Source organism: Streptomyces sp. GMY02 (genome assembly GCF_019056675.1).
GTDB classification, from domain to species: Bacteria; Actinomycetota; Actinomycetes; order Streptomycetales; family Streptomycetaceae; genus Streptomyces; species Streptomyces odonnellii.
Window position 1 is genome coordinate 6729723 of sequence record NZ_CP077658.1, and the last position, 115343, is coordinate 6845065.

Sequence of the window (115343 nt, forward strand, 5' to 3'; positions counted from 1 at the left end):
AAGCGGGGTCGGAAAGCGCTGCGGGCGTTGACCGCCGCCGGGCGGGCTCGGGTAGGGTGGCCGTCGCCAGCAGTGAGCTGTGCACGGACCCATCGAAGGAGGCGAGACCCATCACCGCTGTATCAGGTCGGGCGCTCCCCCTTCTCGGCCGTGCGGTCCATCAGGCATAGGTGACCGCCGGGAGTGCCCATCGGCATTCCGAAAGGCTCCCCATGTCAGCTTCCGCGTCGACTCCTTCGTCTCCCTCGACTCCCTCGTCTGGGTCGTGCCTCTCGTCTCCCTCGTCGCCCCTCTCGGCTCCCGTTCCGTCCGCCGTGGTCGCCAGGCTCCGCGCCGCCGGCTGTGTCTTCGCCGAGGACGAGGCGTGTCTGCTCGTCTCCACCGCCCGTTCCGCGGCCGAACTGACCGCGATGGTGGACCGGCGGGTGGCTGGTCTGCCCCTTGAACACGTCCTCGGCTGGGCGGAGTTCAGCGGTCTGCGGATCGCCGTGGACGCCGGGGTCTTCGTGCCCCGCCGCCGTACCGAGTTCCTGGTCCGCCGGGCCGCCGCGCTCGCCCGGCCGGGCGCCGTCGTGCTCGATCTGTGCTGTGGCTCCGGCGCGCTGGGCGCGGCGCTGGCCGCGACCCTGGGCCGGGCCGAGCTGTACGCCGCCGACATTGACCCGGCTGCGGTGCGCTGCGCCCGGCGCAATGTCGCCGCCGCCGGAGGCCGGGTGTACGAGGGCGATCTGTACGAGCCGCTGCCCGCCGCGCTGCGGGGCCGGGTGGACGTCCTGCTCGCCAACGTCCCGTACGTACCGACCGAGGAGGTCGGACTGCTGCCCCCGGAGGCCCGCATACACGAGGCGCGAGTGGCGCTCGACGGGGGCGCGGACGGGCTCGACGTCCTGCGCCGGGTGGCGGCGGAGGCGCCCGGCTGGCTGGCGCCGGGGGGCTCGCTGCTGGTCGAGACGAGCGAGCGGCAGGCGGCCCTGGCGGTGGAGACGCTCGCGGCCGCCGGCCTCACCCCGGACGTGTCCCGCTCCGAGGAGCTGTACGCCACGGTGATCACTGGCACGAGACCGCCCGGTCGTACGGCCTGATCGGGGAGGGCCTGACCCGGCTGCCGGTTTGTCCTCAAGCGCCGGACGGGCTGGCTGTGCTGTGTCCTCAAGCGCCGGACGGGCTGGCTGTGCTGTGTCCTCAAGCGCCGGACGGGCTGATCAAGCCCGGCCGCAGGCCGGAAACAAGCCCGTCCGGCGATTGAGGACGGGGCGCTCAGCCCGTCCAGCGGTAGCGGCGTTCCGGGCGGCCCGTGCCGCCGTAACGGAGGGAGATCTCCGCCCGGCCCGTTTCCGCGAAGTACTCCAGATAGCGCCGGGCGCTCACCCGGGACAGCGCCCCCGCGTCCGCGCACTCCGTCGCCGACAGTCCGTCCTTGTGCTCGCGCAGAATGCCCTCCACCAGATCGGCGGTGTGCGCGGCCAGCCCCTTGGGCAGACCACGGCTGCCCGGCGGGCGCGTACCGAAGATACGGTCGACGTCCTCCTGGCGCGCCTCGCCCAGCCCGGCGAGGCGCGTCCGCAGGGACGCGATGTGCCGCAACTGCTCCTGGAGCGCCGTCTGGCTGAAGGGCTTGATCAGATAGTGCAGCGCGCCCGCGCGCAGCGCCGCCCGGATCACCCCCGCGTCCCGCGCCGCCGTGATGAACAGCGCGTCGACGGCGGTACGGCCCCGGTCCCGCCCCTCCGCCGCCCGCAGCTCGCGCAGCACCGCGATCCCGTCCATATCGGGCAGATAGATGTCGAGCAGCACCAGATCGGGCGCCAGCCGCTCGGCAGCGCGCAGCGCCTCGGCGCCGCTGTGCGCCACCCCGACGACCGTAAACCCGTCCATCGCGGACACATAGCGGCTGTGCAGCTTGGCGACCATGAAGTCGTCGTCCACCACCAGCACTTTCGTCACGGCGACACGCTAAGCCGCGACCGCAATGACCACAACGTCCGTTGATTCCGGAAGCGAGACAGCTTGTTAACGCACAGGCAACATGTGGCCCACTTCACAAGCTTTCCGAAAGGCGGCAGACGTGCGATTGCGCACCCCTCTGGCCCTGCTCGGGTCGGCGCTGCTGGTGCTGGTGGGGCCGCCGTTGCTCACCTCGGGCAGTGGCGCCGACACCGGTACGCAGATCCCCGGCCTGCGCTTCATGGTCCCCAACACCCCCGGCGGCGGGTACGACATCACGGCCCGCACCCTGGCCAAGAACGCCGAGGACGCGGAACTCACCCACAACATCGAGGTGTTCAACCTGCCCGGCGCGGGCGGCACCGTCGGTCTCGCCCGGCTCGTCGGTGAGCACGGCAACGGCAAGCTCGCCATGTCGATGGGCCTCGGTGTGGTCGGTGCCGTCCACACCAACAAGGCACCCAAGACCCTCGCCGACGCCACCCCGATCGCCCGGATCACGGAGGAGTCCGACATCGTCGTCGTCGGCAAGAACTCCCCGTACAAGACCATCGGCGATCTGATCGAGGCCTGGCGGGCCGATCCCGCCAAGGTGCCGGTCGGCGGCGGCTCCTCGCCCGGCGGGCCCGACCATCTCGCCCCCATGCTGATGGCGGAGGCCGCCGGGATCGCGCCGAAGACCGTCAACTACGTCCCGTTCGACGGCGGCGGCGAACTCCTCGCCTCCATCCTCGGCGAGAAGGTCGCCTTCGGGGTCTCCGGCCTCGGCGAGTACCGCGACCAGATCGAGGCCGGTGAACTGCGGCTCCTCGCGGTCACCGCACCCGAGCGGATACCCGGCCTGGACGCCCCCACCCTCCGCGAGTCCGGTCTCGACACCGACTTCACCAACTGGCGCGGCATCGTCGCACCGCCCGGCCTCTCCGACGCCGAGCGCACCAAACTCCTGGCCTTCTTCGACGAGTTGCACGACTCGTCCCAGTGGCGGGAGTCCCTCAAGAAGAACGGCTGGACCGACGCGTACCTGCCCGGCGAGAAGTTCGGGGACTTCCTCGCCGAGGAGGACCAGCGCGTGGGCTCCGTCCTGAAGGAGCTGGGACTGTGAACGCGGAGACAGAAACGCCGGCCACCGCCCGGACGGCGGCGGGGACACCGGAGCCCGGACCCCGCCGGTCCTGGCTGCGCGAGCACTCCGAACTCGGCGTCAGCCTGCTGCTGCTCGCCCTCGGCATCCTCGTCCTCACCGACGCCCTCACCATGAGCGTCGACATCACCCAGCGCGGCCCCGTCGGCCCCAGGACCGTACCGCTCGTCGTCGGCGCCGGCCTGCTCGTCGTCGCCGTCCTGCTCACCCTCGACGTCCTGCGCGGCGGGCGCGGCGAGGCGGAGGGCGGCGAGGACATCGACCTCAGCGAGCCCAGCGACTGGCGTACGGTCCTGCTCCTCGCCGGGGTCTTCCTCGCCAACGCCGTCCTCATCGGCCCCCTCGGCTTCCCCATCTCGGGCGCCCTGCTCTTCTGGGGCTCGGCGTACGCGCTCGGCAGCCGCCACTACGACCGCGACCCGCTGATCGCCGCGGTCCTCTCCCTCGTCACCTACTTCGTCTTCGACAACCTGCTCGGTGTCCCCCTCCCCGGTGGCCCGCTGATGGGGGTGCTGTAACCGATGGACTCCCTCAACTCCCTCCTGGACGGCTTCGGCACGGCGCTCACGCCGATGAATCTGCTCTGGGCCGCGATCGGTGTGCTGCTCGGCACGGCGATCGGTGTCCTGCCCGGGATCGGCCCCGCGATGGCGGTGGCCCTGCTGCTCCCGGTGACGTACGGACTCGAACCGACCGGCGCGTTCATCATGTTCGCCGGCATCTACTACGGCGCGATGTTCGGCGGCTCCACCACCTCGATCCTGCTCAACACCCCCGGCGAGAGCGCGGCGGTGGTGGCCGCGATCGAAGGCAATCCGATGGCCAAGGCGGGGCGTGGCGCGCAGGCGCTGGCCGCCGCCGCGGGCGGACACTTCGCCGGCGGCATGATCGGCACCATCCTGCTGGTGGTCCTCGCCCCGACCGTCGCCTCGCTCGCCGTGGACATCGGCGCGCCCGACTACTTCGCGATCATGGTGCTGGCGTTCATCGCCGTCACCTCCGTCCTCGGCTCGTCCCGGATCCGCGGGCTCGCCTCGCTGCTCATCGGTCTCACCCTCGGTCTCGTCGGACTGGACCAGATGACCGGCCAGCAGCGGCTCACCTTCGGTTCGCTCCAACTCGCCGACGGCATCGATGTGGTGATCGTCGCGGTCGGGCTCTTCGCGATCGGCGAGGCCCTCTGGGTCGCCGCCCATCTGCGCCGCTCCACCGGCGAGGCGATCCCGGTGGGCCGCCCGTGGCTGGGCAGGAAGGACATCCGGCGCACCTGGCTGCCGTGGCTGCGCGGGCCGCTCATCGGCTTCCCGTTCGGCGCGATCCCGGCGGGCGGCGCGGAGATCCCCACCTTCCTCTCGTACGTCACCGAGAAGCGGCTCTCCAAGCACAAGGACGAGTTCGGAAAGGGCGCCATCGAGGGGGTGGCGGGGCCCGAGTCGGCCGCGTCCGCCTCGGCGGCGGGCACGCTGGTGTCGATGCTGACGCTCGGGCTGCCCACGACGGCCGTCGCCGCGGTGATGCTGGCCGCGTTCCAGCAGTACGGCATCCAGCCGGGGCCGCTGCTCTTCGAGCGTGAACCCGAGCTGGTCTGGGGCCTGATCGCCTCGCTCTTCGTCGGCATGCTGCTGCTCCTCGCGCTCAACCTGCCGCTGGCGCCGGTCTGGGCGAAGCTGCTGCGGGTCCCGCGGCCCTATCTCTACGCGGGGATCCTCTTCTTCGCGGCCGTCGGCGCGTACGCGGTCGGCGGGGAGGCGCTGGACCTGGTGATCCTGCTGGTCATCGGTCTGATCGGGTTCGGGATGCGGCGGTACGGGCTGCCGGTGCTGCCGGCCGTGATCGGCGTCATCCTGGGCCCGGCCGCCGAACAACAGCTCCGCCGCGCACTCCAGATCAGCGACGGCAGCGTGACCGGCCTGGTCAACACGCCGTTCTCGGTGGCGGTCTACGCGGTGATCGTCCTGCTGCTGATCTGGCCGGGCATCCGGAAGCTGATCGCCGCGCGCCGGAACCGTACCGCCTCGGTGTAGCTCCAGTCCGGCCTCATGGCCCGAGCCGGGTGCGCCGCCCTTCCCCATGAGGGCGGGGCACCCGGCTCGCACGGTCGTTGTCAGTGCCGCGTGCCACGATCGGACCATGACTTCGACAGCCTGGGACTCCCTCGCCGACTCGTTCGACCAGGAACCCGACCACGGCCTGCTGGACCCCGCCGTCCGCGCGGCCTGGTCCGCCCGACTGACGGCCTGGCTCCCGGCCGCCCCGTCGCGTGTGCTGGACCTCGGCTGCGGTACGGGAAGCCTGGCCCTGCTCGCAGCCGAACAGGGCCACCGGGTGACGGCGGTCGACCTGTCGCCCCGCATGGCCGCCCTGGCCGTCAGGAAACTCGCGGGGACGGACGCCGAGGTCCTGCTGGGTGACGCGGCCCGGCCGCCGGTGGGGGAGCGGAGTGTCGACGTGGTGCTGGCCCGCCATGTGCTGTGGACACTGCCCGACCCCGAACGGGTGCTGCGCCACTGGGTGTCGCTGCTGCGCCCGGGCGGCCGGCTGGTCCTGATCGAGGGCGTCTGGTCCGGTACGGGCCTCCCGGCGACCCGCCTCATAACCGCCCTGGCGCCCCTCACCGACGGCGTCCACCACGAGCCCCTCTCGACGGACCCCGCCCTCTGGGGCCGCCCCGTCGACGACGAGCGCTACGCCCTGACAGCCACCCTCGACCGGTCGGTCCCCTCGCCCGCCACGGGCCACCCCGGCCCGTCCGGCGGCTGAGGACGGACCGGTGCCGGACGGGACCGGTGAGGCCGTGCCGTCGCGGGGGCTGTACGGTCGCGGGTCTCTGCGTCACGCCAGGGCGCGGACGTGGCGTACTTCCCTCGCGAAGAGCTCGTACCCGAACCACTTGTTGATCGCCAGCATCGGGCCGTTCTCCGCGTCATTGGTGGTGTACGCGTCCGTACGGCCCGCCGCGCGGGCGCGGTGGAGGGAGGCCGTCTTCGCGTGCTTCGCCAGGCCCCGGCCGCGGAACGCGCGCAGGGTGCCGGTCATGCCGGACATATAGCGGGTGCGGCCGTCCGTATGGGCCAGGGTGTACGCCACGACGCGGCCGCCGGCCACCACCACGGTCGTCAACTCGCGATCCAGACAAGGGTTGTTCCAGGTATGGCCCAGCCAGTCCTCGTAGTCGTCGAAGTCCGTGCCGATGTCGCTCGGTTCGTCGGACGTCGCCTCCGCGTCCGCCTCGAACAGCGGTCGCGGATCGTCCGCGAAGTCCGCGGCCGTACGCAGCTCGAACCCCGGCGGCAGCGGCGGCGGCTCCGGGAGTACGGCCCCGGCCAGATCGAGCCGCTGGAAGTGCGCGGGGCGTGTCGCCCGGTAGCCGTGGTGCTCGGCGAAGTCCAGGCTCGCCGGTTCGTCCAGGACCCAGGAGTAGACACTGGTCGCGCCCTCGACCGCGAGATGCTCCTCGGCCGTACGGAGCAGCAGCGAGCCCGCGCCCCGGCCCCGCCGCTCCGGATGGACCTGTGGAGTGACGGACGACTGCCCGGGGTCGGTGCTGTCGTACGCGACGCCGACATGCGCCGAGCCGATCAGCTCGCCGTCCTCCTCCGCCACCAGCAGCCGGAACTTCCTCGCCGGGTTGGCATGCGCCACCTCGAAGAGGACGGACTCCTCGGTCATCACCACATAGGGCGTGCAGATCCGGCGCAGCCGGACCACGGCCCCGGCGTCCTCGGTACGGAAATCACGGACGATCACAGTCATGGGGCGGCACGGTATGCGCGTCCCGCGCCGGACCGCCTCCCCTTTTTCCCGCGGCCCCCTTCCCGCCGGATTCCGCGGTCCTCCCCGGGAACGCCCGGCTCCGGACGTGGTGGTGCCCCGGTGGGGGAGAATCGGTCCGTGACCCTGCAGATCGTGATCGACCCGGCCGACTCGACCGCTCCGTACGAGCAGCTCCGTACCCAGATCTCCGAGCGGGCCCGCTCCGGCGCGCTGCCCGTGGGATACAGACTGCCGACCGTCCGGGGGCTCGCCGAGGATCTGGGCCTGGCCGCCAACACCGTTGCCAAGGCCTACCGCGCCCTGGAGTCCGACGGGGTGATCGAGACCCGGGGCAGGAACGGTACGTTCATCGCCGCCGCCGGGGACGCCGCCGAGCGGGAGGCCGCGAGCGCCGCGCAGGCGTACGCGGAGCGCGCGCGGCGCCTCGGCCTCGACCGGGCCGCCGCGCTGGCCGCCGCCGAGGACGCGGTGCGGGCCGTCTACGCGACCTGACCCGGCGACGCGCCCCGTGACGTGACGCGGCGACGCGCCCCGGGGCCCGGCGACGTGGCACCCCCGGCGGGCGACCCCGGGGGGATCAGAGATAGAGGCCCGCGTCCGAACCGGACTGCTGGGACGGCACCGAAGCGGGCCCACTGCCCCGGCGCAGCGCGTACAGCTCTGCCAGCGTCGCGCCCTCGCGCCCCACCGACGCCTCCCAGTCGCCGTCCTCCCTGCTCAGCCAGGACAGCGCCTCCGGCCGGGTCAGCGACCCCACCTCGATCCTGGCCAGACAGCGGCCGGGACGGACCACCGCCGGGTGCAGCCGCTCCAGGTCCTCATTGGTCGTCACCCCCACCAGAACGTTCCTGCCCTGTCCCAGCAGCCCGTCCGTGAGGTTCAGCAGCCGCGACAGCGCCTGGCCCGCCGTGTGCTTGGCCTCGCCCCGGATCAGCTCGTCGCAGTCCTCCAGGAGCAGCAGCCGCCACCGGCCCTTGGCAGAGCCGTCGTCCTCGCCGATCGCGATGTCCATCAGATAGCCGACGTCGTTGAAGAGCCGCTCCGGGTCCAGTACGCAGTCGACCTGGCACCAGTCGCGCCAGGAGCGGGCCAGCGTACGCAGCGCCGAGGTCTTGCCGGTGCCGGGCGGGCCGTGCAGCAGGAGCAGCCGGCCCGCGATGTCGTCCGGGGTCACCTTCATCAGCCGGTCCATCGCGTCGGCCACCGGCGCGGTGTAGTTGGGCCGGATCTCGTCCCAGGTACCGGCCGCGATCTGCCGGGTGGTGCGATGCGGGCCGCGGCGAGGCGACACGTACCAGAAGCCCATCGTGACATTCTCCGGCTGCGGCTCCGGCTCGTCCTGCGCGCCGTCGGTCGCCTGCTGATGGACCTTCTCGGCGAGTTCGCGGCTGACGGCCGTGACGGTGACGTCCGCGCCCCGGTTCCAGCGGGAGACCAGCAGCGTCCAGCCGTCGCCCTCGGCGAGGGTCGCGCTGCGGTCGTCGTCGCGCGCCGAGCGCAGCACGGTGGCGCCCGGAGGCAGCAGGGTCACGCCCGACCTGACCCGGTCGATGGTCGAGCTGTGCGAGTACGGCTGCTCGCCCGTCGCGAAACGGCCGAGGAACAGCGCGTCGACCACATCCGACGGCGAGTCGCTGTCGTCGACGGTGAGCCGGATCGGCAGTGCGTCCTGAGGCTTGGCAGACATGCCGCCCATGATCCGGCACGGGGACGGCCTATGCACGGTGTTTTGACTCCGGCGGCGGGCCGCGCCGGGCACGGGGGCCGGATCCCCGGCCGACAGGCACCGTACGGCAGGGCCCCCGAAGCTCCGGGGGCCGGTCGCACGGTCCGCGTCACCACCGCCCCGCGGCCGCCGTACGGCCCAGTGAGGCGGCCCGGCGGGCACGGCGCACGAACGCGTACCCCTTGGTCAGGGCCCGGTCGGCGGCGAACGTCCGGGCGACCGAACGGCCCTCGACGAGCCGCCCGAACTCCTCCGGGCCGGTGGTGCGCCGTACGGTCACCCGCTCCAGCGCGTACGGACCCTGGCGACGGCGGGCCAGCGCGTTGCCGACCGCGACGGACTGCGCGAACCCGGCGGCGCGGACCGTACGCCGTACGCGTCGGCTGGAGTAGCCGTACGGGTACGCGAAGGAGTCCGGCGCCGTGCCCAGTTCCCCGGCGATGATCTCCCGGCAGCGCCGGACCTCGGACCCGAGCCGGTCGTCGTCGAGCTGGTCCAGCTCGGGGTGGGTGTGGCTGTGGCCGCCGATCTCCAGGCCGGCCCCGGCCAGTTCGCGCACCTGGTCCCAGTCGAGCATGGTGTCGGGCGCGCCGCCCTCGTCGTACGGTCCGCGCAGCCACCCGGTCGAGACGAACAGGGTGGCGGCGAAGGAGTACGAGGCGAGGACGGGGAGGGCGTGCCGGTGCACGCCCTCGTAACCGTCGTCGAAGGTGACCAGCACGGGCCGGGCCGGCAGCTCCCCGCCGCCGCGCCACACGGCGGCGAGCCGCGCGAGGGTGACGGGCGTGAACCCGCGCCGGTGGAGCACCTCCATCTGCCCGGCGAAGGCCCCGGGCGAAACGGACAACGCCCGGACGGCGGCGGGGGGCCGCTCCGCGATGGCGTGGTACATGAGGATGGGCACGGCTGCGGATTCGGGGGTGACGGGCGCCGCCGCGGTCGCGGGGGTCACGCGGCGGCTCCCCGCGGGGCAGGGGCGGGCGAGGCGGGACCACACCCGGCGCCCGACACACCCGAAGCATCCGGCGCCACCCACCGCCCACCCGCCGCCGGGCCTACTGTGTCCGGGCCTACCGCGCCTGCGCTTACCGTGTCCGGGTCCAGGATGTCGGGGCCTACCGCGCCTGGGCTTACCGTGTCGCGGCTCGCCGCGTTCGGGCCCACCATGTCCCGGCCCGCCGTGTCTGGGCCTACCGTGTCGCGGCCTACCGCGTCCGGGCTCACCATGTCCGCGCCCGGCGCACCTGCCGTACGTGCCGCACCTGCCGTACGTGCCGCACCTGCCTCATCCGCCGTACCTGCCGGATCCGCCGCCGTCGGCCGCTCGCCCGGTGCCACGGCCGTCACGGCCGCCCCCGGCGCGCTCGCGGCGCTCGGCCCCGCGTTCACCGTCCCCGCCGCGAACCATCTTTCCCCCGCCGTCCCTCTTGTCGCCGGAGTACGGGGGATCGGGCCCGAGGAGAAGGCCGAGCCCGCGCGGCTGCGGAGGCGGCCCACCAGATAGCCCGTCGCCGCCGTGGTCACGCCCGCGACGATCGCGGCCGCGCGGGCCGCGCCGCCCGGGCGGCCCAGGGCCGCGTCGCGCAGCCCGCGCGCCACGCCCGCCGGGAGCACATGAGTGGTGTAGCGGCGCTCCGATTCGAGCCCCTTGTCCGCGCCCACGCTCCGCGCGACCAGCGCCTTCGACAGTCCCTCGGCGTAGTTGCGGGTACGGAAGTAGCCGAAGCGCTCGCGCACCGGCGGGACCTTGTGGTGGATGACCGACCGGTCGTCGATCAGAATCACCGCGCCCGGTACTGCCCTGCTCAGCCGGATGCACAGCTCCGTCTCCTCGCACCCCAGCGGGCGCTTGTCGCCGTCGCGCCCGATGCCCGTCGCGAACCCCCCCGGCCGCGTCGAACGCCGTACGCCGGAACGACGCGTTCCCGCCCAGGACATTGCGGACCCGCACTTTGCCCCCGGGCAGCCCCCGGTACGTACAGCCGACGACCCAGTCGAACTCCTGGGGGAACCAGTCCGGCCGGCGCCCGGACGACCAGGCCGGTTCCGTACGCCCGCCGACCGCCAGTACCTCCGGGTCCTCGTACGCCTCGTCGAAGTACCGCAGCCAGTCGCGTTCGGCCACCGCGTCGTCGTCGAGGAACGCGACCAGCTCGCCGCGGGCGGCAGCGATCCCGGTGTTGCGGCCCGCGGAGAGGCCGCGGGGGCCCGCGTTGGCGAGCACCCGCACCTCCCCGCGCGCCATGTACTGCTGGTACTCCCGGGTGAGCCGCTCCAGCAGGGCCGGGTTGTGGTCGACCACGAGCAGGGTCTCCAGGGCGGGCAGCGACTGGGCCCGCACCGAGTCGACCGCCGCGAGGATGTCCTGCCAGCGGTCCTCGGTATAGACACAGATCACCACGGAGAACGGCCGGTGATGACGGGCCTGGTGACGGTGAGTCTGGTGATGGTGGGTCCGGTACGGGTGGCTCATGACACCTCCCCCCGCGGCACCGCACCCCGGAGCGCCGCCGCGCCGGTACGGACGGCCCGCGCCGCCCGGGTACGCGCCGCCGCCCGCGCCGTCCGGGGCACGCCCCGCTCGCGGAGGATCACCCGAAGGACGCGGAGGCCGTCCCGTACGGCTCTCAGATTGCTGGCCCCGTGGATCCGGTCGTACTCGTGGCTGGGTATCTCCTGCACCTTCAGCCCGGCCTTGACGACCCGGATGTTCATCAGGGTCTCGACCTCGAACCCGGTGCAGTCCAGGGTGATCTCGTCCAGGCAGTGCCGCCAGAAGGCGTTGTAGCCGTAGCAGAGATCGGTGTAGCGGGCGCCGAACTTGGCGTTGACGACGGCGCACAGGACCCGGTTGCCGAGCTTGCGGATCGCGGTCATGTCGTCCGTACCGCCGCCGTTGGCGAAGCGGGAGCCCTTGGCGAAGTCGGCGCCGGAGACCAGGGCCGAGACATAGGAGACGATCTCCTGGCCGTCGGCCGAGCCGTCCGCGTCGACCATCACGATGATGTCGCCGGTGCACGCGGCGAATCCGCTGATCAGGGCATCGCCCTTGCCCTTGCCGCGCTGGGCGACGACCTTGACCTCCGGCCACAGCTCGCGGGCCACCCGCACGGTGTCGTCGCTCGAATCGCCGTCGACCAGGACGACTTCATGGATCCAGTCGGGCAGGCTCGCGAAGACGTACGGAAGGTTGCGCGCCTCGTTCATCGCGGGAATCACGACGCTCACGGGCGGCGCGATCGCGAGATACGAGGAGACGGGCCGGTAGCGCAGGGCGGGCAGCCCGCCCCCGGCCGGGGCCCCGGCGGACGGGGCGGATGCCACTGACGCCACTTCGCTTGCAGGCGGCTCTTCGCCCGGTGCCGCCGGGCGCAGAAAAGCGCTCACGAGTCGTGTTCCCTCTCGTCCGGTGGACCGCCCGCCCCCGGGCGGTCCGGCTTGGTTTCCGGTTCGAAAGGGGGTGCTCACCCCGGACATGACGGCATGGCACTCCGTGCTGAGCGGGTGAGCTGTGGTACTGGCCGCGCGGCACGCGACTGGGCTCCTGGCCCTACCGGCCAGGAGCGGTCACCGAGCGGCACCCCCCTAGGGCCCCACGTCGTGACGACAGGCCCTATTGCGCGCCCCGCCCCGGGAACCACCGCGGCACGTGAACCCTCCCCTTGAGCCGCCATGCCGTGGACCGATACCGATGGACCGATGCGGGTGGATGTACGACGGTATTGATGAATCGGACTGTATGGCAAGACCTGGGATCTCGAATCGCTTTTGGCTTTTTTGGCCGCACTTCGACAGTCGCATCCCGTACCTCCCTGATCGTTTCCATTCGATCTCCGATTGATCTCCCACAGGCACAGGGCAGCCCCGAAACCTCGCTGAAATGTTTTTGGCATGGACACTTCCAGTGAACTGTGGCGGCTGGTACCACAGTTCAGGCAGAAACCCTGCCCCTGCTTCGGAGAGGTCCCATGAAACTGTCCCGAATCACGGCACTCACGTCCTCGCTCGTCCTGGGGGTGGTGCTCGCTCTCACCGGAGCGGCCGCCGCCCAGGCCGCCCCCGCCGCCGCCGTCGACTATGTGGCGCTGGGGGACTCGTACTCCTCCGGTGTCGGAGCCGGCGCCTACGACAGTTCCAGCGGCAACTGCAAGCGCACCCCCAGGGCCTATCCGGCCCTCTGGGCGGCCGCGAACGCACCCACGACCTTCGCTTTCACCGCGTGCTCCGGCGCTCGTACGGGTGATGTGACCGCCGGTCAGCTCGGCCCGCTCAACGCGGCCACCGACCTCGTCAGCATCAGCATCGGCGGCAATGACGCCGGCTTCGCCGATGTGATGACCACCTGTGTCCTCCAGTCCGAGGCCACCTGTCTCAACCGGGTCGCGCAGGCCCGCAGTTACGTCACCAGCACCCTGCCCGGAAACCTCAACTCGGTGTACGGCGCGATCAGATCGAAGGCTCCCTCGGCCAAGGTGGTCGTCCTCGGCTACCCGCGCTTCTACCAGCTCAACGGCACCTGTGTGGTGGGGCTGAGCGAGAACGAGCGCGCCGCGATCAACGCCGCCTCCGACCATCTCAACTCGGTGACGAGCCAGCGCGCCGCCGCCCACGGCTTCACCTTCGCCAGTGTCGCCGGGGCCTTCACCGGGCACGAGATCTGCTCGGGCAACGCCTGGCTGCACAGCGTCAACTGGCTCAACATAGGCGAGTCGTACCACCCGACTGCCGCCGGTCAGTCGGGCGGCTATCTGCCGGTCTTCGCCTCGGCCGCCTGACGCGGACGGGACCGGCAGCGGGTCCGGGGCGTCCGCCGACGGCCCCGGAGCCGCCACCGGTCCCGTACCGGTTCCGGCCGGACGGCAGTGCGTGAGCGCGGCCGGACGGCGTCGCGTGAGCGGGGACGGGCGGCATCGCGTAGAGCGGGCGGTACGGCTGAGAAGGAAGGCTGAAGGTGCCACCCGGCGAAATGTCCAACTACCCCTGAAATGCGGTGGATCGAGCCATGGGCGTCAATCCCCGTACGGGTGTGGTTCCTTGCGAAGGCGGGATACCGGAGTGTTGTGAGGGGGCGCTAGGGTTAACCTGCCCGGGTCGGGTGCCCTCGTACGGGTGGGGAGTGACATGAAACAGATAACGGCACACAGCAGGGCGCGAGTCCCTGCGGTCACGTGCGGGAGCAGCGCGACCAGTTCGCGCCTCGACCGCCATCTCTCGGTGCTCGGCGGTCCCGCCGTCCCGCAGGGAGAGACGGCCGAGGCGACGCTCCTGATGCGCGAACTGACCGCGCGGGACGCGTCCGAGACGCACCGGAGCAAGGGCGCGCGGGTCTCGCTCTTCGCGCCGCTGCGCCGGCTGCGCCGCTCGCTGTTCGGCAGCCGCCACTGACCTTCGCGGCGGTGAACCGGTGGCCGGCCCGTTCCGGTGCTCCGGTGTTCAGACGATCCCTCACGCGCCCGGGTGATCCCGGCCCTCCGGCGCGGTGCCCTTCCCGCTCCCCGTCCTCCCCAACGGTCCCGCGGCACCGCGTCGGATGTCCCCCGGGCGTCCCCTCCCGGAGGTCCCTCCGGCGCGGGACTCCGCCCCACTCCCGCTCGACCCGTACTTGAGCGCTGCTTGACGCACACTTGAAGGCCGCTTGAGGCCTGCTTGATTTCCGCGCGCGCTTCTGCGCTCAGATCAGCGCGAACTGGCCGTCCGGGCCTTCCTCGTGATGGTCCAGCACGGAGGCCGGCCGCCGCGCCGCCGCCGGGACCGGCAGGATGCCCGCGGCCCGCAGCTCCTCCCGGCCGATCTCCGGGCCGCCGTGCAACTCCTTCTGGAGCGGCCGGAGCTCCGCCAGCAGTGCCAGGACCGTGATCAGTTCCAGCAGTTCCGAGGTCCACTCCTGGGGCCAGGCCGCCGGCCTGATCGCCTCCAGCGTGCCCGGCTCGGCGGGCGCGGTACGCCGCTCGAACCACGCGTCCAGGACGCGTACCCCGCTCACCGTGAACTCCCATGCCCCGTGCGGTACGGGCGAGATCCGGCCCGTACCGAGCAGCAGAGCCTCGTCCTCCGGTTCGTACGCGATCTCCTCGGGCCTGGCGGGAATCGCCGCCCGTACGTAGGGCCGTCGGCCGCCCGGCAGCCGCGGCCGTTCGCCGCCGCGCGCCCCGCGGAGCTGGATCTCGGTCATCCGCCGTCCCAGGGCGACCCCGGAGGCCCAGACGTCCGGATCGGCGGTCAGCGGGACCGCGGGGCCCTCGGGGGAGGGGACGGCGGCGGCCACGGCCCACGCCAGCAGCTCCTCGGCGCCGACCTCGTGCCCGTACCGGAGCGAGAGGAGCGCGAGCAGCCCGGGGGCGACGTTCGGTTCCGCGGCGCCGGGGCGGCGGTAGAGCGGCCGGATACGCCCCGGCCCGCCCCCGGCGGAGCGCCCGTCCGGCAGCAGACCGGTCACCAGCAGCGCGGGGCCCTCGCCCTGCGGTACGTAGCCCTGCTCCAGGGCGAAGAGCTGATGCTCGTCCGCGACCCGCCACAGCTCGGGGCGTGCCGCGTCGATCAGCCGGTGGTCCGGGATCAGCCACTGCTCGTCGAACGGTCCGTGCAGTACGCGGCGCGGCGGCGGGCAGCGCCCGGACTCCCGGGTGAACCGGCCGGTGCCGGTGGTCCCGCCCGGCAACGCGGCGACCGCGCTGTGCGGCGTACGGGCCCGGCTCGGCCCGAACAGAGCCTCGCGCTCGGTGCCCCCGGCCTGTACGAGCCGGTCCCAGCGGGCCGTCAGGGACGCCCGGTCCGGGGCCAGGACCCAGGACCTGCCGAGCCGCAGCGGAGCCGCCGACCACGGCAGGAGATCCGCCAGCAGCGGGCTGCCGCCCGTCGTACCGGACCGCGTTGCCGTCATCCGGACCGCCCTCCCGTCGGTCTGCGCGCCCTCGCCCCCCGGCGGCATCGTATCCGGCACCGCCCCGGACCCGCTTTGTCCTCAATCGCGGTACGGAAATCACCGGACGGGCCCATGAGCCCAGCAAGATCCAAACGAGCGGCCCTAGGCCCTGTCCGGCGGGCTCTTCCGTGCCTGCTCGGTCGTGAGATCCGTCTCCACCGTCACCGAGAACGAGAAACGGTCGCCCCGGTAGCGGATCCGGGCCACATCCACCACCCGGCCCTCGTCGTCGTACGTCACCCCCGTGTAGTGCAGGATCGGGCTGAGCAGCGGCACCCGCAGCAGTTCCGCCGTGGCCGGGTCCGCGAGGCGCGCCTCGACGGTGTCCGTGATACGGCTGATCCGGACGCCCAGGCCGTCACGCAGCACCTTGGTCATCGGCCAGCGCTCCAGATCCGCCACGTCCAGCCCCGCCGCGATCTCCGGACGGACAGCGTTCTCCGCCCAGTTGACCGGCTCCCCGCTCTCGCCGTCGCAGCGCAGCCGCCGGTAGCCGATCACCTCGTCGAGTCCCGGGAAGTACTCGGCGAGTTCACCCGGGACCGGGGCCGGACCGTGTCCGAGTACGGTCGTACGCTCCCCCGACTGCTGCGCCACGATCGCGTCGACCGAGCCCAGCAGCCGACGCGGGGCGCCCCGGCGCACGCCCGGCTCGATAAAGGTCCCGCGCCTGCGGTGCCTGCTGATCAGGCCCTCCTCCTCCAGCTCCTTGAGGGCCTGACGCATCGTCAGCACACTGACCCCGTAGTGCGCGGCGAGCTGCTCCTCGGTGGGCAGCCGCAGCGGATCGTGCGGCCGGCGGCCGAGTATCGAGGCGCGCAGCGACTGCGAGACCTGATACCACAGCGGCAGCTTGCGGTTCAGGACCAGCGAGTCGGGGGCGAAGGCGGTCACCGGCTCCTCCACAACTGTGATCTCACGCCGGACCCTAGTGCGTGTCCGGCGCCCGACGGCCACGGCCCCCAGGGCCGGAGCCGCCGGGGCAGACCCCTGGTGTCAGGGCCTGAAGTGGCGCTCAAGACCCTGCCACACGTCGTCGTAACCCCGCTGGAGATGGGCCGCTCCGGCCGCCTGCGCGGTCGCGGTCACCGGCCGGCGCGTCTCGAACATGAACGCGAGACCGTCGTCGATCTTCTGCGGCTTCAGCTCGGCGGCACTCGCCCGCTCGAAGGTGTCCCGGTCCGGGCCGTGGGCCGACATCATGTTGTGCAGCGAGCCCCCGCCGGGGACGAAGCCGCCCTCGCCGGCCGCCTTCGCGTCGTACGCGCCCTCGATCAGGCCCATGTACTCGCTCATCACATTGCGGTGGAAGTACGGCGGCCTGAAGGTGTTCTCGCCGACCAGCCAGCGCGGGCCGAAGACCACGAAGTCGGCGTTGGCGAGGCCCGGGGTGTCGGAGGGCGAGGTCAGTACGGTGAAGATCGACGGGTCGGGATGGTCGTAGCTGATCGACCCGATGACATTGAAACGGCGCAGATCGTATACGTACGGCACATGGCTGCCGTGCCACGCGACGACATCCAGCGGCGAGTGGTCGTAGGTGGCGGCCCAGAGGTTCCCGCAGAACTTGTTGATCACCTGGACCGGCCGCTCGATGTCCTCGTACGCGGCGACCGGGGCCAGGAAGTCCCGGGCGTTGGCGAGGCCGTTGGCGCCGATCGGGCCGAGATCAGGCAGGGTGAACGGCCGCCCGTAGTTCTCGCAGACATAGCCGCGCGCCGTCTCGTCCAGCAACTCCACCCGGAAGCGCATCCCGCGCGGAATCAGCGCGACCTCGCCGGGGCGGGCGGCCAGCAGGCCCAGCTCCGTACGGATCAGCAGCCCGCCGCGCTCGGGGACGATCAGCAGTTCGCCGTCCGCGTCGCTGAACACCCGGTCGGTCATGGCGGTGTTGGCGTGGTAGAGGTGCACGGCCATACCGGTGCGCCGCGTCGCGTCCCCGTTGCCGCCCAGTGTCCAGAGCCCGGCCAGGAAGTCCGTACCGGGAGCCGGGTCGGGCAGCGGGTTCCAGCGCAGCCGGTTGGGGTCGGGGACGGTCTCGGTGAACGGGGCGCCCCGGACCGCGCCGTTGCCGATCCGTACGAACGGCGGGTGTGCGGCCGACGGGCGGATGCGGTACAGCCACGACCGGCGGTTCTGGGCGCGCGGCTCGGTGAACGCGCTGCCGCTGAGCTGCTCCGCGTAGAGCCCGAGCGGCGCGCGCTGCGGGGCGTTGCGGCCGAGCGGCAGTGCGCCGGGGACGGCCTCCGAGGTGTGTTCATTGCCGAAGCCGGGGGAGTGCTCCAGATCCCCGGCGGTCTTGCGTGCCTGCTCGATGCCGCTCATCGTCCGCGTCCGCTCCCTGTTCCCGTGTCCGGCACGGCATTCCCTGCTCCCGGTTCCCGTACGGCTTCGCACCGTCCGAGTCAATCCTATGGACAACCGTAGGATTGTGGCCGCGGCACGTCAACGGGCCACGCGGCATCACGGCGGCAGATCCGGGCCGTGCTCCGGGCCGCCCTTTCAGCGGTGGTCTCGGCCGGGCGGGGGCGTTGTCCACAGGCCTCGGCCGGTATCCGTACCCGTCGGTACGCTCAGTTCTGTTCGCGCACCACCACCGCTGCCGCCGACCGGAGGGCCCATGCTTCCTGTGCTTCCTGTGCTTCCTGCGCTTCCTGAAGACGCAGTCCGCACCGCCGCGCCGACCTCGCCGGTGGTGCCCGGCGCCGGGCTCCTTCTCGGTGTCATCTGATGGTGCGGACACGGGGCGCGGACGAGGCGTCCGGCGGGCGGGGCTGGCTCCTCCGGCTGGTTGTCGCCTTCTGCTTCGCACAGGGCGCGGTGTCGATGGCGCGTCCCGCCGTCTCCTACCGCGCGCTCTCCATGGGCGCGGACGAGCGCGCGATCGGCGTGATCACCGCGGTGTACGCGCTGCTTCCGCTCTTCGTCGCCGTACCGCTGGGCCGCAGGACCGACCGGGGACGGTGCGCCCCGCTGCTGGCCGTCGGGGTGATCCTCATATCCGCCGGCTGCGCCCTGAGCGGTACGGCGGGCTCGCTCGCCGCCCTCGCGGTCTGGAGCGGGGTGATGGGACTCGGGCATCTCTGCTTCGTCATCGGCGCCCAGTCGATCGTCGCCCGCCGCAGCGCCCCCGCCGAACAGGACCGCAACTTCGGCCACTTCACCATAGGCGCCTCCCTCGGGCAGCTCGCGGGACCGGCCGCCGCCGGACTGCTGGTCTCCGGCCAGGGCGCCGGCATGGACCGTACGAGCGCCCTCGCCCTGCTCGCCTCGGGGGGCGTCGCCGCGGCCTCCTTCACCGCGCTCTGGCGGCTCGAACCCCGTACCCCCGCCGCCCCGGCGGCCGGACGGCAGGCCAAGGTGCGCGTCGGGCGGATACTGCGCACCAGAGGTGTCCCCGCGGGCATGTTCATCAGCCTGGCCGTGCTCTCCACGACGGATGTCCTCACCGCGTATCTGCCGGTCGTCGGCGAGTGGCGCGGCATCGCGCCGGCCACCGTCGGACTGCTGCTCAGCCTGCGCGCCGCCGCCACCATCGCCTGCCGGCTGGTGATGCCGCCGATGCTGCGCCTGCTCGGGCGTACGGCCCTGCTCACCGCCACCTGTCTGCTCGGCGGACTGCTGTGCGCGGGCATCGCCCTGCCCGTGCCGGTGTGGGGACTCGCTCTGGTCGTGGCCGCGCTCGGGTTCTGTCTGGGGGTCGGCCAGCCGCTGTCGATGACCACCGTCGTACGGGCCGCTCCCGACGACGCGCGCTCCACCGCCCTGGCGCTGCGGCTCACCGGCAACCGTCTCGGACAGGTCGCCGCGCCCGCCTCCGCCGGTCTTGTGGCGGGGGTCGCCGGAGCGGCGGCGCCCTTCATGATGCTCGGCGCGCTGCTGGTCGCGGCGGCGGGGATGGGACTGCGAAAACCGGGTGCGACACCGGGCGGGACAACGGAACCGGTGGGGAAACCGGTTGCTGAACCGGTTTTCCGGCGCGGCTCCTGACGCCTTCCGTACCCTGGCCCCGAACCTTCGCGCGAAACGTTCCCCGACCGCGCGTAGTCGGCTAACTTCAGGCCTCGCACCCGCTCCACCTCTCCCTCCCCGGGCGGAACATCCATGACTCGCGCCATCTCCCTGAACAGCGTCACCAAGATGTACGGCCGGTCCGCGCCGCCCGCCGTCGACCGCTTCTCGCTCGACATCGCCCCCGGTGAGTTCGTGGTGCTGCTCGGCCCCTCCGGCTGTGGCAAGTCGACGGTGCTCCGTATGATCGCGGGGCTGGAGGACATCACCGAGGGCGAACTCCTCCTCGACGGCGTGTACTCCAACCTCATGCCGTCCCGGGAACGCGGTATGGCGATGGTGTTCCAGAACTTCGCGCTCTACCCGAACATGACCAACCGCGAGAACATCGGCTTCCCGCTGCGGCTGGAGAACCCCCGCGCGGACACCGGCCAGCGGGTGCAGGCCACCGCCAGGATGCTCGGCATCGAGAGCGTGCTCGACCGCTATCCCAGCCAGCTCTCCGGCGGTGAACGCCAGCGGGTCGCGATGGGCCGGGCCATCTCCCGGCGGCCCTCGGCCTTTCTGATGGACGAGCCGCTCTCCAATCTGGACGCCAAGCTCCGTAACCATCTGCGTGCCGAGATAGCCCAGCTCACCGCCGAACTCGGCGTCACCACCGTGTATGTGACGCATGATCAGGCCGAGGCGATGTCGCTGGGCGACCGGGTCGCGGTGATGCGCGGGGGAGTGCTCCAGCAGGTGAGCGCGCCGCGCGAGGTGTACGCGCTGCCGGAGAACGTGTTCGTCGCCGCGTTCATCGGCACCCCGCGGATCAATCTCCTCCAGGCCGTGGTGTACGCGCCGTTGGCCGGGCGGATGTCCATCGACCTGGGCAAGCAGCGGCTGCCGCTGCCCGACCCCCTCAGCTCCGATCACCAGTTGCTCCGGATCCAGCAGGGCCGCCAGATCATCGTGGGGCTGCGGTCCGAGGCCGCGCGTATCGCGTCGCCCAGCGAGGCGCGCTCCGGCGAGGTGGCGCTGAGCGGCATCGTCGAGCACATGGAGTACCAGGGGCACGAGGCACTGGTGCATCTCAACACCGGTTCCCGGCCCGCCTCGGTGACCGAACTCGAATCGCCGAGGCCGGCGAACCGGCCCAGGACCGCGCCGCGGCGACACAGGCCCGGCCAGAAGCCGGGGGTGCTGGGGCGGCTCCTGGGCCGGGCCGGCGGTCCTGCCGGGGGCGTCGACGAGCCGGAGCCGCCGACGCCCCTGTCCTACAGCCCCGACCGCCCGGCCATCACGGCGAGCGATCTCGTCGTCCGTACCGGCCCCGACATGCGGCTGCGGACGGGCGCGCAGGTGCCGCTCCTGGTCGATCTCGCGCATCTGTACGTGTTCGACGACCACGGCCGCCGGATCTGTCCGGCCCCAAGGAAACTGCCGGGTCTGGACGCGTAGGTCGGCCGGGCGGCTGTGCTGTGTTCCCGCTGTGTCCCCGTCCTCAGCCGTCGTACGGGGCGCCGTTCAGTGCTGGCGCCGTGGACGTGAGCGTGCCACCGCCACCCCGGCCAGGCAGAGCGCGCCGCCCGCCAGCGTGAACAGGCCGGGGACCTCGTCCAGGAACAGCCAGGACATCAGCACCACCAGCGCCGGGACGGCGTAGGTCGTCGCCCCCATCCGCCCCGCCGTCGTACGGGCCAGCGCGTACGCCCACGTCGTGAACGCGAGCGCGGTCGGGAACACGCCCAGATAGACCATGTTGAGCGTGGCGGACAGCGGGGCTCTCCCGATCTCGTCGACAAGCTGCCCCGCGAACGGCAGGCAGGCGACCGCGCCGATCAGACAGCCGAACACCGTCGCCTGGAGCGCCGTCGCCTTGGCCAGGACCGGCTTCTGCGCGACCACCCCGGCCGCGTACGCCACCGCCGCCAGCAGACAGAGCATCACGCCGAGCACCGAGGCACGTCCCTCGCCCGACATCGAGAGCCCCACCGCCACCGCACCCGCGAACGACACGGCCATGCCAGCCAGCAGCCGGGGCGGCAGTGTCTCGCCCAGCAGCCGGGCGCCGAGCAGCGCGATGAGGACCGGGCCGATGTTCACGACCATCGCGGCCGTGCCCGCGTCCACCTCCCGCTCACCCCAGTTGAGCACCACCATGTACACGCCGAACCACAGCACCCCCGAGACGGCGATCCCGGGCCAGGCCGCCCGGGGCGGCAGACCTTCACGCCGTACGAGCCAGACCGCGCCGAGGACCAGTGCCCCGGCGAGCAGTCGGCCGAGGGCCAGCGCCCCCGGCGAATAGGCGGCTCCGGCGCTGCGGATCGATACGAAGGCCGAGGCCCAGCAGAAGACCGTCACCGCGGCAGCCGCGAGGGGCAGCCAGGCGACGGGGGCGGGAGCGGGGCGGGCGGAATCGGACTGGGGCACGTCGGGCAGGGGGTGTCTGCGCCGGGGGCGTCGTGCGGTGCGAGTGAGTCATACCGGGAAGGTACTCGGACAAGCGTTCGGTCCTCACCGCAATATGCGCGACTCGACGCCCAGCCCTTCATACTTGGCGATCGCCGCCGTGGGTGCCCCGAGTCCCTGGGGCTCTAAGCGCTTGCTCAGCTCGGGGTATGGTGTTCGTCCTGCCGAGTGGACGGCCGAACGGAAGGCCGAGAGGCCGAGGGAAAGGTGCGAACGATGCGGACGTCGGAGCAGACGGCGGACGGCGAGGGCGCTCCATGGGCCGAGGTCGAGCCGGAGGCCGCGAGAAGGCTGCTGGTCGCCGCCGTCGAGGCGTTCGCCGAGCGCGGCTACCACGCCACCACCACCCGCGACATCGCGGGCCGCGCGGGAATGAGCCCGGCCGCGCTCTACATCCACTACAAGACCAAGGAAGAACTGCTCCACCGGATCAGCAGGATCGGCCATGACAAGGCGCTGGAGATCCTGACGGCCGCGGCGGACGGCGAAGGCACGGCGGCGGAGCGGCTCTCCGAGGCCGTACGCACCTTCGTCCTCTGGCACGCCGCGCAGCACACCACCGCGCGGGTCGTGCAGTACGAACTCGACTCGCTCGCCCCCGAGCACCGTACGGAGATCGTCGAGCTGCGGCGGCGCAGCGACGCGGCGGTACGGCGGATCCTGGGCGACGGGGTGCGGGACGGCGAGTTCGATGTGCCCGATGTGCCGGGCACGACGCTCGCCGTGCTGTCGCTCTGTATCGATGTGGCGCGCTGGTTCAACGCGGCGGGGCGCCGGACGCCCGACGAGGTCGGCGCGCTCTACGCCGGTCTGGTGCTGCGCATGGTCTCGGCGCGCGAGCCGCGCGAGCCGGTGGAGCCGCAGGAGCCGGTGGAGCCAGTTGCGCCAGGGGACTCAGGGGATTCACGCGACCCGGAGGCGCGGGGGGCCGACGGGCCGGAGCAGTAGACCTCGGAACGGGCCGTGGCAGTAGACCTCAGAAGTAGAAGCGCGAGACGGACTCCGCCACACAGGCCGGCTTCTCGCCGCCCTCCCGCTCGACCGTGACCAGGGTCGTGATCTGCACACCCCCGCCCGCCTCCACGGCCTCGGTGAGCACCGCCGAGGCGCGCAGCCGCGAGCCGACGGGCACCGGGGAGGGGAAACGAACCTTGTTGGTCCCGTAGTTGATGCCCATCGTCACATTCTCGACGCGCAGGATCTGGGGGACGAACACGGGCAGCAGGGACAACGTCAGATAGCCGTGCGCGATGGTCGTACCGAACGGGCCCGCCGCCGCGCGCTCCGGGTCCACATGGATCCACTGGTGGTCCCCGGTGGCCTCGGCGAAGAGGTCGATCCGCTTCTGGTCGATCTCCAGCCAGTCGCTGTGGCCCAGTTGCTCGCCGACCCCGGCGCGCAGCTCCTCGGCGGAGGTGAAGATCCTCGGCTCGGCCATGTCCCTGTTTCCTGCCTCTCGGGGTCCCCGGCTTCTCGGGGCCTCGCTCACAGGCCCGTTCCAAGCGCTTGCTCAGCTTGCTGGGCCGGTGTGCTCCTGTCAACGCGCACACCCCGTACGGACTTGCTCGTCTAGGGTTGGAGGAGTGCCGCAGATTCCCGAGAAGATCCATGAGCTGACCGTCGGACAGCTTTCCGCGCGCAGTGGCGCCGCGGTGTCGGCGCTCCACTTCTACGAGGCCAAGGGCCTGATCAGCAGCCGCAGGACCAGCGGCAACCAACGCAGATACGGACGCGACGCACTGCGCCGGGTGGCGTTCGTACGCGCCGCCCAGCGCGTGGGCATTCCGCTCGCGACGATCAGGGACGCCCTCGCCGAACTCCCCGAGGAGCGCACCCCGAACCGCGACGACTGGGCACGGCTCTCCCAGGCCTGGCGCTCGGAGCTGGACGAGCGCATCAAACAGCTCGGCCGGCTCCGTGATCACCTCACGGACTGCATCGGCTGCGGCTGTCTGTCCCTGGAGACCTGCGTTCTGTCCAACCCGGACGATGTGTTCGGCGACCGGTTGACGGGCTCGCGTCTGATGCCGGAGCACCGGGTTCCCAAGGAGCGGCCGGACGCCGACCGCCCGGACGCCTGCTGCCGCTGACCCCGCCCGGACGCCTGCTGCCGTTGACCGGCTGGCCCGCTGGCCCGCTGGCCTGTTGGCCCGTGGACCCGCTGGCCCGCTGACCCGGACGCCTGCTGCCGTCGGCCCGCCGTCGGCATCGGCTCGTACACCCGCTCCTACCGGTGCCCGTACCGCCGTGGCCACTCACCGCGGAATCCGCTGCCCACCGCGGCTCGCCGCCGAGCCGCCGATGCGGGGGCGCGCCGTCCTGGTGCCGCCCCCGCGGCTCTCATGCCACCGAAGCGAGTTCCTTGAGCCGGGTCCGCTTCGCCCGGGCCAGCGCCTCGGGTGTGAGCAGCGGCTGCGGTACGACGATGCCGCACCCCCGGCACACCGGTCCCGACCACGGCTCGTTGGACAGATCGGGGCGCCAGACGATGCCGGGCTCCGCACAGACGGGACAGGCCGCGCTCGGCTCCGACTGAAGGCCCGAGATCAGCCGGCGCAATACCTCGGCGAGCGACTCGGACGGATGGACCGCCGGGTCGTCGCAGCGGGCGACACCATTTCCGCCCCAGGTCCGCCGGTGCCAGTCGTCGAAGCTCCCGGGCCGCCTCAGCCCGTCGTGCTTCTCGCGCCTGCGCCGCTCCGCGAATTCTCCTTCGTACGCGAGCCAGACGGCCCGCGCCTCTTCCAGTTCATCGAGCGCGGCCATCAGCCGCACCGGGTCGGGGGACCTGTCCTCGGGCTCCATACCGTGCCGTGCGCACAGATGATCCCAGGTCGCCCGGTGTCCATAGGGGGCGAACCGCTCCAGGCACTTGCGCAGTGAATACCGTCGCAAGGCCAGATCGCACCGCGGATCGCGCACCTGTCTCGCAAGACTCCGGAATCCGGCCATCGCATGCCACCTCCGTCGCTACTTCGGCGTTGAGGAATGGACGTACGCCTGCCCCGTTTGGCTCCATCAAATTCCAGATTGCTTCGATGAACCAGTCATAACGGCCATTTTCGAGCGAAATTCATGCGCGATGCATAGGTGACTCAGAGGAAACCCGGCGCGGCGCCCCGGACGCGGCGGCCGGGACGGCGGCGACGGCGGCCCGGTCGGCGGCGACAGCGGCTCGCAAAGAGAGACCGCGAAGAGAGGACAGCGAAGAGATGCCCGCGAAGAGGTGGCAGCGGCCCGGAGAAGGTGACTCATGTGCGCCTTACTGGGCGGTCATACCCTCGGTAACCTCCCGCGCACCGGACTCCCCGAGGAGCATCCATGCGACGACGCACCGGAAGACTCACACCCGCCACCGCCGCCGCGGTGTGCGCGCTCGGCGCGGCTCTGCTGGTCCCGCCGGAGCGGGCCTCCGCCGCACCGGCCGCGCCGACCGAACCCGCCCGCGCGCCCGTGTCCGCGCCCGCCGCCGACCCCGTCACCGACCACTGCGCCGGCCGGTGCGCCGACATCCTGCCGCCGGGCCAGAACGGCAACGCCACCCTCGCCGAGATCCTCGCCCACCAGGTGCTCGGCATCCGCCCCGGCCACAGCTCCGACCAACTCGCCCGGTACGACGCGCTGGTGGCCGGCCAGAGCGGGCTCACCGACGAGAAGCTCACCGACTTCTTCAACGACGCGTCCTTCGGCGTCCCCGCCGACCGGGTCGAATCCGTCACCACCCCGCGCCCCGATGTCACCATCACCCGCGACAAGCAGACCGGGGTCCCGCACATCAAGGGCACCACCCGCTACGGCACCGAGTTCGGCGCCGGTTACGCGGCGGGCCAGGACCGGCTCTGGATGATGGACCTGTTCCGTCACATCGGGCGCGGCGAGCTGACCCCCTTCGCCGGCGGCGCCCTCGCCAACCAGGGCCTGGAGCAGCAGTTCTGGCCGGCCGCCCCGTACACGGAGGCCGACTACGAGGCGCAGATCGAGCGGATCAGGACCACCGGCGGCGAGCGCGGCGAGCTGGCCATGGCCGACGCGCAGGCGTATGTCGACGGCATCAACGCCTACCGGCAGCAGGCCAAGAACGGCCGCTACTTCCCCGGCGAATACGTCCTCACGGGCAAGGTCGACGCGATCACCAACGCCGGTGAGATCCAGCCGTTCAAGGTCACCGACCTGATCTCCATCGCGTCCGTCGTCGGCGGCCAGTTCGGCGGCGGCGGTGGCGGCGAGGTGCAGGCCGCGCTCTCGCTGCTCGCCGCGCAGCAGAAGTACGGAGTCGTCGAGGGCACCCGGGTCTGGGAGTCCTTCCGCCAGCGTGACGACCCCGAGGCCGTCCTCACCGTCCACGACGGCACGGCCTTCCCGTACGCCAGAAAGCCCGCCCAGCCCAAGGGAACCGCCCTGCCCGACCCGGGTTCCGTACGGCCCGAGCAGCTCGTGCACGACAGGACGGGCTCGGCCGGCACCGGCGCGAAAGCCCCCGTCCGCGCCCCCGCGCTGCTCAGGCCCGCCCAGGGGATCTTCGACGACGGGGTGATCCCGCCCGGCTCGCTCTCCGCCGGACGCGGTATGTCCAACGCGCTGCTGGTCTCCGGCGAGCACACCGCGAGCGGCAACCCCGTCGCCGTCTTCGGCCCGCAAACCGGCTATTTCGCGCCACAGCTTCTGATGCTCCAGGAACTCCAGGGCCCCGGTATCAGTGCCCGCGGAGCCGCCTTCGCGGGCGTCGGGATGTACGTCCAGATGGGCCGCGGCCAGGACTACGCCTGGAGTGCCACCTCGTCGGGCCAGGACATCACCGACACCTACGCCATAGAGCTGTGCGAGCCGGACGGATCGGCCCCCACCACGGCGTCCGCCCACTATCTCCACCACTCCGTCTGCACCCCGATGGAGAAGATGGAGCGCGTCAACTCCTGGAAGCCCAGCGTCGCCGACTCCACCGCCGCGGGCTCCTACCGCCTCCAGGTCTGGCGCACCAAATACGGCATGGTCACCCATCGCGCGACCATTGGCGGCAAGCCCGTGGCGTACACCTCGCTGCGTACCACCTACCGGCACGAGGCCGACTCGATCATCGGCTTCCAGATGCTCAACGACCCCTCGTACACCAAGGACGCCGCCTCCTTCCAGCGCGCGGCCTCGCACATCGGCTACGCCTTCAACTGGTTCTACGCCGACTCCCGCACCGCCGCCTACTTCAACAGCGGAATGAACCCGGTGCGGGCACCCGGCGTCGATCCGGCGCTCCCGGTCAGGGCGGAGCCGGCGTACGAATGGCAGGACTACGACCCGGCGTACAACACCGCCGCGTACACCCCCTTCGCCGAGCATCCGCAGTCGGCCGGGCAGGACTACTACATCTCGTGGAACAACCGGCAGGCCCGGGAGTACGACACCGCCGGCTTCGGCTTCGGCGCGGTGCACCGGGGCGATCTCCTCGACGACCGGGTCAAGGAGCTGGTCGCGGACGGCGGGGTCACCCGCGCCTCCCTCACCCGGGCGATGGCCGAGGCCGCGGTGACCGATCTGCGCGGTGAACAGGTGCTGCCCGAACTGCTGAGGGTGCTGCGCTCCGCGCCCGTCACCGATCCCCAACTGGACACCGCGATACGGCAGTTGGAGGCCTGGGGTGCCGCCGGGGCGCAGCGCAGGGAGACCGCGCCCGGCTCGCGCTCGTACGGCCACTCCGCCGCCGTACGCATCATGGACGCCTGGTGGCCCCGGCTGGTGGAGGCCCAGTTCAGGCCCGCGCTCGGGGACGGTCTCTACCAGGCGCTCACCGCCTCGCTCCCGGTCGACGAGTCACCGGCGTCGAGCCATGGACCGACGGGCGCGCACAGCGGTTCGGCCTTCCAGTACGGGTGGTGGGGATATGTCGACAAGGATCTCAGGCAGGTCCTCGGCGACCCGGTCCAGTCCCCGACGGCGACGACGTACTGCGGCAACGGTGCCCTGAACGCGTGCCGCGACACCCTGCTCACCACCCTCAGGACGGCCGCGGCCCTGCCCGCCACCACGGTCTACCCCGGCGACGACAACTGCTCGCCCGGCAACCAGTGGTGCACGGACGCGCTCATCCACCGCCCCCTGGGCGGCATCACCCACCCCACGGTCAACTGGCAGAACAGGCCGACCTACCAGCAGGTGGTGGAGTTCGGGTCCCACCGTTAGAGCATCAGCCGTTGCCCTCCTCACGCGCCGGACGGGCTCGGGCAGCCCGTCCGGCGCGGTGCGCTCAGGCGTGGGGGCGCGCTCAGGCGTAGAGCAGATAGCCGCGGCGCACTCGGCGGAATGCCGCCAGTTCCTCCTGCCACGCGGCCACCACCTCGTCCGTGTCCGCGCCCGCGTCGATCAGGGTGCGGACCTGTGCGGAGCCGGTGAGTTTGTCGATCCAGTTGTCGGGGCGCCAGGCGAAGCCGGTCCACGCGCGCTTCGCCGTCACCAGCAGCGCGATTCCGGTCCGCACCGGGTCGAAGGACTCGCGGTCGTGGACGTGGAGCTGGACCCCACCGATCGTCCTGCCCTGGAACTTGGAGAAGGTCGGTGCGAAGTACGCCTCGCGGAAGCGCACGCCCGGCAGCTCCTCGGCGTTGGCCGCCTCGGCCCAGCGGCGGTCGATGCCCTCGGCGCCGAGGAGTTCGAAGGGGCGGGTCGTGCCGCGGCCCTCGGACAGATTCGTCCCTTCGAACAGACAGGTGCCCGCGTAGACCAGGGCCGTTTCCGGCGTGGGCATATTGGGGCTCGGCGGCACCCAGGGCAGTCCGGTCGTGTCGAAGAAGTCCGAGCGCCGCCAGCCCGTCATCGTCACGGCCGTCAGCTCCACCGGCCGTTCCAGGAACTCGCCGTTGAAGAGCAGCGCCAGCTCGGCGACCGTCATCCCGTGCGCCTGCGAGATCGGCCGGCGGCCCACGAAGGTCGCGAACTCCGGCTGGAGCACCGGCCCGAGGGCGGCGCGCCCGGTGACCGGATTGGGGCGGTCCAGTACGACGAAGCGCTTGCCCGCGAGCGCCGCCGCCTCCATGCAGTCGTAGAGCGTCCAGATGTACGTGTAGAAGCGGGCGCCCGCGTCCTGGATGTCAAAGACGATCGTGTCGGCACCGGAGGCGGTGAAGATGTCTGCGAGCGGCTGCCCGCTCTTGAGGTACGTGTCATAGACCGGCAGCCCCGTCGCCGGGTCGTCGTAGCGCCCCTCCGAGCCGCCCGCCTGGGCCGTCCCTCGGAAGCCGTGCTCGGGGCCGAAGACGGCCACCAGATCCACCCGGTCGTCGGCGTGCATCACATCCACCACATGGCGGACGTCCCGGGTGATCCCGGTGGGGTTGGTGACGATGCCGACGCGTTGCCCCGCGAGCCCCCGGTACTTCCCGGCCGCCAGCCGGTCGAAGCCCGTACGCACCCCGGTCCGGCCGCCCGAGCGCGCGGTGGCGGGGGAGGCGCCCGCGGCGAGCGCCCCCGCGGCCCCCACCGCGCCGCCGGCGGCCAGCACACCCCGTCTGGACAGGCTCATTCCGCTACCTCCATGGTCGGGTCGTCTGTCATGCCCACGTACGCTAGTGCCCCGGGTCACCGTACGGAACGGAGCGGAACGCGTACGGAGCGGTGTACGGCGCGGTGCCCGCGATCCGGCGCTGCTCCCCAGCCTGCCTCCGCGAACCCGAGCCCGTCTCTTCCGCGATCACGTACCGACTGGTTAGTCTGCTGGGCGGTCGGAAGTGTCAGCGGTCCGGAGAGGCAGGTCCCGATGAGTACGGTCCCGATGAGTACGGTGCGCGGTGCGGGGGTGGTCGTCACCGGGGCCGGCGGCGGTATCGGCGCCGCGCTCGCCCGCCGGTTCGCCGCCGAGGGGGCCCGCGTGGTGGTCAACGACCTGAACGCGGAGAAGGCCCGTACCGTCGCCGCCGAGATCGGCGCCCGTGCCGTCCCCGGCGATGCCTCGCTGATCGTGGCCGAGGCCCGCGAGGCGCTCGGCGGCACCGTCGACATCTACTGCGCCAACGCCGGGGTCGGCGCGCCCGGTGACGCCCTCTCCGAGGACGATGTCTGGTCGGCCGCCTGGGACGTCAACGTCATGGCGCACGTACGGGCCGTCAGGGCACTGCTGCCGGACTGGCTGGAGCGCGGCAGCGGCCGTTTCGTCTCCACCGTCTCCGCCGCCGGCCTGCTCACCATGATCGGCGCCGCCCCGTACAGCGTCACCAAGCACGGCGCGCTGGCGTACGCGGAGTGGCTCTCGCTGACCTACCGCCATCGCGGCCTCGCCGTGCACGCCATCTGCCCGCAGGGGGTGCGTACGGACATGCTCACCGCCTCCGGCAGCGCGGGCGATCTGGTGCTGGCCGCCACCGCCATCGAGCCCGAGGCGGTCGCCGACGCACTGTTCGCGGCCATGGCCGAGGACCGCTTCCTTGTCCTGCCGCACCCCGAGGTGGCCGGCTACCACCAGGCGCGCGCCGCCGATCCGGACCGCTGGCTGGCCACGATGAACCGCGTCCAGCAGACATGGGAGGGGGCCACGCGTTAGAACGTGCGGACCCTCGCGTTCCCGCCGGAGCCATCCGTCGCGACTAGTGGGAAGATCCTCGGAAAGGGGCTGTGCTCCTGGAAGTTCCCTCGAACGAACGACGAACAACAAACGACAGATGACGTACAGCGCGAACAGTACGAACCGTACGAGTAGTACAGGCAGTACGCGCGCGAGCGGCACGGAGCGGAAGGCGGGTGGCGGCCCCATGGCCAGGACGACGGACGGGGGCGGAGTGCCCGTCCCCCAGAGGCTGCTGGCCGCCGCTACCCGGCTCTTCGCGGAGCGCGGCTACGACCGCACCTCGGTCCAGGAGATCGTCGAGGCGGCGGGCGTCACCAAGGGCGCCCTCTACCACTACTTCGGCTCCAAGGAAGATCTCCTCCAGGAGGTGTACGCCCGGGTCCTGCGCCTCCAGCAGGAGCGTCTCGACGCCTTCGCGGACGCGGACGAACCGGTCGAGCGCCGGCTGCGGGCCGCCGCCGCCGATGTCGTCGTCACGACGATCGAGAACCTGGACGACGCCTCGATCTTCTTCCGCTCGATGCACCACCTCAGCCCGGAGAAGAACAAGCAGGTACGGGCCGAGCGGCGGCGCTACCACGAGCGGTTCCGTGCGCTGATCGAGGAGGGCCAGCGCGGCGGAGTCTTCTCCTCCGCCACCCCGGCCGACCTCGTGGTGGACTACCACTTCGGCTCCGTCCACCATCTCTCCACCTGGTACCGCCCGGACGGCCCGCTCTCGCCGCAGCAGGTCGCCGACCATCTCGCGGACCTGCTGCTGCGGGCGCTGCGTCCGTAGGGCCTGTGCGCCGTACAGGCCCTACGGACGGTCCTGGATCCTGGCGTACCACCGACGCTAGCCCGGTAAATGCCCCGGGTTGAGACCCATGCGCGAGTTGCCACCGTAAAGGATGACATAAGTGGCGAGATGGTGACGCGAGGCGGGCCCTGTGCGGTACGCGAGGGCCCACGCTCTCCGTATGTGACGGCCCGCCCCGCCGTACGGGAGCGTCGGCCCTGCGACCGACACCGCCTCGTACCGTCAGAGGTACTGCTTCAGTTCCCGCCGCGCCAGCGACCGCTGGTGCACCTCGTCGGGACCGTCGGCCAGCCGCAACGTCCGTGCCGCCGCCCACAGTTCGGCCAGCGGGAAGTCCTGACCGACCCCGCCCGCGCCGTGCAACTGCACCGCCGAGTCGATGATGTCCGCCACCGCGCGCGGAGTCGCGATCTTGATGGCCTGGATCTCGGTGTGCGCGCCCCGGTTGCCGACCGTGTCCATCAGCCAGGCCGTCTTCAGGACCAGCAGCCGGAGCTGCTCGACCGTCACCCGGGCGTCCGCGATCCAGTTCTGCACGACTCCCTGCCGGGCGATCGGCCCGCCGAAGGCCGTACGGGACAGCGCCCGCCGGCACATCAGCTCGATCGCGCGCTCGGCCATCCCGATCAGCCGCATGCAGTGGTGGATACGGCCGGGCCCGAGCCGCGCCTGCGCGATCGCGAAACCACCGCCCTCCTCGCCGACAAGATGCGCGGCGGGCACCCGTACGTTCTCGAAGACCACCTCGGCATGGCCGCCGTGGTAGTGGTCCTCGAACCCGTACACCCGCATGGCGCGCCGGACTTCGAGTCCCGGGGTGTCGCGCGGCACCAGGATCATCGACTGCCGGCGGCGGATGTCCTCGCCGTCCGGATCGGTCTTGCCCATCACGATGAAGACCGCGCACCGTGGGTCCATCGCCCCGGAGATGTACCACTTGCGGCCGTTGATGACGTAGTCGTCGCCGTCGCGCTCGATCCGGGTCCTGATGTTCGTCGCGTCGGAGGAGGCCACATCCGGCTCGGTCATCGCGAACGCCGACCGGATCTCGCCCGCGAGCAGCGGCTCCAGCCACCGCTTGCGCTGCTCCGCCGTGCCGAACTGGGCGAGCACCTCCATATTCCCGGTATCGGGCGCCGAGCAGTTGAGCGCGGTGGGCGCGAGCTGCGGGGAGCGCCCGGTGATCTCGGCGAGCGGCGCGTACTGGAGATTGGTCAGCCCGGGGCCGTACTGCGCGTCGGGCAGGAACAGATTCCACAGGCCCTGCCGGCGTGCCTCGGCCTTGAGGTCCTCCACGACCGCCGGGGTGTCCCACGGGTCGGCCAGCTTCGCCCGCTGCTCGCGGGCCACCTCCTCGGCCGGCAGCACATGGCTGTCCATGAAGGCGAGCAGCCGGGCGCGCAGTTCTTCGGTACGGGCGTCGAACGCGAAGTCCATCGGGGTGACTCAGCCTTCCTGGAGGGTGGTGAGACCGTGTTGGATGAAGACCGGTACGAGGGCGCCGATCCGGTCGAAGCCGGGCCCCACGGTCCGGCCGAGGGTGTAGCGGTAGTGGATGCCCTCCAGGATCACGGCGAGCTTGAACCAGGCGAAGGCCGTGTACCAGGCGATGGCGGAGGTGTCCCGGCCCGAGCGCTCCGCGTACCGCTCGATCAGCTCGCCCGGCGTCGGGTGTCCCGCGGCGCCCGCCGTCGTACTGACCGGGGAGTCCGCCACCTCCAGGGGCTCGCTGTACATCACCAGCAGCCCCAGATCGGTGAGCGGATCGCCGAGCGTGGACATCTCCCAGTCCAGGACCGCGTTGATCCGGTCGTCCTCGCCCAGCAGTACGTTGTCGAGCCGGTAGTCGCCATGGATCACCGTGGGCGGGGGCGAGGCGGGCAGCGCGCGGCCGAGGGCGGCGTGCAGCTCGCCGATCCCGGCCAGCTCGCGGCCACGGGAGGCGTCGAGCTGCTTGGCCCAGCGGCGGAGCTGCCGGTCGAGAAAGCCCTCGGGCCGCCCGAAGTCACCGAGACCGACCGCCTCCGGGTCGACGGCGTGCAGCTCGACCAGGGTGTCGACGAGCGCGAGGAGAGCGGCGCGGGTGCGCGCGGGCCCGAGCGGGGCGAGCTGTTCGGCCGTACGGTACGCGGTGCCCGCCACCTGCTCCATCAGATAGAAGGGCGCGCCCAGGACCGACTCGTCCTCGCAGAGCAGCAGCGGCTCCGGCACCGGCACGGCCGTCGGGTGGAGCGCCTCGATCACCCGGTACTCGCGTCTCATGTCATGGGCGGTGGCCAGGACATGGCCCAGCGGCGGCCTGCGGACCACCCAGCGCCGGGTGCCGTCCGAGACGGTGTACGTCAGATTCGAACGGCCGCCCTCGATCAGCCGCGCCTCCAGCGGCCCGCTCACCAGCCCGGGGAGCGCGCGGCCGAGATGCGCGCGCAGCCGCTCGGGGTCGAGTCCTGGCGGGGGGACTGGGCTCATCTGCCAACCTCCGGAAGCGAAGACCGTACGGGCCGCACAGCCTGCCGCTAATCATGCCGACCAGTCGGTATGCCGTCCAGTCCCGCTTCGGCACCGTACCGCGCCGGGCTCCGGTGATGGTACGGGCGTGAGCCGCGCTCTCCCCTGAGGGGGAGCGAGCCGCTCTCCCGCAGACGGCAGTCCGCGCGACGGGACCGACGCCGGCGGACGGCCGACGAGCCGAGGTGAAGGGGTGGCGAGAGCCATGGGGGAGCGAATGCCGGAGCCGATGCCTTCCGCCGCGCAGATGCGTGGCTATGTTTCGTCCGTGGTGAGCACTCTGACGGCGCGCAACCGGCTGCCGTTGGACTACACGGTCGCCAGTCTGCGGGTCGTGGACTTCATCATCGAGGGCCTGCGCGGTGGGGGCGCGGCGCTGGGGCAGGTCGCCGAGACCCTGCGCGGTCTCGGCGCGTACGTGGGCGAGGTACTGGTGCGCAGAGCCGGCGCGGTGTGGGTGGACTTCGACGACGACCAGCGGGCCATGTTCGGACAGTCCGTGGGGGTACGACTCCCGGACGGCCGGGTGTGGAACCCGCTGGGCCGTGTGGTGAATCGTTTCGTTGTGGGGCCCGAGGAGTCCTTGGAGACGTTCTATCTACGGCTCCACGGCCGCTCTTCCGGCCCGGGCACGGCCGGGCGGCGCGCGGACCGGAAGGGAACCGGCGACGGTCCGTCAGGCGGTCCGTCGCGCGGCTCGTCGGGCGGTTCGTCAGGCGGTCCCTCCGACGGGCCACCCGTACGGTCGGCCGCATGGTGGCGCTAAGTCGCATTTGGGGTCAATGTTCTGACGCTTGACACGAACCCCTCCCGAACCAGTACAACTCTCCGCTGACGGTGGCCCCCGGCTGCCGATGTGATCCGTCATGTTCCAGCAGGCACCGCGCGTACGCGCGCACAGGGCCTGGTTCCGTATGCCCTCACAAAGGGGAACGCGATGTTCGGACCACCTGTAAGACGTCGGTTGGCGATCTGCGGGGCCCTGGCGGTCCTCGCGGCGGGCACTCCGCAGCCGGCGTTCGCCGCCTCCACGGACCCGGGCGGGATAGCCGCCGGCCTGAGAAGCCTCTTCGGCGTCGACAACGACAAGAGCGGCGCCGAACGCGATGCCGAACCTCCAGGACTGCCCGACTCCGGGGTGGTGAGCAATGAGCGTCTTCCGAAGGGCAGAGCGGCCTCCCCGCCGAAACGGGTGAAGGAACTCAAGGAGAGACGCACAGCCAACGCCCGCTACTGGCAGCTCTCCGACGGCCGGGTGCGGTCGGAGATCTCGGCCCTGCCCACCGACTACGCCGTCGGCAAGGGCTGGAAGCCGATCGACACCACGGTGCGCGGCTCCGACCGGGACGCGTACACCTACGCCAACACCACCAATACCGCCCGCACCTACTTCGGTGAACGCCCCGGCGAACTCGTCCGCTTCGAACTGGACAAGGGCCACTGGGTCGTTCTCGGTGTGAAGCCGGTCGACGGCCTCAAGGGCACCGGGGACTCCAAGGCCACCAAGGGCGCCGGGAAGCTCACACCCCGGGTCGACGGCTCGACCGTCACGTACGAGAACGCCTTCGGCGCCGGCGCGGACCTCACGTACACGGTCGGAAACGGCACCGTCAAAGAGGGCATCGTGCTGTCCGAGCGGCCCGCCGGCACTCCCTCGTACGACTTCACGCTCACCACACACGGCCTGAGCGCCAAGCAGCTCAGGAACGGCTCCATCGCGCTCTACAGCGAGAGCGCGGGAGAACGCCGCCCCGAACTGGTCATCCCCGCGCCGTTCATGACGGATGCCCGGAAGGACAGCTCCTCTCCGTACGGTACGACGGGCACCGACGCCGTACGGCAGAAGCTCACCGGCGGGGACGGGACGTACGCGCTGAGTCTGCGTCCGGATCCCGGCTGGCTGGCGGCGAAGGACCGTACGTACCCCGTCGTGGTCGATCCCACGATCTCGATCTCACCGACCGTCACCCAGTCCCAGGACGTGATGATCTCCTCGGACGGGCCGGACGACAACTACGACGGCCTGTGGCGGCTGTCGGTCGGCAACACCACCACCGGTTCGTCACGCGCCCTGCTCAAGTTCCCGCTCACCGGAGTCCCCGCGGGCACCAGGCTGGACGCCGCGAACCTCCAGCTCTACTACGACCAGACGCACACCACGGACGGCACCGCCGTTCCGCTGGAGGCGCACCGCGCCACCGCCGCCTGGAACGAGTCCACCGCCACCTGGAACACCGCCAAGGACCTCACCGGCGAGCTGTCCGGAACCTCGACCCTCGTGGACGACGGCGACCCAGGGCTGACCGCCGCCAAGGGTGCCTGGCCCGCCTCCACCAACACCGGGCTCACCCCGTACGCGGTCAACAAGGACTATCTGGCCAACAAGGACACGGTCACCGGCGACACCTACACCTGGCAGCCGAAGCTTCCCGAGGACGGCACGTACCGGGTCGACGCCCACTACGTACCGGCCACCGACCGGGCCACCAACGCGCCGTACACCGTCACCTACGACGGGGGTACGAAGACCTACCCCGTCAACCAGGCCGCCGGCACCAACGGTGTGTGGCAGACGCTGGGCAGCCACCCCTTCAAGGCCGGTACGGCCGGCAAGGTCGTCCTCGGTGACACCGCCGACACCACCAAGGCGGTCATCGCGGACGCCGTACGGCTCACCAAGGACGCCACCGTCACCAAGAAGGCCTCCGCCGCCAACACCTGGCACTCCTTCTCGGTGAAGGACACCGTCCAGTCCTGGATCGACGGCACGAACCTCAATCACGGCTTCGTGGTGAAGGCCGCCGACGAGTCCGCGACCGCGCCGAAGGGCGGCCCCCGCTACGAGGCCGCGGAGTACGCGTACAAGGGCGAGGTCGCCAACTACCCGAAGCTGGTGCTGACCTGGGGCCGCCCCGGGACCACCCTGGACGCGCCCGAGATCGTCCACTCCACCGGCGCCGAGCTGAAGTGGTCCCCGTACCGGGATCAGGACCCGGTCGGCACGGGCGACGACATCGTCGAGTACCAGGTGCACCGCAGCGTTTTCCAGACCTTCACCCCGTCGCCGCAGACGCTGGTCTCCCCGGTCGCGTCCACCGACACCGCCTTCACCGACACCACGGCGACCCCGACCCCCGCCGACTCCGTCGACGCGTTCGGCAATGTCTTCTACTACATGGTCGCGGTGAAGACCCGCGACGGTCAGATCGTTCCGGCCCCCACCCGGCTGGTCCGGCTGCCCAAGGCGGGCCGTACGACCGTGGTGCTCCAGGGCAGCGCGGCCGACACCACTCTCTCCTCGGCCCAGCCGACGACCGGCCATGACGCGCTCACCGAGTCCGGCATCGGCCACCCCTGGCTGTCGGTGGGCAACAACTCCGCGACCTACGGCAAGACCCGGGCGCTGCTGAAGTTCCCCGGGCTGGGGCAGATCCCGTCGAGTGCCCGCGTACTGGAGTCCCAGCTCGATCTGTGGGGCACCGTCACCACCACCGGGACCTCCGGCGCCCTCTACGAAGTGCGCGGTCTGAACCGGGACTTCGACGAGGCGACCGCGTCCTGGAACATGGCCGACGCGACCACCGGGTGGACCACTCCGGGCGGCGACACCGGCACCGCGGTCGCCGACACGATCGGTTCCGTCACCAACGACCCGGCGCGGCAGAGCTGGTACGTCACCTCACTCGCGCAGGACTGGGTGCGCGACCCGGCGACCAACAAGGGTCTCGTGGTCAAGCTCAAGGACGAGTCCACGAGCGGCCCGCAGGAGCGCACCATCTTCCTCTCCTCGGAGGCCGAGGAGCCGCAACTGCGTCCGCAGCTCGTCGTCACGTACATCGACAAGTCGACGGAGTCCACGTACTTCGCGCCGTACACCCCGGCGCGGATGATCCCCGGGGACGAGTACACCGTCGATGTCACTCTGACCAACACCACCACCTCGGTGTGGAAGGCCGCCGACCGGGCCCTGTCGTACACCTGGTCACTGCCCGACGGTACGGACGCCACGACCGGCGGCAACCAGATGGAGACGGCGCTCCCGAAGGACGTCCACCCCGGTGACACCGTCACCGTGAAGGCGGCTCTGAAGGCGCCCGTCAATTCCGATTCCGGCAACAAGCGGCTCGACTATGTCCTCAAGTGGGATCTGCGCGACAAGACCGCCGGTACCTGGCTCTCGGCCACCGAATCCATCCCGGCGCTCGCACAGAACGTACGCACCGAGGACCCGACCTCGAACCAGCTCGGTCTGGAGAAGTTCTACTCGTACGCGGGGAAGAACACCGGCGCCGGGTCGTCGCTGGTGACCAACCTGTACGCGGGCAACTCCGTCTGGCAGTACAACGCCTTCAGCAACCCGGGGCGCGGACTGTCGACGTTCGTGCGCTTCGCGTACAACACCCAGGACACCTCCGACACCGTCCTCGGCCACGGCTGGTCGGCCCAGGCCGCCGGGCCGCTCCGGCTCGGTGCCCCGCTGGACTTCCATCCGAATCCGGATCCGCGCGAGGTGACGCTGCCCGACGGCGACGGCACCGAGCACACCTTCCGCAAGCAGGACGACGGAACCTGGAAGGCTCCGGCGGGCGTCCACTATCTGCTCCAGCAGGGCACGGGCGCCGACTGCAAGCCCTCCAGCGACGGTGACCCGAAGGCCTGGTCGATGACCCGGCCGGACCGTACGCAGTTCTTCTTCGACTGCGACGGCTATCTGTCGTCGATCGTCGACAAGAACGGCAACACGCAGACGTACACGTACGCCTCGCGCAAGTCGAACAACAAGCCGGTCAAGTTCCTTCAGTACATCACCGATCCGGCGGGCCGCCAGTCGCTGACGGTCGACTACTACACGAAGTCCGACTCGAACAATCCGAAGATCATCGACCATGTCAAGTCGATGACGGACATCTCCGGGCGGAAACTCACCTTCGAGTACTCCGACAAGGGATTGCTCACCACCCTCACCGACGGTGCGGGGTCGGCCCAGCCGAAGGTCTTCCTCTTCGAGTACGACGCCACGCAGGGCAACAAGAACGTCAAGCTGGTCAAGGCCACCGACCCGCGCTCCAACGCGACCTCGCTCGACTACTACTACCCGAACGAGGGCGACAACCCGAAGTTCCACTGGAACACCCAGACCATCACCGACCGCCTCGGCGGCACCACGGGCTACGTCTACACCGACCCGGACGGCCAGGCGGGCTCGGTCGTCCGCACCCAGGTGACGGACGCCGAGAACAACGCGGCCACCCATGTCCTGGACGGCTACGGGCGTCCCACCGAGATCACCAACGCCAAGTCGGAGACGACAAAGCTCGGCTGGGACGCCGACAACAATGTCACGCGGCTGGAGGAGGCCAACGGGGCGGTCTCGACCTGGTCGTACGACCCGAAGACCGGCTATCCGCTGGAGCAGAAGGACGCCGAGGCCAACAAGAACGGCACGGCCGCGCAGACCTTCACCTACTCCACCGGGCTCAACGGCCATGTCGCGGACCTCTTCCGGAAGAAGTCACCCGAGGGCCGCACCTGGCAGTTCGGTTACGACACCAGGGGCAATCCGACCTCGGTCACCGATCCCAAGGGCGTGGCGACGCCGGCACCCGACGACTACACGTCGAAGTCGGAGTACGACGCATACGGCCTGTTGACCAAGTCGACCGACGCCAACGGCCACGCCACCGTCAACAGCGACTTCCAGCCGACCGGCTATCCGGCGGTGATCACCGACGCGCTGGACAACCCCTCCGCCTTCGCGTACGACGAGCGCGGCAACGTACTTGAGGTCACCAACGCCAAGGGCGCCAAGGTCACCCAGACCTACGACACCTTCGGCCGTCCCCTGGAGAAGAAGGAGCCCGTCAAGCAGGCGGAGAACGACTTCGTCGTCACGCCCGCCCCGGTCTACGACGCCAACGACAACATCACCAAGGTGACGGCGCCCAACGGGACTGTCTCGACCTCGGTGTACGACAAGGCCGATCAGGTCGTCGAAAGCGTCGACCCCGGCGACGAGCCGACCGACCCGGGCCGCAGGACGACGACCACGTTCGACAAGGTCGGCAATGTCCTCACGGTCACCGGGCCGGAGGGCAACCGGACACCCGAGGCCGGCGACTTCACGGCCACCACGCTGTACGACGCGGTCTATCAGCCGATCGAGATGGTGGACGCCCAGGGGAACAAGGCCACGGTGGCGTATGACGCCGTCGGCAATGTCACCAAGGTCGTCGACCCCCGCAAGAACGCCACCGCCGATCCCGACGACTACACCACGAAGTACGAGTACGACCTGAACGGCCGTGTGGTGAAGACGACCGACGCGATCGGCAAGTTCACCTCCGCCCGCTACGACAAGGACGGCCTGACCGTCGGGCAGACGGACGCGGAAGGCAATGAGTCGCTCGCCGTGTACGACGAGCGGGGCACGCTCACCGAGTCCAAGATCCCGCTGGACAAGGACGGTTCCGGCACCGTCAGCCACCGGACCACCAAGTACGAGTACGACCAGGCCGGCAACCGGACGAAGACGATCACTCCGCGCGGCGTCGCCACCACCGGCGATGCCACCGACTTCACCTCGGAGACCGTCTACGACGAGCTGAACCGGGTGAAGGAGGAACGCTCACCGTTCGACACCTCGGACGTCCGCTACAACACCCCGGACTCGACGTTCTACTTCTACGACTCGGTCGGCAATCTGAGTTCCGTCTCCGCACCGCCGTCGGACGGGCAGTCGGTCCGCAACGTCACCGAGTACACCCACTACGACAACGGCTGGACGGAGACCGCGAAGGATCCGTGGGACATCACCACGTCCTACCAGTACAACGACCTCGGTCAGCAGACGAAGAACACGCTGACCTCGGCGGGCGGTTCCCAGCAGCGCACCATGACCTGGGACTACTACCGGTCGGGCAACCAGAAGGCACGCTCCGACGACGGTGTGCCCGTCGGCAGGCAGGTCGTCCTGGTCGACAGCTCGGACTTCAACAACACCGCGATCCAGGGGAACTGGGCCCGTACGCAGGCAGAGCAGCAGTACGGCTACGACACCTATTCGCACCCGGCCGGCACCGGCACCGCATCGTTCACCTGGCAGCTCAACATCCCGCAGGACGGCACGTACGAGGTCTTCGCGCGGCATCCGCGGATGACCGGCGCCGCGAGCGACGCGAAGTTCAAGGTCGACCACGACGGTGGCAGCGCCACGAAGACCGTTGACCAGACCCAGCGGCCGGGCGAGTGGATCTCGCTGGGGTCCTACTCGTTCGTCGAGGACGGTCCGCAGAAGGTCACGCTGACCGACGCAGCCAACGGCACGGTCCTCGCCGACACGGTGAAGCTCGTCCGCTCCAACTCCGCCGAAACGGACAACGAGAAGAAGGACTTCACCTACAAGTACAACGCCAACGGCAACATGGTCGAGGTCCAGGACCGTTCGCCGGGCGCGAAGGCCGACACGTACCGGATCGCGTACGACGGTCTGAACCGGATCAGCAAGGTCGAGGAACTCGACGGCGGCACGGTGAAGAACACCACCGCGATGACCTACGACGAGAACGGCAACCCGCTCACCTCCACCCACGATCTGACCTGGTCGAAGATCGAGTACGACGAGCGGGACCTGGTCAGGAAGGTCACCAACGCGGATTCGCCGACGGCCGGTGATCAGCAGATCTCGACGATGACCTACACCGCCCGCGGGATGCTGCTCAAGCAGACCAAGCCCAACGGCAACACGCTCGACATGACCTACTACCTGGACGGGTCGGTCAGGCGGTCGCTGGAGAGGACGTCCGGCGGAGCGGTGGTCTCCCAGCACGACCTGGAGTACTCGCCCAACGGGCACCGCTCCAAGGATGTGCTCAAGCTGATGAACGCCGACGACAACTCGGCCTACATCAACAACACCTATACCTTTGACTACGACCCGCAGGACCGGATCGCCAAGGTCACCAAGGCGGGTGACAACCCGTCGACCGAGTCGTACACCTACGACCGCAACAGCAACATCACCGAGCAGACGGTGGACAGCGTCACCACGACGCAGCGCTACGACCGCAACCGGCTCCTCTCGGCGACGTCCCAGGGCGTGACATCCACCTACAACTACGACCCGCTCGGCCGTCTCGACACGGTCAGTACCGGTGGCCGGACGGCCGAGAAGTACTACTACGACGGCTTCGACCGTACGGTGAAGGTCCGTGCCGGCTCCGGCGCGGGTGCGCAGACCACCGCGTACCTCTTCGACCCCTTCGACCGGACGGTCTCCCAGACGACCTCCGGCACCGAGGCGAAGACCACGGCGTTCACGTACCTAGGGCTCGACAGCACGCTCCTGCGGGAGACGGTCGACGGCAAGACCGACAAGGACTATCAGTACCTGGCCGGCGGCCGGCGGGCCACACAGATCACGCACAAGGACGGTGGCGCCAGGGAGTACTCGCAGTACGTCACCAGCCCGCGCGGTGACATCGAAGCCATCACGAAGGAGGACGGCAGGACCCGCGCCACATACGGCTACACCGCCTACGGCAGTGCCGACTCGGCGCAGACGACCGGCGCCGACAAGCCGGACAGCGGCGGCGAGACGAGCGCCGGCGCGTACAACGCCTTCCGCTTCAACTCCTCGCGCTGGGACGGCGCGTCGGGAACGTACGACATGGGCTTCCGCAACTACGACCCGGGTCTGAACCGCTTCCTGACCCGTGACTCGTACGGCGGCGCCCTGGCCGACATGTCCCTGGCCACCGACCCGTTCACCGGCAACCGCTACGCCTTCGCCGGCGGCAACCCGATCACCTTCATCGAACTCGACGGCCATCTCTTCGGCCTCTCCCTGTCCGACATCGGCCACGCCACGCTCGACGTGGTGGGCCTGGTCCCGGTGGTCGGCGAGGTCGCGGACGTCGCCAACGGCATCTGGTACGCGGCCGAGGGCAACTACGTCGACGCCGCGCTGTCCATGACCTCGGCGATCCCGCTGGTGGGTTACGGGGCGACGGCCGTCAAGGCCGGCAGATACGCGAAGAAGGGCATCGACGCCGCCGACACGGTCAACGACGCCCGCAAGGCGGCGAACGGCGCCGAGGGCGCCGTCGACGCGGCCAACGACGCGCGCAAGGCGGACGCGCCGACGGCGAAGAAGCCCGAGCAGCCAGATGCGAAGAGCTGCAAGACCAACAGCTTCCTCCCCGGTACGAAGGTCGTCCTCGCGGACGGCAGCGCACAGAACATCGAGTCGCTGGACGTCGGCGACCAGGTGGTGGCCACCGACCCGGAGACCGGTGACACCCGTGCCCGGACGGTCACCGCCACCCGCGACCACGCCGGGGCCAAGGATCTCGTCACCTTGACGGTCGGATCCGACCACGGGGACGGCGAGGCGGCACAGCTCAAGCTGACCTCGACCGCGGCACACCTGTACTGGCTGCCGGACTTCGGCAGGTGGGCCGAGGCCGGCGATCTGAAGCCCGGCATGTGGCTGCGGACGGCAGCCGGCACCTGGGTCCAGATCACCGCGGTCGACACCGCGCACCGTACGGCCCGCGTCTACAACCTCTCCGTCGAGGGCGTCCACACGTACTACGTGGGGACGGGTCACACCGCGGTCCTGGTCCACAACTGCGGCTACGAGAACGAGGCGATCGCGGCTCAGAAGCGGGCCGACGATCTGAAGCAGCAGTGGGGCAAGGGGCACGGCTGGTCGACGGTCGCCGTGGTCGGAGTGCGCCACAAGAAGACGGGGGACATCGTCCACAAGGTCTCACTGGCCGGTGGCAAGGACATCAGCGCGGTCGGCCAGAACGTCCTCCAGAACGGCGAGGACTTCATCCAGGGATCGACAGTTCCGGGCAGGCTCACCAAGGACGGCAACCAGGCGTTCGAGCACGCCGAGGAGGCCGTCTTCAACTGGGTCAAGAGCAACCCCGACTACGAGGTCATCTACGGCGGGACATCGAGGAACGTGTGCAAGGGGATCTGCGCGCCGCTGGTCCAGAAGACGCTGAACCTGGGCGGGAAGCCGTTCCGGGGAGCCAGTGACAAGACACGGTTCAGGATGTTCTGGCTCACCACGCGGTACTAGGAGCACGCATCACGGACGTGGTGGACGTCCACGCGTGAACGCGGCCCGCCGGCTCCGGTCGGCGGGCCGCTTCGCGTCCGGTCAGTCCTCGTCGGCAGGCCGCCACAGGTGCAGGGCCCCACGGTCTTCCGAGACCGTGAACCAGGTGCCGTCGCCCGCGGAGCGGGGCGGCCCGGAGACGGGGAAGGGGTACGAGACTTCGCCGCGCAGGGTCATCCCTCGCGTGTCGATGCTCCAGTGGCGGACCGTGCCGTACCGGGCGTCGCACTCGGAGGTGCCGGCGATGACGGTGTCATCGTCGATGAAGGCGCCTTCGTAGTCCCAGTACACGCGGTCCTCGCCCGTGCTTGCCGGGTGTGCCGGCACAGTGCCCTGGGCGTCCAGTTTCCGCAGGACCGAGCGGTCCTCCGCCCGGTGCAGGCAGAGGGACCACTGCCCGAGGTCAACGGTGAGGAGGCGCCCGCCGGAGGGGCTCACCCCCAGCAGAAGCCGCTCGATGCCGATCTGCTCGGCGGTCAGACGCTGCCCGTCCCACCGTCCCCACAGGGCGGGCGAGTCCTCCTCGCCCTCGCCGATGCTCAGTCCCATCCGCGCCGGGTCGGGGTGCGGCGTGTGGTACGAGACGGAGGCCACGGTCCCGGTTTCGGCGCGCCCCAGGACTCTGCCGTCGTCGGCGTCCAGGACGAGCCACAGCTCCTGGTCGTCCTCGTCCGGCTCGTTGTCGTCACTCAGGGGACCGCGGACGTGGGCCCAGACGAGCTTGCCGTCGGCGGACGCGGCGGCCGATCCGCTGTCCGGATACCGGTGGTCCTCGTCGTCGTCGGCATACTCCGCGAACGACGTGTGTGTCAGCGGGCACGCGCCGCCCCAGCAGCCGTGCCGTACCTCCCACCGAGTTGCTCCGGTCGCTTCCACGGCGCGTACCGCGTGTACACCGGCGAAGACGGCCACATCACCCGTGGGAGAGACCGTCACCGAGCCGTACCGGCGGGGCCACGGCGCGGTGAAGCGGACCTCCGTTCCCTCCCGGTCCAGGTCGAGAACCACCAGTTCGGTGTCACCGCGTTGCACGAGAAACCTGCGTCCCGGCCAGTGCAGCACGTGCGGAGCGTCCGCGGACGCCGGGTCCAGCGGTGCGGCGACGGTGGCCACAAGACGAGCGACAGTCACGGAGTCCTCCAGCGCGAGACACGATCCTGAACGCGACCACCGTACGCGGGGCTCCGAAGCCGGTGCGGTCGGCGTCAGAGCATCACCATGACCGCGCAGGCCGCAAGCAGTACGGTGCAGACCGCCGTCGCGGTCGCCGTGTGGGCCGGGAGTGCCGGGGGGCTGGCCGTCGTCAGGGTCTGTGCGCGGCGGTGGGCCACGGTCAGGAAGCTCAGCCAGACCAGTGCGGTCAGCGCGACGGCTGCCAGGGCCACGGCCGAGTTGTCCTGGACCGCCTGGCGGACCGCCAGTACCGCCACCACCGTGCAGGCCAGGGTGGTACGCCGCCAGGCCAGCCGGGTGCGCTCCGGCTGGAGCCCCGGGTCCCGGTCATGGCTGTGCTCCCGGTCCGTGCCCTCCGCCATCAGCCGCTCCGGCCCAGGCCCAGTACCACGACGACCACCATCGCCACGGCGACCAGCCCCACCGCCAGCGCCAGCAGTGTCGGGAAGCCGGACACCGGAAGGTCCTCGCCGCGGCGCATCGCGCGCTCGCAGCGCACCCAGTGGTTGACCGCCCGCAGCGCGCACAGCGCACCGGCCGCCAGCAGCGCCACCGCGAGCCCGACCCGTACGCCCCAGCGCAGGTCCGGCAGGAACTGGTCGACCGCGAAACCGCCGCCCACCAGCGCCAGCGCCGTCCTTATCCAGGCCAGGAAGGTGCGCTCGTTGGCCAGCGAGAACCGGTAGTCCGGGGTCTCGCCCTCGTCGCCGATACGCCCGGGAGCGAACCACAGCCGCAGGGTCCGCGCGAAGTCGCTCACCCGCCGCACCCTACGCGTGCGGGGCACGGGCGGAGCGGAAGGCTCTCAGCCGCTCGTACGCCGCGAGCCCGTCCGGCACCCATGCCCACTCGTCGAGCCGCCGCTCCAGCTCCACCTCCGGCAGGAAGGCGTGCCAGGCGATCTCCTCGGCCTGCGGGTTCACCGGCTGCGGGCAGCGGACCTCGTACACATACGCGCTCTCCCGGAAGGACCCGTCCTCGGCGTCGTACCGGAACGGGAACAGCGGTACGGGAGTGCCCAGGCCCGACACCCCCAGCTCCTCCTCGGCCTCCCGCAGCGCCGCCTCGTCGTAGCTCTCGCCCGAGCCCACGACACCGCCCACGAACATGTCGTACAGGGAAGGAAAGGCGAGTTTCTCCGCGGTCCTGCGGTGTACGAACACCCGGTCCTCCGCGTCCCGTACGAAGACGAACACACAGCGGTGGAGCAGGCCCTTCGCGTAGATCTCGCCGCGCGGCGCGCGCCCGACCACACGGTCGTCCTCGTCGACGATGTCCAGGATCTCGTCAGCAGCGCTCATGGGCTCCATCCAACCCCATCCGAACGGTTGACGCGTTACTCGCGCGTACGGAGGATCGGACCACCCACTCGCCCCCGAAGCCTCCTGCCCGGCAAAGGACGGAAACCATGGCCTACGACGCTGATGTGATCGTGATCGGGGCGGGCCTCGCGGGCCTGGTCGCCACCGCCGAACTCGCCGCCGCCGGCCGGTCCGTCATCGTCCTCGACCAGGAGCCCGAGCAGTCGCTCGGCGGCCAGGCGCACTGGTCGTTCGGCGGGCTGTTCCTCGTGGACTCGCCCGAGCAGCGCCGCCTCCGGATCAGGGACAGCCGCGAACTGGCCCTCCAGGACTGGCTGGGCACCGCCGGCTTCGACCGCCCCGAGGACCGCTGGCCGCGCGCCTGGGCCGAGGCGTACGTCGACTTCGCCGCGGGCGAGAAGCGGGACTGGCTCCACCGGCAGGGCGTACGGTTCTTCCCGGTCGTCGGCTGGGCCGAGCGCGGCGGGTACGACGCCACCGGGCACGGCAATTCCGTACCGCGCTTCCACATCACCTGGGGCACCGGGCCCGCGGTGGTCGCGCCCTTCGAGCGGCGGGTGCGCGAGGGGGTCGCCAAAGGGCTGGTGACCCTCCGGTTCCGGCACCGGGTCACCGGCCTCGCCGCCACGGCGGGCGCCGTCGACACCGTGACCGGCGAGATCCTGGAGCCGAGCGCCGCCGAACGCGGCACCGCGAGCAGCCGTGTGGTGACCGGGACCTTCGAACTGCGGGCGCAGGCCGTGATCGTGACCTCCGGCGGTATCGGCGGCAACCACGACCTGGTGCGCGCCCAGTGGCCCGAGCGGCTCGGCACCCCGCCCCGCAGGATGCTCTCCGGGGTGCCCGCGCATGTGGACGGGCTGATGCTCGGCATCACGGAGGCGGCCGGCGCGCACCACATCAACCGCGACCGGATGTGGCACTACACCGAGGGCATCGAGAACTGGAACCCCATCTGGGCCCGGCACGGCATCCGTATCCTGCCCGGACCGTCCTCGCTCTGGCTGGACGCGACCGGGCGGCGGCTGCCCGTACCGCTCTTCCCCGGCTTCGACACCCTCGGCACGCTGGAGCACATCACGCGCTCCGGCCACGACCACACCTGGTTCGTCCTCGACCAGCGCATCATCCGCAAGGAGTTCGCGCTCTCGGGATCCGAGCAGAACCCCGATCTGACCGGCAAGTCGGTGCGCGGGGTCTTCGGGCGGGTACGCGCCGAAGTGCCGGGCCCGGTCAAGGCGTTCATGGACAACGGCGCGGACTTCGTCGTCGAACGCGATCTGGCGGCGCTGGTACGGGGGATGAACGCGCTCACGGGAGAGCCGCTGATCGACGAGGACCGGCTGCGCGACGAGATCACCGCGCGCGACCGGGAGGTCTCCCACCCCTTCACCAAGGACCTCCAGATCACCGCGATCCGGGGCGCCCGCGGCTATCTCGGCGACCGGCTGACCCGTACGGTTCCGCCGCACCGGATTCTCGACCCGGCGGCCGGGCCGCTGATCGCCGTACGGCTGAACATCCTGACCCGCAAGTCGCTCGGCGGCCTGGAGACCGACCTGTCCTCGCGCGTCCTGACCGCGGGGGGCGAGCCGCTGCCGGGGGTGTACGCGGCGGGCGAGGCGGCCGGGTTCGGCGGCGGCGGTGTCCATGGCTACCGCTCGCTCGAAGGGACCTTCCTCGGCGGTTGCCTTTTCTCGGGGCGTACGGCGGGCCGCGCGGCGGCGGAAGCGGTCGGCTGACACCGGCCCGCGGGCCGGGCCGGTGTCAGGCCAGGCCACCGGCCGGCCGGAGCCCGTGTCCCGCCTTGTCCCGCGCCTTGCCTTGTCCCGTGCCCCTGCCCGGCTTTGTCCCGCGCCTCCGCCCGGCCTTCTGCCGCGCCCCTGCCCGGCCCTGTTCCGTCCCGTCCGTGGTTCTGACTCCGTGGTTCTGACGAAAGTCTGACGGATGTCCGCGGCCCCTGGATTCCCGGCGCCGCGGGTGTTCTCCTCGATGGGTGAACCCTCAACAGAGCGAGCCCGAGGGCGCGCCCGTGGGCCGCCGCGTGGTGCTCTCCATGCTCGGCCTGGGCGCGGCGGGGCTTGTCGCGGCGCCCCAGCTCCAGCGCGGATTCGAGGCCTTCCTCGGCTCGGCCGCCGACAAGGACCCGACCGGTCTGACCGGACTGCTGCCCAACGGCGGCGGCTTCCGCTACTACTCCGTCACCGCCTCCGTGCCCCGCAAGGGCCCGGACACCTACCGGCTGACGGTCGGCGGACTGGTCGACCGGCCCGCCACGTACACCCTCGACGCGCTGCGGGACCTGCCGCAGACCCGGATCGTGCGCGACGTGCAGTGCGTGACCGGCTGGCGCGTGCCGCACACCCCCTTCGAGGGCGTACGGCTCTCGGACCTCCTCGACGCGGCCGGGGTGCGGCCGGAGGCCAAGGCGGTCCGCTTCACCTGCTTCGACGGCGCGTACAGCGAGAGCCTGACGCTCCAGCAGGCCCGCCGCGCCGATGTGATGGTGGCGCTGAAGATGCAGGACAAGGAGATCGGGCACGCGCACGGCGGCCCGGTCCGGCTCTATGTGGCGCCGATGTACTTCTACAAGTCGGCGAAATGGCTCTCCGGGATCTCCGTCACCGACGGCGTACAGCCCGGCTACTGGGAGGAGCGCGGCTATGACGTCGACGCCTGGGTCGGCAGGTCCAACGGCCGCGAGGACACCCCCACCGTCTGACGCGGGCGGTGCCGCCGCGCGGGTACGGCGTTTCGGCCCGGCCCAGCGCTGGGTGCACCGTACGACCGGGGCCCTGATGCTGGTGTGCGTGGCGAGCGCGGCCTGTCTGTATCTGCCCCAGCTCGCCGAACTCGTCGGCCGGCGCCTGCTCGTGGTCACCGTCCACGAGTGGTCGGGGCTGCTGCTGCCGGTGCCCGTGCTCGTCGGCCTCGTCTCCCGGGCCTTCCGCGCCGATCTGGGCCGGCTGAACCGCTTCCTGCCGTACGACAAGGAGTGGCTGCGCGCCGCACTGCGGCGCGACCCGCGACCCGTGTCCCGGCCGTCCGGGAAGTTCAACGCGGGGCAGAAGCTGTACGCGGCCTGGATCGCGGGGGCGGTACTGGTGATGCTCGGCACCGGGCTGCTGATGTGGTTCACCGGGCTCGCCCCGGTCATGTGGCGTACGAGCGCCACCTTCATCCATGACTGGCTGGCCCTGGCCATCGGTGTCGTCCTCGCCGGGCACATCGGCATGGCGTACGGGGACCCCGAGGCCCGGCGCGGGATGCGGACCGGGTCGGTGGACCGGGCGTGGGCGGAGCGGGAGCACCGTCACTGGAAAGGTGACTGAGCCCGGCGCGCCCCGCCCCGCCTGTGTCTTCCGTGCGGACGGCCGACCCGTACGGGAGGCACGGGCGGGGCGGGCAGCCGACCCGTACGGGCAGCCGACCCGTAACGACAACCGCCCCGTAACGACAGTCGGCTCAAAGAGCAGCGGCGCTCGCTACAACACCAGCGACAGCAGCAGCACGCAGCCCAGACCGACCACCGAGATCAGGGTCTCCATCACCGACCAGGTCTTGATCGTCTGACCGACGTTCATCCCGAAGTACTCCTTCACCAGCCAGAACCCCGCGTCGTTGACATGGCTGAAGAAGAGCGAGCCCGCCCCGATCGCCAGCACCAGCAGCGCGGCATGGGTGCTGGTCATGTCCGCGGCCAGCGGCGCCACCAGCCCGGCCGCCGAAATCGTCGCCACCGTCGCCGAGCCGGTCGCCAGCCTGATCGCCACCGCGATCAGCCAGGCCAGCAGCAGGGCCGGGATCGACCAGTCCTTGGAGATGTCCAGGACCATCTGGCCCACCCCCGAGTCGATCAGAGTCTGCTTGAAGCCGCCGCCCGCGCCGACGATCATCAGCACACCCGCGATCGGCGCGAGCGACTTCTCGACGGTCGAGGCGATCCGGTCCTTGGTGAACCCGGCCGCGCGCCCCAGCGTGAAGAGCCCGACGAGTACGGCGGCGAGCAGCGCGATCAGCGGTGAACCGACGACGTCCGCGACCCGCTGGACCGTGTTCTCCGGGTCGTCCACGACGATGTCCACCAGCGCCTTGCCCAGCATCAGCACCACCGGCAGCAGTACCGTGGCGACGGTCGCGGCGAAGCTCGGCCGCCGCTCCAGCTTCTCGGAGGTGCGCTGCGGCACCATCCGGTCGGGGGCCGGGATGTCCACCCAGTGCGCCGCGTAGCGGGAGAAGAGCGGCCCCGCGATGATCACCGTCGGAATGGCCACGACCACGCCCAGCGCCAGGGTGACCCCCAGATTGGCGCCGATCGCGTCGATCGCGACGAGCGGCCCGGGGTGCGGCGGGATCAGACCGTGCATCACGGAGAGCCCGGCCAGTGCCGGGATGCCGATCCGCATCAGCGAGTAGTTGCCGCGCTTGGCGACCAGCAGCACCACCGGGATCAGCAGCACGATGCCGACCTCGAAGAAGAGCGGCAGCCCGATGACCGAGGCGATGAGGACCATCGCCCAGGGCATTGCGCGCCCGCCCGCCTTCGCGAGGATCGTGTCGACGATCTGGTCCGCGCCGCCGGAGTCGGCGAGCAGCTTGCCGAGGATGGCGCCGAGCGCGATCAGCACTCCGACGCCCGCGACGGTGGAGCCGAGACCGGCGGTGAAGCTGGCTATGGCCTTGTCCAGCGGGGCGCCCGCGAAGGCGCCGAGCGCCAGCGAGCCGATGGTCAGGGCCAGAAAGGCATGGAGCTTGGCGACGGTGATGAGCAGGACGATGACGGCGATACCGGCGAGCACGGCCACGCCGAGCTGGGCGTTGCCCGCCGAGGTGATCGGCTCGACGGTGTCCGCTGCCAGCGTCTCGACACTGAGACTGGTCACGGGGGGATTCCTTCGATTCGTGGATGCGGCTGGGGATCGTTGATGCCGCTGGGGATTCAGTCCGTGAGCCGGCGCAGCGCGGCGACGGCCCGTGCGGTGATTTCTTGGGGGGTACCTGACACATCGACGCTGACGCCCGACTCGTCGGGCTCCAGGTTCTCCAGGGCCGCGAACTGCGAGTCCAGCAGCGCCGGAGGCATGAAGTGCCCCTTGCGCTCCGCCATCCGCCGCCCGATCAGGGCCCGGTCTCCGGTGAGATGCAGAAAGACCGCCCCGGGCGCGGCGGCCCGCAGCCGGTCGCGGTAGGAGCGCTTGAGCGCGGAGCTGCTCACCACACCGCCGAGCCCGGCCCGGCCGTGCGCCCAGCGTCCGATCGCGTCGAGCCAGGGCCACCGGTCCGCGTCCTCCAGCGGAATGCCGGCGGACATCTTGGCGATGTTCGCGGGCGGGTGGAAGTCGTCGCCCTCGGCGTACGGGACGCCCAGTGCGGCGGCGAGCAGGGGCCCGACGGTGGTCTTGCCGGTCCCTGCCACGCCCATCACCACGACGACGTGGGGGGTGCTCATTGCCATGCCTCGCTGTCTCTCGGCCTGTCCTCTTCGACTGCGGCCTTCGCGCCAATGAAACGCATTAGGTACGACGTATTCAAGAGGCTGTGATGTAAACGTCGTACTTTTTACCGCCGGGCTGTGACCCGTAGGCTTGGCCCATGACCACAGAAGGCCGGGGCCTGCATACCCGTGTGCTGGACGCTCTCGGCCTCGCCATCACCGCCGGCGAGTACCCCGCCGGAAGCGTGGTCCGTACCGACGAGGTCGCCCAGCGCTTCGATGTCTCGCGCACCGTCGTCCGCGAAGTGGTCCGTGTCCTCGAATCGATGCACCTCGTCGAGTCCCGGCGCCGGGTCGGCGTGACCGTACGCCAGGCCGAGGAGTGGAACGTCTACGATCCGCGGGTCATCCGCTGGCGCCTCGCGGGCGCCGACCGGCCCCGCCAGCTCCGCTCGCTGACGGTGCTGCGCTCCGCGGTCGAACCGGTCGCGGCCGGGCTGGCCGCCCGTAACGCCACGCCCGAGCAGTGCGCCGCCCTCACCGAGCAGGCGCTCGGCATGGTCGCCACCTCGCGGGGGCGCCGGCTGGAGGAGTACCTCGTCCACGACATCGCCTTCCACCGGGTGGTGCTGAACGCGTCGGGCAACGAGATGTTCGCGCGGCTCGGCGATGTGGTCGCCGAGATCCTCACCGGCCGTACCCGCCACCAGGTGATGTTCGACGACCCGGACCCCGCGGCCGTCACCCTGCATGTGGGGGTCGCCGAGGCGGTACGCGAAGGCGACGCGGCCCGTGCCGAGGAACTCACCCGGGAGATCGCCGTCGGCGCACTCCAGGAACTCGACGTCCTGGCGCCCTGACCACCGACGGCGTGTCCCTGACGGGACGGCATACCCCTGACCGCCGACGGCATGTCCTTGACCGGACGGCATGCCGCTGACCGGACATCGCGGCCCCCGCACCGAGGTCCTGACGCCCGACCGGATCGTCCTGACGCCCCGTCGTCCGGCGCCGGTGGCCAGCGGTACCCGCCCGCGCACGCGATAGTGGTGGAGAAGGATTCCGTCCCACAGGTGAGGAAAGGCAGGTCCTGGCATGGCGCAGCAGGTGCGAGGGGTCATCGCCCCCGGCAAGAACGAGCCGGTACGGGTCGAGACGATCGTCGTACCCGACCCCGGCCCCGGCGAGGCCGTGGTGACGGTGCAGGCGTGCGGTGTGTGCCACACCGACCTGCACTACAAGCAGGGCGGGATCAACGACGACTTCCCCTTCCTCCTCGGCCATGAGGCCGCGGGCGTGGTGGAGTCGGTCGGCGAGGGCGTCACGGAGGTCGCGCCCGGCGACTTCGTCATTCTCAACTGGCGTGCGGTGTGCGGCGCTTGTCGCGCCTGTCTGCGCGGCCGGCCCCAGTACTGCTTCAACACCCACAACGCCCGGCAGAAGATGACCCTGACGGACGGTACGGAACTGTCCCCGGCCCTCGGTATCGGCGCCTTCGCCGAGAAGACCCTGGTCGCCGCCGGCCAGTGCACCAAGGTCGACCCGGCCGTCTCCCCGGCCGTCGCGGGCCTGCTCGGCTGCGGTGTGATGGCCGGCATCGGCGCCGCGATCAACACCGGCGGGGTGACCCGCGGCGACTCCGTCGCGGTCATCGGCTGCGGCGGGGTGGGCGACGCGGCGATCGTCGGCGCGCGTCTCGCGGGCGCGGCCCGGATCATCGCCCTCGACGTCGACGACCGCAAGCTGGAGACTGCGAAGTCGATGGGCGCCACCCACACCGTCAACCCCCGCTCCACCGACCCGGTCGAGGCGATCCGCGAACTGACCGGCGGGTTCGGCGCGGATGTCGTCATCGAGGCGGTCGGCCGTCCCGAGACCTACGAACAGGCCTTCTACGCCCGTGACCTGGCCGGCACCGTCGTTCTCGTCGGCGTCCCCACGCCCGAGATGAAGCTCGAACTCCCGCTGCTGGACGTCTTCGCACGCGGCGGCTCCCTCAAGTCCTCCTGGTACGGCGACTGTCTGCCCTCCCGTGACTTCCCGATGCTGATCGACCTGCACCAGCAGGGCCGTATCGACCTCGCCGCCTTTGTCACCGAGACCATCGGACTCGGCGATGTGGAGAAGGCGTTCGCCCGGATGCACGAGGGCGATGTGCTGCGTTCGGTGGTGGTGTTCCAGTGAGCGTCCGTATCGACCGGCTCATCACCTCGGGCACCTTCTCGCTCGACGGCGGCACCTGGGACGTCGACAACAACGTCTGGATCGTCGGCGACGACTCCGAGGCCATCGTCATCGACGCCGCGCACGACGCCGCCGCCATCGAGGAGGCGCTGGGCGGCCGTACGCTGCGCGCGATCGTCTGCACGCACGCGCACAACGACCACATCGGAGCGGCCCCGGCGCTCGCCGCCGCCACCGGCGCGCCCGTCCTGCTGCACCACGACGATCTGCCGCTCTGGAAGCAGACCTACCCGGAGCAGGTCCCGGACGGCGAACTCACCGACGGCGGGACCCTTTCGGTCGGCGGCACCACCCTGACCGTGCTGCACACCCCGGGGCACGCGCCGGGCGCGGTCTGCCTCCACGCGCCCGAGCTGTCCACGGTCTTCACCGGGGACACCCTGTTCCAGGGCGGTCCTGGCGCCACCGGCCGGTCGTTCTCGCACTTCCCGACCATCATCGACTCGATCCGCGACCGGCTGCTCGGCCTGCCGCCGGAGACGGTCGTACGGACCGGCCACGGCGACACGACGACCATCGGCGCCGAGGCGCCCCATCTGGAGGAATGGATTCAGCGCGGCCACTGAGCGGGCCGCAGAAGCCGCAAGCGGCTTTCGAAGCGGTACGGCCCGCCCGTCACCGGATCCGTGAACTCCAGGGTCTTTGCGAGCAGTTGGAGGGGCCGGGCATAGTCGTCCGGCCCCTCCTCCCGTACCACCGGATAGAGCGGGTCGTTCAGCAGCGGCAGCCCCAGCGCGTTCATATGGACCCGCAACTGATGGGTACGGCCGGTCGCAGGGGAGAGCCGGTACCGGCCGAACCCGCCGTGGTGCTCCAGCAGTTCGATCCGGCTCTCGCTGTTCGGCTCGCCCGGCACCTCCCGCGCGGTCAGCACCCCGCGCTCCTTCTCGATCCGGCTGCGCACCGTGACGGGCAGCGCCACCGCCGGATCGTACGGCGCCACCGCCTCGTACCCCTTCCGTACCAGCCGGTCCCGGAACAGCGTCTGGTACGCGCCCCGGTCCTCCGTCCGTACGACAAAGAGCGCCAGCCCCGCCGTCAGCCGGTCGAGCCGGTGCGCGGGCTGGAGCGCGGGCAGCCCCAGCTCCCGCCGCAGCCTGGCCAGCGCGGTGTCGGTGACATGGCTGCCACGCGGTGTGGTGGCGAGGAAGTGCGGCTTGTCGACGACGACGATCCGCTCGTCCCGGTGCACGATCCCGATCTCGGACGGCACCCGCTCCTCGGCGGCGAATTCCCGGTGGAACCAGAGATAACGCCCGGCCGTGTACGGTTCGGCCCCCGCCACCGGTCCGTCCACCCCGACGAACCGCCCCGCCCGCAGTATCGCGTCGACCCGCTCCACCCCGATGGCGCGCCCGAACCGCGCGACGAGATGATCCCGTACGGTCGCCCACTCCCCGCCGGGATCCGCCGGCAGCCGCACCCGTACCGGATCCACCCCGTCCCGCTGCCCCAACGGCGCCTCCGGCACGCTCCGCCGTCTCCGCCCCACTGCCCTCGCGCCTTCTCCCCGTCGTCCTGCCCGGTGCCGTCCCGCCCGCGCACTCTACCGACGCCGGGCAGGCATCCCCCGTACCCCGTTCGGCCCCCGGCGGCGGTGGGCGGGGCGGGATGAGAGCGGTTCCCGGGCGGGGGCGTGCGCATGATGGGGTGGTGATCAGTGTTCTGTTCGCCGTGCTGACCGCGATCAGCAACGGCTCCGCCTCGGTGCTCCAGCGACGGGCCGCGTCCACCGCGCCCGATGCCGTGGCCATGAAGTTCGCGCTGATCAAGCATCTGCTGCGGCAGCGGGTGTGGCTGATGGGCATCGGCCTGGTGATCGTGGCCGCGGTGTGCCAGGCGGTGGCGCTGGCCACCGGGCCGATCGCCGTGGTGCAGCCGATCTTTGTGATCGAGCTGCCGTCGACCCTGCTGATCGCCGGGTACACCTTCAGGATCCGGCTGCCCCGCCGGATCTGGTACGGCGTGGCGGCTGTGACCGGCGGTCTTGCCCTGGGGATGGCCACGGCGGCGCCGGGCGGCGGGTCCGAGTCGGTGAGCGGCTACGCCTGGGTTCCGGTGCTGGTCGCCACCGGGATCTTCGAGGCCGTGGTGATCACCTGGGCCCTGCGGCTGCGCGGCAATCCGCGTGCCGCCCTGCTCGGGCTCGCCGCCGCCTGCGGATACGCGCTGACCGCCGCGCTGATGAAGGACGCCATGGCACTCCTCACCCATGGCGGGGTGGTGGCCATGCTGAGCTCCTGGCAGGTCTACGGCACGGCGGTGGCGGGGGTGGGCGCCCTGTTCCTGCTGCAGAACGCCCTCCAGGCGGGGATGCTCGCCTTCTCGCAGCCGATGCTGACCCTCGGCGACGCGCTGATCAGCATCACCTACGGCGTGGTCCTGTACGGCGAGACGGTACGCACCGGATGGTGGCTGGTGCCCGAACTCGCGGCCATCGCCCTCATCGCGGTCGGCTGTCTGGAACTGGCCCGCTCCCCGCTGGCCTCCGGCGGCCCGCCCCCGAAGCCCCGCGTCCGCTGACCGGGAGGGCGCGGCCGTCACCCCTGGCGCGGCACGCGCAGGTCCGAGTACCCCTGGACCGGGCTCGGGCAGGCGTCGAGGACATCGAAGGCGTCCAGCAGTCCGGTGATCCGCAGCATCCGGTGGATGGGCGGATTGCGGATGATCAGCGCCAGTCTGCCGCCGCGCTCCCTGATCCGGCGGCGCGCCCTGCACAGGACGGAGAGTCCCCGGCAGTCGAGGAAACTCACATGCTGGAGGTCGATCAACAGGTCCGGCTTGGGGACGTCGGTCAGCGAGTCGAGGTACTCGGAGATGGCGGGCGCGGTCAGGACATCGATCTCCCCATGCAGTTCCACCAGGGTGGTCCGTCCCACGACCCGCTCACGCGGGCGGTCGCGCCACTCGTCCGACACGGCGATCACTCACTCCATTCCTGTGCGGCTTCTTGCGTTGCGTCCATAAAAGGCGCTGGCCGCGCGGTAAGGAGAGTGCCGACCGGCCCTTTGAACGGGCCCATGAGTACCTGACGGAACGCCACTCGGGACCCGTCCTCGGCGGTGGCGGGCCGGGGGAGCAGGCTGCGGGGCCGGCCGGCCCGGGGCGGCGGGGGCCGCTTGGCCGGGGGTGGTGGGGCCGGTCGGTCCCGGGCGATGAGGCGGGTGAGTCCCGTTCGACGGGCGCGGCGGTACCGGGCCGCGCCGGTCAGGCCCGCACCGGGACGATCGCGACCGGGCAGGCGGCATGGCGCAGCACGGCGTGATGGACCCGGCCGAGCGGAAGGCCGACGACCGGATGCCGTCGCTCGGCGCCCACCACCAGCAGATCCGCGCCGGCCGACTCGTCCAGCAGGACCTGATGCACCGGACCCTGCACGAGAGTGCGCCGGGCGGCGACATCCGGGTACTTCGCGCCGACGGGCCCCATGACCCGGTCGGCGGACTCGCCCGCCTCGCGCCGGTGTGCCCTGGCGCGCTCCGTGCCGGTCAGCGGATGCGGCAGGGCCTCGTGCGCGGGGAGGTGCCAGGCGCGTACGGCCAGCAGTTCGCAGCCGCGCCACCGCGCCTCGCGGAAGGCGAACCGTACGGCGGCGGCGCTCCCGGGGCCGTCCCCGGCGCCGACGGCCACGCGCCGGAGGGCCGACAAGCGGTTGGGCTCCTCGCCGCGGGCCACGATCACGGGACAGGGCGCCCGCGCCGCGACGGCCAGGCTCACGGATCCCAGGAGCAGACCGGCGACCGGGCCGTGCCCGCGCGACCCCAGCACCAGAAAGGCCGCGTCCAGCGCCTCCCGCAGAAGCGCGGTCACCGGGTCCTCGGGCTGGATGGCGGTGGAGACCTTCACATCGGGGGCGAGCCGGTGCGCGCGCTCCTCGGCGGCGGCGAGGAGATCCTCGGCCAGGACCTGTTCAAAGGGGCGGTCGATGCCGGGCTCGCGCTGTATGCCTTCGTAGTGCTCCCAGAGGGAGGCGTGCACCAGCCGCAGAGGCAGGCCGGAGCGGTCGGCCTCGTCCGCCGCCCAGTCGACCGCCTGACCGCTGCTCTCGGAGCCGTCCACTCCCACGACCAGGGGAAGCCCCATCGCCTCCATCGCCGCCTCGCCTCCTCCTGCCCGGACGCCCGAACGCACGGCTGCCCGGACGCGCCGCGGTCCGGCTGCCGGACGCCGCCGGACGGGCACCGGGCCGCCTCTTCCAGCGTCCCGTTTTTCGGCCGCGCTGTCGCGGCGCGGACCGTCGGAGACTGCCCAAAGGGCCGAGTGGCTCATGCCGCCCGGTGGCTTCGGCGCGGACGCTGGAGGTACGGCACCGGAGGTACGGCAGGAGTGCCGTGGAGGGAGTGAGGACTTATGACACCGGTCGTCACCGTCGGGCTGGACGGGAGTCCCGAGTCCCTCTCCGCCGTCCGCTGGGCGGCCAGGGAGGCGGAGCTGCGGCACGCGACGCTGCGTCTCCTCCACGCGTGGGTGCTGCTGTCCGTCGGGCCGGACGAGTCCGCGCGGACGGAGCCCCGGGAGAGCGATCAGAACTACTGGGCCGAGCGGATCATGGCCGATGCCCTCCGTACCGTCACCGAGCACCACCCCGATCTGCCCGTCATCGAGGACCTGGTCGCCCAGGACCCGGTGAGCGCGCTGCTGACGGCGGCCGGGGAGTCGGAGGTGCTGGTCCTCGGTTCGCGGGACATGGCACCCCTGGCCAGCTACTTCCTCGGCGACATCGGTCTGCATGTGGTGGCGCGGGCCGACCGCCCTTCGGTGCTCGTACGCGCCCGGGAGAAGGTCACGGCCGTGACGGACGACCGCGATGTGGTGGAGCGGCGCGATGTGGTGATGGGGCTGAGCCTGCACGGCCCGTGCGAGGCGCTGATCGAGTTCGCCTTCGACAGCGCCGCCCGGCGCGGGGTCACCCTGCGGGCCGTCCATGGCAGAAACCTGCCGCCGCCCGCCTTCACCCATGGCGGCGCCGACGATCCGTACCGCTCGGGAACGGTGGCCGCGCGGGCCGCCGAGGACGCGCGGCGGGAACTGGCCGAGGCGCTGCGCCCCTGGCGTGAGAAGTTCCCCGACGTACGCGTGGTCGACACGGTGTGGACGGAGAGCGCGGCCCGGGCGGTCGTCCGGGGCGCGGCGGGCGCCGGACTGCTGGTCGTCGGCCGCCGCAGGAAGCGGCCGCCGCTCTCGCCGCGGGTCGGGCACGTCCTGTCGGCGGCGGTGCACCACGCGCCCTGCCCGGTGGCGGTCGTCCCGCACGACTGACCCGTCCCGGGATTGCCCGCCGTCCGCCAGCCGCTACCGTGGAAGTACGGCCGGTTGACGGCCGACGCGTGGGCCTGACGGAGGAACGGACCGTGGGCGACGACGGGAACAAGCGGGTGGCGGACGACACGCCGAGGCGGCTGGACGTCCTGCCGGAGGAGATGCAGGCCCATCTGGAGGCGGTCCAGAGGGGTGCTCCCGAATCCGTGCACAGCCTGCTCGAAGCTGTGCTCAAGGTCGGGCGGGAGCTGGACCTGCCCCAGGTGCTGCGGCACATCGTGCAGGCGGCGGTGGTGCTCGTGGACGCCGAGTACGGCGCACTGGGCGTCATCGGCGAGGAGCCCCGGCTGTCCGAGTTCCTGCCGGTCGGTATCTCCGAGGAGCAGATCGCGGCCATCGGCCATCTCCCCGAAGGCCATGGCATCCTCGGCGAGCTCATCCGGCACCCCGAGTCCCTGCGCCTCTCCGAACTGTCGAACCACCCGGCCTCGTACGGCTTCCCGCCCGGCCACCCGCCGATGCACTCCTTCCTCGGAGTGCCGATCCGGGTGCGCGACGAGGTGTTCGGCAACCTCTACCTGACCGAAAAACGCGGTGGCAAGGACTTCGACGACGAGGACGAGACCGTCCTGGCCACCCTCGCCGCCGCGGCCGGGGTCGCCATCGAGAACGCGCGGCTGTACGAGAGCGTCCGCAACCGGCAGCGCTGGCAGGAGGCCAACGCGGACGTCATCGCCAGCCTGCTGTCCGGCGCGGACGAGCGGCAGGTGCTCCCGCTGATCGTCGACCACGCGCGCGAGATTCTCAGCGCCGACCTGGGCGCGCTCGCGCTGCCGGGCGACGGCGGGAAGACGATGCGGGTGGCGCTTGCCACCGGGGTGGGCGCGGATGTGTACCAGGGGCTGGTGCTTCCCCGCGAGGGATCGTTCGTCGGCGCGGCCCTGTACGCCGGGGAGCCGCTGCTCAGCGCCGACATCAGGACCGACCCACGGGTCACGATGCTCCGCCCGCCCCCGTGGCGCGGTATGGGGCCCGCCGTCGCCGTACCCATGGGCGCCGGGGAGGGGGTGCGGGGAGTGCTGCTGATGGGCCGGAAACTGGGGAGCGCCGCGTTCACCCAGGCCGAGACCGCTCCGCTGCTGGCCTTCGCGGGACAGGCCGCGATCGCGATGGAACTGGCCGGCCGACGGCAGTCGGCCGAGCAGCTCACCCTCCTGGAGGACCGTGACCGGATCGCCCGTGATCTGCACGATCTGGCCATCCAGCGGCTCTTCGCCACCGGAATGACGCTCCAGAGCACCGTACGGTTCGTCGAGCACCCCGCCGCCCGTGACCGGCTGCTGCGCGCGGTGGACGACCTCGACGAGACGATCAAGATCATCCGCTCCACCATCTTCGGGCTGCGCGCCCATGAGGCCGGCCACACCCGCCAGGGGCTGCGGGTCCGGGTCACCCTGGTGGTGGAGCGTGCCGTACGCGCCCTCGGTTTCACTCCGTCCCTGCGGATGGAGGGGCTCATCGACACCGCTGTCCCGCCGGACGTCGCCGAGCATGTGGTGGCCGTCCTGGGGGAGGCGCTGAGCAATGTGGCCCGGCACGCGCACGCCACCGGCGCGGAAGTGTCACTCGTCCTACGGGACAGTCGGCTCACGCTCACGGTCTCGGACAACGGGACCGGGATGCCACCGGACCGGCCCAGAAGCGGGCTGGACAATCTGGCCCGGCGGGCGGAGGGCCTGGGCGGCACGATGACGGTCGGCCCTCCGGAACACGGCGGGATGACGGTCGGCCCTTCGGAACACGGCGGCGGGACCCGTCTCGTATGGTCCGTACCGATCAGCCTGCGGTGACCCCCGTACCTGTCGCCGTGATGGTGACCCCCGTACCTGTCGCCGTGATGGAGAGCACCGCCTCAGCGGCATCCGTACCACGACGCCGTCGTCAGTAGCCGACGCCGTCGTGGTGCGGACCGGCCTGGGTGGCGAGGACGGCGGCCTGGATGCGGCGCTCCACACCCAGCTTGGCCAGCAGCCGCGAGATATGGTTCTTGACCGTCTTCTCGGACAGGAAGAGCCGCTTTCCGATCTCCCGGTTGGTCAGGCCCTCCCCGATCAGCGCGAGGATCTCGCGCTCGCGGGGCGAGAGTTCGGCCAGCGCGTCGGTCTCCGGCTCCTCCTCGGTGCCGCCGCCGCGCAGACTGCTCATCAGCCGCGTCGTGGTCGCCGGATCGAGCATGGACCGGCCCGACGCGACCGTGCGTACGGCCGCCACCAGATCCGCTCCCTTGATCTCCTTCAGTACGTATCCGGCGGCCCCGGCCATGATCGCGTCGAGCAGCGCGTCGTCGTCGTCGAACGAGGTGAGCATCAGACAGGCCAGCTCCGGCATCCGCGAGCGCAGCTCCCGGCAGACCGAGATCCCGTCGCCGTCCGGCAGCCGTACGTCCAGGATCGCGACGTCGGGGCGCAGGGCCGGGCCCCGGGCCAGGGCCTGGACGGTGGAGCCGGCGTCGCCGACCACCTCGATGTCCGGCTCCGCGTCGAGCAGATCCTGCACTCCGCGCCGTACGACCTCGTGGTCGTCGAGCAGGAACACCCGGATCGGCTTCTGCGGCGAGAAGCCGTGTGCCTCATCCATATCTCTCCTCCGCGTCGAGGCCCCTCTCCCGGGTCCGGACAGTCGTCCGGGCCACCACTTCCCGATCCTTACTCCGGAGCGAGCGCGCACAAAAGGGCCGAACGGACCCCACCTCATGCCACCGGGGGTTCCATTCGCCGGACTCCGGGCTCCGGCAGGGCCCACTCGACATCCACGACCCCTTCGACCGCCCGTACCAGCCGGGCCGCCAGCGGTACGAGCGCCGTGTCCCGGACCCGGCCGCTGAGTGTCACCATCCCGTTCTCGACGGAGACGTCCACACTGTCGCGGGACAGCAGGAAGAGACGGTCGACGACCTCCGTCCGTATCTCCTCGGCGAGGTCCTCGTCCGAGCGGAGGAACACCTTCAGCAGGTCGCAGCGGCTGACGATGCCCCGGAGCATTCCCGAGGCGTCCACCACGGGCAGCCGCTTCAGCCGCCCCCTGGCCATGGTCCTGGCCGCCTGGGCGAGCGTGGCGTCCTCACGGACCGTGACCGCGGGGGCGCTCATCAGCTCGTCGGCGGTCGCCGCCCCTGCCTTGCGCAGATCGCCGAGGCGCCGCATCTGCTCCATCCGGCTCGGGTCCGCGTCCCGGAACTCCTCCTTGGGCAGCAGATCGGCCTCGGAGACCAGCCCGGCCACCCGGCCGTCGCCGGTCAGCACCGGCACGGCGCCGACCTTCCACCGCTCCATGGCCCCGACGATCTCCTTGAACCCGGCCCGCGGGCCGACCGCGACCACGGTGCGCGTCATCACGTCGCTCACGATGCGCGGGGCGCGGTGCATGGTGCCTCCTGCGGTCCGTCCGTCCACCCCCAGCGTCGGTGCGCCGGGCACCGGAGGCCAGGGGCCGGTCGGCCCTGTCACCGGGGCCGACCGGTTCGAACGGCCGAACGGTCCGGACGGGCAGGGGCCTGGGGGTGTCCCGCCGATCGGGCCGGATCGGTGAGACACCCCCCAGGGTCAGTCCAGAACGATCTCCGGCCGGTAGAGGTCGAACCAGTGGTAGAAGTCCAGCACGCGCTCCAGCCCGCGCCGGTCGCCGCTGGGCATCGTGACGTCCCGCCCGACCGCCTCGGTCAGCCACGCCCGGTCGATCAGGGTGAACACCGGGTGACCGTCCTCGGCGAGCACCTCCTTGGCCTGCTGCTGGAGGGCCGCCCCGTACCCCGGGTCCTGGGTGGACGGGTACGGGCTCTTCCGCCGGCCGCGTACCGACTCCGGCACGACATGCGCGGTGGCGTGCCGCAGCAGGCTCTTCTCCCGGCCGTCGAAGGACTTCAGCGACCAGGGGGCGTTGTACACGTACTCGACCAGCCGGTGGTCGCAGAACGGCACCCGCACTTCGAGCCCGACCGCCATCGACACCCGGTCCTTGCGGTCCAGCAGCATCCGGACGAACCGGGTCAGATGCAGATTGCCGATCGTCCGCATCCGCCGCTCGTGCTCGTCGTCCCCGGCGAGATGGTCGACCGCCGCGACCGCGGTCGCGTACTGGTCGGGGACGTATGTGTCGAGATCGAGGGCGGCGCGCACCTCCGGGCGGAACGGGGCCGAGCGCCCGTGGCTCATCGGGCTCTGGAAGGCGAGCCAGGGGAAGGTCTCCGCCTTCACGGCCTCGGGGTCGTGGAACCAGCGGTACCCGCCGAACACCTCGTCCGAGGACTCGCCGGACAGGGCCACCGTCGACTGCTCCCGGATCGCCTTGAACAGCAGATACAGCGAGGTGTCCGTCTCGCCGAAGCCGACCGGCATGTCGCGCGCCGTGATCACCGCGCGGCGCAGTCCGGGATCGGTCAGCTCGTCCGGGCTGAGGGTGACGAAGCGGTGGTCGGAGCCGACCAGGTCCACGACATCGCGGATGTACGGGGTGTCCGGGCTGTCCCAGTTGGCATCGGCCCGGAAGGTCTCCTCGCGGTTGGCGAAGTCCACCGAGAAGGTCCGCAGCCGCTCGCCCCGCGCGGCCAGCCGGGCCGCGGCGAGGCCGGTGACCACGCTGGAGTCCAGGCCGCCGGAGAGCAGCACGCACTGGGGGACGTCGGCGACGAGCTGGCGGTGCACGATGTCGGTCATCAGCGCACCGACCCTGGTCAGCGTCGTCGCCAGGTCGTCGGTGTGCTCCCTGGCCTCCAGCGACCAGTACGTACGGGTACGGATGCCCCGCGCGTCGACGGTGACGACGGTGGCCGCCTCGACCTCGCGCATGTCCTTCCACAGCGCCCAGCCGGGGGCCATGGTGAACCCGATCAGCTCGCGCAGCCCCGCGGTGTCGACGGCCGGACGGGCCAGGGGGTTGGCGAGGATCGCCTTGGGCTCGGAGCCGAACAGGACACCGTCGGGGGTCGGGTAGTAGTAGAGGGGCTTGACGCCCAGCCGGTCACGGACCATGACCAGCTTGTTCTCGCGCTCGTCCCAAATGGCGAACGCGAACATGCCGTTGAGGTGCTCGGGCAGGCGCTCGCCCCACTCCAGATAGCCGAGCAGTACGACCTCGGTGTCGCTGGCGGTCCTGAACTGGTGCCCCTTGCCCTCCAGTTCGGCGCGCAGCTCGGTGAAGTTGTAGACCTCGCCGGTGTAGACGAGGGAGATCGCGCCGCCCGGCGTCCGCACCTCCATCGGCTGCCGGCCGCCGACGAGATCGATGACCGCGAGACGCCGGTGGCCGAGTCCCGCGTGGGGGCGGACCCAGACGCCGGAGTCGTCCGGGCCCCGGCAGGCCATGGTGGCCGTCATCGCGTTCAGGACGTCATGGCGAGTGGTGAGATCGGAGTCATAGGAGACCCAGCCGGCGATACCACACATAAGGACTCACTCCTGGTAAAGGACTCACTTCTGTGGCGGTGCGGTGGTGCGGGAACGCTGGGAACGCGGCCTCACGAAGTGGCCTCATGAAGTATGGGGAATGAAATGCGTCCGAAAAGCGGGAGGCGATACCCGCCTCCTGGCTGCTTGAATTCTTTTATCACTGTGCCCCTGAACCTGTCCAGAGTGCGGGTTCTTGAGCGGTTCTTGAGGGATTATCCAGCCTCCCCGCAGAGCGTCCAGCCGGGGAAAATCGCCAGTTGGACGGGGCTTTCTCGGGTACTTTCTCTCGCGGACCCGAACGGCGCCACGCGGTCTGCGACTTTTGTGATATTGACGTTCTCGACAATCGGTACCTAGTGTGGCGGCGGCTCTTCATCGGAGGCTTATTTAATTTCCTTGCGATGGTTGGGGTATAGATGGTGAAGAATTCAGCGGCCGGCCCTCTTGAAAGGGAGAGCGGGCTTCCCTATGAACGCAGGGGTGCGATTCCGGGTCGGCGGCGGAAAACGCTGGGGCCGGCGGTCAAGGTGGTCATCGGGTCCTTGGTGATCGCCGACACCCCGCGCACCACCGGGGAGAACCCGGAGCACATCCGGATGCTGGCCGGAGCCCTGGGCGAATTCCCGCCGATCGTCGTGCACCGGCAGACCATGCGTGTGGTCGACGGGCTGCACCGGCTGCGCGCCGCCGAGCTGCGCAAGCAGGAGTTCATCACCGCCCGGATGTTCGAGGGCGACGAGGCCGAGGCGTTCGTCCTCGCCGTCCAGGCGAACCTCGCGGGCGGGCTGCCGCTCTCCGCGGCCGACCGCAAGGCGGCCACGGCGCGCATCATCGCCTCCCACCCCCAGTGGTCCGACCGGTTGATCGCCTCCGTCACCGGGCTGTCCGCGAAGACCGTCGCCGAGGTGCGCCGCAAGCACCCCGCCGCCACCACGCGCAGGCCGGACAGCAGGATCGGTCTCGACGGGCGCGTACGGCCCGCCGACGCGGGGGAGAAGCGCCGGCTCGCGTCCGAACTGATCCTGCGCAACCCCGAACTGTCGCTCCGTCAGATCGCCAGGGCCGTGGGCATCTCGCCCGAGACCGCCCGGTCCGTCCGCAGCCGTCTCCTGTGCGACGAGGAACCGGCCGGACGGGAGGAGCCCCACGACGCCGGGTGGACCGCCGAGCCGTCCCCGCGGCCCGGTCCCGACGACTCGCACACCGGCACGGTGCCCGGCCAGGAACCGCCGGACCGCGCGGCCGTGGTCCAGCGTCTCCGTACCGACCCCTCGCTCCGCTACAGCGAGAGCGGGCGCACCCTGCTGCGTCTGATGGAGGCCCACGCCCTCAGCGGTGAGACCTGGGCGACCCTCGCCAACTGCGTTCCCGCCCACCGCCGCCACACCATCGCCAGTGCCGCGATGGAGTACGCCAGGGGCTGGCGGGCGGTCGCCGAGCAACTGGCCCGGAACACCCCCCACTCCGTATAGCGCCCCCACCCGGCCCGCCGCACATCAGCGCTCACCCCTGTCGACCGTGCACCACGACCTTCCCGGACGGGATCCATCCCTTCGCCAAGGAGAGAAACAATCATGTCCGGCATTCCCCCCATAGCGCCGTACGCCTTACCCACCGCCGCCGGTCTGCCGGCCAACACCGCACGCTGGGTCGCCGACCCCCAGCGTGCCGTGCTGCTGGTCCATGACATGCAGAGGTACTTCCTGCGGCCGTTCCCCGAGCCGCTGCGGGCGGAACTGGTGAGCAACGCGGCCTCGCTGCGCGACCGCTGCCGCGCGCTGGGGGTGCCGGTCGCGTACACCGCGCAGCCCGGCGGGATGACCGACGAACAGCGCGGCCTCATCAAGGACTTCTGGGGCCCCGGGATGCGCACCGACCCCGCCGACCGGCAGGTGGTGGAGCCGCTGGCGCCCGGCCCCGACGACCGGCAGCTCACCAAATGGCGCTACAGCGCCTTCCACCGCTCCGATCTGCTGGAGTGGATGCGCGCGCAGAACCGCGACCAGCTCCTCATCTGCGGCGTGTACGGGCATATCGGCGTCCTGGCCAGCGCGGTCGAGGCGTTCACCAACGACATCGAGACGTTCCTCGTCGCCGACGCCGTCGGGGACTTCTCCCGGCGCGACCACCGGATGACCATGCAGTACGCGGCGGCGCGCTGCGCCATGGTGGTCACCCACAGACAGGTGCTGGCATGAGTGCGGATCCGCTGGCCGCGGTGCTGGCCGCGAAGCCGCCGCCCTTCGCGCTGCTGCACCGCCCGGAGACGACCGGCCCCGGCCTGCTGGACGTACTGCTCGGGGACCTCTCGGAGCCGGACTCCCTCGCCGACGTGCCCGTACCGGACGGATCCGGGGACGGCGACGGCCAGGACGTCCTCGTGATCATCCCGTACCGGCAGATCGCCGAGCGCGGCTTCGCCACCGTCGACGACGGATCGCCGCTGCTGGCGCTGACGGTGACGGACCAGGCCGTGGTCCCGCTGGCCGAGGCACTGGAGCGGATCCCCGAGGTCCCGATCCGCCTGGCGAACAGCCGGTTCGATGTCGGCGACGACGACTACGCGGAGATCGTCCGCAGGGTCGTCACCGAGGAGATCGGCAGCGGCGAGGGCGCCAACTTCGTCATCAAGCGGTCGTTCGTCACCGAGATCGAGGGGTACGGTCCCGCCGCCGCGCTGGCCTTCTTCCGTCGGCTCTGCGAGCGGGAGTCCGGCGCGTACTGGACCTTCATCGCGCACACCGGTACCCGTACCTTCGTCGGCGCCACCCCCGAGCGGCACATCAGCCTGCGCGCGGGCACCGCGGTGATGAACCCGGTCAGCGGCACCTACCGCTATCCGCCCGGCGGGCCCGTGCTCTCCGACGTCCTGGAGTTCCTCTCCGACGAGAAGGAGAGCGACGAGCTGTACATGGTGCTGGACGAAGAGCTGAAGATGATGGCCCGGATCTGCGACACCGGCGGCCGGGTCGTGGGGCCGCGGCTCAAGGAGATGGCCCGGCTCGCGCACACCGAGTACCTCATCGAGGGCCGCTCGGGCCGGGAGCCGCAGGAGATCCTCCGCGAGACCCTGTTCGCGCCGACGGTCACCGGGAGCCCGCTGGAGAGCGCGTGCCGGGTGATCGGCCGGTACGAGCCGGGCGGGCGCGGCTACTACAGCGGTGTCATGGCCCTGATCGGCCGCGAGGGCGGCCGACGGTCGCTGGACTCGGCCATCCTGATCCGTACCGCGGACATCGACCGCGCCGGCCGGGTGAGCATCGGGGTGGGCGCCACGCTCGTACGGCACTCCGATCCGTTCTCCGAGGCGGCCGAGACCAGGGCGAAGGCGGCGGGTCTGCTGTCCGCGCTGGAAGGCGCCCGGCAGGAGCGCGCCGAGGCGGCGGCACGGGAGGAACCGGCCCCGTCGGCGGCCGGGCCGGCCGTACGGCTCGGGGACCATCCGGCCGTACGGTCGGCCCTGGAGAGCCGGAACGAGGACCTCGCGGGGTTCTGGCTGGCGGGGGACGGGAAGCCCGCCTGGAACGAGGCGTTCTCCGGGGACGAGTCGTTTTCGCGGGACGGGGCGCTCTCCGGCGGAGGGGCGCTTTCCGGGGACATGGCGCGCGCGAAGCCGCTGTCCGGGCCGGCCGGGCGGCGCGTCCTCGTCGTCGACGCCGAGGACACCTTCACCGCGATGATCGCCCATCAGCTCCGTTCCCTGGGCACCCGGGTGACGGTGGCCCGCTTCGACGAGCCGTACTCCTTCGACGCCCACGACCTGGTCGTCATGGGCCCGGGACCCGGCGACCCCAATGACACCGGCGACCCCCGGATCGCCCATCTGCACACCGCGATCGACACCCTGCTGGCCCGGCGGCTCCCCTTCCTCGCGGTCTGCCTCAGCCACCAGGTGCTCAGCCGCCGGCTCGGTCTGGACGTGCTGCGCTGCGAGGTCTGCAACCAGGGCACCCGGCGCGAGATCGACCTCTTCGGCACCCATGTCCTCGCCGGTTTCTACAACGCCTTCGCCGCCCGCTGCGGCCAGGACGCCTTCCACCACCCCGAGTCCGGACCCGTCGAGGTCAGCCGGGACGCCGGGAGCGGCGAGGTGCACGCCCTGCGCGGGCCGCACTTCGTCTCGATGCAGTTCCACGCCGAATCCGTGCTCACCCGCGACGGGCGGCACATCTGGGCCACACACATGGAAGAGGTGCTACGCGCGTGATCGTCACCATCGCCTGGTGGGACCTGACCGAATCCGAGCAGACCATCGACTCGCTGCGGGAGTATCTGCGTGACGAGGGGGTGCCGCCCTGGACCTCGGTCACGGGGCTGCGCCTGAAGTTCTGGATCTCCGACCGGCCGGGCAACCGCTGGGGCGCGGTCATGCTGTGGGAGTCGGCGGAAGCCCGCGACCAGCAGCAGTTGCCGCCGCACCGGGCCGCCGAGCTGATCGGCTACCCGCCCACCGAGCGCGTCAGGTTCGAGGTCGAGGCCATGGTCGAGGGCGCGTACGGCTCGGCCGCGCTGTCCGGCCTCGGTCTGGTCTACGACGCCGCCTGACCCCGCCCGGTCCAGCCCCCGTATCCCTGCCCGACCCCGACTTTCCGTTCCCGCCTCCACGGAGAAGACATGCCGGAAGACAATCCACTGACCTTCGCCGGATCCGTCGATCTGGAGCTGCCCGAGTTCGACCAGCCGCCCGCCGATCCCGTCGCGCTGTTCCGCGACTGGTTCAAGACCGCCCAGGAGTTGGGGGTACGGGAACCGGGGGCGCTGGCGCTGGCCACCGCCGACACCGCGGGCCGGGCGTCGAACCGTACCGTCCAGACCATCGCCGTCACCGCCGAGGGCCTGGTCTTCACCAGCCATGCCACCAGCCCCAAGGGCCAGGACATCGTGGCCACCGGCTGGTCCTCGGGGGTCTGGTACTGGCGCGAGACCCGGCAGCAGATCGTCTTCACCGGGCCCACCACGCGCCTCCCCGACAGCGAGTCCGACGCGCTGTGGCACGCCCGCCCCGCGGCCACCCATCCGATGTCGGCGGTGGCCCGGCAGAGCGAGCCGCTGGAGGACGAGGAGGCGCTGCGGGAGCGGGCGCGGGTCCTCGCGGAGAGCGGGGAGAAGCTGCCGCGGCCGGAGGCCTGGGTCGGTTATCTGCTCCGGCCGTCCGCGGTGGAGTTCTGGCACGGCAGCGCGGACCGGCTGCACAGGCGCCTGCGGTACGACCGTACCGGCGACGGCTGGACCGCCGGGCGGCTCCAGCCGTGAACCGTACGGCCGCGACCGTGACCGCACGACCGTGACCATATGGCTTGAGGCGTGACCGTACGGTTTCACGCCTGACCGTACGATCCGGCCGCGCCGGTGACCGTACGGTACGGCCCCCGGCCACGGCCGTACGGTCCGGCCGCGCCGCCGTGCGCGCCGTGCGCCCGTCCGGGGTCAGAGCTGGAACGTTCCCCGGGCGACGATGACGGCCGAGCCCGCCACCTCCACCTTCTCGACGCGCTCACCGGCACCTTCGGCGGTGGCGAGCATCGTGGAGGGGCGGCCCATCTCCACGCCCTGGCGGATCTCGATCCGCCGGCCGAACGGCACCAGCCCGTACCGCGCCAGATGGATGGCGAGCGGACCGGCGGCCGAGCCCGTCGCCGCGTCCTCGGCCACCCCGTACGCGGGCGAGAACATCCGCGCCCGCCACTGGGTCCCCTCGCCCGCGAAGCAGTTGGCCGCCATGTCCAAGTGCCGTGCCAGGGCCCGGAGATCGGGCGTCACCTCGGACAGCGCCTCCACACTCTCCAGCCCGACGAACACATGGCGCGGACCGTTGCGGTACACCTCCACCGGCAGCACCGAGGACTTCACCCCGAGCGCGGCCAGCAGATCCTCGGCCTCCTCGTACGGCTCCCAGACCGGGACCGGCTGCCGCATCCGCGCCGAGCGGATCCCGCCGTCCGGGCCGCGCTCGAAGCTGAACGGAACCGTGCTGTGGGCCGTTTCCATCAGCAGCCGGTCGTCCCGGGTGGCGGCGCCCAGCACGATCGCGGTGCCCAGTGTCGGATGTCCGGCGAACGGCAGCTCGTTGACCGGAGTGAAGATACGCACCCGCACATCGCCGCCGTCCCGCGGCGGAAGAACGAAAGTCGTCTCCGAGAGATTCAACTCCCGGGCCAGACGCTGCATTTGAATGGCGGACAGGTCCGAGGCGTCCAGGAAGACGGCCACCGGATTTCCCGAAAGAGGCTTGTCGGTGAATACATCGGCGACTACGTATTCATGCATTCCTGAAAAATATCGGGCGGCCCGGCGGGGCGGCAATGAATCTCCGGTGTCCAAGTGCGGGAGACCGCCCGGGTGTCCAACGGAAGGGAATCCACGGTTGGACACCGGGCCGCCCGTATAAGGTTTTCCGGACCGGCCGGGTGCGTTCCCGGCCCCGCCAGCCATCGTCTCCCGAGGAGTCCGCAATGGCCGAAGCCACCGTGAACACACCGGTGTCCGACGACGATACGGAACTCAGGCGCCGCAACCGGGCCGTGGTCGAGGATTACATGAGCAGGACCGGTGAAGGCCGTCGGACCCGCTATCAGCTCTTCATCGAGGAAGGCAGCGGCGGCCTTTACACCGCGGACACCGAGGAACCGATCGTCTCGCGCGGCCGCGACAAGCTGAAGGCACACGGCGAATGGTCGCTCCAGTGCTTCCCCGACTGGGTCTGGTACAACGTGGAGATCTACGAGACACAGGATCCCAACCGGTTCTGGGTCGAGTGCGACGGCAAGGGCGCGATTCTCTTCCCCGGTTATCCGCCCGGGCACTACGAGAACCACTTCATCCACTCGTTCCTGCTGGACGACGGAAAGATCGTGCAGAACCGCGAGTTCATGAACCCGTACAACCAGCTCCGCGCGCTGGGCATAGACATTCCGGTGATCCAGCGGGGCGGCATTCCCACCTGAGCCCGTAAGAAGCCGGTTCCCGCGACATCCTGGAGAGTGCACAGTGAAAGCCGACCTGAAGGCGGCCCAAGAAGTCATCGAGCTGATCACCGGGGGTTGGCGCGCCCAGGCCGTCCACACCGCCGCGAAGCTCGGCCTGCCCGACCACATCGAAGCCGGCCGTACCACCAGCGGTGAACTCGCCCGGGCGACCGGCGCCGAGGAGGAGGGCATCCGCCGTCTGATGCGTCTGCTGGTGGCGATGGGCGTGTTCGAGGGCGACCACCAGAGCGGGTACATCAACACCCCGGTGTCCGAGGCGCTCATGGACCGGCCCGGGTCGATGCGGGACATGTGCCTGCTCTACGGCGAGGAGTTCTACACCGCCTGGGGCCGGGCCGCGGAGTGCTTCACCACCCTGACCGCGGGCTTCGAACTCGCCTACGGCGAGGCCCTGTACCCGTATCTCGACGGGCACAAGGACATGGCCGACCGGTTCCAGCGGACCATGAAGGCCGGCAATCTTTTCTTCGACTACGTCCCGGAGGTCTTCGACTTCTCCGGCGGCAAGACCATCGTCGACTGCGGCGGCGGCAACGGCCACTTGCTGTCGGTGCTCCTGCGGGCCGCCCCCGACGCCCGCGGCAAGCTCATCGACCGCGACCATGTCATACCGATCGCGCGGGAGTACCTCTCGCGCGAGGTCGGGCTGGACCGGGTCGAACTGTACGGCGGCGACATGTTCAAGGCCGTCCCCGAGGGCGGCGACGTCTATCTGTTCTGCCGGGTCCTGGCCGGATGGACGGACGACGACGCCGTCGAGGCCTTCCGGCTCTGCCGGGAGGCGATGACCGGTCCCGACGCCCGGCTGCTCGTCCTCGACCGGACCGTGACCGACGAGAACTCCACGGTGCTGCCCGCGCTGTGGGACCTGCATCTGCTGATGACCAACGGCGGCAGGCACCGCTCCGACGAGCTGTTCCGGTCCCTGCTCGACCGGGCCGGATTCGACATCGAGCGGATCGCGACGCTCCCCATGGAGACCACCGCGCTGATCGCGGCCCCGCGCGCCTGACACCACAAGAGTCCCGTGTGCCCCATGCGAGAAGGGCCGGCCGGAAATCCCGGCCGGCCCTTCTCGCGTCGGTGCCTACCGGGCCGGGGCCGCCGGGAAGTGGCCCTCCGCCACGAAGAACTCCACGTACTTGTCGAAGAGTTCGCCCGTCAGCGGCGGGCAGACGATCCCGGTGCCCGCCAGCGCCCGGTCCGTCTCGGCCGTGTCGATGGGCGGATAGAAGGCGTCCGTGTCCGTGGTCATCATCTCGAAGGCGTGGAGCAGCGGCAGCAGCGCGTTGTCGCGGTCCGAGCGCACCGCCTCGGTCCACTCCTCCCGCCCGGTGTCCCGGAGTTCGTACCCCAGACCGCGCAGCCGCTCCACACAGTCCGCCAGACTCAGCGAGCTGCGGTTGAAGAGATGGAAGGTGCCGCCCGCCGAGCCGGGATCGCGGGAGACCCCGAGGATCGCTGCGCTCACATAGTCCGCCGGCAGCAGATGGAAGCGCCCGCCCGTACCGGCCGGGACGGCCCCCGACTGGAGCAGGCCCTTGAGGGTGAGCCATACGAAGTCGCGGGTCTGGCAGGCGCCGTTGACCTGGTCGCCGGAGATCACATCGACCCGGTACACCGACACCGGGATGCCCCGCTCCCTGGCCAGGTCCAGCACCTGTTCGGCGACCCACTTGCTCTGGAGATAGCCGCTCGGCAGGGCCTCGGCCGGTCCCGTCGGGTCGGTCACCTTCAGCGGAACGCCCGGTGTCACGGGCCCGTTGAACACGCCGACCGTGGAGACATAGTGGACCGGGACCGTACGGTGGCGCGCGGCCAGCCGCAGAATCTCCTCCGTACCGCCGACATTGGCCGCCTTCAGGGCCGGGTACGGGTGCAGCCAGTGCACGGTGGCCCCGGCGTGGTAGACGGCGTCGACGGTGAGGGCGAGGCCGTCGAAAACGTCCTCGGCGAGTCCGAGCCGGGGCTCGGCCAGATCGCCCGCGAGGACGAAGAGCCGCTCCGGATCGATCTCGTCCCAGACCCGGTACCACTCCAGGCTCTCGCGCAGCCGCTCGTACGCGGCGGAGTCGTCGGCGCCCCGGACCAGGCAGTGGATGTGCGCCGTGGTGGTACGCATCAGATCCCGCAGCAGGAACGCGCCGAGGAATCCGCTGGCGCCGGTGAGCAGTACGTCACGCGGATCGCCGACGGTACGGACGACCTCGCCGTCGGGGCGGATGTCGTCCGCGAGCCGGATGTCCGCCGCGTAGTTCACGGCGCCGGAGGCTGCCGTGTCCGAGGCCCCGGAGCCGCTGTCCGCGGTGAGCCGGGTCAGCAGATACGCGGCCAGCGTGTCCGGGTCCGGATGGTCGAAGACCAGGGTCGCGGGCAGCTTCAGACCGGTGCGGGCGGCGAGCCGGTTGCGCAGCTCCACCGAGGTCAGCGAGTCGAGACCGAGCTGCTGGAAGGGGCGGCGCGCGTCGATGCCCCGGCTGCCGGAGTGCCCGAGTGCCCCGGCGATCTCGTCGAGCACCGCGTCCCTGACGGCCTCGTGCCGCCGCTCCTCGTCGAGCCCGGCGAGCTGCTCGGCGAGCGTGACGGTGTCGGCGGCCTCGTCCCGTACGGTCTCCCGCGCGGGACGCCGTACGAGCGAGGTGAACACCGGGGAGATACGCGGCTGTTCGCGCAGCGCGCCGAAGTCGAGCGGGGTCGCCACGGCGTCGGGGCGGCCCGCGCGGAGCGCCAGATCCAGCAGGGCCGGGCCCTGGGCGGTCGGTACCGGCAACAGGCCGCTGCGGGCGATCCGCTTCAGGTCGGTCTCGCTGAGCCCGCCGGTCAGACCCGTCGCCTCGGCCCACAGACCCCAGGCGATCGAGGTGGCGGCCAGACCGGAGGCCGCGCGGTGCTGGGCGAGGGCGTCCAGGGAGGCGTTGGCGGCCGCGTAGTTGGACTGGCCGGGGCCGCCCACCAGCGCGGCGACCGAGGAGAACAGCACGAACGCGGTGAGGTCGTGCCGGCGGGTGAGGTCGTGCAGATGCCAGGCCGCGTCCGCCTTCGGGGTGAGGACCGCCGTCAGCCGTTCCGGGGTCATCGCGGGGACGAGTCCGTCGTCCAGGATGCCCGCCGTGTGCACGATCCCGGTGAGCGGGTGGTCGGCGGGGATTCCGGCGATCAGCGCGGCGAGTTCGTCCCGGTCGGAGACATCGCAGCTCCGGATGGCGACGGTGGCGCCGAGCCCGCTGAGTTCACTCGCCAACTCGGCCGCCCCTGCAGCCTGTTCGCCACGGCGGCTGACCAGCAGAAGATGACGGACACCGTACGAGGTGACCAGATGGCGGGCGAAGAGCGAGCCCAGGGAGCCGGTGCCGCCGGTGATCAGGACGGTGCCGTGGGCGTCAAACGCGGGTGCTTCGGCCGCGACTCCGGGACGCCCCGCGCGGGACAGCCGGGGTACGGTCACAACGCCCCGGCGGATCGCGGACTGGGGCTCGCCGGAGGCGGCGACCGCGGCGATCAGCGCCGGGTCGGTCCCGGGCTCCGCGTCGATGAGGACGATACGGCCCGGCGCCTCGGACTGCGCGGACCGCAGCAGACCCCAGGCCGCGGCGGCACCCGGATCGCTGATCGGCTCACCGGGCGCGGTGCTCACGGCGCCCGAGGTCACGACGGTCAGCGGGGTGTCGGTGTTCTCCTCGTCGGCCAGCCGGTGCTGGGCGAGTTCGAGCGCACGCCGGGTGGTGCCGTGCAGCGAGGCGACGGGGTCGGCGGGGTCGGCGGAGCGCAGATGCTCGATGACGGTGCCGGTGGCCGGGGCGTCGGACAGGGCGAGACGGTACGGAGTCCAGTCGAGGTGGAAGAGCGCCTCGTGGTCACGGGCCGCGCCCGCCGCGAGAGCCGGCAGATCGAGGGGCTGTACGGTGACGGCCGCGATGTCCGCCACGGGCTGCCCGGCGGGGGTGGCCAGCCGTACCGCCACGGTGCCGTCGTCGCCCGGGGTGAGACGGACGCGCAGGCTGGTCGCTCCGGCCGCGTACAGCCGTACCCCCTGCCAGGCGGTGACGGTCGCGGGCCCGGCGTCCGTGAGCAGCGGGAGCAGGGCCGCGTCGAGCAGCACCGGGTGCAGTCCGTACGGATCCGGCTCGGCCGGCGCTCCCTCCGGCAGCCGGACCTCGGCGAACAGCTCGCGCCCGCGCCGCCAGAGCCCGGTCAGCGCCCGGACCTCCGGCCCGTACACCACCCCGGCCTCGGCCGACCGTTCGTGGACGGCTTCCGGAGCGGTCTCGGCCGCGTCGGCGGGCGGCCACTGGTCCAGGGGGTGTCTTGCCGATCTTGCCGGGCTCGCGGGGTCCGGCACGCACGCTCGCGGCGTTGTCGTCGGTCGCCAGGACACCACCCTGGCTCCCTCCTCCGCCTTGCGATCGCACGCACCTGACCCCGCTCGCCGGTCCGGCCCGATCGACAAGACACCCCCTGGGCCGGGCGACGGCGTCCCCGGTACGGCGCCGAGCACTCCATGGGCATGCGCGGTCCACGGCACCTCGGCGTCGTCGGGCCGCGAATGGAAGGTGATCCCGCGCCGCCCGTCGGCGTCCGGGGCACCGAGCCGGACCTGAAGGTGGATACCGCCCTCGGCGGGCAGTACCACGGGCTCGGCGACGAGCAACTTGTCCAGGGAGCCGCAGCCTGCCTCGTCCCCGGCCCGTACCGCCAGCTCCACCAGCGCGGATTCGGGCAGCACCACGACCCCGCCCCGGGTCTGCCCGGCCACCCAGGGCGCGGTGCTCCGGGACAGTCGGCTGGTGAACACGGTCTCGTCGCTGCCGCCCAGCCGCAGCGCGGCCCCGAGCAGCGGATGCCCGGCCGGTACGAGCCCGAGCCCGGCGGCGTCAGCGGGCGCCCCGGCCGGCTCCACCCAGTACCGCTCGTGCTGGAAGGCATAGGTGGGCAGGGCGACGCGCCGGGCGCCGGTCCCCGCGAAAAAGGCCGCCCAGTCCGGCCGTACCCCCGCGCAGTGCAGCCGGCCGAGCGCGCCGACCAGCGTCTCCGCCTCCGGGCGGCCGCGGCGCAGCAGAGCGGCCGTGGTGACCCCGCCCCGCCCGCTGTCGAACACGTTCTGGGCGAGGGCGCTGAGGACGGCGTCGGGTCCCAGCTCGACACAGACCGTCACGCCGCGTTCCTGGAGGGTGTGGAGTGCGTCGTGGTAGCGGACGGCGTGGCGGACTTGGCTGGTCCAGTAGTCGGGGGTGCGGAGGTCGTCTCCGGTGGCGAGGTGTCCGGTGAGGGTGGAGATGACGGGGATGGTGGGTTCGGCGTAGGTGAGTTGTTTGGCTGTGGTGCGGAAGTCGTCGAGCATGCCGTCCATATGAGGAGAGTGGAAGGCATGGGAGACGGGCAGCCGGCTGGTCTTCCTGCCCGCTTCACGCAGCCGCGCCGCCACCTCATCCGCTGCCTCGGCGTCGCCCGAGATCACCACGGCGGTGGGGCCGTTGACGGCGGCGATGCCGATTTCGGTCTCGCGGCCCTTGAGCAGGGGGCGGACCTCGTCCTCGGACGCCTGGATGGCGATCATGGCTCCGCCGGGGGGCATGGTCTGCATGAGGCGGGCGCGTGCGGTGACGAGTCGGGTGGCGTCGGGGAGGGTGAGGATGCCGGCGATGTGGGCGGCGGAGAGTTCGCCGATGGAGTGGCCGGTGAGGTAGTCGGGTGTGATGCCCCAGCTTTCGACGAGCCGGTAGAGGGCGACTTCGAGGGCGAAGAGGGCGGGTTGGGTGTAGGCGGTGTCGTCCAGTCCTTCGCCGGTCGTGATGACGTCGCGCAGGGGGCGTTCGAGGTGTGGGTCGAAGTGGGCGCAGATGGTGTCGAAGGCTTCGGCGAAGGCGGGGTGGGCGGCGTACAGTTCCATGCCCATACCGATGCGCTGCGCGCCCTGACCGGTGAAGAGGAAGCCCACTCGGCCCGGGGTGCGGGCGATTGTGAGCGGTGTGCCGTCCGCCAACGCCCTTGTGCCGTCCAGCAGTTCATCGCGGTTCGTGCCCACCGCGACCGCGCCGTGGTCGAGTGTGGTGCGGGTGAGGGCGAGGGAGTATGCGATGTCCCGCGCGGTCAGCGAGGGGTCGGCCTCGGCATGGGCGAGCAGCCTGCGTGCCTGGTCGGCGAGGGCCTCGGGGGTCTTGGCGGAGAGGATCCAGGGCACCACGCCGGCCGGGCGCTGATCATCCTCGGCCATCGGCTCCTCGGCCGGGGCCTCCTCCACGATCACATGCGCGTTCGTCCCGCTCACCCCGAACGCGGACACGGCGGCGCGCCGGGGCGCGTCCTCCCGTACCGGCCACGGGCGCTGCTCGGTCAGCAGTTCCACCGCGCCCGAGGACCAGTCGACCATCGGGGTCGGCTCATCGACATGCAGGGTCCTGGGCAGGACGCCATGGCGCAGCGCCTGCACCATCTTGATGACGCCGCCGACCCCGGCCGCCGCGACCGTGTGCCCGATGTTGGACTTCAACGAGCCGAGCAGCAGCGGCCGTTCGGCGGGGCGGTGCTGCCCGTAGGTGGCGAGGATCGCCTGCGCCTCGATGGGGTCGCCGAGGCGGGTGCCGGTGCCATGGGCCTCGACCACGTCCACATCGGCGGCGGTGAGGCGGGCGTTGGCGAGGGCCTGGCGGATGACCCGTTCCTGGGAAGGGCCGTTGGGGGCGGTGAGGCCGTTGCTGGCGCCGTCCTGGTTGACCGCGCTGCCGCGTACGACGGCCAGCACCCGGTGTCCGTTCTTCTTCGCGTCCGACAGCCGCTCGACGACGAGGATGCCGACGCCCTCCGACCACGACGTGCCGTCGGCCGCCGCCGCGAAGGACTTGATGCGCCCGTCGGGGGCGAGGCCCTTCTGCCGGGAGAAGTCGACGAAACCGCCGGGAGTGGCGGTGACGGTGGCGCCGCCCGCCAGTGCCAGCGCCGACTCCCCGCTCCGTACCGACTGCGCCGCGAGATGCAGCGCGACCAGCGACGACGAGCAGGCCGTGTCCACCGACACGGCCGGGCCCTCAAGCCCCAGGGTGTAGGCGATACGGCCGGAGGCCACACTGCTCAGCCGGCCGGTCATCAGATGGCCCTCGAGCTCTTCGGGTCCCTCAAGACCGAGATAGCTCTGCTCCACCACCCCGGCGAACACCCCGGTGCTGGAGCCCTTGAGCGACGCCGGATCGATCCCGGCGTCCTCCAGCGCCTCCCACGCGGTCTCCAGGAGCACCCGCTGCTGCGGGTCCATCGCCCGGGCTTCGCGGGGCGACACCCCGAAGAACCCCGCGTCGAACAGGGCGGCCCCGTCGAGGAATCCGCCCTCCTTCGTGTACGAGGTGCCGGGGGCGTCGGCGTCGGGGGAGTAGAGCCGTTCGAGGTCCCAGCCCCGGTCGGCGGGGAACTCGCTGATGCCGTCGGTGCCTTCGGCCACCAGCCGCCAGAGACCGTCGGGCGAGGTGACCCCGCCGGGGAACCGGCAGGCCATTCCGACGATGGCGACCGGCTCCTCACCGGCGTTCTCCAGCTCGTTGATCCGCTCACGGGCCTTCTGCAGATCCGCAGTGACCCACTTCAGATAGTCGACCAGCTTCTGCTCTTTGGACGGGTCAGCGGACATGCGGGATCAGTCTCTCCTTGTCGGTGTCGGTCTCTTGCCGGTGCCGGACGCGGGGCGCTCCGGCCGGCCGGTGGTGTCAGCCCGCGCTCCGGCCGAGCTGGTTGTCGATGAAGTCGAAGATGTCGTCCGTCGACGCGGCCGCGAATGGCTCGCCGGGCTCCTCACCACCGGGGTCCGGTGCCTTGGCGTTGAGCTTCCCCAGCAGCGAGTGCAGGCGTACGGAGACGGTGGGGCGGGACTCGTCCTCGGGGGCCAGAGTGGCCAACGCGGCTTCCAAGCGGTCGAGTTCGGCCAGGACGGCCTTCGCCGGGTCCTCGGCGGCGGGTGCCGCCCGGGTGAGCAGGAACGCGGCGAGCGCCGCCGGGGTCGGGTGGTCGAAGACCAGGGTGGCGGGCAGGGTGAGACCGGCGGCGGCGCCGAGCCGGTTGCGCAGCTCCACGGCCGTCAGCGAGTTGAAGCCGAGTTCCTGGAAGGGCCGGTCGGGTGTGACGGCCGCCGCCGAGGCATGGCCCAGTACGGAGGCGACCTCCTCGGTGACCATGGTCAGCAGATACCGCTCCCGCTCCGGACCCGGCAGTTCCGCCAGCCGCTCGGTGAGCGTGGCGGGGCCGGTGGCGGCGCCCGGCGCCGCCGCCCGGGCAGGACCCCGGGCGTCCACCGCTCCCGCCACGCCGGCGATCACCGTCGGCTGTCCCGACGCCAGGGCGCGGTCGAGCAGGGCGAGGCCCTCGCTGTCGGTGACGGCCCGGAAGCCGTCCCGCGCGAACCGGCTCAGCTCCGTCTCGTCGAGATGCGCGTTGATCCCTCCGGACCGCCACAGACCCCAGGCTACGGAGGTGGCGGGCAGGCCCTCGGCGGCCCGCCGCTCGGCGAGCGCGTCGAGATAGGCGTTCGCGGCGGCGTAGTTGGACTGGCCGGGCGCGCCGAACACCCCGGCGGCCGACGAGAACAGCACGAACACGCCGAGGTCCAGGTCCCGGGTCAGTTCGTCGAGATGCCGGGCCCCGTCCGCCTTCGGCGCGAACACCGCGGCGAGCCGCTCGGACGTCATCGCGGAGACAAGGCCGTTGTCGAGGACGCCCGCGGTGTGGACGACTCCGGTGAGCGGGTGCTCGTCCGGTACGGTGCCGAGCAGCGCGGCGAGTCCGTCCCGGTCGGCGGCATCGCAGGCCGCGACCGTGACCGAGGCGCCGAGTCCCGACAGCTCGGACACCAACTCCTCGGCTCCCGGGGCCTGTTCACCCTGACGGCTGGTCAGCAGCAGATGGCGTACGCCGTGTGCGGTCACGAGATGGCGGGCCACCAGCGAGCCCAGGGTGCCGGTGCCGCCGGTGATCAGGATCGTACCCCCGGGATCGAGTGCCGCGGGAGAGCGGTGCCCTTGTACGGGCCGGATCCGGGGCGCGAGCACCCCTTCGGGGCGTACGGCCGTACGGGCTTCGCCCGAGGCGACGACGGCATCGAGGACGACGGGGTCCACGGCCGAGGCCGCGTCGACCAGGACGATCCGGCCCGGTGCCTCGGACTGCGCCGAGCTGAGCAGCCCCCACGCCGCGGCGGTGTACGGGTCGGGGGCCCCGCCGGCCGGCACCGCGCCGCTGGTGAGCACGACCAGGGGAACGCCGGGCAGCCGGTCCTCCGCCAGCCACTCCCGGGCGAGAGCGAGCGCTTGGTGCGGTGCACGGGCCGAGGCGGTGAGGCGGTGGAGCACGGCGGACGGCCGGGCGCCGCCGTCGGCCCCGGCCCCGGCCTGCGCTGCGAGGTCCGCGACCCGCGCGAAACGGGGCGCGTCGAGCGGTGCGTCCTGCGGTGTGTCCGGCGGTGTGACCTGTGATCCGTTGTGCGGTGTGTCCTGCGGTGTGTTCCGTGATCCGTCGTGCGGTGAGTCCGGCGGTGTGTCCGGCCACTCCGGTGCCAGTACGGCCCAGCGCACCGGCTCGGCCGGCTCCGGCAGTTTGACGGGCTCCCAGGCGCGGTGGACGAGCCCGCTCTCCTCGGCGCCGCCGGCCTCGGGGGCCTCGGGCGCGAGCCAGAAGCGTTCGGGCTGGAAGGCGTAGGTGGGCAGGGCGACGCGCCGGGCGCCGGTGCCCGCGAAGGACCGCTCCCAGTCCACCCGTACCCCGTTGAGATGCAGCCTGCCGATCGCGCTCACCAGGGTCCGGCCCTCCGGCTCTCCCCGGCGCAGCGCCGGTACGGCAGTCAGCGCCCCGGGCCGGTCCGCGCCCGCCGCCGCGAGAGCCGTGAGAACGCCGTCCGGGCCCAGCTCCAGCAGGGTGGTGACGCCCTGGGACTCCAGGGTGTGGAGTGCGTCGTGGTAGCGGACGGCGTGGCGGACTTGGCTGGTCCAGTAGTCGGGGGTGCGGAGGTCGTCTCCGGTGCCGAGGTGTCCGGTGAGGGTGGAGATGACGGGGATGGTGGGTTCGGCGTAGGTGAGTTGTTTGGCGGTGGTGCGGAAGTCGTCGAGCATGCCGTCCATATGGGGCGAGTGGAAGGCGTGCGACACCGTGAGCCGCCGGGTGCGGTACCCCTGTTCCTTGAGCCGCGCCTCGATGTCCGTCGCCGCCTCGGCGTCGCCCGAGATCACCACGGAGGCAGGGCCGTTGACGGCCGCGATGCCGATTTCGGTCTCCCGGCCTTCGAGCAGCGGCCGTACCGCGCTCTCCGGTGCCTGGATGGCGATCATGGCTCCGCCGGGGGGCATGGTCTGCATGAGGCGGGCGCGTGCGGTGACGAGTCGGGTGGCGTCGGGGAGGGTGAGGATGCCGGCGATGTGGGCGGCGGAGAGTTCGCCGATGGAGTGGCCGGTGAGGTAGTCGGGTGTGATGCCCCAGCTTTCGACGAGTCGGTAGAGGGCGACTTCGAGGGCGAACAGCGCGGGTTGTGTATAGGCGGTGTCGTCCAGTCCTTCGCCGGTCGTGATGACGTCGCGTAGGGGGCGTTCGAGGTGTGGGTCGAAGTGGGCGCAGATGGTGTCGAAGGCTTCGGCGTAGGCGGGGTGGGCGGCGTACAGTTCCATGCCCATACCGATGCGCTGCGCGCCCTGACCCGTGAAGAGGAAGGCGAGCCGCCCCGGAGTGCGGCCACCGGTCGTCGGCGCTCCTTCCGCCAACGACCGCAGCCCCGCCAGCAGTTCATCGCGGTCCGCGCCGACGGCCACCGCGCCGTGGTCGAGTGTGGTGCGGGTGAGGGCGAGGGAGTACGCGATGTCCCGTACGGTCAGCGAGGGGTCGGCCTCGGCCTGGGCGAGCAGTTTGCGTGCCTGGCCGGACAGCGCCTGAGGAGTCCTGGCGGAGAGGATCCAGGGCACCACCCCGGCCGGGCGCTGATCCCCCTCGGCCACCGGCTCCTCGGCCGGGGCCTCCTCCACGATCACATGCGCGTTCGTCCCGCCGAAGCCGAAGGACGACACCCCGGCGCGGCGCGCGCGGCCCGTCTCCGGCCAGTCGGTCGCCTCGGTCAGCAGCTCCACCGCACCGGAGTCCCAGTCGACCATGGGCGTCGGATCGTCCGCGTACAACGACTTGGGCAGCACACCGTTCCGGATGGCCTGCACCATCTTGATGACCCCGCCGACCCCGGCGGCCGCCTGCGCGTGCCCGATGTTGGACTTCAACGAGCCGAGCAGCAGCGGCCGTTCGGCCGGCCGGTCCTGGCCGTAGGTGGCGAGCAGGGCCTGTGCCTCGATCGGATCGCCGAGGCGGGTGCCGGTGCCGTGCGCCTCGACCGCGTCCACATCGGCGGCGGACAGCCGGGCGTTGGCGAGCGCCTGCCGGATCACCCGCTCCTGCGCGGGACCGTTCGGGGCGGTCAGCCCATTGCTGGCGCCGTCCTGGTTGACCGCGCTCCCGCGTACGACCGCCAGCACCCGGTGCCCGTTCTTCCGGGCGTCCGACAGCCGCTCCACGAGCAGCAGCCCGACGCCCTCCGACCAGCCGGTACCGTCAGCACCGGCCGCGAACGAACGGCACCGCCCGTCCGCCGCCAGCCCGCGCAGCCGCGAGAACTCCACGAACGCGACCGGCGTCGACATCACCGTGGCGCCCCCGGCCAGCGCCAGATCACACTCGCCGTTCCGCAGCGCGTTCGCCGCGAGATGCAGGGCGACCAGCGAGGACGAGCAGGCGGTGTCGACCGTGACCGCCGGACCCTCGAAGCCGTACGTGTACGAGAGCCGCCCCGAGGCCACACTGCCCGCGCTGCCGCTGAACAGATACCCCTCGAAACCGTCTGCCGGGAGATGGGGCCGGGAGCCGTAGTCGTTGTACATCACCCCGGTGAACACACCCGTACGGGAGCCGCGCAGCGCGACCGGATCGACGCCCGCGCTCTCCAGCGCCTCCCACGCCGTCTGGAGCAGCAGCCGCTGCTGCGGGTCGGTCGCCAGGGCCTCGCGCGGGGACATCTCGAAGAACTCCGCGTCGAAGCCGTCCGCGTCGTGCAGGAAACCGCCCTCGCGCCCGTACGACGTACCGGCGTGGTCCGGGTCCGGGTCGTACAGCCGCTCCACGTCCCAGCCACGGTTGTCCGGGAACTCGCTGATGGCGTCGGTGCCTTCGGCCACCAGCCGCCACAGCTCCTCGGGGAGGCCACACCGCCGGGATAGCGGCACGCCATGCCCACGATCGCGATCGGCTCGTGCTGCCTGTCCTCGGCCTCGCGCAACTGTCTGCGCGCGTCACGGGCATCCGCGATGGCCTTCTTGAGATAGTCGCGGAGCTTGTCCTCGCCCGCCATGGTGTTCTCAACTCCTGTGGGATCGGTCTGCTGCCTCATGGGTGCGCGGTGCGCCGGGACGGCACCGGGTCATTCGAGGTCGTCGAGCAGGGCGAACAACTCCTCGTCGGTGGCGCTGTCGAGATCGGCTTCGGTCTGCTCGGCGGAGGCGGCAGGCAGGCCCGCCGTCTCGGCGGCGTTCAGCAGCTCCCGGAGCCGCGCGACGATCCGGCCCTGCGCCCCCGCGTCCCCCGAGACCGCCTCGATGGCGGGCCCGAGCCGGGCCAGTTCGGCGAGCACCGGCTCGTCCGGGGTGATCTCGTCGATCGCGAGCCGCTCGCGCAGATACATGGCGAGGGCCCCCGGGGTGGGGTGGTCGAAGGCGAGCGTGGTGGGCAGCCGCAGCCCGGTCGCGGCGGCCAGCCGGTTGCGCAGCTCGACCGCGGTCAGCGAGTCGAACCCCAGCTCCTGGAGGGCGCGTTCGGGCGCGATCGCGGTGGGATCCGCGTGCCCGAGCACCTCGGCGACCAGTCCGCGCACCAGATCGATGAGCGTACGGTCCCGCTCGCCGGGCGGCAGCGCGGCGAGCCGCTCCGCCAGACCTGGACCCGCCGCCGGTTCGGCGGCCGTGCTCGCGGCGCGGTTCGGTGCCGTACGCACCAGACCGCGCAGCAGTGGCGGCGGCAGCTCGCCGGAGGCCCGCAGCGCCGCGGTGTCCAGCCGGGTGACCGCGAGCACGGCCTCGCCGGTGGCCGGTACGGCGTCGAAGAGCGCCAGGGCGTCGTCGGTGGCCAGCGGACGCAGTCCGGAGCGGGCCAGCCGGCGCAGATCGGCCTCGGCGAGATGCCCGCTGAGAGCACTGCTCTCCGCCCAGAGCCCCCAGGCCAGCGATGTGCCGGGCAGGCCCAGTGCCCTGCGGTGCGCGGCCAGGGCGTCGAGGAAGGTGTTGCCCGCGGCGTAGTTGGACTGTCCGGCCGTGCCCAGCAGCCCGGCGACGGAGGAGTAGAGGACGAACGCCGACAGCGGCAGGTCCCGGGTCAGCTCGTGCAGATGCCAGGCCGCGTCGGTCTTCGGACGCAGTACGGCGTCCAGTCGCTCGGGGGTCAGCGCCTCGACCGTGGTGTCGTCGAGGACACCCGCGGTGTGGACGACTCCGGTCAGCGGACGCTCCGCCGGTACGGTGCCGAGCAGCGCGGCGAGCTGGTCGCGGTCGGCGGTGTCGCAGGCGGCGAACCGTACCTCCTCGGCGCCCAGCTCCAGCAGCTCGGAGCGGAGTCCGGCCGCGCCGTCGCCGCGTCGGCTGACCAGCAGCAGGTGGCGTACGCCGTGCCGCCGCACCAGGTGCCGTACGAGGACCGCGCCCAGCGCACCGGTCGCGCCGGTGACCAGGACCGTGCCGTCGCCCCAGTCCGGGGCGGAGTCCTCGGCCGGCAGGGCGCGCGCCAGCCTCGGCACGAGGATCCGGCCTTCGCGGACGGCGAGTTGGGGCTCGTCGCCGGTGAGCGCGTCCAGGGACAGCGGGCTGTCCGGGGCGTCGAGACCGGCGTCGTCGAGGTCGGCGAGCACGATCCGGCCCGGGTTCTCGGTCTGCGCGGAGCGCAGCAGCCCCCAGACCGGGGCATGCACCAGATCCGTCGGCTCCGCGGGCGCGGTGGCGACACCGTTCCGGGTGATCACGGCGAGCCGCGACGCGGCGAACCGGTCGTCGGCCAGCCACGCTCGCACCTCTGCGAGCAGCCGGTGCAGCACGGCACGGGCCGCGTCCGGCACCCCGGCCCCGTCCGCCGCCCCGCTGTCGAGGAGCGGCAGCAGCACCAGGGACGGCACCTCGGTGCCCTGGTCGAGCGCGGCCCGGAGTTCGTCGACCGAGCCGTACGCGGTCGCCTTGGCCGCCCAGGTGGCGTTCCCGGCGGTGCCGATCAGGGCCGGCTCACCGAGCGGTGTGCTCGTGGCCCCGCCGGTCAGCGGCGTCCAGTCCACCCGGAACAGCCCGTCCGCCGTACCGCCGCCGCCCGCCGCCCGCAGCGCTTCCGCCGACAGGGGCCGCAGGGTGAGCGCCTCGACCGAGGCCACCGGAGCCCCGGTGCCGTCCGCGACGGTCAGGGCGTACACCGGCGAGTCGGCGTCCCCGCCGGCCGCGGGCGTCAGAGCGACCCGCAGGCTCGCCGGACCGGTGGCGGTGTGCGCGGTGACACCGTTCCAGGAGAACGGCAGCCAGGGCCTGCCCGGCCGGTCCGTGACCCCGGGCAGCAGCGGATGCAGCGCGGCGTCCAGCAGCGCGGGATGGAGGGCGAACCGTCCGGCGTCGGCGCGCAGTTCCTCGCCGAGCGAGACCTCCGCGTACAGCTCGCCCGCCGGTCCCGTCCACAGCCGCCGCAGGTTCTGGAACGGCCGGCCGTACTCGTACTCCTGCTCGGCGAGCCGCTCGTACGCCCCGCTCAGATCGGTCTCGGCCGAGCCGGGCGGCGGCCATGCCATCAGGTCCGTACCGCCGGTGGCCGGGCCGCCGAGCAGACGGCCGTGCGCGTGCAGTGTCCACTCCCCGGCCGGCTCGTCACCGTCCGGACGCGAGTGGATACGGAAGGCCCGACCGCCGTCGTCCTCGGCGGCCGACACGGACACCTGGAGCTGTACGCCGCCGTGCTCGGGCAGCACCAGCGGCGCGGCCAGCGTCAGTTCGTCCACCCCCGAAGTCCCGGTCTGCGCCGCCGACTTGAGGGCGAGTTCGAGCAGTCCGGTGGCCGGTACGAGGACGGTGCCCGCGACCACATGGCCGGTCAGCCACGGGTGGCTGTGCCGCGAGAGCCGGCCGGTCAGTACCTGCTCGTCCCGGTCCGCCAGCATCACCGCGGCGCCCAGGAACGGATGGTCCGCCGCGGCCAGACCGAACCCGGCCGCGTCGCCCGCGCCCGCCGGGGCGTCCAGCCAGTAGCGCCGGTGCTGGAAGGCATAGCCCGGCAGCTCCACCCGGCGCGCGCCCGGGAAGACGGTCTCCCAGCGCACCGGGGCGCCGCGCAGGGCGAGCCGGGCGAGGGCCGCCGCGAAGACGGCCGTCTCGGGACGGCCCCTGCGCAGCGCCGGGGCGAGCACCCCGACGGCCGCGTCCCCGAGGTCTCCGAGGCACTCGCGCACGAGCGCGGTCAGCACACCGTCCGGCCCCAGCTCCAGCCACTCCGTGACGCCCGCCTCCACGAGATGCCGTACCCCGTCGTGGAACCGGACCGCCTCGCGGATGTGCCGCGCCCAGTACTCGGGCGACGCGAGCTGTTCCGCCGTGGCGAGGGTCCCGGTGAGATTGGAGACGACCGGGATACGCGGCTCGTGGAAGGTGAGATCCCCGGCGACGGCACGGAACTCGTTGAGCACCTCCTCCATGTGCGGGGAGTGGAAGGCATGGCTGACCGGCAGCCGCTTCGCCCTGCTGCCCCGCTCGCGCCAGAGCGCCGTGAGCCCGTCGACCGCCTCCGCGTCGCCCGAGATCACCGTGGAGCGGGGGCCGTTGACGGCGGCGACCGTCACCTGTCCGGTGAGGCCCGCCAGACTCTCGCGCACCTCGTCCTCGGCCGCCGCGATCGCGGCCATCGCGCCGCCCTCCCTGGCCGCCTGCATCAGCCGGCCGCGCTCGGCGACCAGCACACAGGCGTCGGGCAGGTCGAGCACACCCGCGAGATGGGCGGCGGTGACCTCGCCGATGGAGTGCCCGAGCAGGAAGTCCGGGACCAGACCGTGGTGTTCGGCGAGCCGGAACAGGGCCGTCTCCACCGCGAACAGCGCCGCCTGAGTGAACGCCGTCTGGTCGATCAGCGCCGAGTCGGCGGACCCCTCGGGCGCGAAGAGGACCTGCTTGAGGGGGCGCACCAGCTCGCGGTCGAGATGCTCGCACACCGCGTCGAAGGCGGCGGCGAACACCGGCGAGGCCGCGTACAGTTCACGCCCCATGCCCAGCCGCTGCGCGCCCTGCCCGGTCAGCAGGAACGCCGTCTTCCCGCGCTGCGCCGGGGAGTCGCCCCGTACCACAGACGCCGAGGTCTCACCGCGGGCGAGCCGGGCCAGACCGTCCAGAAGGCCGTCCCGGTCCGCGGCGAGGACCGCCGCCGACTGGTCGTGCACGGTACGGGTGGTGGCCAGGGACAGCCCGATGTCCGCGAGATCCGTGTCCGGCCGCCCGGTGACATGGGCGTGCAGCCGCTCGGCCTGGGCGCGCAGCGCGTCCTCGCCGCGCGCCGAGAGCAGCCAGGGCACAACGGGCAGCGCGGGTGCGGCGGCGGTCTCCCGCCTTGGGACTTCCGGGCCCTGCTCGATGATCACATGGGCGTTGGTGCCGCTGATCCCGAAGGAGGACACCGCAGCGCGGCGCGGGCGGCCGGTCTCGGGCCAGTCGGTGGCCTCCGTGAGCAGCTCCACCGCGCCGGACTCCCAGTCGACCATCGGCGTCGGCTCACCGACATGCAGGGTCCTGGGCAGTACGCCATGGCGCATGGCCTGCACCATCTTGATGACCCCGCCCACCCCGGCGGCTGCCTGGGCATGGCCGATGTTGGACTTCAACGAGCCGAGCAGCAGGGGCCGTTCGGCGGGGCGGTCCTGGCCGTAGGTGGCGAGCAGGGCCTGTGCCTCGATGGGGTCGCCGAGGCGGGTCCCGGTGCCGTGCGCCTCCACCGCGTCGATGTCCGCCGGGCTCAGCCCGCCGTCGGCGAGCGCCTCGCGGATCACCCGTTCCTGGGAAGGGCCGTTGGGGGCGGTGAGGCCATTGCTCGCGCCGTCCTGGTTGACCGCGCTGCCGCGCAGCACGGCCAGTACCCGGTGCCCGTTCTTCTTCGCGTCCGAGAGCCGCTCGACGAGCAGCAGCCCGACACCCTCCGACCAGCCGGTGCCGTCCGCGTCCGCCGAGAACGAACGGCAGCGGCCGTCCGCCGACAAGCCGCGCTGCCGCGAGAACTCGACGAAGACACTCGGCCCCGCCATCACCGTCACACCGCCGGCCAGCGCCAGATCGCACTCGCCGCGCCGCAGCGCGTTCGCCGCGAGATGCAGCGCCACCAGGGACGAGGAGCAGGCCGTGTCGACCGTGACCGCCGGACCCTCGAAACCGTACGTGTACGAGAGACGGCCCGACACCACACTGGAGAGGTTCCCGGCGAGCAGGAAACCCTCGTACTCCTCGGGGCTGGCGGCCAGCCGCGACACGTAGTCGTCGTACATGGCCCCGGTGAACACGCCCGTACGGGAACCGCGCAGCGCGGCCGGGTCGATGCCCGCGCTCTCCAGCGTCTCCCACGCCGTCTCCAGCAGCAGCCGGTGCTGGGGGTCGGTCGCGGTGGCCTCGCGCGGCGAGATGCCGAAGAACTCGCGGTCGAACTGGTCGGCCTCGTGCAGGAACCCGCCGTGCCGCACGTACGACGTGCCGGTGTGCGCCGGGTCCGGGTCGTAGAGCCGGTCAAGGTCCCAGCCCCGGTTGACCGGGAACTCGCTGATGGCGTCACCGCCCTCCGCGACCAGCCGCCACAGGTCCTCGGGCGAGGCGACCCCGCCCGGATAGCGGCAGGCCATGCCGACGATCACGATCGGCTCGTCGGTCGCGGCGGCGGCACGGGCCGGGGCGGGTCGCGCCGCCGCCGCGTCGGTACCCGCACCCGCGGCCAGCGTGACCAGACGCTCGGCCAGGGCCCCCGGGGACGGGTGGTCGAAGACCACGGTGGCGGACAGCCGTATCCCCGTGGCGGCGTTCAGCCGGTTGCGCAGCTCCACTCCGGCGAGGGAGTCGAAGCCGATCTCGTTGAAGGCCCGGCGCGGATCGATGGCCGAGGCGCGGGTGTGCCCCAGCACACCGGCCACGGTGGACCGCACCAGCTCCAGGACCGCTTCGCGGCGCTTGTCGTCGGGCAGCGCCGCCATCTGCTGGGCCCAGCCCGTGTCGCCGCCCGCGGCCACCGCGGCGGCGCGGCGGGGCGCGGTCCGCACCAGGCCGCGCAGGAGCGGTGCGGGCGGTTCGGTACGGGAGCGGAGGGCGGCCAGGTCGAGGTCGACGGGGACGCTCAGCGCCCGCCCGTCCGCGAGCGCGCGGTCGAACAGGGCGAGGCCGCGTTCCGGGGTGAGCGGCCGGACACCGGCCCTGGCCCATCTGGCGACGCCGGCCTCGCCGAGGGTGCCGCCCATGCCATGGGTGGCGTCCCACAGACCCCAGGCCAGCGAGGTCGCGGCCAGCCCGAGCGCCTGGCGGTGCGCGGCGAGGGCGTCCAAGTAGGTGTTGGCGGCGGCGTAGTTGGCCTGTCCCGCGGTGCCGGTGAGGCCGGAGACCGAGGAGAACAGGACGAAGGCGGCCAGCGGCCGGGGCAGATCGCGGGTCAGCTCGTGCAGATGCCAGGCGGCGTCCGCCTTGGGGCCGAGCACGGCGTCGAGACGCTCGGCGGTGAGGGCCTCGACGGTGGCGTCGTCGAGGACTCCGGCGGTGTGCACGACACCGGTCAGCGGGTGCTCGGCCGGTACGGCGCCGACGAGCGCGGCGAGCTGGTCCCGGTCGGCGACATCGCAGGCCGCGACGGTCACCCGGGCGCCCGACTCCTCAAGCGCGGAACGGAGTTCGGGCGCGCCCGGGGCGTCCTCGCCGCGCCGGCTGACCAGCAGCAGATGCCGTACACCGTGCTCGGCGACGAGATGGCGGGCGAAGAGCGCGCCCAGACCGCCGGTGCCGCCGGTGATCAGGACCGTACCGTCGGGGTCCAGCACGGCCGGGGCCCCGTCGGTGTCCTGCCCGGCCCGGACCAGCCGGGGCGCGCGCAAGCCACCTTCGACAGCGGCGAGTTGGGGCTCGCCGGTGGCCAGAGCGGCGGTGACCGTCTCGTCGGCGACCGTGCCCGCCGAGTCGAGCAGCACCAGACGGTCCGGGTGCTCGCTCTGCACCGAGCGGACCAGACCCCATACCGGGGCGGACGCGAGGTCGCCGCTCCCTCCGCTCCCTCCGCTCTCTTCGTTGTGACCCGCCGCGACCGCGCCCCGCGTGACGAGCACCAGTCGCGCTTCCGCGTACCGCTCGTCGGCGAGGAACCGCTGCACCAGCGCGAGGACACGCCGTACGGTCCCGTGCGCGGCCCGCAGCGGATCCCCGTCCCGGGCCGCGAAGTCCTCCGTGCGTACGACAACGGCCTCCAGGCCTTCCCCGTCCGGGAGTTCACCGCCCTCGGCCCAAACGATCCGCAGGTCCGGTGCGGGCCCGGCGGCCGGTACGGGCGTCCACTCCACGCCGTACAGCACGTCGTCCCGTACCGCCGCCCTGGCGAGTCCTTCCTTGGGGACCGCGCGCAGGGTGAGGGACTCCACGGACGCCACCGGAGCGCCGGTGGTGTCGGCAAGGGCGAGCGCGAAGGTGTCCCGGCCCGCCGGGGAGATCCGGACGCGCAGCGCGGTGGCGCCGGTCGCGTACAGCTCCGTACCCGCCCACGCGAACGGCAGCCGGACCGCGCCGTCGCCCGCCGCGTCGGCGGCGTGCAGGACGAGGGGGTGCAGTACGGAGTCGAAGAGCGCGGGATGGAGACCGAACAGGGCGGCGGGCGTGTGCTGTTCCTCCGGCAGCCGCACCGTCGCGTACAGATCGTCGCCGGACGTCCAGAGACCGGTCAGCCCCTGGAAGGCGGGTCCGTACCGGTACCCGAGGTCCGCGAGCCGCTCGTACACGCCCTCCAGCGGTACGGCGGTGGCCCCGGCGGGCGGCCACTGGGCGAGGTCCCGCGCGCCGGAGCCGGACGCGGGGCCGCCGAGGACACCGGAGGCATGGCGCGTCCAGGGCGCCGAGTCGTCCGCTCCGCCGTCCGGCCTGGCGTGCACGCCGAAGGGCCGGCCGCCGTCGGCGGCGGGAGCGCCCACCGAGACCTGGACCCGGACCGACGTGTCGTCGGGCAGCAGCAGCGGGGCCTCCAGGGTGAGGTCGCCCACCCGGTCGGCACCGATCCGGTTGCCCGCGGCCAGGGCCAGTTCGACAAACGCGGTGGCGGGCAGCAGCACCCCGCCGCCCACGGCGTGGTCGGCCAGCCAGGGATGTGTCGCGGCCGACAGCAGACCGGTGAGGACCAGGCCCTCGCCGTCCGCGAGGTCCACGGCGGTGGAGAGCAGCGGGTGCTGTGCGGAGTCGAGGCCCAACGACCGTGCGTCACCGGGCGTTCGCGGCGCCAGCCAGTAGTGCTCGCGCTGGAAGGCGTACGTCGGCAGATCGACCGGGCGGGCACCCGGGAAGAACGAGGCCCCGTCGAGCGGCGCCCCATGGACCCGCGCGGTGGCGAGACCGGTGATCAGGGTCTCCGGCTCGGGCCGCCCGGCGCGCAGCAGCGATACGGTGACCGCCTCCTCACCGGCGAGGCAGCCCCGGGCGAGGGGCGCCAGCACGGCGTCGGGGCCGATCTCCACGAACGCCGTGGCGCCACGCGCCTCCAGTTCCCGGGCGGCGTCGAGGAACCGCACGGCCTCGCGGATCTGCCCGGTCCAGTAGTCGGGCGAGGTGAGTTCTCCGGTGGTGGCGAGGCGTCCGGTGACCGTGGAGACGATCGGTGTCTCCGGCGCGTGGAAGGACAGTCCGGCCGCGACGGCACGGAACTCGTCGAGCACGGCGTCCATATGGGGCGAGTGGAAGGCATGGCTGACCTGGAGCCGGCGCGTCCTGCGGCCCCGCGCCCGCCACCGTTCCGCCACCTCCTCCGCCGCGTCCTCGTCGCCGGAGACCACCACGGAGGTGGGGCCGTTGACCGCGGCGACGGACAGTCGGCCGGTGAACTCGGCCAGGTCGTCGCCGAGTTCGCCCTCCTCCGCCTCGATCGCGACCATCGCGCCCCCCGCCCGTGCCGACTCCATCAGTCGGCCCCGGGCGGCGACCAGGCGCGCCGCGTCGTCGAGCGAGAGCACGCCCGCGCAGTGGGCGGCGGCCAGCTCACCGATGGAGTGCCCGGCGAGCAGATCGGGGGTGAGCCCGTGGTGCGCGGCCAGCCGGAACAGCGCGACCTCGACGGCGAACAACGCGGGCTGGGTGTACGCGGTCCGGTGCAGCAGAGCCGCGTCCGCGCTGCCCTCGGCGGCGAACAGCACCTCACGCAGGGGCCGTTCGAGATGTGTGTCCAGCGCGGCACAGGCCGCGTCGAGCGCCTCGGCGAAGGCCGGGTGCGCCTCGTACAGCTCCCGGCCCATGCCCGTGCGCTGGGCACCCTGGCCGGTGAAGAGGAACGCGGTCCTGCCCGCGCCGGCCGTGTCGCCGCTCACCACCCGCGGGTCGTCCCGGCCCTCGGCGAGCGCGTCCAGCCCGGCCAGGAGATCCTCCGCCGTGGTGGCGACGACCGCCGCGCGGTGGGGGAGCGCGGTACGGGTGGTGGCCAGGGAGAGCCCGGTGTCGTACGGCGAGACATCACCGGCGGCGAACGCCCGGACACGCGCCGCCTGTTCGCGCAGCGCCACCGCGTCCCGCGCGGACAGCAGCCAGGGCGCGGGCCGCCCGGACGGCTCGGCCTCGGACGTCCGCTCCGGGGCCGCCGGGCTCTGCTCGATGATCACGTGGGCGTTGGTGCCGCTGATCCCGAAGGACGAGACGGCGGCGCGGCGCGGCTCCCCGGTCTCGGGCCAGTCGGCCGCCTCCGTGAGCAGCTCGACCGCGCCGGACTCCCAGTCGACCATCGGCGTCGGCTCGTCCACATGCAGCGTCCTGGGCAGTACGCCATGGCGCATGGCCTGCACCATCTTGATGACCCCGCCCACACCGGCCGCCGCCTGGGCATGGCCGATGTTCGACTTCAGCGAGCCGAGCAGCACGGGCGCGCGGTCCGCGCGGTCGCGCCCATAGGTGGCGATGACCGCTTCCGCCTCGATGGGGTCGCCCAGCCGGGTGCCGGTGCCGTGCGCCTCCACGGCGTCGATGTCCGCCGGGGCCAGCCCCGCGTCCGCCAGCGCCGCGCGGATGACCCGCTCCTGCGCGGGGCCGTTGGGCGCGGTCAGACCGTTGCTGGCGCCGTCCTGGTTGATCGCGCTGCCCCGGATGACGGCCAGCACCTGGTGCCCGTTCCTGCGGGCGTCGGAGAGCCGCTCGACGATCAGCAGGCCCACACCCTCGGCCCAGGAGGTGCCGTCGGCCGACGCCGCGAACGACTTCGACCGTCCGTCGGCGGCGAGCCCGCGCTGCCGCGAGAACTCCACGAACATCCCGGGGGACGACATGACCGTGGCGCCGCCCGCGATCGCCAGCGTCGACTCGCCGGAGCGCAGCGACCGTACCGCGAGATGCAGGGCGGTCAGCGAGGACGAGCACGCCGTGTCGACGGTCACCGCCGGTCCGGCCAGGCCGAGCTGATAGGCGATGCGCCCGGACATCACGCTGGGGGTGGTGCCCGTCAGCAGATAGCCGTCGACGGTGTCGGGGGCCTCGTGCATCCGGGGCCCGTAGTCCAGCGTGGTGGCGCCGATGAACACGCCCGTACGGCTGCCCCGCAGCGCGTCCGCGTCCAGCCGCGCCCGCTCCACGGCCTCCCACGCGGTCTCCAGGAGCACCCGCTGCTGCGGGTCCATCGCCAGCGCCTCGCGCGGCGAGATCCCGAAGAAGGCGTTGTCGAAGCGGGTCGCGTCCTCCAGGAACCCGCCCTCGCGCACGGTGCTGTGGCCGCTGCGCGTCGGGTCGCTGTCGTACAGGTTCCGGTCCCAGCCGCGGTCGGCGGGGAAGCCGGAGACGGCGTCGCGCCCCTCGGCCAGCAGCCGCCACAGGTCCTCGGGCGAGGCGACCCCGCCCGGGTAGCGGCAGGCCATGCCGACGATCGCGATCGGCTCGTCCGAGCCGCCGGGCAGGGGCTGTTCACCGGCCGGAGCGGTGTCCGTACCGGCGAGGGCCGCGCCGAGATGGGTGATCAGGGCGTCGGGGGTCGGGTGGTCGAAGAGCAGCCCGCCGGCGAGGCGCAGCCCGGTCGCGGAGGCCAGCGCGTCGCGCAGCTCGACCGACATCAGCGAGTCGAAGCCCAGGTCCTTGAAGGTGGCGTGCGGTGGCACCTGCCGGCCGGCCGGATACTCCAGCACGGCCGCGACCTGCCCGGTGACCAGCGCGGTCACATCCACCGTTTCAGTAGGCGCCGGGGCGGCCAACTCCTTCTCGGCAGGCGCGAGTTCGCCCGTACGAGCGGTGCCCGACACCCAGTGGCGCTCGCGCTGGAAGGCATAGGTGGGCAGCGGTACGCGGCGGGCGTCGCCGTACGAGGGGACGCCGCCCCAGCCGATGTCCGTACCGCGTACGAAGACGGCGGCGACGGCCGCCAGCAGGGTCCTCGCCTCCGGGCGGTCCCGGCGCAGCGCGGCCACCGACACCACCGCGTCCGCCTCCCGGACGCTGTCGCGCACCATGGCCGAGCAGACGCCGTCCGGGCCAAGCTCCAGGAACGCCGTGGCGCCCGCGTCCTCCAGGGCCCGGACCGCGTCCAGGAACCGCACCGGACGGCGCACCTGCTCCACCCAGTACGCGGCCGACGACCAGGCGTCGGTGACGGGCGCGCCGGTTACCGACGACACCGCGTCCAGCCGGGGCGCGCGCAGGGTCAGCCCTTCGACGACGGTACGGAAGTCGTCGAGCATCGGGTCCATCAGCGGGGAGTGGAAGGCGTGCGAGACGGTCAGCCGCCTGGTCCTGCGCCCCTGGTCGCGCAGCCGGTCCGCGACGGCGAGCACGATGTCCTCGGCGCCGGACAGGACCACCGAGCGCGGCCCGTTCACCGCCGCGATGCCGGCCTGCCGCTCATGGCCGGCGAGCAGCGCGAGCACCTCGCTCTCCGTGGCCTCCACCGCGACCATCGCACCGCCCGATTCGAGCGCCTGCATCAGCCGGCCGCGCGCGGCGACCAGCCGCGCGGCGTCCGGCAGATCGAGAACCCCCGCCACATGCGCGGCGGCGATCTCGCCGATGGAGTGCCCCGCGACCAGCTCGGGCACCACGCCCCACGACTCGACCAGCCGGTAGAGCGCCACTTCGAGGGCGAACAGCGCGGGCTGGGTGTACCCGGTCCCGTCCAGGCCCTCCCCGGAGGCGATCACCTCCAGCAGCGGCCGGCCGAGCAGCGGGTCCAGCTCGGCGCGGACCGCGTCGAACGCCTCGGTGAACGCGGGGAACGCCCCGTACAGCTCCAGGCCCATCCCGGCGCGCTGCGCGCCCTGCCCGGTGAAGACGAAGGCGAGCCGCCCCGGCCCGGCCGCGCCCCGCACCACATCCGCCGACGCCCGGCCCTCGGCGAGCGCGTCGAGCGCGCTCAGCAGGGCGGGGCCGCCCTCGGGCGCGGCGAGCGCGACCGCCCGGTGCTCGAAGACCGTACGGGTGGTGGCCAGGGACCAGGCGGCATCGGCCGTGGCGGGCGCGTCCTCGCGGGCGAGGGCGTCCCGCAGCCGGGCGGCCTGGGCCCGCAGCGCCGTCTCCGAGCGCCCGGAGAGGACCAGCGGAACCACACCGGGAGCCGCTCCCGGCTGTGCGGGCGCGCCGGGCGCGAGGGACACCGGGCCCTCGGTGAGGACGACATGCGCGTTCGTGCCGCCCATGCCGAAGGAGGAGACCCCGGCGATCAGTGGCCGCTCGGGCGCGGGCCACTCGGTCAGCTCCCGCTGCACCTCAAGTCCCAGCTCGCCCAAGGGGATCCGGGGGTTCGGGGTGTCGAAGTTGAGGCTCGCGGGCAGCCGCCGGTGGCTCAGCGCCAGCACCGCCTTGAGCAGGCCGACGATGCCGGCCGCGCCTTCGAGATGGCCCACATTGGTCTTGGCCGAGCCGACCCGCAGCCGCGCCCGGGGGGCCCGGCCCGCGCCGAGCACCGCGCCCAGCGCCGCCGCCTCGACGGGGTCGCCCACCGGGGTCCCGGTGCCGTGCAGTTCCACGTACTGCACGGCCGCCGGGTCGACCCCGGCCTTCTCGTACGCCTCGCGCAGTACACGCTCCTGCGCCGGCCGGCCGGGGACCGTCAGGCCCGGCGTCGTACCGTCGTTGTTGACCGCGCTGCCGCGGATGACCCCGTAGATCCGGTCGCCGTCCTCGACCGCACGGGCCAGCGGTTTGAGTACGACGACCGCCCCGCCCTCACCGCGCACGAAGCCGTTGGCGCGGGCGTCGAAGGTGTATGTCGTACCGTCCGGCGAGAGCCCGCCGAACCGCTCCTCGGTGACCGCGCCCTCCGCGAGGATGTTCAGGTTGACACCCGCCGCGATCGCCGTGTCGCTCTCTCCGGAGCGCAGTGACTCGCAGGCGAGATGGACGGCGACCAGCGAGGAGGACTGCGCCGAGTCGACCGTCAGGCTCGGCCCGTGCAGACCGAGGTGGTATGAGACCCGGTTGGCGATGACGCCCCGGTTGACCCCGGCCATGGTGTGCTGGGTGACCGCCCGGTCGCCGTACTGGTAGAGCAGGGCCGCGTAGTCGTCGCGCAGGGTGCCCACGAACACGGCGGTACGGCTGCCCCGCAGCGCGGCCGGCAGGGTGCCCGCGTCCTCCAGGGCCTCCCAGGCCAGTTCCAGCACCAGCCGCTGCTGCGGATCCATGGTGGCGGCCTCGCGCGGCGAGACACCGAAGAAGTCCGCGTCGAAGGTGTCGACGCGGTCCAGGAACCCGCCCCGGCGCGTCCCCGGCTCCGCCGCCTCGTACGCCTCCGTACCGGACGCGGGCAGCCAGCGCCCCTCCGGCACCTCGGTGATGGCGTCCGAGCCGGTGCGCAGCAGGTCCCAGAAGGCCTCGGGGCCGTCGGCCCCGGGAAGCCGGCAGGACACTCCGACGACCGCGACGCCCTCTTCGAGCCCGTCGCCCTGGGCAGCCCTGTGGGAATGGTGCTGATTCGTCATCGCGCTCGACTTCCCTTTCCAGTGAATCCGGCCGAACTGGGCGACCTTGAAAGGCATTTCGGTGACACTGCTTCCAGATCGTAGGCAGGTGGTTCTCTCAGCCCTCTCAGCGCGGCTCCACCGGGCGGTAATCACCCCTGCCACGGGCCGGGAGATCGCCGCATTACCCGTTCATGGGTGAGAGGTTGATGGCGTCGCAATAGTGTCGGCGTACGAAATGGGTGGCACCCGGCTACAACAGAAGGCAGGTTGGATCTCGTCATGTCACAGCTCACCGACGACGTGGAAAAGCACACCAGTCAGTATGTCGAGGCTTTCAACGCGGGCGACTTCGAAACCGTCGACAGCTTCTACACGGCGGAGGCCGTGGCGGTCTGGGAGCCGGGCAAGCCGCTGACGGGCGACGCGCGCCGGGAATACCAGCGGGAATTCCTCAAGAGCCGGCCGACGATGACCGCCGTGCCCCGGCAGACGTTTGTGACCAACGACACGGCCCTGCTGATCGTCGACTGGACGATCGACACGGTCGACGCCGACGGAAAGCCCGAGCGGCTCCAGGGCACCGGCGTCGACGTCCTGCGGCTGGGCGCGGACAAGGTGTGGCGTTACGCCGTCGACGACCCGTACGGCCAGGCCTGATCCCGGTCGGCGCAGTTATCCCCTGAATCCCCGAAAGGACTGACCGACCATGGCGTACACATTCAGTGTGGACTTCGACCCGGCGAACCCCGATCTCACCAGCGACTCCGAAACCCAGAACGACATCTTCATCGCGGCGTTCAACTCCGGTGACGGAGAGCTGTTCAACAGCCTTTACCGCGACGACTCCATCTCGAATTTCTCGGGCGAGCCGCTCACCGGTGCGGCGCGCCTCGCGTTCTTCAAGGAGTTCCTCGGCACCAAGCCCGACCTCCGGGCCAGCATCACCCACGCGTATGTGGCCGGCGACGTCGCGCTGATCGGTGTCAACTACGAGATCGACACCACCGGCCCGGACGGCGAGCCCGTCCAGCTCCGGGGCGTGTGCACCGACGTCCTGCGGCGCGGGGACGACGGCCGCTGGCTGATGTCCATCGACCGCCCCGTGGCCGCCACGGGCCTGGTCGCCGACTAGCCCTCTCCGGTCGCTGCACCGGCCTCCGGGCGCGAGCTAGGGGCACGACCGCGAACCCCCCTGCGATCAGGGGGGTTCTGGCGTAAGCGAAGACAGTCCCCGTGTTATTCCCCCCCCGCATTCCATGCATTTCACGGCACTTCGAGGAGAGATAGTGGCCACGCAGGAAGAACTGACCTCCGTACTGGACGCGGTACGCGACGCCGTGCCCGCCCTCCGGCGCAATGGGGCCGCCGCGGAGGAGCAGCGCTGGATACCGGACGAGAACATCGAACTGCTGGAGAAGGCCGGGGTGTTCCGTACGGCCGTGCCGCGCGAGCACGGCGGTCTCGACTTCGACGTGGCGCAGCAGGCCGAGGTCATCGCCGAGGTGTCCCGGGGCTGCCCCTCCACCGGCTGGCTGACGATGGTGTGGCTCACCAGCGCCTGGTGCGCGACCCTCTACCCGGACCAGGCGCAGAAGGAGGTCTTCGAGGGCGGCAGCAGCCGGGTCTCCATCGTCTTCGCCCCCACCGGCACCCTCAAGCCGGCCGAGGGCGGTTACCGCCTCGACGGCACCTGGCGCTTCAACTCCGGCTGCCGGGGCGCGGGCTGGGACCTGCTCGCCGCGGTCGTCGAGCAGCCCGACGGGACGGCCGAGGAATTGGTCGCGCTGGTACCGACCTCCGAGCTGGAGTTCGCCGACGACTGGCATGTCTCCGCCGGCGCCGCCACCGGCAGCTCGACGACCACCGCCACGGATGTCTTCGTGCCCGCGCACCGGGTCGTACCGCTGGAGGAGGCCATGGTCTCCGCCACCGGCAACCGCTCCAACACCGGTGCCACCGGCCGCAATTACGGGCTGCTCGGCTACATCATGTCCAGTGTCTCCGCGACCTTCCTGGGGATGGCGCGCGGTTCGTTCGAGCTGTTCCTGGAGCGGCTCCCCGGACGCGGCATCACATACACCCAGTGGACCGAGCAGAGTCAGCACCCGCTCACCCAGCAGCAGGTGGCCCTCGCCTCGAACAAGATCGACGCGGCCGAGGCGCTCTCCCGCTCCTGGCACCGGGTGCTCCAGGACGCGGCCGACGCGGGCGTCCAGCCGTCCGACGAGGAGAAGGCCGTCATCCGCGGCAGGACCGCCTTCGCGGCGCAGCTCTCGAAGGAGGCCGTGGAACTGCTCTTCGCGGCCAGCGGCGGCTCGGTCATCCGCCGCGATGTGGACCTCCAGCGCTTCCACCGCGACATCCAGGGCTTCTCGCTGCACGCCCTGGTGCAGCTCAACGCCAACCTGGAGGTGCAGGGCCGGGTCCTGCTGGGCCTGGAGCCCGGTACGTACTTCCTCTGATCTCAACGTCAGTCCGGAAGCGCCAACCCAGAAGGCCCGGGTCGCTGTCACGGCCCCGGGCCTTCCCGTATGTCCGGCGGTGCTTCGCGCATCTACTGCCCGGCGCCCGGATCCGCCTTGCCGAAGCGGCCGTTGACGAAGAGCAGCCCGTCCTCGTCGCTGCCCTGACCGGCCGCCAGGACCGTCCCGATGAAGATGGTGTGGTCGCCGAAGACATGCGAGTCGGTCAGCTCGCACTCCAGCCAGGCCACCGAGCCGGCCAGCAGGGGCGCCCCGGTGTGGTCTCCGGCCTCCCACGTCACCCCTTCGAACTGGGCCGCTCCCAGCGTGCGGTGCTTGTCCGCGAAATGCCGCGCCAGGGGCTCCTGCCGTACGCCGAGGATGTTGACGGCGAACCGGCCAGCGGAGGTCAGCGCGCCGTGCATGACGGCGCCATGGCTGACACTGCACAGCACCGAGGGCGGATCGAGGGAGACCGAGCTGAACGCGTTCGCCGTCATGGCGTGCACATGCTCGCCCCCCACGGTGATCACCGTGACACCGGTCGCGAAGCGGGACATCACTTCCCTGAGCCGGACGGGTTTCACCGGCTGTGGCCCGGAACGCAGGGCCGCGGGATCGAGTTCAGTGGACGCGGAATTCATGCCACCCTCTCCGAGGTATTTTGAGCAGGGCACATCACGTGCCATCCGTGGGTATCGCGTGGGTATCCCTGGCCGGCCGGTGGCCTTCAACGTACCCGCGTCCGCGCCGACATCTCCCACCCTCGGGTAACCGCCGTGCCACCTGCCCGTACACACCGCTGATGACCCTCTGGTGACCGCTGGTTGACCGGACCCGAGCACCCTGTGGGGCATGGATCACACCAACACCGCAACCCAGTCCAGAGAACTGGCCGAACCTTTTCTCCGTGAAGTACTCGCCGGCGCGGGCCTGTCGGTCGAATACGTCCGTGCGAAGGGCAATACGCTCTACCAGCGGGACGGCGACGATGGCGAGATACCGGTCGTCGACTTCGCGGGCGGCTATGGCTCCGTGCTGCTCGGGCACAACCGGCCGGAGATCGTCGAAAGGGCGCAGGAACTGCTCGACGGGGACACCCCGGTGCACGCACAGTTCTCCAGCCACCCCTACGCCAACGCCCTCGCCGCCGAGCTGAACCGGATCATCCACCGGGAACTGGGCACTGACGAACCGTATTTCGCCGTATTCGCGAACAGCGGTGCGGAAGCGGTCGAGGCCGCGGTCAAACACGCCGAGCTGGACCGGGGGATGCGGATCGCCGCGCTCCTGGAGGAGATCTCCGTACAGAACGACGCGGCGCGCACCGCGGTCGAGAACGGCACCGCCGTCGTCGCCGAGCACACCCTGGAGCGGCTCGGTCTCACCCCGCCCCGGGACCCCGCCGAGGCCTTCGGTCTGCTGGCGGCGGAGCTCGCCCGGCGCAACGCCGAACAGACCGCGCGACCGCCGTTGTTCCTGGCGCTGGAGGGCGGATTCCACGGCAAGCTCGCCGCGAGTGTGCAGCTCACGCACAACGAGGGGTACCGCGCCCCCTTCAAGTCGCTCGCCGCGCAGGCCCGGTTCGTACCGCAGGACAGGCCCGATGTCCTGAAGCAGGTGCATGCCGAGGAGCGGGGCGTTCTCCTCGGCACGCAGGTCGTCGACGGGCAGCTCACCCTCACCGAGCGGGAGTTCCCCGTCTTCTGCGCCTTCCTGGTGGAACCCATTCAGGGCGAGGGCGGAATCCGGGTGCTTTCCCGGGAATTCGCCGGGGAAATCCAGCAGTTCTGCGAGTCGATCGACTGCCCCGTCGTCGTCGACGAGATCCAGAGCGGAATGGGCAGGACCGGAACGCTTCTCGCCAGTGCCCCGCTCGGACTGCGCGGCGACTATTTCACCCTCGCCAAGACACTGGGCGGCGGAATCGCCAAGACATCCGTGATGCTGGTGCGCGAGAAGTACTACCGGCGGGAATTCGAGATCGTCCACAGTTCGACCTTCGCCAAGGACAGCTTCTCCTGTCATATCGCCCTCAAGGTCCTCGAACTGCTGGAGGCCGACGGCGGACGGGCCTACCGGGCCGCCGAGGAGCGCGGCGCGGCCCTGCGGGCGGCGCTGGAGGGCGTACGGGCGGACTTCCCCGACGTCGTCGGCGACGTCCGGGGCCGGGGCCTGATGCTGGGCCTCGAATTCGTGGACCAGTCGGGGTCCTCGTCCCCGGTGATCCAGGAGATCGCGGGCGGCGGGTTCTTCGGCTACGTCCTCGCCGGGCATCTGCTGCGCCGCCACCGGGTGCGTACATTTCCTACGGCGAGCGCGGTCAACACGCTGCGCTTCGAGCCCTCCATCGAGCTGACCGACGCCGAGATCGCCCAGCTCGACGCCGGGCTGCGCGATGTGTGCGAGCTGCTCAGGGCCGGGGCGGGCGAAGCGCTGACCGCGGCCTGAGCCCGTCGGCTCATCCCCCACTGGGCCATCGGTCACGCCCCTGAACGCCCACGCCTCGGTAAGACTTTGACGAAAGCATTATCGGATAATTACCGTGGCCGATGGCCATTGAACGGGGGAGTTCATGCGTTTTCGTGTCCTGGGTGCGTTGGAAGTCGATAATGACGACGGCCTGGTGGAACTTGGTGGCGTAAGGCAACGATCCGCTCTCGCCTACCTGTTGCTCCACGCCAACCAGGTGGTCTCGACCAGCCAGTTACTCGGGGCCCTCTGGCCGGCCGATGACGCGCCCATGACCGCGAGGAAGATCCTTCAGAACGCGATCTGGCGGCTGCGCGGGGTCCTCGCCCGGCCGTCCTCGGGGGAGTCGGCGCCCGAGCTGCTGACCCGCAATCCCGGGTACATGCTGCGGGTACGGCCCGAGCAGGTCGACCTCCTGGTGTTCCAGCAGCGGGTCGCCGCGGGCCGGGCGGCCCTGGCCGCCGGGCGCCCGGTCGCCGCGCGCGACCTGCTGACCGAGGCGCTCGCGCTCTGGCGCGGCTCGGTGCTCGCCGATCTCGCCGAGGAGGGCACCTACTGGGCCGAGGTCGCCTCGATCCAGAAGAAGCGCCTCGATGTCATGGAGGACTGCTTCGAGGCGGAGCTGGCCTGCGGCGGCCATCAGAGCGTGCTCCATGAACTCAAGGCACTGGTCGAGGCCGAGCCCCTGCGCGAGCGCGCCTCGCGCCAGCTCATGCTCGCGCTCTACCGCTGCGGCCGGCAGGCCGACGCCCTCGCGGTGTACGGGAGGGTGCGGGAGGCCCTGGTCGACGGTCTCGGCCTGGAGCCGAGCCCCGAACTCCAGCAGCTCCAGCGGGCCGTCCTCACCCAGGACCCGGCGCTGGACCTGCGGCGCACCGCGCAGCCCGTACAGCCCTCGCAGCCCGGGCAGCCGACACAGCCCGTACAACCCGGGCAGCCGGTGGGGCCCGTGCCGGCCGCGCAGATCCCGGAGTTCACCCTGCCCTCGCCGCGTCCGGTCCCCGGCCCCGAGTCACTGCGCGCCACCGATCCGCCGCCGGCCAGTATCGCCGTACCGAGCGAGTACCACCAGGCCAGCGTGCTTCTGCTGCGCTTCGGGCTCGGACCCGAGTTCGGCACCCTGCCGCCGGAGGACGTCGACCGGGTCCTCGACGCGGTGACCCAGCTCGCCCGCGAGAAGATCGAGGCGGAGGGCGGCATCGTCGCCTCGGCGCTGGGCTCCGTCCTGCTCGGGCTCTTCGAGGACGACGAGGCCTCGGAGACCGCGGGCGCGGTGCGCGCGGTACGGGCTGCCGCGGCCGTACGCGACTGTCTGACCATCGCCGCCGCCACCCTGCACTTCGGCTCCACGGGTCAGGCGCTCTCCGCGCACGGCGCGGTGTACACCGGACAGGTCGTCGTCTGCCGCTGGCCCGGCGCCGGTGTGACCCCGCCCTGGATCGGCGGCCATCTCGTCGACGACTGCCGGGCGGCGCTGGGCTCGGTCCCCGCAGGCGAGGTCCATGTCTGCGACGCCACCCGCCGGCTGACCGAGGGTCACATCACCTATCGCGGGGGCGGCACCAACATGGCCCCCTGGGAGCTGATGGCCGTCGGGGACGGCTTCACCAACCAGTGCGGCACCTCGGCCGGCGACCGCGAGTGCGAACTCGACCTGATGCGGGCCATCCTGCTCAGAACCCGGCACCGCTCCACGCCGCACCTGGTGACCGTCCTCGGGCCGCCCGGCCGCAAGACCCGGCTGCTGCTGGAGTTCCAGCGGCTGGTGGAGACCGGCACCGCCGAGCCGGTACGCGTACTGACCGGTACGGCCGCCCCTTCGCGTGGCGGTATGTCCGCGCCGGCTCAGATGCTCGCCTCGTACGCGGGGACGGGCCCCGAGGACACCCCCGAATCCGCCTCGGCCAAGCTCGACATGGCCCTCGCGGGGCTCACCGAGGACCAGGAGACCCGGGACGCCCTGCTGGCCGCCCTGGGCCCGCTCATCCACGCGCGTGGCCCCGTACGGCGTGAAGTCCTGGGCGCCTGGCGGGACTTCCTCGCCCTGGCCGCCGCGAAGCACCCCCTCGTGGTGATCTGGGACGATCTCGACCGCGCCGACGAGCCGCTGATCGAACTGGTCGAGAAGCTGGCCGACCCGCGCGCCGATCTGCCGCTGCTGAATGTCGTCGGCGCGGACGCGCGGCTCCTCGCGCGCCGCCCCGGCTGGGCCGCGGGCCGCCCGCAGGCGATGACGATCAGCCTCGGCCCGGTCGCCGACGACGCGCTCGACCAGCTTCTCGAATGCCTGCTCATGCCGGGCCGGGCAGCAGTGGTGGCATAGCGGGCACGGAACGGGCCGCCCGGGCCGCACGGGGCGCCTGGGCGCTCCCGGCGCCCGTGAGACCGCCGGCGCGGGCCAGCGCCCGGATCACCTCCAGGCAATCCGGCGCGTCCGGCGGCAGCGTGAGCGTCGCCGACTCGATCAGCAGGGATATCGCGACCGCGTGCTGATGGGCCGCGCCCCGGGGGAACGGCGGTACGTCCCGGCCCGCCGGGCGCTCGGTCCGGCACGCGGCGGCCAGCACCTGCCGCGCCCACCGACCCACCGAGAACCGTGTCCTGTGGTGCACCAGGACACTCAGCGCGGGAACCGTCAGCAGGGTCTTCTCGAAATGGCGGAGGATCGCTCCGGAGTGCTCCGCCAGCAGGGACACGCCCGGCGCCCGCTCCGGGGCGGGACGGCGGACAGGAGGAGCACCGTCACCGGACGCCTTTGTCCGGGACGTGACCCTCGCCCGGCGGAGTCCTTCCGTGAGGGCCACGGTGAACTCCCTGCCGACGAAGGCGGCGAGTGTCGCCTCGTGCTCGAAGGGTCCCAGGGTCACCCGGGTCGGGGAGGACTCGGGGCCAGGGTGCTCGCGCTGCGTATGGCTGTTGTCCATACGAGCAGCTAACCAAGTCCCGTACACCACGGAACCACTTGCTGATCTGCACGGCGGTCATGGAACGCCCGTGACCGGCCGGTTGCCGCGGGCCGCCGGTAACGCCCGCCGCTCGTACGGCTAATGCCGCCGGTTACCGCCGGGCCCCGCCGGGCGGGAGCTCCCGGACACGGCCTAGGCCTCGCCGCCGGAGACCGCCTGGAGCGGCAGCCCGGGCGGCTCCGAGAGCCGGGTGAGGCTCAGCGTGCTGGTGCTGCGCTGCCCCACGCCCCACAGCGGGCGCTTGCCGAGCAGCTCGGGCCGCGCGCACGCCACGATCAGCAGGGCGGCGTTGGCGGCCGTCGTGGCCAGCTCCTCCACCCAGTCCAGCACCGCGTCCGAGGCGAGATGGAGATTGTCGAGACACAGGACCAGCGGCTGCTGCCTCGCCCGCATGGACAGCAGCTCCGCCCAACTGTTCATCACATGACGGGGGTGCATGGAGGGCTGCGGACGGTTCGGCACGAGCAGGTCCTGGAGCAGCCGGTCCGCCATCGGGCCGCTGCCGACCGTTCCGCGCACCAGCCGCATGAGCAGCTCGCCCTGCGAGGTGTCCGGGGGGATCGACGAGAACTCCCGCCAGGCGTCGAGCAGGGCACCGGCCAGGGTGTGCAGACTGGCCGCGCCGCTCGTGGGCGCCGAGGGCCGTAGCACCAGCACCCCGCCGGGACTCCGGGTGACCCGGTTCTCGAACTCGGCCAGCAGCCGGGACTTGCCCGCCCCAGGCTCGCCGAGGACCGTCAGCAGATACGGCACCCGGTGATGGCGGGAGTGCGCCAGCAGGCTGTTCAGGATGTCCAGTTCATGTTCCCGGGGGAACGGCACGCTCCCGGGAACACCCGCCGGAATCGCGCCCGCGACTCCACCCGGAATCCCGGCCGGCACCCCGCCCGGGACTCCGCCGAGAGCGCCCGCCGGAAGCCCCTGCGGATGGACCGCGCAGGCCTCCCGTACATCGGAGACCGTGCCCGCCTTCCCCGGCACCCGCAGATAGCGCACCTGGCTGTCCGTGCCGACCGCCGCCTTCCGGCTGACGTACACCTTCCCCGGCGGTACGTCCGAGAGCAGATGCTGTGTCGTGTCCAGCAGCGCCCCCACCACGGAGACCCCGCCGCCGGGCGCGCCCGGCACGTGCCGCACCAGCACCCCGCCCGTGGTGACCACCGAGCGGACCGCCAGATCCGGTACGTCCCCGAACCGGTCGCGTACGGCGAGCGCCGCCCGTACCGCGTCCAGGGAGGCCGACGAGGGATCGTCCCGCAGCCCGAACAGCGCCGCGGAGAGATGGCCCACCGACCCCACGACGGTGCCGCCGTGCTCCTCGATGCAGTCCGCGACCACCGTCACCGCCCGGTGCAGCGCGGCATTGAGCCGCTGCGCGTCCAGCGGGTCGTCCGGCGGGGTGCCCGTCTGGATCAGGAGTACGGACACCTCCTGGCGTCTGCTCACCGGAGCACCGTCGTCGGGCACCCGCGCCGCCGGGAGCTCGTCGTCCACCAGGACACCGGGGTCCGGGGGACCGATCACCGCGACCGGTGCGCCGGCCGGCTGGAGCGCCGCCCTGGACGGCGCCGGCGGCAGCCCGGCCGGCGCGGGCCGCGGCACCTCCGTGGCCTGTGCCACCTGCGCCACCTCGGCCGGCGCCCCGGCGGGCGCGGCGAGCGAGGGGTGGTGGTGGAGGATGTGCTGCTGGAGGGTCTGGAGGTCCCGGGAGGGTTCCAGACCGTACTCCTCGACCAGTTCGAGCCGTACCCGGCTGAACACGCTCAGCGCCTCGGCCTGCCGGCCGCAGCGGTACAGCGCGAGCATCAACTGCCCGCACAGCCGCTCGCGCAGCGGCTCGGACTCCGCCAGCGACACCAGCTCGCCGAGGACGGCGTGATGCCGTCCGCAGGCCAGCTCCGCCTCGAAGCGGTACTCCATCGCGTCGAGTCTGAGCTGCCGCAGCCGTGCCACCTCCGGCCAGTCCAGGCCCTGTTCCACCAGGTCCGACAGGACAGGCCCGCGCCACTCGTCCAGCGCCTCACGCAACAGCTCGGCCGCCAGGGCCGGTTCGCCCGCGTCGAGGAGTTTGCGGCCTTCGGCCACCCGCCGGTCGAAGCGGGAGACATCGAGGGTGTCGGGCGCCACATGCAGCATGTAGCCGGGGGACCGGGTGAGCAGTTCCGGGGCCGAGGCCCCCGGCACCTCCAGCAGCGAGTGCTGCCGCGACAGCGCCGCCCGCAGTCCGGACACCGCGTTCTGTATGATCTTCCTGGCCGTCACCGGACGGCTCTCCTGGGACCAGAGGGCGTCCAGCAGCTCGCTGGTGGCGACCACTTGATTGGCCCGTAACAGTAACTTTCCGAGCACAGCGCGCTGTTTGAAGCCGCCCAGGACCAACGTACGGTCCCGGGACTGGACTTCCAGCGGACCCAGAATCCTGAATTCCACGCCTTCTCCCCCATCGTTTGACCAACTGACAGCCTGGGGCTCGCGCTACCTGCCTCCTTGTACGGCCGCGTCCTGGACATGCGCGTGGACACCGCTCAGCACCAGCCCGGCCACGGCGTCGAGATGCTGGTCCAGAAAGAAATGACCGCCGGGGAAGACCTCCAGCTCGTATCCCGCCCGGGTGAACTCCCGCCAGCGCGCCGCGTCCTCGACCGCCACGACCGGGTCGTCCCGCCCGGCCAGCACGGTCATCGGAATGTCCAGCGGCGCACCGCCGCTCCAGCGGTACGAGGCGAGCGCCCGGTAGTCGGCGCGCAGCGCGGGCAGCGCCATCTCCACCAGCTCGGGGTCGGCGAGCACAGAGGCACCGGTCCCGCCGAGCGAGCGGACGGCGGCCAGGATCTCCTGGTCGTCGGCCAGCACATCGTGCCGGTTCGGGTACGGGGTGGGCGCCCCGCGCGCCGAGAGGAACAGCCGTACCGGGGCCGGCGCGCCCCTGGTCACCAGGGCGCGGGCGGTCTCATGGGCGAGCAGCGCGCCCATGCTGTGGCCGAAGAAGGCGTACGGCCGGCCGTCCGCCGTGCCCAGCTCCTCGGCGATCCGCTCGGCCAGCTCGACAATGCCGGCCGGCGGGGTCTCGTTCCTGCGGTCCTGACGCCCGGGGTACTGCACGGCCAGTACGTCAACACTGCCACTGTCACTGCCACCGACATCGCTGTCGGGACGGGACGACAGCAGGCGCGACAGGGGGACGTACACACTGGCGGAACCGCCGGCGTGCGGGAAACAGATCAGCCGTACTCCGCCGGACCCCGCCTCTCCGAACCGTCTGAACCACTGACTGTTCATGGTGTTCTCACTCCCGTGCGTGCGATTGAAGGTGCCCGTAGGGTTCTTGAGCGCGGGCCAGCCGGAGCGCCCGGGCCCACCAGCCGAGCCGGTCCAGCATCCGGGCGGCGGCCGTCTCCCACTCCTCCTCGTCGATGGGGCGTCCGTCGGGGCCGAACCGTTCCCAGTAGTTGTGAAAACTGACGGTCTCGCGCACTGTGACGGCGTGGACCTCGGCGAAGACCTGCCGGAGCTGGCCGACCGCGGTCAGCCCGCTGGAGGCGCCCCCGTAGGAGAGGAAGGCGACCGGCTTGGCGTGCCACTCCTCGTCGTACCAGTCGATGGCGTTCTTCAGGGAGGCCGGGAAACTCTGGTTGTACTCGGGCGTCACCACCACGAACGCGTCGGCCGCGGCCAGCCACGGCGCAAGGTCCTTGACCGCCTGCGGCTTGACCGCCGTAGGATCGGCGGACATGACATCGGGCAGCCAGGCCGTGGCCAGATCGATGACATCGACATCGACATCACGCCGTAACCGCGCGCGGGACGCCAGCCATTCCGCGGCGACCGGTCCGAACCGGCCCTTCCTGACACTGCCGATGACGATCACCAGCCGCAGCCGGTCATTCTCGGCCATCCCGTTTCCCCGCACCGGACTTCCCCCTCTTGCGGCCCTGGGTCCGGTCCCACAGTCGCGGATGGTCCTTCGGGTTTGCTTCGGGTCCGGTTCGGGGCGCCCGCCCCGCTCTTGCCGCGGGCGGCTGTGGCCCGCGAGAACTCTCGTCACTCCGTGAGGCGCCCGGGTTACTGTGAGGTCATGCGATTCGGGGTGCTGGGCCCACTGGAGGTGTGGAGCGCCGAGGGGAGGCTGGTGCCGGTTCCCGAGGTGAAGGTCCGTACGCTTCTCGCCGACCTCCTCGCCCACCACGGGGAGGTGGTGCCCACGGGACGGCTGATAGAGGACCTCTGGGGCGGCTCCGCCTACACGGCCCGTCCCACCTCATCCTTGCAGGCCAAGGTTTCGCAGTTGCGGCGGGCCCTGGAGAACGCGGAGGCGGGCGCCCGCTCCCTCATCGCCCACCAAGCGCCGGGGTACACCATCGACATACCGGCGGAAGCTCTGGACATCGGCCGTTTCCGCGCACTCGTGGCCGAGGCCCGGGGCTGCGACGAGCCCCGCGCGAAGGCCGCCGTCCTGACGGACGCCCTGTCGCTGTGGCGCGGGCCCGCGTTCGCGGACTTCGCCGACCAGCCGTTCGTACGGTCCGCCGCCGCCGCCCTGGAGGAGGAGCGGCTCGCGGCGGTGGAGGTGTACGCCGAGACCCGGCTCGAACTGGGCGAGCACAGTGTCCTGGTCGGTGAACTCACCGCGCTGGTCGACCGGTTCCCGCTCCGGGAGGGGCTGCGCGCCGTACAGATGCGTACGCTCTACCGGGCCGGACGCCCCTCCGAAGCGCTCGACAGCTACGCGGATCTGCGCCGCCGTCTCGACGAGGAACTGGGGCTGATGCCGGGGCCCGCGCTCGACGCGCTCCAGCAGGCGATTCTCCGCCACGACCCGCAACTGGCCCGGCAGGAATCCCGTGCCGATCCCGCGACCGCGGCCCGCGTCCGTACCAATCTGACCGCGTCGGTGAGCACCCTGGTGGGCAGGGACGAGGCGATGGACGAGGTGCGCTCGCTCATCTCACGGCAGCGTCTGGTGACCCTCACCGGCCCCGGCGGGGTCGGCAAGACCCGGCTGGCCGCCGCCACCGTCAACGGACTCAGCGCCGAATTCCCGGACGGGGCCTGGCTGGTGGAGCTGGCGGGCGCCTGCGCCCCGGAGCGCGCCATGGGTTCGGAGCCGCTCGCCGAGCGGATCATGGCGGTCCTGGGAATCAGGGAGTCCGCCTTCGACAGCCGCGCCGCGGGAGCCACCCAGCGCCTCGCGGACGTCCTCGCCTCCCAGCGGCTGGTGCTCGTCCTGGACAGTTGCGAGTACGCGATCGACGATGTGGCGCGCCTCGCCGGGCCGTTGCTCGACGGCGCTCCCGGTCTCCATATCCTCGCCACCAGCCAGGAGCCGTTGCGGATCAGTGGTGAGACGGTGTGGCCGGTGCCCTCGCTCGGGCTGCCGCTGCCGGGCGAGGACCGGCTCGACGCCGTGCTCGCGTCCAGCGCGGTACGGCTGTTCGTCGACCGGGTACGCGCCACCGACCCGGACTTCTCGCCCGACACCCCCACCGTCCGCAGGATCGCCGAGATATGCCGGCGTCTGGACGGCATCCCGCTCGCCCTGGAACTGGCGGCCACCCGGGTCAGGGCGCTGGGCGTGGACGAGCTGTACGACCGGCTCGACGACCGGTTCCGCATACTGACCAGCGGATACCGCGACGCACCCCACCGCCACCGCACCCTCCAGGCCACCATCGACTGGAGCTGGAGCCTGCTGGACACCCGTGAACAGACCGTCCTGCGCAGGCTGTCGGTGTTCGCCGAGGGCTGCGATCTGGAGGCGGCAGAACAGGTCTGCTCGGGCCCGGGAATGCCGGGCGAGGATGTCGTCGACGCGCTCGCCGTCCTCGTGGACCGCTCCCTGGCACTCAGGAGCGACAGTCCGGCGGGGGCGCGCTACCGGATCCTCGAATCCGTCGCCGCGTACGGGCAGCAGCGGCTCGGCGAGTGCGGCGAGTCCGCCGGGCTGGCCGCCCGCCATCTGCGCTACTACACCGAACTGGCCGAGCGTGCCCAGCCCCATCTCCACGGCCGTGACCAGCGCCGCTGGCTGCGCCGCCTGGACGGGGAGGCGGCCAACTTCCAGCGCGCCCTTGAGGAGGCCAGGCGCAACAACGACGCCCACCGCGCGCTGCGCCTGTCCAACGCGCTGAGCTGGTACCGGTTCCTGCGCGGCAGGCTCGGCGAGGCCCGCAGAGCGCTGGCCACCGCGCTGGCCATCGAGGGCGAGCTGACCGAGGACAAGGTGACCCCCACCGAGCAGGCCGAGGCCGCCTCGTGGCACGCCGGCTTCTCGATGCTGCTGGGCGAGGGCGCCTCGGACACCGGGTCCGCCAAGGGCGAGAGCGGCGAGGCGGAGCGCGAGGTGGGGCAGGTCAGGGCCGAGTGGTTCCTCGGCTCCGCCCACTGGAGCGCGGGTGTCCTGTCCGCCGGGGAGGACGGCGTACAGCGCGCACTCCGGAACTTCCGTGCGCTGCGGGACAGTTGGGGGACCGCCGCCGCGCTGAGCAGCCGTGCCGCGCTGGCCCTGGCCCGGGGCGATCTGGACGCCCTGCGTGACAACGCCCTCGAAGCACGCGCGCAGTTCACCGAACTCGGCGAGCAGTGGGGGCAGTTGAAGGCCGCCGAGGTGCTGAGCGTACTGGCCGAGATCAACGGGAGCTACGAACAGGCCGAGCAGCTCCACCGTGAGGGCCTGCGGATCGCGGAGGCGCTCGAACTGTGGCCCGAGGTGTCCCGTCAGCTCTCCGGGCTCGGCCGGATCGCCATCCTCGAACGGCGTTACCGGGAGGCGGAGGACTTCCACACCCGCGCCCAGCGCCTCGCCGTCGAGCAGGGCAACCGGCCGGCCGAGCAGTTCGCGGCCCTCGGCCTGGCTCTCGGTGCCCGGCGCGAGGGCAATCTGGAGGTCGCGGAGGCCCGGCTGCGCCCCTGGCTCACCTGGAACCGCAGCCGCTATGACGCCCCGGGGCTGGCTCTCGTACTTGCCGAACTGGGCTTCATCGCGGAGCAACGCGGCGACGCCGCACAGGCGCTGACGCTGCATCAGGACGGCCTTGCCACCGCGATGTCCACCGGCGACCCCCGAGCGGTCGCGCTGGCCCTGGAAGGGCTCGCCGGCGCACATTCACTGGCCGGTCTCTGGGGCAGGGCGGCCCGGCTGCTGGGCACGGCCGCCGCCACCCGAAGGCGGGCCGGGGCCCCGCAGCCGCCCGCCGAGCAGGCCGATGTGGAGCGCATCGCCGCGCGCCTGCGGGGTGTGCTGGGCGAGGAGGCGTACGCGGCGGAGTTCTCGGCGGGGGAGCGGACGGACCATGTGACCCAGGCGGCCACGGAGACGGAGCAGCCCCCGTCCCCGAAGGGCCTCTGACGGCACGTCAGGCGACTTTGAATGCCCGACTCGGGCTCGGCGGTGGTTGTGAACACCCGGCGATGAGCGGGCGGTTACCGGCCGATGGCCGGCCGGTCCCCGCACGGGCGGTCACCGGCCGGACGGTGGCTCAGGAGGCCTGGGACTCGAACTCCAGGCGCCGGTCGTACTCGCTGCGCGCGACCGCGATCTCGTGCTGATGCGCCTCCGTCCACGCCACCAGGGCCTGGATGGTGTCGTGAAGCGTCGCCCCGAGAGGCGTGAGCTCGTAGTCCACCCGCGGAGGCACGACCGGGTGTACGGTCCGGCGGACAAGTCCGTCACGTTCGAGCTGACGAAGGGTCACCGTCAGCATCCGCTGGCTGATGCCCTCGATCCTGTGGCGCAGTTCCGTGAAGCGCAGGGTCCGCCGTTCCAGCAGCGCTATGACCAGCAGCGACCACTTGTCGGCGACGCGGTCGAGGATCTGCCGTACCTCGCAGCCTTCGCGCGTGTCCCACTGAAGGATGTCGTAGTCCCCATCGGTACCCGTGCAGTGCGTCGGTGACTTTAAAGTGCCTTCTTCCATGGCCAGTCAGCTTGCCCGATGATTCCGAGAGTTACAAGTGGGAACCGGCAGGCTCTCGCGTAACCCGACTGTGCGCCCAGGGAACCGCAATTGCTTCCCCGGGCGCTTCACCTGCGCCGGACAAGAGCGCGGGCGGATTCCCTTTCATCATTCCTGCGTGTTTCAAGGAGACATCCTGTGTCCACAGTGCAAAACCCGTCGGGCAGCGGCACCGACCGCATGAGCGGGCGCGCTTGGGGCGTGCTGTTCGTGCTGTGCGGCGCGATCTTCCTGGAGGGCATCGATGTCGCGATGCTCAATGTGGCCCTTCCGTCGATCCGTGAGGATCTGGGCATGTCCACGGGCATGCTCCAGTGGGTCATGAGTGCCTATGTGCTCGGTTACGGCGGCTTCATGCTGCTCGGCGGCCGGGCCGCGGACCTGTTCGGACGCCGTCAGATGTTCGTCTTCTGGCTGGTGGTCTTCCTGCTCTTCTCCGGCCTCGGCGGTTTCGCCACCGAGGGCTGGATGCTGATCGTCGCCCGGTTCGTGACCGGTGTCGCGGCGGCCTTCATGACCCCGGCCGGTCTGTCGATCATCACCACCAGCTTCGAGGAGGGCCCCAAGCGCAACAAGGCCCTGCTCGTCTACTCGGGCACCGCCGCCGGCGGTTTCTCCATCGGTCTGGTCGTCGGCGGTCTGCTGGCCGCGGTCAACTGGCGCTGGGTGTTCTTCGCCCCGGTGATCCTGTCGTTCCTGATCCTGATCACCGCCCTCGCCCTCATCCCCAAGTCGGCCCGCCCCAGCCGCGACGGCCAGCCCGTCGACCTCGGCGGCGCGATCACCGTCACCGGCGCGATCCTGCTGCTGGTGTTCTCCGTCGAGCGCGCCACGCATGTGGCGGTCTCCTGGACGGTCGGTACGGTCGCCGCCAGCCTGGTGCTGTTCCTCGCCTTCGTCGCCATCGAGCGCAGGTCGTCCTCGCCGCTGGTCCGGCTGGGCATCTTCGCCAACTCCAAGCTCGTCCGCTCCAACATCGCCGCGCTCCTGTTCGCGGCCGGCTTCTTCGGCTTCCAGTTCATCGTCGTCCTGTACCTCCAGGAACTGCGCAACTGGTCGACCCTCGAGACCAGCTTCGCGATGATCGTGATCGGTATCGACGCGATCCTGTCGCCGACCCTGACGCCCAAGCTGGTCGAGAAGTTCGGCAACGCCCGGGTGATCTTCGGCGGTCTGATCCTGGCGTCGCTGTCGTACGCGCTGTTCCTGCCGGTCGGGCCGGACTGGACGTACGCGATGATGTTCCCGAGCCTGATCGTCCTCGGTCTGGCGTTCTCCCTGGCGTACGGTCCGCTCACCATCGTCGGCACCGAGGGCATCGACGAGGAGGAGCAGGGCGTCGCGGGCGGTCTGCTCTACACCTCCTTCCAGTTCGGCGCCGCCCTGGGGCTCTCCTCGGTGGCCGCGGTCAATATCGCCGCCACGGACGGCTCGTCGCCCGCCGCGCAGCTCGACGGGTACCAGGCCGCCCTGGTCGTACCGCTGGTCGCGGCCCTGCTGGCCACACTGATCAGCGCCTTCGGACTGCGTGACCGCTCCGGTGTC

General features: G+C 71.7%; 73 protein-coding genes and 4 pseudogenes (1 of these 77 only partly in view). 40 read left to right on the forward strand and 37 right to left on the reverse strand.

What is annotated here, in order from left to right:
• Window positions 1–212 precede the first annotated feature (212 nt).
• Complete coding sequence (locus KQY30_RS28690; RefSeq protein ID WP_217309348.1) at window positions 213–1082, forward strand: putative protein N(5)-glutamine methyltransferase; 870 nt, start codon at window positions 213–215, stop codon at window positions 1080–1082.
• Window positions 1083–1257: 175 nt separating this feature from the next.
• Here KQY30_RS28690 and KQY30_RS28695 read toward each other — a convergent pair whose 3' ends face one another.
• Complete coding sequence (locus KQY30_RS28695; RefSeq protein ID WP_217311381.1) at window positions 1258–1935, reverse strand: response regulator; 678 nt, start codon at window positions 1933–1935, stop codon at window positions 1258–1260.
• A 130-nt stretch (window positions 1936–2065) separates the two neighbouring features.
• On the opposite strand from KQY30_RS28695, the gene KQY30_RS28700 reads away from it, so the two are divergent.
• From KQY30_RS28700 to KQY30_RS28715, 4 genes and pseudogenes are all read left to right on the forward strand, one after another.
• Window positions 2066–3049 (forward strand): tripartite tricarboxylate transporter substrate binding protein, encoded by a 984-nt coding sequence (locus tag KQY30_RS28700; RefSeq protein WP_217309350.1) that lies wholly within the window; start codon window positions 2066–2068, stop codon window positions 3047–3049.
• A 74-nt stretch (window positions 3050–3123) separates the two neighbouring features.
• Entirely contained in the window at window positions 3124–3606 is a 483-nt protein-coding gene (locus KQY30_RS28705) for a tripartite tricarboxylate transporter TctB family protein (RefSeq protein ID WP_232788970.1), read from the forward strand.
• Window positions 3607–3609: 3 nt separating this feature from the next.
• The gene (locus KQY30_RS28710; RefSeq protein ID WP_217309354.1) at window positions 3610–5112 is read left to right on the forward strand and encodes a tripartite tricarboxylate transporter permease; all 1503 of its coding nucleotides are present in this window, start codon (window positions 3610–3612) and stop codon (window positions 5110–5112) included.
• Between the two features lie 106 nt (window positions 5113–5218).
• Window positions 5219–5788, forward strand: a pseudogene (locus tag KQY30_RS28715) (class I SAM-dependent methyltransferase); the annotation flags it as partial.
• Window positions 5789–5920: 132 nt separating this feature from the next.
• Here the strand turns inward: KQY30_RS28715 and KQY30_RS28720 are convergent.
• Complete coding sequence (locus KQY30_RS28720) at window positions 5921–6841, reverse strand: GNAT family N-acetyltransferase (protein ID WP_217309356.1); 921 nt, start codon at window positions 6839–6841, stop codon at window positions 5921–5923.
• 138 nt (window positions 6842–6979) lie between these two features.
• On the opposite strand from KQY30_RS28720, the gene KQY30_RS28725 reads away from it, so the two are divergent.
• Window positions 6980–7354 carry a GntR family transcriptional regulator gene (locus KQY30_RS28725; RefSeq protein WP_217309357.1) on the forward strand — a complete coding sequence of 125 codons (375 nt, stop codon included), beginning with the start codon at window positions 6980–6982 and terminating at the stop codon, window positions 7352–7354.
• Between the two features lie 85 nt (window positions 7355–7439).
• On the opposite strand, the gene KQY30_RS28730 is transcribed toward KQY30_RS28725, so the two are convergent.
• The 4 genes and pseudogenes from KQY30_RS28730 to KQY30_RS28745 all read right to left on the reverse strand — a co-directional run bounded on the left by KQY30_RS28730 (window position 7440) and on the right by KQY30_RS28745 (window position 11912).
• Complete coding sequence (locus tag KQY30_RS28730; RefSeq protein ID WP_217309358.1) at window positions 7440–8549, reverse strand: DUF5925 domain-containing protein; 1110 nt, start codon at window positions 8547–8549, stop codon at window positions 7440–7442.
• A 148-nt stretch (window positions 8550–8697) separates the two neighbouring features.
• Window positions 8698–9480, reverse strand: coding sequence for a polysaccharide deacetylase family protein (locus tag KQY30_RS28735; RefSeq protein ID WP_217311382.1), 783 nt, complete (start codon window positions 9478–9480; stop codon window positions 8698–8700).
• Window positions 9481–10052: 572 nt separating this feature from the next.
• A pseudogene (locus KQY30_RS28740) lies at window positions 10053–10989 on the reverse strand (glycosyltransferase family 2 protein); the annotation flags it as partial.
• Window positions 10990–11057: 68 nt separating this feature from the next.
• Window positions 11058–11912, reverse strand: a complete 855-nt coding sequence (locus tag KQY30_RS28745; RefSeq protein WP_217309359.1) for a glycosyltransferase family 2 protein — start codon at window positions 11910–11912, stop codon at window positions 11058–11060.
• Between the two features lie 644 nt (window positions 11913–12556).
• Here KQY30_RS28745 and KQY30_RS28750 point away from each other — a divergent pair.
• Window positions 12557–13363 carry an SGNH/GDSL hydrolase family protein gene (locus KQY30_RS28750; RefSeq protein WP_217309360.1) on the forward strand — a complete coding sequence of 269 codons (807 nt, stop codon included), beginning with the start codon at window positions 12557–12559 and terminating at the stop codon, window positions 13361–13363.
• A gap of 346 nt (window positions 13364–13709) precedes the next feature.
• Window positions 13710–13973 carry a hypothetical protein gene (locus KQY30_RS28755; protein WP_217309361.1) on the forward strand — a complete coding sequence of 88 codons (264 nt, stop codon included), beginning with the start codon at window positions 13710–13712 and terminating at the stop codon, window positions 13971–13973.
• Window positions 13974–14259: 286 nt separating this feature from the next.
• On the opposite strand, the gene KQY30_RS28760 is transcribed toward KQY30_RS28755, so the two are convergent.
• The 3 genes from KQY30_RS28760 to hmgA all read right to left on the reverse strand — a co-directional run bounded on the left by KQY30_RS28760 (window position 14260) and on the right by hmgA (window position 17835).
• Complete coding sequence (locus KQY30_RS28760; protein WP_217309362.1) at window positions 14260–15468, reverse strand: type ISP restriction/modification enzyme; 1209 nt, start codon at window positions 15466–15468, stop codon at window positions 14260–14262.
• A 144-nt stretch (window positions 15469–15612) separates the two neighbouring features.
• Window positions 15613–16404, reverse strand: a complete 792-nt coding sequence (locus KQY30_RS28765; RefSeq protein WP_217309363.1) for a GntR family transcriptional regulator — start codon at window positions 16402–16404, stop codon at window positions 15613–15615.
• A 102-nt stretch (window positions 16405–16506) separates the two neighbouring features.
• Complete coding sequence (hmgA, locus tag KQY30_RS28770; RefSeq protein ID WP_217309364.1) at window positions 16507–17835, reverse strand: homogentisate 1,2-dioxygenase; 1329 nt, start codon at window positions 17833–17835, stop codon at window positions 16507–16509.
• 405 nt (window positions 17836–18240) lie between these two features.
• Between hmgA and KQY30_RS28775 the strand changes: the two genes are divergently transcribed.
• Together KQY30_RS28775 and KQY30_RS28780 are read left to right on the forward strand one after the other, a co-directional pair.
• The gene (locus tag KQY30_RS28775) at window positions 18241–19500 is read left to right on the forward strand and encodes an MFS transporter (protein WP_217309365.1); all 1260 of its coding nucleotides are present in this window, start codon (window positions 18241–18243) and stop codon (window positions 19498–19500) included.
• A gap of 114 nt (window positions 19501–19614) precedes the next feature.
• Window positions 19615–20964, forward strand: a complete 1350-nt coding sequence (locus tag KQY30_RS28780) for an ABC transporter ATP-binding protein (protein WP_217309367.1) — start codon at window positions 19615–19617, stop codon at window positions 20962–20964.
• Between the two features lie 66 nt (window positions 20965–21030).
• On the opposite strand, the gene KQY30_RS28785 is transcribed toward KQY30_RS28780, so the two are convergent.
• A complete protein-coding gene (locus KQY30_RS28785; protein WP_217309368.1) occupies window positions 21031–21939 on the reverse strand; it encodes a DMT family transporter in 909 nt (302 codons plus the stop codon).
• A gap of 255 nt (window positions 21940–22194) precedes the next feature.
• On the opposite strand from KQY30_RS28785, the pseudogene KQY30_RS28790 reads away from it, so the two are divergent.
• Window positions 22195–22815: pseudogene (locus tag KQY30_RS28790) on the forward strand (TetR/AcrR family transcriptional regulator); the annotation flags it as partial.
• A gap of 139 nt (window positions 22816–22954) precedes the next feature.
• Here the strand turns inward: KQY30_RS28790 and KQY30_RS28795 are convergent.
• Complete coding sequence (locus tag KQY30_RS28795) at window positions 22955–23416, reverse strand: MaoC family dehydratase (protein WP_217309372.1); 462 nt, start codon at window positions 23414–23416, stop codon at window positions 22955–22957.
• Between the two features lie 145 nt (window positions 23417–23561).
• On the opposite strand from KQY30_RS28795, the gene soxR reads away from it, so the two are divergent.
• A complete protein-coding gene (gene soxR, locus KQY30_RS28800) occupies window positions 23562–24068 on the forward strand; it encodes a redox-sensitive transcriptional activator SoxR (protein WP_217309374.1) in 507 nt (168 codons plus the stop codon).
• A 250-nt stretch (window positions 24069–24318) separates the two neighbouring features.
• On the opposite strand, the gene KQY30_RS28805 is transcribed toward soxR, so the two are convergent.
• Window positions 24319–24930: a hypothetical protein gene (locus tag KQY30_RS28805; protein ID WP_217309375.1), complete on the reverse strand. Its 612-nt coding sequence runs from the start codon at window positions 24928–24930 to the stop codon at window positions 24319–24321.
• Between the two features lie 369 nt (window positions 24931–25299).
• Between KQY30_RS28805 and KQY30_RS28810 the strand changes: the two genes are divergently transcribed.
• Window positions 25300–28149: a penicillin acylase family protein gene (locus KQY30_RS28810; RefSeq protein WP_217309377.1), complete on the forward strand. Its 2850-nt coding sequence runs from the start codon at window positions 25300–25302 to the stop codon at window positions 28147–28149.
• 82 nt (window positions 28150–28231) lie between these two features.
• Here KQY30_RS28810 and KQY30_RS28815 read toward each other — a convergent pair whose 3' ends face one another.
• Window positions 28232–29485: an exo-beta-N-acetylmuramidase NamZ domain-containing protein gene (locus KQY30_RS28815; protein WP_217309378.1), complete on the reverse strand. Its 1254-nt coding sequence runs from the start codon at window positions 29483–29485 to the stop codon at window positions 28232–28234.
• 249 nt (window positions 29486–29734) lie between these two features.
• Here KQY30_RS28815 and KQY30_RS28820 point away from each other — a divergent pair, with 249 nt between their 5' ends.
• Together KQY30_RS28820 and KQY30_RS28825 are read left to right on the forward strand one after the other, a co-directional pair.
• Complete coding sequence (locus KQY30_RS28820; RefSeq protein ID WP_217309379.1) at window positions 29735–30499, forward strand: SDR family oxidoreductase; 765 nt, start codon at window positions 29735–29737, stop codon at window positions 30497–30499.
• Between the two features lie 208 nt (window positions 30500–30707).
• On the forward strand, window positions 30708–31301 hold the full coding sequence (locus KQY30_RS28825; protein WP_046503060.1) for a TetR/AcrR family transcriptional regulator: 594 nt from the start codon (window positions 30708–30710) through the stop codon (window positions 31299–31301).
• A gap of 243 nt (window positions 31302–31544) precedes the next feature.
• Here the strand turns inward: KQY30_RS28825 and KQY30_RS28830 are convergent, their stop codons facing one another.
• Window positions 31545–32759 (reverse strand): acyl-CoA dehydrogenase family protein, encoded by a 1215-nt coding sequence (locus KQY30_RS28830; protein WP_217309380.1) that lies wholly within the window; start codon window positions 32757–32759, stop codon window positions 31545–31547.
• A 9-nt stretch (window positions 32760–32768) separates the two neighbouring features.
• Window positions 32769–33791 (reverse strand): phosphotransferase family protein, encoded by a 1023-nt coding sequence (locus KQY30_RS28835; RefSeq protein WP_217309381.1) that lies wholly within the window; start codon window positions 33789–33791, stop codon window positions 32769–32771.
• 307 nt (window positions 33792–34098) lie between these two features.
• On the opposite strand from KQY30_RS28835, the gene KQY30_RS28840 reads away from it, so the two are divergent.
• Both KQY30_RS28840 and KQY30_RS28845 read left to right on the forward strand, forming a co-directional pair.
• Window positions 34099–34596 carry a hypothetical protein gene (locus tag KQY30_RS28840; protein ID WP_367997448.1) on the forward strand — a complete coding sequence of 166 codons (498 nt, stop codon included), beginning with the start codon at window positions 34099–34101 and terminating at the stop codon, window positions 34594–34596.
• A 171-nt stretch (window positions 34597–34767) separates the two neighbouring features.
• Window positions 34768–43920, forward strand: a complete 9153-nt coding sequence (locus KQY30_RS28845) for a DNRLRE domain-containing protein (protein WP_217309383.1) — start codon at window positions 34768–34770, stop codon at window positions 43918–43920.
• 81 nt (window positions 43921–44001) lie between these two features.
• On the opposite strand, the gene KQY30_RS28850 is transcribed toward KQY30_RS28845, so the two are convergent.
• From KQY30_RS28850 to KQY30_RS28865, 4 genes are all read right to left on the reverse strand, one after another.
• Window positions 44002–45090, reverse strand: coding sequence for a hypothetical protein (locus KQY30_RS28850; RefSeq protein WP_217309384.1), 1089 nt, complete (start codon window positions 45088–45090; stop codon window positions 44002–44004).
• A 74-nt stretch (window positions 45091–45164) separates the two neighbouring features.
• Entirely contained in the window at window positions 45165–45494 is a 330-nt protein-coding gene (locus KQY30_RS28855) for a DUF202 domain-containing protein (RefSeq protein ID WP_217309386.1), read from the reverse strand.
• Window positions 45494–45892, reverse strand: a complete 399-nt coding sequence (locus KQY30_RS28860) for a YidH family protein (RefSeq protein WP_217309388.1) — start codon at window positions 45890–45892, stop codon at window positions 45494–45496. The genes KQY30_RS28855 and KQY30_RS28860 overlap by 1 nt, the downstream gene beginning before the upstream one ends.
• A gap of 10 nt (window positions 45893–45902) precedes the next feature.
• Window positions 45903–46433, reverse strand: a complete 531-nt coding sequence (locus KQY30_RS28865) for an NUDIX domain-containing protein (protein ID WP_217309390.1) — start codon at window positions 46431–46433, stop codon at window positions 45903–45905.
• A gap of 107 nt (window positions 46434–46540) precedes the next feature.
• Here KQY30_RS28865 and KQY30_RS28870 point away from each other — a divergent pair, with 107 nt between their 5' ends.
• From KQY30_RS28870 to KQY30_RS28880, 3 genes are all read left to right on the forward strand, one after another.
• Entirely contained in the window at window positions 46541–48196 is a 1656-nt protein-coding gene (locus KQY30_RS28870) for an FAD-binding dehydrogenase (RefSeq protein ID WP_217309392.1), read from the forward strand.
• Window positions 48197–48510: 314 nt separating this feature from the next.
• On the forward strand, window positions 48511–49176 hold the full coding sequence (locus KQY30_RS28875; protein WP_217311383.1) for a molybdopterin-dependent oxidoreductase: 666 nt from the start codon (window positions 48511–48513) through the stop codon (window positions 49174–49176).
• Window positions 49118–49786, forward strand: a complete 669-nt coding sequence (locus KQY30_RS28880) for a cytochrome b/b6 domain-containing protein (RefSeq protein ID WP_217309393.1) — start codon at window positions 49118–49120, stop codon at window positions 49784–49786. The genes KQY30_RS28875 and KQY30_RS28880 overlap by 59 nt, the downstream gene beginning before the upstream one ends.
• Before the next feature lie 153 nt (window positions 49787–49939).
• Here KQY30_RS28880 and KQY30_RS28885 read toward each other — a convergent pair whose 3' ends face one another.
• Both KQY30_RS28885 and KQY30_RS28890 read right to left on the reverse strand, forming a co-directional pair.
• Window positions 49940–51337, reverse strand: a complete 1398-nt coding sequence (locus tag KQY30_RS28885) for a GntP family permease (protein WP_217309395.1) — start codon at window positions 51335–51337, stop codon at window positions 49940–49942.
• Window positions 51338–51393: 56 nt separating this feature from the next.
• Complete coding sequence (locus tag KQY30_RS28890) at window positions 51394–51903, reverse strand: gluconokinase (protein ID WP_217309397.1); 510 nt, start codon at window positions 51901–51903, stop codon at window positions 51394–51396.
• A gap of 143 nt (window positions 51904–52046) precedes the next feature.
• Between KQY30_RS28890 and KQY30_RS28895 the strand changes: the two genes are divergently transcribed.
• The 3 genes from KQY30_RS28895 (at window position 52047) to KQY30_RS28905 (ending at window position 54698) form a co-directional block, all read left to right on the forward strand.
• Window positions 52047–52748 carry a FadR/GntR family transcriptional regulator gene (locus tag KQY30_RS28895; RefSeq protein ID WP_217309399.1) on the forward strand — a complete coding sequence of 234 codons (702 nt, stop codon included), beginning with the start codon at window positions 52047–52049 and terminating at the stop codon, window positions 52746–52748.
• Window positions 52749–52983: 235 nt separating this feature from the next.
• Entirely contained in the window at window positions 52984–54072 is a 1089-nt protein-coding gene (locus tag KQY30_RS28900) for an S-(hydroxymethyl)mycothiol dehydrogenase (RefSeq protein WP_217309401.1), read from the forward strand.
• Window positions 54069–54698 carry an MBL fold metallo-hydrolase gene (locus KQY30_RS28905; RefSeq protein ID WP_217309402.1) on the forward strand — a complete coding sequence of 210 codons (630 nt, stop codon included), beginning with the start codon at window positions 54069–54071 and terminating at the stop codon, window positions 54696–54698. Before KQY30_RS28900 ends, KQY30_RS28905 begins: the two co-directional genes overlap by 4 nt.
• Here the strand turns inward: KQY30_RS28905 and KQY30_RS28910 are convergent.
• Complete coding sequence (locus tag KQY30_RS28910) at window positions 54683–55624, reverse strand: pseudouridine synthase (RefSeq protein WP_217309404.1); 942 nt, start codon at window positions 55622–55624, stop codon at window positions 54683–54685. The two genes, KQY30_RS28905 and KQY30_RS28910, sit on opposite strands and share 16 nt — an antisense overlap.
• Before the next feature lie 161 nt (window positions 55625–55785).
• Here KQY30_RS28910 and KQY30_RS28915 point away from each other — a divergent pair, with 161 nt between their 5' ends.
• The gene (locus KQY30_RS28915; RefSeq protein WP_217309406.1) at window positions 55786–56655 is read left to right on the forward strand and encodes a DMT family transporter; all 870 of its coding nucleotides are present in this window, start codon (window positions 55786–55788) and stop codon (window positions 56653–56655) included.
• 17 nt (window positions 56656–56672) lie between these two features.
• On the opposite strand, the gene KQY30_RS28920 is transcribed toward KQY30_RS28915, so the two are convergent.
• A complete protein-coding gene (locus KQY30_RS28920; RefSeq protein ID WP_254407364.1) occupies window positions 56673–57059 on the reverse strand; it encodes an STAS domain-containing protein in 387 nt (128 codons plus the stop codon).
• A 280-nt stretch (window positions 57060–57339) separates the two neighbouring features.
• The gene (locus tag KQY30_RS28925; protein ID WP_217309408.1) at window positions 57340–58215 is read right to left on the reverse strand and encodes a universal stress protein; all 876 of its coding nucleotides are present in this window, start codon (window positions 58213–58215) and stop codon (window positions 57340–57342) included.
• A 267-nt stretch (window positions 58216–58482) separates the two neighbouring features.
• Between KQY30_RS28925 and KQY30_RS28930 the strand changes: the two genes are divergently transcribed.
• Window positions 58483–59391, forward strand: coding sequence for a universal stress protein (locus KQY30_RS28930; protein WP_217309409.1), 909 nt, complete (start codon window positions 58483–58485; stop codon window positions 59389–59391).
• A 161-nt stretch (window positions 59392–59552) separates the two neighbouring features.
• The gene (locus KQY30_RS28935) at window positions 59553–61241 is read left to right on the forward strand and encodes a GAF domain-containing sensor histidine kinase (RefSeq protein WP_217311385.1); all 1689 of its coding nucleotides are present in this window, start codon (window positions 59553–59555) and stop codon (window positions 61239–61241) included.
• 91 nt (window positions 61242–61332) lie between these two features.
• Here KQY30_RS28935 and KQY30_RS28940 read toward each other — a convergent pair whose 3' ends face one another.
• The 3 genes from KQY30_RS28940 to asnB all read right to left on the reverse strand — a co-directional run bounded on the left by KQY30_RS28940 (window position 61333) and on the right by asnB (window position 64832).
• Window positions 61333–62028 carry a response regulator transcription factor gene (locus tag KQY30_RS28940; protein ID WP_217309411.1) on the reverse strand — a complete coding sequence of 232 codons (696 nt, stop codon included), beginning with the start codon at window positions 62026–62028 and terminating at the stop codon, window positions 61333–61335.
• A gap of 113 nt (window positions 62029–62141) precedes the next feature.
• Window positions 62142–62816, reverse strand: coding sequence for a CBS domain-containing protein (locus tag KQY30_RS28945; protein ID WP_217309412.1), 675 nt, complete (start codon window positions 62814–62816; stop codon window positions 62142–62144).
• A gap of 177 nt (window positions 62817–62993) precedes the next feature.
• A complete protein-coding gene (gene asnB, locus KQY30_RS28950; RefSeq protein ID WP_217309413.1) occupies window positions 62994–64832 on the reverse strand; it encodes an asparagine synthase (glutamine-hydrolyzing) in 1839 nt (612 codons plus the stop codon).
• A gap of 548 nt (window positions 64833–65380) precedes the next feature.
• On the opposite strand from asnB, the gene KQY30_RS28955 reads away from it, so the two are divergent.
• From KQY30_RS28955 to phzG, 5 genes are all read left to right on the forward strand, one after another.
• Entirely contained in the window at window positions 65381–66307 is a 927-nt protein-coding gene (locus KQY30_RS28955; protein ID WP_254407709.1) for a ParB/RepB/Spo0J family partition protein, read from the forward strand.
• 102 nt (window positions 66308–66409) lie between these two features.
• Window positions 66410–67033: an isochorismatase family protein gene (locus KQY30_RS28960; protein WP_217309415.1), complete on the forward strand. Its 624-nt coding sequence runs from the start codon at window positions 66410–66412 to the stop codon at window positions 67031–67033.
• Window positions 67030–69042 carry an anthranilate synthase family protein gene (locus tag KQY30_RS28965; RefSeq protein ID WP_217309416.1) on the forward strand — a complete coding sequence of 671 codons (2013 nt, stop codon included), beginning with the start codon at window positions 67030–67032 and terminating at the stop codon, window positions 69040–69042. The genes KQY30_RS28960 and KQY30_RS28965 overlap by 4 nt, the downstream gene beginning before the upstream one ends.
• A complete protein-coding gene (locus KQY30_RS28970; RefSeq protein ID WP_217309417.1) occupies window positions 69039–69380 on the forward strand; it encodes a hypothetical protein in 342 nt (113 codons plus the stop codon). Before KQY30_RS28965 ends, KQY30_RS28970 begins: the two co-directional genes overlap by 4 nt.
• A 69-nt stretch (window positions 69381–69449) precedes the next feature.
• Window positions 69450–70088 carry a phenazine biosynthesis FMN-dependent oxidase PhzG gene (phzG, locus tag KQY30_RS28975; protein WP_217309418.1) on the forward strand — a complete coding sequence of 213 codons (639 nt, stop codon included), beginning with the start codon at window positions 69450–69452 and terminating at the stop codon, window positions 70086–70088.
• Window positions 70089–70262: 174 nt separating this feature from the next.
• On the opposite strand, the gene KQY30_RS28980 is transcribed toward phzG, so the two are convergent.
• Entirely contained in the window at window positions 70263–71102 is an 840-nt protein-coding gene (locus tag KQY30_RS28980) for a PhzF family phenazine biosynthesis protein (protein ID WP_217309420.1), read from the reverse strand.
• A 185-nt stretch (window positions 71103–71287) separates the two neighbouring features.
• On the opposite strand from KQY30_RS28980, the gene KQY30_RS28985 reads away from it, so the two are divergent.
• Complete coding sequence (locus KQY30_RS28985; RefSeq protein ID WP_217309421.1) at window positions 71288–71779, forward strand: PhzA/PhzB family protein; 492 nt, start codon at window positions 71288–71290, stop codon at window positions 71777–71779.
• Between the two features lie 43 nt (window positions 71780–71822).
• A complete protein-coding gene (locus KQY30_RS28990) occupies window positions 71823–72833 on the forward strand; it encodes a methyltransferase (protein ID WP_217309423.1) in 1011 nt (336 codons plus the stop codon).
• Window positions 72834–72908: 75 nt separating this feature from the next.
• Here KQY30_RS28990 and KQY30_RS28995 read toward each other — a convergent pair whose 3' ends face one another.
• The 3 genes and pseudogenes from KQY30_RS28995 to KQY30_RS29005 form a co-directional block, all read right to left on the reverse strand.
• Window positions 72909–79436 (reverse strand): type I polyketide synthase, encoded by a 6528-nt coding sequence (locus KQY30_RS28995; RefSeq protein WP_217309425.1) that lies wholly within the window; start codon window positions 79434–79436, stop codon window positions 72909–72911.
• Window positions 79437–79512: 76 nt separating this feature from the next.
• A pseudogene (locus KQY30_RS29000) lies at window positions 79513–84170 on the reverse strand (SDR family NAD(P)-dependent oxidoreductase).
• A gap of 69 nt (window positions 84171–84239) precedes the next feature.
• Window positions 84240–97964, reverse strand: a complete 13725-nt coding sequence (locus tag KQY30_RS29005) for a type I polyketide synthase (protein WP_217309427.1) — start codon at window positions 97962–97964, stop codon at window positions 84240–84242.
• 261 nt (window positions 97965–98225) lie between these two features.
• Here KQY30_RS29005 and KQY30_RS29010 point away from each other — a divergent pair, with 261 nt between their 5' ends.
• The 3 genes from KQY30_RS29010 (at window position 98226) to KQY30_RS29020 (ending at window position 100408) form a co-directional block, all read left to right on the forward strand.
• On the forward strand, window positions 98226–98603 hold the full coding sequence (locus tag KQY30_RS29010; protein ID WP_217309429.1) for a nuclear transport factor 2 family protein: 378 nt from the start codon (window positions 98226–98228) through the stop codon (window positions 98601–98603).
• 49 nt (window positions 98604–98652) lie between these two features.
• Window positions 98653–99078: a nuclear transport factor 2 family protein gene (locus KQY30_RS29015; protein WP_046496897.1), complete on the forward strand. Its 426-nt coding sequence runs from the start codon at window positions 98653–98655 to the stop codon at window positions 99076–99078.
• Between the two features lie 154 nt (window positions 99079–99232).
• Complete coding sequence (locus KQY30_RS29020; RefSeq protein WP_217309431.1) at window positions 99233–100408, forward strand: acyl-CoA dehydrogenase family protein; 1176 nt, start codon at window positions 99233–99235, stop codon at window positions 100406–100408.
• Between the two features lie 92 nt (window positions 100409–100500).
• On the opposite strand, the gene KQY30_RS29025 is transcribed toward KQY30_RS29020, so the two are convergent.
• A complete protein-coding gene (locus KQY30_RS29025; RefSeq protein WP_217309432.1) occupies window positions 100501–101052 on the reverse strand; it encodes a flavin reductase family protein in 552 nt (183 codons plus the stop codon).
• Window positions 101053–101263: 211 nt separating this feature from the next.
• Between KQY30_RS29025 and KQY30_RS29030 the strand changes: the two genes are divergently transcribed.
• Window positions 101264–102859 (forward strand): aspartate aminotransferase family protein, encoded by a 1596-nt coding sequence (locus KQY30_RS29030; protein WP_217309433.1) that lies wholly within the window; start codon window positions 101264–101266, stop codon window positions 102857–102859.
• Window positions 102860–102983: 124 nt separating this feature from the next.
• The gene (locus KQY30_RS29035; protein WP_217309434.1) at window positions 102984–105203 is read left to right on the forward strand and encodes a BTAD domain-containing putative transcriptional regulator; all 2220 of its coding nucleotides are present in this window, start codon (window positions 102984–102986) and stop codon (window positions 105201–105203) included.
• Here KQY30_RS29035 and KQY30_RS29040 read toward each other — a convergent pair.
• The 4 genes from KQY30_RS29040 to KQY30_RS29055 form a co-directional block, all read right to left on the reverse strand.
• A complete protein-coding gene (locus KQY30_RS29040; RefSeq protein ID WP_217309435.1) occupies window positions 105172–105804 on the reverse strand; it encodes a hypothetical protein in 633 nt (210 codons plus the stop codon). The genes KQY30_RS29035 and KQY30_RS29040 overlap by 32 nt on opposite strands.
• Window positions 105805–105978: 174 nt before the next feature.
• Window positions 105979–108276 (reverse strand): BTAD domain-containing putative transcriptional regulator, encoded by a 2298-nt coding sequence (locus KQY30_RS29045; RefSeq protein WP_217309436.1) that lies wholly within the window; start codon window positions 108274–108276, stop codon window positions 105979–105981.
• Between the two features lie 45 nt (window positions 108277–108321).
• Entirely contained in the window at window positions 108322–109125 is an 804-nt protein-coding gene (locus KQY30_RS29050) for a thioesterase II family protein (protein ID WP_217309437.1), read from the reverse strand.
• A gap of 7 nt (window positions 109126–109132) precedes the next feature.
• Window positions 109133–109741 carry an NADPH-dependent FMN reductase gene (locus tag KQY30_RS29055; protein ID WP_217309438.1) on the reverse strand — a complete coding sequence of 203 codons (609 nt, stop codon included), beginning with the start codon at window positions 109739–109741 and terminating at the stop codon, window positions 109133–109135.
• Window positions 109742–109921: 180 nt separating this feature from the next.
• Between KQY30_RS29055 and KQY30_RS29060 the strand changes: the two genes are divergently transcribed.
• A complete protein-coding gene (locus KQY30_RS29060; protein ID WP_217309439.1) occupies window positions 109922–113191 on the forward strand; it encodes a BTAD domain-containing putative transcriptional regulator in 3270 nt (1089 codons plus the stop codon).
• 130 nt (window positions 113192–113321) lie between these two features.
• Here the strand turns inward: KQY30_RS29060 and KQY30_RS29065 are convergent, their stop codons facing one another.
• Entirely contained in the window at window positions 113322–113759 is a 438-nt protein-coding gene (locus KQY30_RS29065) for a helix-turn-helix domain-containing protein (protein ID WP_046496921.1), read from the reverse strand.
• Between the two features lie 219 nt (window positions 113760–113978).
• Between KQY30_RS29065 and KQY30_RS29070 the strand changes: the two genes are divergently transcribed.
• A protein-coding gene (locus tag KQY30_RS29070; protein ID WP_217311386.1) for an MFS transporter crosses the window boundary here: on the forward strand, window positions 113979–115343 show its 5' portion. 39 nt of this gene lie beyond the right edge of the window; only the first 1365 of its 1404 coding nucleotides appear in the window; the start codon lies at window positions 113979–113981; its stop codon lies off the right edge, out of view.

Coding starts and splice junctions, on each gene's coding strand:
- KQY30_RS28690 (WP_217309348.1), top strand. CDS start 213: ATGTCAGCTTCCGCGTCGACTCCTTCGTCTCCCTCGACTCCCTCGTCT.
- KQY30_RS28710 (WP_217309354.1), top strand. CDS start 3,610: ATGGACTCCCTCAACTCCCTCCTGGACGGCTTCGGCACGGCGCTCACG.
- KQY30_RS28720 (WP_217309356.1), bottom strand. CDS start 6,841: ATGACTGTGATCGTCCGTGATTTCCGTACCGAGGACGCCGGGGCCGTG.
- KQY30_RS28730 (WP_217309358.1), bottom strand. CDS start 8,549: ATGTCTGCCAAGCCTCAGGACGCACTGCCGATCCGGCTCACCGTCGAC.
- KQY30_RS28735 (WP_217311382.1), bottom strand. CDS start 9,480: ATGTACCACGCCATCGCGGAGCGGCCCCCCGCCGCCGTCCGGGCGTTG.
- KQY30_RS28750 (WP_217309360.1), top strand. CDS start 12,557: ATGAAACTGTCCCGAATCACGGCACTCACGTCCTCGCTCGTCCTGGGG.
- KQY30_RS28755 (WP_217309361.1), top strand. CDS start 13,710: ATGAAACAGATAACGGCACACAGCAGGGCGCGAGTCCCTGCGGTCACG.
- KQY30_RS28760 (WP_217309362.1), bottom strand. CDS start 15,468: ATGACGGCAACGCGGTCCGGTACGACGGGCGGCAGCCCGCTGCTGGCG.
- hmgA (WP_217309364.1), bottom strand. CDS start 17,835: ATGAGCGGCATCGAGCAGGCACGCAAGACCGCCGGGGATCTGGAGCAC.
- KQY30_RS28775 (WP_217309365.1), top strand. CDS start 18,241: ATGGTGCGGACACGGGGCGCGGACGAGGCGTCCGGCGGGCGGGGCTGG.
- KQY30_RS28780 (WP_217309367.1), top strand. CDS start 19,615: ATGACTCGCGCCATCTCCCTGAACAGCGTCACCAAGATGTACGGCCGG.
- KQY30_RS28795 (WP_217309372.1), bottom strand. CDS start 23,416: ATGGCCGAGCCGAGGATCTTCACCTCCGCCGAGGAGCTGCGCGCCGGG.
- KQY30_RS28805 (WP_217309375.1), bottom strand. CDS start 24,930: ATGGCCGGATTCCGGAGTCTTGCGAGACAGGTGCGCGATCCGCGGTGC.
- KQY30_RS28810 (WP_217309377.1), top strand. CDS start 25,300: ATGCGACGACGCACCGGAAGACTCACACCCGCCACCGCCGCCGCGGTG.
- KQY30_RS28815 (WP_217309378.1), bottom strand. CDS start 29,485: ATGAGCCTGTCCAGACGGGGTGTGCTGGCCGCCGGCGGCGCGGTGGGG.
- KQY30_RS28820 (WP_217309379.1), top strand. CDS start 29,735: ATGAGTACGGTGCGCGGTGCGGGGGTGGTCGTCACCGGGGCCGGCGGC.
- KQY30_RS28825 (WP_046503060.1), top strand. CDS start 30,708: ATGGCCAGGACGACGGACGGGGGCGGAGTGCCCGTCCCCCAGAGGCTG.
- KQY30_RS28830 (WP_217309380.1), bottom strand. CDS start 32,759: ATGGACTTCGCGTTCGACGCCCGTACCGAAGAACTGCGCGCCCGGCTG.
- KQY30_RS28835 (WP_217309381.1), bottom strand. CDS start 33,791: ATGAGCCCAGTCCCCCCGCCAGGACTCGACCCCGAGCGGCTGCGCGCG.
- KQY30_RS28845 (WP_217309383.1), top strand. CDS start 34,768: ATGTTCGGACCACCTGTAAGACGTCGGTTGGCGATCTGCGGGGCCCTG.
- KQY30_RS28855 (WP_217309386.1), bottom strand. CDS start 45,494: ATGGCGGAGGGCACGGACCGGGAGCACAGCCATGACCGGGACCCGGGG.
- KQY30_RS28865 (WP_217309390.1), bottom strand. CDS start 46,433: ATGAGCGCTGCTGACGAGATCCTGGACATCGTCGACGAGGACGACCGT.
- KQY30_RS28870 (WP_217309392.1), top strand. CDS start 46,541: ATGGCCTACGACGCTGATGTGATCGTGATCGGGGCGGGCCTCGCGGGC.
- KQY30_RS28875 (WP_217311383.1), top strand. CDS start 48,511: ATGCTCGGCCTGGGCGCGGCGGGGCTTGTCGCGGCGCCCCAGCTCCAG.
- KQY30_RS28880 (WP_217309393.1), top strand. CDS start 49,118: ATGACGTCGACGCCTGGGTCGGCAGGTCCAACGGCCGCGAGGACACCC.
- KQY30_RS28890 (WP_217309397.1), bottom strand. CDS start 51,903: ATGAGCACCCCCCACGTCGTCGTGGTGATGGGCGTGGCAGGGACCGGC.
- KQY30_RS28895 (WP_217309399.1), top strand. CDS start 52,047: ATGACCACAGAAGGCCGGGGCCTGCATACCCGTGTGCTGGACGCTCTC.
- KQY30_RS28900 (WP_217309401.1), top strand. CDS start 52,984: ATGGCGCAGCAGGTGCGAGGGGTCATCGCCCCCGGCAAGAACGAGCCG.
- KQY30_RS28925 (WP_217309408.1), bottom strand. CDS start 58,215: ATGGGGCTTCCCCTGGTCGTGGGAGTGGACGGCTCCGAGAGCAGCGGT.
- KQY30_RS28930 (WP_217309409.1), top strand. CDS start 58,483: ATGACACCGGTCGTCACCGTCGGGCTGGACGGGAGTCCCGAGTCCCTC.
- KQY30_RS28935 (WP_217311385.1), top strand. CDS start 59,553: ATGCAGGCCCATCTGGAGGCGGTCCAGAGGGGTGCTCCCGAATCCGTG.
- KQY30_RS28940 (WP_217309411.1), bottom strand. CDS start 62,028: ATGGATGAGGCACACGGCTTCTCGCCGCAGAAGCCGATCCGGGTGTTC.
- KQY30_RS28945 (WP_217309412.1), bottom strand. CDS start 62,816: ATGCACCGCGCCCCGCGCATCGTGAGCGACGTGATGACGCGCACCGTG.
- asnB (WP_217309413.1), bottom strand. CDS start 64,832: ATGTGTGGTATCGCCGGCTGGGTCTCCTATGACTCCGATCTCACCACT.
- KQY30_RS28960 (WP_217309415.1), top strand. CDS start 66,410: ATGTCCGGCATTCCCCCCATAGCGCCGTACGCCTTACCCACCGCCGCC.
- KQY30_RS28965 (WP_217309416.1), top strand. CDS start 67,030: ATGAGTGCGGATCCGCTGGCCGCGGTGCTGGCCGCGAAGCCGCCGCCC.
- phzG (WP_217309418.1), top strand. CDS start 69,450: ATGCCGGAAGACAATCCACTGACCTTCGCCGGATCCGTCGATCTGGAG.
- KQY30_RS28980 (WP_217309420.1), bottom strand. CDS start 71,102: ATGCATGAATACGTAGTCGCCGATGTATTCACCGACAAGCCTCTTTCG.
- KQY30_RS28985 (WP_217309421.1), top strand. CDS start 71,288: ATGGCCGAAGCCACCGTGAACACACCGGTGTCCGACGACGATACGGAA.
- KQY30_RS28995 (WP_217309425.1), bottom strand. CDS start 79,436: ATGTCCGCTGACCCGTCCAAAGAGCAGAAGCTGGTCGACTATCTGAAG.
- KQY30_RS29005 (WP_217309427.1), bottom strand. CDS start 97,964: ATGACGAATCAGCACCATTCCCACAGGGCTGCCCAGGGCGACGGGCTC.
- KQY30_RS29010 (WP_217309429.1), top strand. CDS start 98,226: ATGTCACAGCTCACCGACGACGTGGAAAAGCACACCAGTCAGTATGTC.
- KQY30_RS29015 (WP_046496897.1), top strand. CDS start 98,653: ATGGCGTACACATTCAGTGTGGACTTCGACCCGGCGAACCCCGATCTC.
- KQY30_RS29025 (WP_217309432.1), bottom strand. CDS start 101,052: ATGAATTCCGCGTCCACTGAACTCGATCCCGCGGCCCTGCGTTCCGGG.
- KQY30_RS29030 (WP_217309433.1), top strand. CDS start 101,264: ATGGATCACACCAACACCGCAACCCAGTCCAGAGAACTGGCCGAACCT.
- KQY30_RS29035 (WP_217309434.1), top strand. CDS start 102,984: ATGCGTTTTCGTGTCCTGGGTGCGTTGGAAGTCGATAATGACGACGGC.
- KQY30_RS29040 (WP_217309435.1), bottom strand. CDS start 105,804: ATGGACAACAGCCATACGCAGCGCGAGCACCCTGGCCCCGAGTCCTCC.
- KQY30_RS29050 (WP_217309437.1), bottom strand. CDS start 109,125: ATGAACAGTCAGTGGTTCAGACGGTTCGGAGAGGCGGGGTCCGGCGGA.
- KQY30_RS29055 (WP_217309438.1), bottom strand. CDS start 109,741: ATGGCCGAGAATGACCGGCTGCGGCTGGTGATCGTCATCGGCAGTGTC.
- KQY30_RS29060 (WP_217309439.1), top strand. CDS start 109,922: ATGCGATTCGGGGTGCTGGGCCCACTGGAGGTGTGGAGCGCCGAGGGG.
- KQY30_RS29065 (WP_046496921.1), bottom strand. CDS start 113,759: ATGGAAGAAGGCACTTTAAAGTCACCGACGCACTGCACGGGTACCGAT.